Origin of the sequence: Nannocystis bainbridge (assembly GCF_028368995.1) — a bacterium.
Lineage (GTDB): Bacteria > Myxococcota_A > Polyangia > Nannocystales > Nannocystaceae > Nannocystis > Nannocystis bainbridge.
Genome location: NZ_JAQNDL010000001.1, coordinates 230,202 through 345,544, shown reverse-complemented (window position 1 = coordinate 345,544; position 115,343 = coordinate 230,202). Strand labels below are relative to the sequence as shown.

Below are 115,343 nucleotides of genomic sequence, written 5' to 3'. Positions count from 1 at the left end.
CGGCGGCGGCGACGGCGGTGATCGCCGAGCTGCGCGGGCTGCTGGCGGCGCAGGGGCTGCCGCCGGTGTTCGGGGTGTGCCTCGGCCATCAGCTGCTGGCGCTGGCGCTCGGCGGCCGCACGTTCAAGATGAAGTTCGGCCACCACGGCGGCAACCACCCGGTCCGCAACGAGGACGACAAGAAGGTGGCGATCACGTCGCAGAACCACGGCTTCGCGGTCGACCTCGAGTCGCTCGGGGCCGGGGCGGCGCTGACCCACCTGAACCTGTTCGACGGCACCTGCGCCGGCCTGCGGGTGCGCGGACGCCCGATCGGCTCGGTCCAGTACCACCCGGAGGCGGGCCCGGGCCCCAACGACGCGACCGACCTGCTGGCGAACTTCGTCGCCCAGGTCCGTCGCCTCCGCCGCGAGCGCGCGCAGTGAGCCCGTGCGGACAGGTCCGCGAGGACATGTTCGCATGGGCATGACCCGAGGGACAGGCTCAAAAGGACATGTCCCGAGGGGCAGGCGTGGCGTGAGCGCGGGCGGGCGCGTGGATGAGTCTGTCCCGAGGGACAGGCCATGGAGGCGGGGGTGAGCGGGCCTGTGCCCGAGGACATGGGGCGGGCGCGGCTGTCGGCGGCGCTCGACGAGCTCGGCGAGCGGGTGTTCGGCGGGCGCGACGGGGCCCGGCGTGCGGCGCCGCTGCTCGAGCGGTGGGACCGCGAGATCGGGGTGCACACGTCGCTCGACAGCGGCCACGAGGCGCTGTCGGCGGCGCGCGTCGACTGGGCGCTGTGCGACGCGGAGCCGCCGGGGGCGGCGCCCGGCGACACGTGGGCGTGGCGGGCGGCGACGGGGCGGGTGCCGGGGCTCGAGCCGACGCCGCTGTACCGGCTGCTGGCGACGACGCAGGCGGGGATCTTCGAGGTGTGGCCGGGGGCGCCGCTGCTGCTGCGCGACCGCCTGCGCGGGCTGTGCGTGCGGGTCGACGAGCCGGCGCCGTGGCTCGGCGAGTCGCGGCGGGCGGCGGCGCTGTGGGAGCTGCGTCTGGCCTTCGGGACAGGTATGGCGTGGGTCTGCCGGACGCCGATCGAGTACCCGCTGGCGATCGCCCCGCTGCTGCAGCGGGCTCACGAGGGCCACTGGCGAGCGCCGCAGCGGACCGACCTGACGCAGTGGCGGCGCCAGCGGCTCCGCTGGGCCCGGGACCGCCGCGGCGAGGACCCACGCAGCTTCTTCTCGGGGCTGTGAGGCCGGCTGACGGATGTTTGCGGGCTCGCCGTCGCCGCAGACGTGAGCCCCGGCGCTCGGCGTGCTCGCAGAGCGTCAGCGGCTCCGAGCAGGAGCCTGTCCGCCGCTTCATGAAGCACCGGCGACCAGGGGCCGCGGCACCCGGATCCAGGCGAGGGCCGCTTTCGTCGGTGTCGGGACGTCTGGTATTGCTGAGGCTCGCCGTGACTGCCGATCCGAGCCCACAGCCCTCCATGCGCGAGTTCACGGTCCGTGCGGTCGTCACCGGGATCGCGCTCGGCGTGGTGTTCGGGGCGGCCAACGCCTACCTCGGGCTCAAGGTCGGCATGACGGTGTCGGCGTCGATCCCGGCGTCGGTGATGACGGTGGCGCTGCTGCGCGGGCGGGCGAGCCTGCTCGAGGCCAACCTGTCGCAGACGATCGGCTCGGCTTCGACGTCGCTGGCGACCGGCACGATCTTCACCATCCCGGCGCTGTTCCTGTGGGGCCTGGCGCCGCCGTTCTGGCAGATCGCGCTGCTGGCCCTGCTCGGCGGGGTGCTCGGCCTGGCAGCGATGATCCCACTGCGGCGCATGCTGATCGTCGACGGCCACGGCGAGCTGCCGTACCCCGAGGGCCGCGCGTGCGCGGAGGTGCTGCGGGCGACGACTTCGAGCGCGACCGGGAGCGCGTGGATCTTCCGCGGCATGGCGGTGGGCGCGGGCATGAAGCTGCTCGTGGCATTGCTGTTCGCGGTGCCGAGCGAGGCGGGCGCGGCGGTGCCGCTGCTGCCGAAGGCCGAGGTGGCGCTGGAGTTCGCGCCGGCGCTGCTGGCGGTCGGTTTCATCCTCGGCTACCGCCAGGCGGCGGTGGTGGTGGCAGGGGCGGTGGTGTCGTCGCTGGCCCTGATCCCGCTGATCGCGTGGATCGGCGCCGGCCTGCCCGAGCCGCTGTACCCGGAGCGCGAGCTGACGATCGCGCAGATGGACGCGTCGCAGATCTGGCGCCAGTACATCCGCTACATCGGCGCGGGGGCGGTGGCGACGGCGGGGATCCTGACGGTGCTGCGCAACATGCCGATGATGGCGGGCGCGTTCGTGTCGGTCGCCAGGGGCATGCGCAAAGAGACAGGCGAGAAGGGCGCGGTCGCGGCGACCGACCGCGACCTGCCGGGCTGGTTCATCGCCGCGGCCATCGCGGTGGTGATCGCCGCGGTGGCGCTGGTGCCGGGGCTCATCGCCGGCGACCTCGGGTTCGTCGCCCGGCTGGTGTGCGCGCTCGGGGTGGCGGTGTTCGGGCTGCTGTCGGTGGCGGTGGCGGCCCGCATCGTCGGCATCGTCGGGGTGTCGTCGCAGCCGACGTCGGGGATCACGCTGGTGACGCTGCTCGGCACGGCGGCCGTGTTCGCGGCGTTCGGCTGGGACGACCTCGGGGCGCGAGCGGCGGTGCTGACGGTCGGGACAGTGGTGGCGGTGGCGACCTCGAAGGCCGGCGACATCTCGCAGGACCTGAAGACCGGCTACCTGGTCGGGGCGACGCCGGCGTGGCAGCAGCTGGGGCAGCTGATCGGGGCGGCGTGCGCGTGCTGGGTGGTGGCCGGGACGGTGCTGCTGCTGTCGAGCTACGGCTTCGGCGGCAAGGAGCTGGCGGCGCCGCAGGCGACGCTGATGAAGACGATCATCGAGGGCGTGCTGAGCGGGGAGCTGCCGTGGGGCCTGGTCGCCACGGGGGCGGGGATCTCCGGGGCGGCGATGCTGTGCGGGGTGTCGGGCCTGGCGTTCGCGATCGGGGTGTACCTGCCGATCGCTTCGATGCTGCCGATCTTCCTCGGCGGCTGCGTGCGCGCGCTGTCGGAGCGCGGCCGACCGGCGGAGGGCGAGGCCCGCGGCGGGATCCTGGCGGCCGCGGGCGTGGTCGCTGGCGAGGGCCTGGCGGGCGTGCTGGTGGCCGGCCTGGTGGTCGCGGGGCTGGTGCCGAAGAAGGCGCAGCCGTGGCTCGGCGGCGAGCTCGGCGAGCTGGCGACGCTGGCGCTGGTGCTGGCGATCTGCTTCTTCCTGTACCGCGGGGCGCGAGAAGCGTGAGCGCGAAGGTGTCGGGGCCGGCCGACGGGATGTCGGAGAGGACATGTTCCGAAGGGCATGTCCTGGCGGACATCCGAGGGTGGACACGCCCGATGGGTCTGCGCACGGGCGATGACATGTCGGAGAGGACATGTCCCGATGCACATGTCATGGCGATGTCCCGGCGAGGTGCGCGTGACGGCGGGTGAGCTCGACGCGGTCGACGTGCTGGTGATCGGCGGCGGGCCGGCGGGCAGCACGGCGGCGGCGGTGATGGCGAAGGCGGGGCTGCGCGTGCTGCTGCTCGAGGCGGGCACGCACCCGCGGGCACACGTGGGCGAGAGCTTGCTGCCGGGGATCATCCCGATCCTGGCCGAGATCGACGCGCTGGCCGAGGTCGAGGCGGCGGGCTTCGGGCGCAAGACCGGCAGCACGCTGTGGGGGTGGGGCAAGACGCCGCGCTGGGACCTGTGGTTCCACGACAGCGACGCGTACGAACACGCGTGGCTGGTCGAGCGCTCGCGCTTCGACGCGATCCTGTTCGCGGCGGCGACCCGCGCGGGGGCGGTGGTGCTCGACCGGGCGGCCGCGCGCTCGCTGGTGTGGGAGGGCGAGCGGCTGGTCGGGGTGACGTGGGAGCGGGCCGGCGCGACGCACGAGACGCGGGCGCGGCTGGTGATCGACGCGACCGGGCAGTCGATGCTGCTCGGGCGGGCGAAGGATCGCCGCGAGGAGATCGGCGGGCTCAAGCACCAGGCGATGTGGGCCCACTTCACGGGCTGCGCCGGGGTGCCGCCGCCGCGCCACGAGCAGGCGCTGTTTTTGGCCGAGGCCGATCAGTGGTGGTGGTTCTTCCCGATCGGCGGCGGCAAGGCGAGCGTGGGGGTGGTGCAGCTCGACGCCGGCGAGGCCCGCGGGGCGCCGCGCCGCGATTTCGACGCGCTGCTGGCGGCGGCGGGCGAGCTGGCGCCGGTGCTCGGGCCGGCGGCGACGCGGGCGACGCCGGTCCGCCACGAGCGCGACTGGAGCTACCGCATGTCCGAAGTGACAGGTCCCGGGTGGATCCAGATCGGCGACGCGGCCGGGTTCATCGACCCGGTGCTTTCGACGGGGGTGCTGCTGGCGCTGCACTCGGCGTGGCACGCGGGGCGCACGGCGATCGCGCTGCTGCAGGGCGGAGCCGACGAGGCGGGGGCGCGCGCGAAGTATCAGGCGCACCACCGCGAGATGTTCGGCGACCTGCTGCGGATGGTCCGCTTCTACTACCAGCAGAACCTCTACCGCGACGATTACTTCTGGGAGTCGAAGCGGATCTTGCTGACCCGCGACACCGAGCTGAAGCCGCAGAAGGCGTTCGTGGTGCTGACGAGCGGGCTGGTGCAGAACCTGGCGCTGGACGAGGTGCGCGACGAGGCGACGGCGCGCCAGACGGCCCGCGCTGCCGGTCCGGGCGTGGCGCTCGAGGAGGCCGGACCCGAGCGGCTCGGGTTCGTGTGCGTGCATCTGCGCGAGCGGGCGGCGGCGCCGGGGCAGGGCGACCTGTACCTGCTGATCGAGCCGCGCGACCCGGTGGCGCCGGCGCTGGCCCGCACGCGCAACTTCGACGTCGGGGCGATCGCGCCGCGCCACGGCTCGGACCCGCTGCGCGTGCCGACCCTGGCGCCGGCGATCCGCGGGTTCGTGGGGCTGATCCAGCGGCTCGACGGGGCGGCCGGGACGACGCTGGCGGAGTTCTGGCGGGCGAGCCGGGTGCATGTCCGGACATGGCTCGAGGCGCATGTCCCGGAGAACATGTCGCTGGTGCGCGTGTTCGGCGAGTGAAGCGCGACGTGGGCTGGCGCCGGGGCGCGTGTTCAATGAGGGCGCCCCCGGGTTCGCGCTGATGCGGGCGTTCGGCGAGTCGGCCCTGGTCCGTTTCCCGGGAGTGGAACCGCGGCCGTCGAGCTGGCGCCGATGCGCGAGCTCGGCGAACGAACCTCCGGCGCGCCTTCGGACGAGGTGTGGCGCGCCGTGTCCGCGCGGTCAGCGGGCACAGGTGGTTCTCAAGACATGTCCATAAGTGCATGTCCGTCTGGACATGCGCCGGAGGGCATGTCCCGAGAGCTAGTACTCGGCGTCGGTGTCGGCCTCGGCGAGCGCGGGCAGGCCGGGGTAGCCGTGGAGCGGGGCGCCGATCAGCCACAGCGGGTCGACGGCGAGGGCGCCGATCTTGACGGTGAGGTGCAGGTGCGGGGCCTCGCTGCGGCCAGTGTTGCCGACGAGGCCGAGGGCGGTGCCACGATCGACGGGCAGGCCGACGTGGACCAGGATGTCGTGCATGTGCCCGTAGTAGGAGGTGACGCCGAGGCCGTGGTCGATGATCACGAGGTTGCCGAGCAGCAGGTCCTGACCGGCGAACTGGACCACGCCAGGACCGATGCTGAGGATCAGGTCGCCGATCCCGCCGCGCAGGTCGAGGCCGCGGTGCAGCTTGGTGCCGACGCCCGTCATCGGGTTGGTGCGCCAGCCGAAGTACGAGGTGATGTGCGGGCTCTCGACCGGCCAGCCGAAGCGCAGCCCCGGGCGCGCAGCCTCGATGCCCTCGGCGGCGAAGGGGTCGGGCGCCGGCGGGGGGTCGGCCGGGGCCACGGGGTCAGCCGGTACGTCGCCGGTGCTGGCGACGACCGGGGTCGCGGGCTCGCCAGCGTCCCCGCAGGCGAGGAGGCCGGCGAGGAGGACAGGTGAGGATGTCCGGAGGGACAGCGCCACAGCGCGCGCATCCTAACAGATCCGCGCGTCGCGGTCACCGCCGCGAAGAGGTGGCGGCGGAAGGTCTTCGATGCTGGCCTGGCGACGGCGGTGATGCGCGCCAGGGACGAGAGGCGCTCGAGAGCCGGGGCCCAGTCCGGGGGAGCGGTCGCCGCATGCGCCGCGGTCCCGACAGGCGGGCGCGGCGGGCAGAGAGGGGAAACCTCGTGCAGCGATGAGCGAGGTCCAGGTCGGCCCGAACCTCTCATGCCGCCGGGAGGGATCGATCGCGCGGGTCCGATGGTGGGCCGCAAAGGTCAGCGACGGCGATCATTCGGGGGAGCGCGTGCGCAGGTCACGAGGGTGCCGCAGACCGTATGTCCAAAAGTGCATGCCTTTTCAGGCATGTCTCATCGCGCATGTCCGAATGTTCAGGCCGCGTCGGTGAGCAGCTCGAAGTCGACCAGCATGCGCAGCAGGGCCGGGGAGACCTCGACGCCGAGGGCGCGCAGCTCGGCGAGCACGGCGCCGGTGGGGCGGCCGTCGAAGCGGGGCAGGAGGTCGAGCAGGGCGGTCGGCAGCTCGAGGGCGTCGGTGTCGAGGTAGGTGACGACGCGGCTGCGCTCGTCGCCGCGGTGCGAGACGCGGATCGTGCCGAGCTGCAGGGAGTCAGGCAGCGGGCCGGCGAGCGCGGCGTGGGCGGCCAGCAGCTCGCCGAGCTGGGTCTCGATCGCGGCGCCGATCTGGGCCTCGACCTGCGACCATTCGAGGGCCTCGACCAGCTCGGCGGCGCGGCGGAAGAACTCGGCCTCGCGGCCCGACCACCAGCTCCACGCCGACTCGCCGTCTTCGACCTGCGGGGTCTCCTCGAACAAGATCGTGCAGGCGCACCAGTGGCTGAGCTCGCGCTCGACGGCGGTGAGCAGGACCTCGAGCGCCTGCCAGAACCGCTGGCCGGCGGCGCCGCGATCGTGCTTGCAGTACCAGGTGGCGCAGATGCCGTTGCGATTGCGCCACACGCCGCACAGGCCGCCGGCCTCGTCGATGTAGTAGGGGCAGAACAGGGACGGGTCGCGGCCGAATTGCTCGGCAGCGAGGATGTCGCGGTAGCGGCCGCGCTCGTCCTCGGTGGCGTCGAGCCCGTGCGGGGTGATGCTGTCCGGCTGCGCGACCATGCGTCGCAGCAGGCGCTCACGCCCCGCGAGCGAGCCGGCCTTGAGCCCGCCGCCGACGAGGAAGTTGGGCAGCGCCGGGACGTAGGTGCAGCACTTGGTGGCGTCGGCGAACCGGTAGCCCTCGGGCACGTGGCTGTGACACTGCACGCAGTCGCCGCAGGTCGCGGCCTGTTCTTCGGGTAATGGCCCTCCGAGCAGGTCGGAGATCCAGCGGCCGTACAGCGGCGGGAGCATCGGCGGCGAGGTCGAGGCCGACGCTAGCACGCAGGCGCGAGCGAGGGCGCTCTGCCTCCACCAGCCGACCTTGCGCGCGGAGCCGCCGCGCAGCTAGCTTCGCGCCATGGGTGGGGTACAGGCGGGGCCGCGACCGGCGGCGCAGAAGGTGTTCGACGTCGACGCGATCCGGCGGGTGCCCGGCGGGATCGCCTCGCACCACGCGACGACGCAGGTGCTGAGCCCGCAGCGGCCCGCAGCCGAAGGCGCGCCGCGCTGAGCGGCTCGCGCCCGCGCCGCGGGCCGTGCTCTACTCGCGCCGCATGACGGCCGACCTCACGGCGATCCCGGGCGTGTTCGATCACCCGCATGGCGTCACGCCGGACGAGATCGACGAGCTCGACCACGTCAACAACCTCCACTACCTGGCGTGGACGCAGACGGCCGCGAAGGCCCACTCGGTCGCGCTGGGCTGGCCGTTCGCGCGCTACCGCGAGCTCGGTGCGACGTGGGTGGTGCGCGCGCACGCTATCGAGTACCTCCGCCCGGCCCGCCTCGGCGACGCCGTGGTCGTCCGCACGTGGGTGACCGAGATGGGGAAGATCCACTCGCTGCGCCGCTACGAGATCGTGCGCCCGGCCGACAGGGCGGTGCTGGCGACCGCCGAGACCCGCTGGGTGTTCGTCAAGATCGCCGGCCAGTCGCTGGCGCGCGTGCCCGAGGAGCTGCGGGCGGCGTTCCCGACGGTCGCGCGCTGACGCGGGCGCGGTGTAAAACCAGAGGCGATGACGAACGCTCCCGGGTCCCTCCCGTCACCGACGGTCGCCGTGCTCGGCGCCGGTAGCTGGGGCACCGCGCTGGCCCTCCACTGCGCTCGCCGCGGGCTGTCGGTGCGGCTGTGGACCCGCAGCGTCGAGCACTGGGAGGCGATGGCGGCCGCCCGCGTCAACGCCCGCTACCTGGCCGAGTTCCCGTTCCCGGACAACCTCGCGGTCGAGCACGACCTCGGGCGCGCGCTCGCGGGCGCGGGCTTCGTGATCCTGGCGATCCCCAGCCATGGGCTGCGGGCCACGCTGCAGCAGGTGCGCGCGGCGCTGGCGGGGGCGGGCGAGGCGGGGCCGCGGCCGTACTACCTGGTGGCCGCCAAGGGGGTCGAGATCGACAGCTTGCAGACCATGGCCGACGTGGTCTCGGGGACATTGCCCAAAGAACATGCGGAGCGGATGGCGGTGCTCGGCGGGCCGAGCTTCGCCGCCGAGGTGGCGCGCGGGCTGCCGACGGCGGTGGTGATCGCCAGCGCCGACGCGGCGGCGGCGGCGGCGATCCAGCAGTGGATGAGCGGCGACGGGCTGCGGGTCTACGTGACGGACGACGTCGTCGGGGTCGAGCTCGGCGGGGCGTTCAAGAACGTGATCGCGCTGGCGGCCGGCGTGTGCGACGGCGCGGGCCTGGGACAGAACGCGCGCGCGGCTCTGATCACGCGCGGGCTGGCGGAGATCGGCCGGCTGTGCATCGCCCTCGGCGCCGACCCCGTCACGCTGTCGGGGCTCGCCGGGCTCGGCGACCTCGTGCTCACCTGCACTGGCGGTCTGTCGCGCAATCGCAGGGTCGGGCTGGCGCTCGGGCAGGGTCGGGCGTTGCAGGAGATCCTCGACGAGATGGGGATGGTCGCCGAGGGCGTCAACAACACGCTCAGCGCCCATCGCCTGGCCCAGCGCGAGCAGGTCGAGATGCCGATCACCCAGATCATGCACGCGATCCTCTACGAGGGCATGAGCGTGCGGCGGGCCGTGGCGGCGCTGATGCAGCGCGACTTGAAGCCCGAACGAGACTGACGCCGGACCGCCCCGACAGGTGGGCACCCGCCCACCCGCGAGCGTGCGCGATCCCGGTTGCGGCCCGGGCGCAACCGCGGGCCCCCGCGGCGCGGCCCGCCGGGTCCGGGCCGCCGCCGCCGGGATTTCGCCGCAAGGCCGCGGCTTTATCGGCGACGCCGTGGCCTGACGGCGCGGGCGGCCGCCGGGGCTTGGCGACAGATCGCAGATCCGTTAATCTGGGGCCGCCTTGAGCAACATTGAGCCAACGCCCTTCGGCGACAAGTATGTGCTGGTCGAGCACATCGCTACCGGCGGCATGGCCGAGATCTATCGGGCCACGTACTCCGGCATCGAGGGGTTCGCCAAGGAGCTGGTGATCAAGCGGCTGCGCGAGGAGTTCGCCGAACGGCCGAACGTCGTGCGGATGTTCCTCGACGAGGCCCGGGTCGCCGCCACGCTGACGCACCAGAACGTGGTGCACACCTACGACCTCGGCGAGATGGGAGGCGAGTACTTCATCGCCATGGAGCTCCTGAAGGGTCAGGAGCTGGTCGCGGTCCTGCGCAAGTCGGCCAAGACGGGGCTGCGGCTGCCGCTGGAGATCTCGCTCGGCATCATCATGCAGGGGCTCGAGGGGCTGTATTACGTCCACTCGCGCGCCGACGACCGCGGGCGCCTGCTCGGGCTGTGTCACCGCGACATCAACCCGACCAACATCCACGTCGGCTACGACGGCACCTGCAAGATCGTCGACTTCGGCATCGCGGCCACGCGCGCGAGCGTGCAGGGCGGCGAGGGTCAGTTCGCCGGCAAGCTGGCCTACATGGCCCCGGAGCAGGTGCTCGGCCACCCGATCGACGCCCGCGCCGACATCTTCGCGCTCGGCGTGGTGCTCTACGAGATGTGCCTCGGCCGGCGACTGTTCCGCGGCGCCGCCGAGGAGGTCGCCAATCGCATCGTCGAGGGCGACATCCCGGCGCCGACGTTCGTCGACCCCGAGTTCCCGCCGGCGCTCGAGGCGATCATCATGAAGGCGCTCGAGGTCGACCCGGCCGAGCGCTACCAGAACTGCGACCACATGTTCCGTGACCTCGAGCGGTTCACGGAAGAGTCGGGCATCCGCAGCACGCCGCGCATCCTCTCCAACTACATGGCCGAGATGTTCGGCGAGGGCGCGCCGGCCGAGGTCAACTACGACGACCTCTACGACGACCTCGCCGACGAGGCCCTCGACTTCGACCAGTTCGACCGCCTCGACTCGCAGCAGGACAACCGCGACGACGCGCCCGACTGGGCCAAGCCGGCGCAGTCCGACACGCGCAGCAAGAAGTCGATGACGATCGGCAACCTCGACGCGGTGCTCGCCGAGGCGCAGCGGCTGCAGCAGGTCGCGCAGCAGCAGCAGCAGCAGGCGCAGCAGAAGCCGCCGACCGGCTCGGCGCCGACGACCCGCAGCCAGCGCGCGGCGTCCGAGGCGGCGGCGGTGGCCGGCGCGCGCCGCAACCATCGCAAGACGCCGTCGAGCCGCCACAAGACGCTGACGCCGAGCGCCGGCCAGAGCACCGGCTCCGGCCCGCGCCGCGCGCCGACGGGGGCCAACCGCTCGCTGTCCGCGGGCCGCTCGATGGCGACCAAGCAGAGCCCGGCGATGTCGACGGTGTCGATCCCGGTGGTCGATCCGGGCGCGACGAGCACCAGCTTCGGGCACGGCATCATGGCCGAGCAGACCAAGCAGGGCAGCGCGGCCATCACGTGGATCCTCGTGCTGTTCGGGCTCGGTGGGCTCGGCTACGTCGCGTACACGATGTTCTCGATGAGGTAGGCGGGCCATCCGCCGGCCAGAGACAGCAGCGACACACGAAGCGGGCGACGGGCGAGACGAGATAGCCGATGCAGAGCGTCGAGGTCCAAGGCAATCACACCTGGGGTAAGTTCTCCGCCTTCCGTGTACTCGGCGATCACGAGCCGATGCCGGGGTTCCGTCTGGTGATGCAGTTCGCGCCGCGCCCCGAGGGCGTGGCGCGCCTGCTCGAGATGCGCGCCCGCGCCAACGACCCGCTCGACTCGGAGCTCGCCCGCCTCACGGTGCGCGCGGGCATCGGTCTGCTGCAGTCGCACAACGTGTCGTTCGCCTACGCCAGCGCCGAAGAGGTGGTGGCACTGGTCCGCGCCGACGCGGTCTCGCGCATGGGCAGCTCGCTGGCGGTCTACGAGCAGCTGCTGTCGATGTACTCGGCCCGCCTGGCGGTGCTGCTCGGCGAGGAGCTGGTGGTCCACGGCCACATCTTCGAGTTCCCCGACATCGGCATCGCCCGCCGCGCCTTCGTGTCGGCGCAAGAGTGGCTCGAGGAGGCGACGCCGCTCCGCTCGTCGCGCCGCCTCGGCCTGCAGATGCGCGGCCTCGGCCAGCCGTTCCACCCGTCCAGCCTCGAGACCGTCGAGGCCCAGGCCAGCCTGCTCCGCTCGGCCGGCGTCGACCTCGAGACGCTGCCCCACTGGTGGTGGCGCGGCGTGGCGGCCCGCTTCCGCGCCGACGGCGGGGTCGAGCTCTACGACGATGTTCCCCACGGCGCCGACTTCGCCGCGCTCGTCTCCGACGTGTAGCCCGGCTGGCCGTTCGCGCAGGTCCTCTCGGGCATGCCCGAAGGGACATGTCCGCCCGGGCATGGCCGAGAGTGCATGTTCTTGGAGCCAGGTGCGGGCCCGGGGGGGTCGGCGAGCCGGCCCGGGCTGCTGCGCGGCGGCGGGCTCGCGGGCGCGGGTCCCGAGGGATCGGTGGCCGGGCAGACCCGCGGCGGGCGGCCGTGCGCGCGCGGTCGCTGGACGGCGCGCGCCGGCGGGGTCATGAGGAGGGCGTCGATGCGGGGGATCTACGTCCACGTGCCGTTCTGCGCCCGGGCCTGCCCGTACTGCGACTTCGACTTCCAGGTCGGACGCACGCCGGACGTCGCGGGGTTCATCGCCGGGCTCGAGCGCGAGGCGAGCGGGCGGGGGCAAGAGCTGGCGGAATGGACATGTCCCGAAGGACCTGGCGATTCGGACCTGGCCGATGCGCCATGGTCGACGGTGTACCTCGGCGGCGGGACACCGAGCCTGCTCGGGCCGGCCGGGCTGGCGCAACTGGGCGAGTGGCTGGCGCGCCGGTTCCCGGGGGCCGGGGCGCGCGAGTTCACGGTCGAGGTGAACCCCGAGCACGGTGACCCCTCGCTGTACGCGGCGGTGCGGGCGATCGGCGGCACGCGGGTGTCGCTGGGGACGCAGAGCACCGAGGCGGAGGGGCTGCGCACGCTCGGGCGGGTCCACTCGCCGGAGCAGGCGCTGGCTTCGATCGCAGCGGCGGTGGAGGCGGGGCTGCGGGTGAGCGCCGATCTGATCGTGGGCTGGCCAGGGCAGACGGCGGCGGGCGTGCAGGCCGATGTGGCCCGGCTGACGCAGGCGGGCGCGGAGCACGTGTCGGTGTACGCGCTGACGATCGAGGCCGATACGCCGTGGCCGACGCTGGTCCGCCGCGGCAAGCGACGCCTGCCCGACAGCGATCACCAGGCCGACATGCTGGCCGCGGCCGAGCAGGCGCTGACCTCGGCGGGGCTGCAGCACTACGAGGTGGCCAGCTATGCGCGCGCAGGCGCGGAGGCACAGCACAACCTGCTGTACTGGACGTGGCAGGACTACCTCGGGCTCGGGCCGTCGGCCCACTCGGCCCGCTACTTCGCCGACGGGTCGGTGCTGCGCCGCGGCAATGTGCGCGGGCTGCCGACGTGGCTGGCGGACCCGGGCACGCCGGCGGAGGCGGAGCGCCTGACGCCGGAGGCGGCGGCGATCGAGGGGCTGTGGACGGGCCTGCGCGACCTCCGGGGGCTCGACGTGGGGGCGTACCTGCGCCGGTTCCCTGCGGTGACGCGCGGGTGGATCGAGCACCGCACGCGCCGCCAAGTGGCGCGCGGGAACCTCGAGTGGGCGGCGGAGGGGCAGGTGCTGCGGATCGCGCCGGGCCGCTGGTACTGGCACGACGCGGTGGCAGCCGACCTGCTGGCGTGATGGTCATGTCCTTTGGGACATGACCGTTCGGACATCACGACGCGGCGGGTGCATGGGCATGGTCTCGCGGTCATGTCAGCGGCGTGCGGGCCTCGGTGCTCCGGGGCGGCGGGGAGAGGCGCGCCGGTGCAGGGCGGCGCGGTCTTCACTCGCTCGTCGGTGGGTCGAAGCGCATCGACAGCGAGACGGCGTCGCGGCCGCCCTGTTCGGGCGGGGGCAGGGTGGTGGCGAGCAGCGACTCGCGTACGCACTCGAGCAGGGCCGGCTCGGCGATCTCGTTGCCCTTGCCGGGCTCGAGGGTGTTGATGACGCCGCCGATGTCCTCGTCGCCGAGGAGCTCGAGGTCGAGCACGAGCATGCCGGCGAGATCGGGGTGCGCCTCGCGGACGAGCGCGTGGCACTCGTCGACCAGCGGCATGAGGTCCTGGCTCAGCACGCGAGTGAGGTAGGCGTGGTTGCCGGTGCGGTCGACGATGGCGCCGGCGGGGGCGTCCTCGGTCGGCTGCGCGCGCGCCAGGCCGCCGCGAGCGGGATCGCCGGCGGTGCGCGGGGGGCCTGCCGCGGCGTCGCGCGCGGCCATGGCGGCGACGATCTGGCGCTGCATGGCCTCGCGCCGGGCGGTGCCTTCGCGCAGGCGATGAGCTCGCGCGGGCGCGGGGTCGTCGAGCAGGGTCCGCCGCTGCGCAGCCTCGGCGATCGGCTGGGCCGGTGTATCGGCCCGGACCACGGCTTCGCCCGCACGTGGAGCCGTGCGCGTGAACCACCAGGCGCCGAGGACGAGGAAGCCGAGGAGGGCGAGCGCGAGCCAATTCCGCATGCGGGGAGCCTCTCGCGGACTCTACGCGCGCAGGGGGGCGATCTGACGTGGGTGCTCGTGACCGCCGACTTCGGCGGCGCCGGTGCCTCGCGCGTCCACTGCCACGCTGGGAGCTCGCGGCGCTTCTCACCCGGAGTTCCTCGCTCGGAGCCTTGCTCGGGATTCCTCGCCCGGAGTTCTCGCCGGGTGCTGGAAAGCGAAATATAAAGCTGTCCGTGAGGACATGCTCTGTGGAGCATGTCCTCACGGACATTCGGTTAGCCGAGGTCGAAGACCAGGACTTCGCCGCTGCTGGTGCCCTCGACGGTGACGGTGGGTTCGTTCGAGAGGGCGAGGGCGTCGCCGGCCTTGAGGTCGTGGCCGTTGACGCGGACGGTGCCCCGGGCGACGTGGACCCAGGCGTGGCGGCCGGACGCGAGCGGGTGCTCGGCGCGCTGGCCGGCGGCGAACACACCGGCGTAGATGCTGGCGTCGGTGTGGATAGTGACGCTGTCGTCGCGGCCGTCCGGGCTGGCGACCAGGCGCAGGCGGCCGTCCTTGTCGGCCGCGCCGAAGCTGCGCTGCTGGTAGCCGGGCTTCAGGCCGCGGCGCTCGGGGAGCAGCCAGATCTGCAGGAAATGCACGGGCTCGGTGTGCGAGGCGTTGAACTCGCTGTGCGAGACGCCGGTGCCCGCGCTCATCACCTGCACGTCGCCGGGGCGGATGACCGAGCCGGTGCCCATCGAGTCGCGGTGCTCGAGGCCGCCCTCGAGCACGTAGGACAGGATCTCCATGTCGCGGTGCGGGTGGGTGCCGAAGCCGCGGCCGGGCTCGACGCGGTCCTCGTTGATGACGCGGAGGTTGCGGAAGCCCATGTGCGCCGGGTCGTAGTAGTCGGCGAACGAGAAGGTGTGATGGGAGTCGAGCCAGCCGTGTTCGGCGTGGCCGCGAGAGTCGGCGAGGCGTTGGGTGAGCATGACGTGCCCCATCATGACGCGGGTTTTTATGCTGTAAATCGCTGAAGATGTGATGCCTTCCATCAGTTTCTGCGATACTTCGCGGATGATCGGCGAGGTCACGCTCGACCAGTTACGGGTGCTGATGGCGGTGGCGGAGGCCGGGAGCTTCTCGGCGGCGGCGCGGCGGCTGCGGCGGGTCCAGTCGGCGGTCAGCCAGGCGGTCGCCAACCTCGAGCGCCAGCTCGACGTGGCGGTGTTCGACCGCTCGACGCGGGTGCCGCGGCTGACCGAGCCGGGCCAGGCGATCCTGGCGGCGGCGCGGCGGGTGGCGGGCGAGGTCGATGCGCTGCGCGGGCTGGCAGCCGGGATCGCGCGCGGGCTCGAGCCGGCGGTGTCGCTGTGCGTGGACGCGTTGTTCCCGCTGCAGGTGCTGGTGGCGCTGTGCCGCGAATTCGCGGCGGCGTTCCCGACGGTGGCGCTGCGCGTCGACACCGAGACGATGTCCGACGTGTCCGCGCGCGTGCTGGCGGGGGCGGCGACGCTCGGGGTGACTGCGCCGATCGCCGTGGCCCCGGGGCTCGAGCGGCGGCCGCTGGCGCCGATCCGGATGATCGCGGTGGTGGCCGCGGAGCACCCGCTGGCGCGCCTGCGCGGCAAGATCGCGGGCGCGCGCCTGGGCGAGCACGTGCAGGTGGTGCTGTCGGAGCGCGGGCAGGCGGGGGTGCCCGATCAGGCGGTGCTTTCGCCGCGGACCTGGCGGGTGGCCGACCTTCACACGAAGCAGGCGCTGCTGCGCGCGGGCCTCGGCTGGGGCAACCTGCCGGCGGCGATGGTGGAGGACGATCTGGCGGCCGGCCGGCTGGTGGCGATTCGCCCGGCGGCGTGGGCCGACGACGAGCACACGCTGCACCTGGCGGCGATCCACCGCGCGGACACGATCCTCGGGCCGGCGCACCAGTGGATCGTCGACCGGCTGGCGACGCTGTGCGCGGCCTCGGCGAGCGAGCCGGTGAAGGCGAGCGAGGGGCGGAGGCCAGGGAAGGGCGCGAAGGCGGCGCAGGCGAGGGTCACGCGCGAGCGCGCGAGGAGCGGCAAGCGGGCTGCGAAGGCGGCGAAGTGAGGGGCGCGAGGCGGGGGCGGAGGAATGATTTCGGGCGAGGCGGTGAGTGAAGGGGCGCGGGTCGGGGGTGGGCGAATGATTGCGAGCGAGCGGGGTGAGGGGTGAATCCGTGATGGCGACTGATTTCGGCCGAGCGGGGCGCGGGTGGGGCGGGCGAGTGATTGCGAGTGGGGGGATGGGTGCGAGTCGGAGACGGGCGACTGATTTCGGGCGAGAAGGGCGCGAGTCGGGGCGGACGCGTGATTACGGGCTCGCGGGGGGATGACGGGCGAGTCGGAGACGGGCGACTGATTTCGGGCTCGCGGGGCGGGGTGAGGGCGCGAGTCCGAGACGGGCGAATGATTTCGGGCTTGGGGTGAGGGGACGCGCGGGCCGGGGCGGGCGAGGGGTTCGGGCGCGGCGGCGCGGGTGACAGCGGTCGGCGCGGGTTTGCGGGGGGCACGCGCGCGCCTGCTGGCGTCCGGGGGCGAGACGAGGTAAATGCGGATCGAGTGGAGCTGAGCCCCAGACGCCAGCGGATCCTGTTCGCCGTGTGCCGCGAGTACATCGTCACCGGGCGCGCTGTGGCGTCGGGGGCGCTGGTGCAGGCCCACGGGCTCGAGTGGTCGGCGGCGACGATCCGCAACGAGCTGGTGGCGCTCGAGGAGGCCGGCTACGTGGCGCAGCCGCACCAGTCGGCCGGGCGCCTGCCGACGCCGCTGGCGATGCGGCTGTACGTGCGCTCGCTGGTGCGGCCGCCGCCGCTGCGGGCGGAGCTGCGGCGAGCGGTCGACGTGTCGCTGTCGGAGCCGGTCCACGGGGCCGAGAGCATGCGGGTGGCGGCGCAGGTGCTGAGCGAGGTGGCGAGCTGCGTGGCGGTCACGTTCGTCAGCGAGGACCGCGGCGGCAAGGTGCTGCAGGTCGACCTGGTGCCGGTGCAGGGCTGCCGGGCGATGGTGGCGCTGACGCTGGCGGGGATGCACACGCGGCTGCACCCGGTGACGATCGACGCCCGCTTCGCCGAGGGCGGAGGTCTGCTGCGGCTGCAAGAGCGGCTGCGCGGGCTGTGCGTCGGCAAGACGCTGGCCGAGGCGCGGGCGGAGCTGTCGCGGCTGTGGGCCGAACACGAGGCGCGCGTCGATCGCCTGCTGGCCGAGAGCCTGCGCATCGGGCTGTGGCTGTGCACGGCGGCGGCGCTCGATCCGTTGTGGGTGCAGATCGCCGGGCAACGGCTGCTGGCGGGCCAGAGCGACCAAACCCTGGCGCAGGTGCTGGCGCTGTTCGACGACTATCACGGGCTCGCCGAGCTGCTGTGTCAGCTGCTGCCGGAGCACACGCTCGAGCAGGCGCGCGCGGAGGTCCACGTGGCCGCGGAGCTGCGGCCGACGCTGGCAGGGCTGGGGCCGACAGGGCCGTGCGTGCTGTCGGGGATGAGCCTCATCGGTTGCCGGGTCCAGCCGGTCGAGGACGGGCGCACGGCCGCGGTCGCGCTGCTGGGCTCGGACCGCATGGACTACGAGGCGGCGATCCCTCTGGTAGAGTACGCGGCGCAAGCGCTGGCGGCGCGCACCAGCGAGTGATCCCTCACTGGTGGTTCGCGGTCGAAGAATACGAGGTCGCGATTCGGGCTTGTCTCGCGCGCCAGCCAGCCTTAAAGCGGGAGCCGCATGAGCCAGGATCCACAGGAAGAGAACGCGGGCGACAACGGCAACGGCGCGCCCGTGGAGGCCGAGTTGGTCGTCACTCCGGAAGAGCGGGTCGAGCAGGCCGAGGCCGAGAAGGCCGACCTCAAGGACAAGTGGCTGCGCGCGCTGGCCGAGCTCGAGAACTACAAGAAGCGGACGCGCCGCGAGATCGACGACAACGTGTTCCGGGCCCAGCAGAACCTGCTGAACGCGTTCCTGCCGACGGTCGACAACCTCGGGCGGGCGCTCGAGCTGGCGCGCGGCAACGAGCAGCTCCACAAGGGCATCCAGATGGTCGTCAACGACTTCATGAGCGCCCTCGGCCGCTTCGGCGTCGAGCCGGTGCCGAGCGTCGGCCACCCGTTCGACCCGGCGATCCACGAGGCGCTGCAGCAGATCGATACGCCCGAGTTCCCGCCGGGAGTGGTGGCGCGCGAGTGGGAGAAGGGCTTCCGCCAGGGCGACCGCCTGCTGCGCCCGGCTCGCGTGGTGATCGCGGGCCCCGGCTCGACCGGCGGCAAGGCCGAAGGCCAAGCGTCGTAGCAGCCGATGGCCGGTCCGCGACCGAGCCCGATCCTCGGCATCGACCTCGGCACCACCAACTCGTGCGCCGCGGTGATGGACGGCGGCGAGGTCCGCGTGCTGGTGAACGCCGAGGGCAGCCGCACGACGCCGAGCGTGGTGGCGTTCGCCGGCCAGGAGGTCCTGGTCGGCGCGCTGGCGCGGCGGCAAGCAGCGGTCAGCCCGGCGACGACGATCCACGCGGCCAAGCGGCTGATCGGTCGCAGCTTCGCGGCGGTCGCGGGCCTGCGAGCGCGGCTGACGTACGACGTGGTGCCCGGCGAGCAAGGCGACGCGTGGATCGAGGTGGGAGGCCGTACGATCGCGCCGGCGGAGGTCGGCGCGCACGTGCTGTCGGCGCTGCGCGACGCGGCCGAGGCGGCGATCGGTCAGCCGGTGACCCGTGCGGTGATCACGGTGCCGGCTTACTTCGACGACGCGCAACGACAGGCGACCCGCGACGCGGGGACGATCGCGGGGCTCCGGGTCGAGCGGATCGTGAACGAGCCGACGGCGGCGGCCCTGGCGTACGGGCTGGCTGACCGAAAGGACAGGCCGCCGAAGATCGTGGCGGTGTACGACCTCGGCGGCGGGACGTTCGACCTGTCCTTGCTCGAGCTGCGCAGCGGGGTGTTCGAGGTGCTGGCGACCGCGGGCGACACGCTGCTCGGCGGCGAGGACTTCGACGCGGCGCTGGTCGACCACCTGGCCGAGGGCTTCAAGCGCGAGCACGGGATCGATCTGCGGCGCGACCGGCCGGCGCTGGTGAAGCTGCAGGAGGCGGCGCAGCGGGCCAAGCACGAGCTGAGCTGGTCGCTGGCGACGGACATCGAGCTGCCGTTCATCGCCTCGGCCGCGGGCCGGCCGCTGCACCTGCAGGCGAGCCTGTCGCGGCTCGAGCTCGAGCGGCTGGTGCGGCCGCTGATCCAGCGCACGCTGGAGCCGTGCCGCCGGGCGCTGGCCGACGCGAAGCTGCGCGCGCGTGAGGTCGACGAGGTGATCCTGGTCGGCGGGCAGACGCGGATGCCGCGGGTGGTCGAGGCGGTGGCGGAGTTCTTCGGCCGCGCGCCCAACACGTCGCCGAACCCGGACGAGGTGGTGGCGGTGGGCGCGGCGATCCAGGGCGCGGTGCTGGCAGGCGAGGTCGAGGAGGTGCTGCTGCTCGACGTGGTGCCGCTCGACATCGGGGTCGAGACGCAAGGCGGGGTGTTCACGCCGCTGATCCCGCGCAACACGACGGTGCCGACCCGCCGCGCGGAGGTGTTCGGGACGACGATCGACGGTCAGACGGCGGTCGACGTGCACGTACAACAGGGGCTGCGCGAGATGGCGGCCGACAACCAATCGCTGGCCCGCCTGCGGCTGTCGGGGATCGCCGAGGCGCCGCGGGGGCTGCCGCAGATCAAGGTGATGTTCGAGGTCGACGCCGACGGGATCTTGCACGTGTCGGCGCGTGAGCTCGGGTCCGAAGCGGAGGTGGCGACGACGGTGCAGCCGGCGGCCGGGCTGACCCGCGCGCAGGTCGAGCTGCTGGCGCGCGAGGCGGCGGCGGCCCGCCAGGCCGACGCGGTCCGCAAAGACGCGGCGCTGCTGCGAAATCGCGCGGAGGCGCTGGCCTACGCGTGCGAGCGGGCGGCCGAGGGGCTGCCGGGGCTGCAGGCGCCGCAGCGGGCGGCGCTCACGGTCGAGGTCGCCACGCTGCGCGAATTGCTCGCCACCGCGGCGCCGGCGACGGCGATCGAGGCGGCCCTCTTGACCCTCGAGCGCTCCTCGCAGCAGATCTACGCGGCGCTGCTCGGCAGCGAATCCACCGGGAGCTCCTGAGCTCGGGACCGAGAAATTCATGGCGCAGCACCAAGACCACTACGCGGTGCTCGGCGTGGCATCCGACGCCACGCTCGACGAGATCAAGCACAACTACCGCCGCCTGGCGCTGGCCAGCCACCCCGATCGCCACCCCGGCGACATCGAGGCGGAGGACCGCTTCCGGGCGATCAGCACGGCGTACGCGGTGCTGAGCGATCCTGTCCAGAGGGCCAGGTACGACGGGCAGCGGCACCTGCCGGTCGGGCTGTTCGATCAACCGGTGACGATGCAGACGGCGCGCGACCTGCTGGCGGCGGTGGTCGGCGATGTGTTCGGTCGTCAGCGCCGCGAGCGTCGGCGCGGCCGCGATGTCCGCTACACGCTGACGGTCGACCTGGCCGAGGCGGCGCTGGGGTCGGAGCACGAGATCCAGTTCGAGGCGCTGGGGTCGTGCGCCAGTTGTGGTGGCACCGGCTCGAAGCCGGGCGGGCGCCCGCCGAGCGGCTGCCCGCTGTGCCACGGCCGCGGCGAGGTCAAGGGCGAGGGCTTCCTGGCCCGCCACACGACCTGCGGCCGCTGCACCGGGACGGGGATGATCCAGCTCGATCCGTGCGAGACGTGCCGCGGCCGTGGGGCCAGGCGTGAGGCGCGGTCGTTCAAGGTCCGGCTGCCGGCGGGGACCGAGGGCGGGGCCGAGAAGGTGATCCAAAATCAGGGCGAGCCGGGTCAGTTCGGCGGCGGGCCCGGCAACCTGCGCGTGACGGTCAGCGTGCGCCCGCACGCGTGGCTGCGCCGCGAGGGCCAGGACATCCACTGCGAGCTGTTCGTGAGCCCGTTCGAGGCGGCCCGCGGCGGCAAGGTGCCGGTGCCGACGCTGACGGGCTCGGCGCTGCTCGAGCTGCCGCCCGGGGTGGCGACGGGGGCGAAGCTGCGACTGCGCGGCAAAGGGGTGCCGTCCGAGAGCGGGCGGCCCGGCGACCAACTGGTGACGGTGGTGGTCGAGACGGCCAACCTGTCCGCGGGGACAGGCGTCGTCGGGGCCGCCCTCGAGGGGCTCGAGCGGGCGCTGCAGGCCGAGCCGAAGGCGCTGCCGAAGCGGGCGGCCCAGCGCGGGCTGAAGTGAACGCGCGGGTATGTCGCCAGGGACATGCTCGATCGGGCATGTCGTGAGGGGCATGTCCGCAGGGGCATGTCCGATCGGCCTCGAGCACTTCGGGGCGAGGGTGCACGAGGATGTCTTTCGGGACATGTCGTGAGGCTGTCCCGCGGGACATGTCAATTTTGTAGCGGCGGGGTGAGCGGGAAGCCGAGCTCGTCGCGGAAGAACCGCTGCCACTGCGGGAAGACGCGCTTGTAGGCCTTCATCTGCTGGCTGTGCCGGCGTTCGGCGGCGGGGCCGGTGGCGGGCGCCTCGAAGGCGGGCCAGACCAGGATGTCGCCGCACTCGAAGCAGACGTTGACGCTGCCGACAGGGGTGTCGCCGGCGTAGAGCACGACCGCGTGACGGGGGAAGGCGCACTTCGAGACCTCGAGATCGCCGCGGGTGGCGACGACCCACTCGACCGCGTGTGAGGCCTGCTCCGGGGTGACCGGCTTGCGATCGACGATCTTGGGGCTCCAGCCGGAGGTGGCGTCCCAGACCCGCAGCGGGATGCCGGGGCCGTAGAGGAGGTGGTTGAAGGTGAAGGCCTCGGCGCGATCCCAGACGACGAACGGCCAGGTCTTGCTCGGCGTCAGCGGTTCGCTCGGCTTCGACTCGACGGGTGTAGGCGACTCGATCGCGGGCTCGGGCGGAGCGGGGGGCGATGCGGAGGGAGCGGGCGTGGTGACGGGTGCGGTGACGGGCGTAGGCGCGGGTGCGGGGACCGGGGCCGGGGGTTCGCGCGGGGCGCAGGCGACGAGCACGAGCGCGGCGAGGAGAGGCGGGCGATTCAGACGAGGATGGGGTGAGCGCTCGCTGTGGCGTTCGTGGGGCGACGCCGAAGCTGTCGCGACGCGGGGCGTGCCAGTGAACGTCATGGCACGCCCCGGTCGCGTCGCCGCCGCAGGAGCCACGCGAGCCCGAGCAGCGCGAGCGCGGAGGAGCCGGTCCCCGGATCGGTGCTGCAGCCGCCGCAGCCGCCCTTGCTGCCGCCGGTGGTGTCGCCGGTGGCGTCGCTGGTGGCCGGGCCGCTCGCGCTGCCATCGCTCGCGGCGGTGCCGCTCGCGGTCGGGCCGGTGTCCGAGCTGGCGCCGGTGGTCGGTTCGACCACGGGCAGGCACAGCTTGATCGCCTCGCAGGTCTCGCCGGGGCCGCAGATGCTGCTGTCCGGGCAAAGGGCCGAGAGCGTGAGCGTGGGGACGGGCATGCTGTCGCCGCCGCCGCAATCGATGCTGCCGATGCAGCCCTTGGTGTCCTGACAGGTGGCGCCGCCGGTGCACTCGGCGTCGGTCGAGCACTTGATCGGGGCGCAGAACGGGCCGCTGTGGCAGGTGTTGGCCTGGGTGCCGGCCGGGCAGTTGGGCGGCGGCTCGTCGACGACGTCGGCGCGCGCGGCCGGGTCGTGCAGCCACAACGACAGCGAGACGACGGCCCACCACGCCCGCGAACGGACCCTCGTGCTCTCGTGCTCCATCGCGTCACGGTACCACCGCGTGTTCGACGACGACAACCTCGCAGGTCAGCGCGATCGCGCACGTCGAGCGCGAGATGTCTTTGAGGACATGTGATTGGGGATGGCCGAAGAGACAGGCGGATGGATGAGCCGTGTTCGGGTCCGAGACTCGTGGACGCGCGCGGTGGTGGTGACTTCGATGGGCGCGCTCGAGGACGAGGCTGCGAGCGACCGCGAGCGGCCGCGACGGACCGGGCCTCCTCGGGGCTGCCGGCCAGCGATCGCAGAAGCGGAGGCAGCCGCGGGCGCCGGGGGCTGAGGGCCGCGGCGAGGCGGTTTGCGCCTGCTTTGACGCCGCGCGGCGGTTTCTTCGACAATGGTGGCGATGGTCCGTCCGCTCGTCGCCTCGCTGGTGCTCATGCTGGTCTCCGGGTGCTTCTCGCCGAGCGGGAGTGAGCCGACGACGGGCACTGGCACGGCGGCCGGCAGCGAGACGCTGACGACGGGGACCGCGGGCACGATGACGACGATGAGCCCGATCACGACGGGCACCGGCGAGCCGACGACCTCGACGGATTCGACGACGATGGAATTGACGACGGGGCCGCTCGCGACCGCGACGGCGTCGTCGAGCACGACGACCGGACCCGACACCACGAGCGACACGGCGGGGGATGTCTGCGGCGACAGCGTGCTCGGCAAGGGGGAGGAGTGCGACGACGGCAATATGGTGGAGGGCGACGGCTGCTCGAACGCATGCAAGTTCGAGGTCTGCGGCGACGCGATCGTGCAGCCGAACGAGGAGTGCGACGGCGGCGAGGCGTGCACCGATTGCAAGCGCACGTTCTTCCACGTGTTCGTCACCGCCGAGCCGGTGATGGTGAACGACTTCAAGGGCACCGAAGGGGCCGACGCGCTGTGCACGACGCGGGCGAAGGAGGCGGGGCTCGGGGGTGCGTACGTCGCCTGGCTGAGCAGCGTGAAGCACCCGGCGGCGACCCGCCTGGCCCACGGGACGCGGCCGTGGCTCCGGCTCGACGGCTCGCTGGTCGCCAAGCACTGGGATGAGCTGATCGACGGCGCTCTGGGAGCGGCGATCGACGTCGACGAGCACGGGCTGATGGTGCCGGTGCTGGTGCCCAACTGCGGCGCGTGCCCGGTGTGGACGGCGACGGACACGATGGGGGCGGCGCAGGGGGCCGACTGCAACGGTTGGATAGGGCCGCCGATCGGGACGGCGGTGGTCGGCGAGTGCACGCTGTCGGACTCGCAGTGGACCGAGAATTGTCCGGAGGTGGCGTGCGACCTGGGGGCGCGGCTGTACTGCTTCGAGCAGCAGCCGGCGCCGTGAGCGTCAGTACTCGAGGCGCACGCCGAACACCGGCAAGATCGGGACGCCGACGACGGTCTGGGTGCCCGAGTAATCGGTGAGGTACCACAGGCCCTCGGCGTTCTGGCGGTTGTAGATGTTCTGCACGTCGAGGTAAGCCGAGACGATGCTGCGCGGGCGGACCCAGGTCTTGTCGATGCGCAGGTCGAGCTGGTGGAACACGGGCATGCGGACGCTGTTGTAGGCGCCGTGGACGGGGGAGGTGTAGGGGAAGGCGCCGTCGTACTTGATGCCGCCGACGACGGGGGTGAACGGGAGGCCGGTGACGACGCGGAAGCGGCCGGCGATCTGCCAGCGGCGCGGCAACTTGACGCCGAGCAGGGCGACGAGGTTGTGCCGCTGATCGAAGTCGTTGGCGGCGCGCACGGTGAGGCGGTCGTGGGCGTCGAAGCTACCGACGCGCGCCTGCATGAGGGTGTAGGCGACCCAGCCGAAGAGGCGGCGGGTGAGGTCGTGGCGCAACATGACCTCGAGGCCGTGGGTGACCGCGCCGCGGTCCTCGACCGCCTGACCGAACGGATTGACGGCGCGCGGGATGTGGTTGCGATCGCGGCGCCAGAAGCCGGTGACGTCGAGGCCGAGGCCGGCGGTGAGGCGGAGGTGGACGCTGGCGCTGAGCTGGATCGCCTGCATGAGGCCGAGGCGGCTGCGGGGGTCGACGTCGATGCGCGGGTCGAGGTAGCGGATCGCCGCGGGCAGGACGATCCGGCCGTCGAGGCCGAGCGCGTCGACGGCGCTGAAGTTGCCCACGAAGGGGGCCGTCGGCAGCGGCAAGAACGACGCCTGCGAGTAGCGACCGGCGCCGATCTGGACGTTGACGCGCGGGTGTGGGGCCCAGCGCGCGTGCAGCCGCGGGTCGACGGAGAACTTGGACTCACCTGTCCCGGTGAACAGGCTGGCCCGAAGGCCAGGTGAGAGGCTGAAGCGGCCGAGCGCGAGGAGCGGGGTGACGTAGGCGCCGCTGGCGGACGTGAAGCCGCGGGCGACGTCGTCGAAGGTCTCGCCGCGGCCGAACAGCGGCTCGACGTGGCTGCGGACGCGGTGGCGATCGAGCTGGGTGTCGGCGCCGAAGGTCAGCTGGAACCGCCGCGACGGGCGGGTGGTGGCCTCGGCGCGCAGGAGGCCGACGACGTCGAAGCGGCGGCGCAGATCGGTGGCGGTCTCGATCCCGCCGGAGTCGAGGCGCAGCGCCGGCGAGAGCAGGAAGTCCCACGGGCCGTGGCGCTTCTTGTAGACGAGGTCGATGCGGTGAAAGCCGGCGCTGAGGGCGACGCCGCCGCCGGCAGCGGCGGGCGAGTTGAAGCGGATGACGTCGCTGGCGCCGAGCAGCCTGAGGGTGAGGCTGGCGCCGGGGCCGACGGGGTGATCGAAGACGACCTGGTAGTCGCCGTACTTGGGGCGCAGGTAGTCGCTCCCGAAGGCGAGGCGGCCGACGGTCTTGAGGGCGACGTCGAGGTAGCCGCGCTGGGCGGCGATCATGAACGAGCCGCGACCGATCGGCCCCTCGACGAGAGCGCCGGCGGAGATGATGTCGAGCTTGGCGTGGCCGTGCACGCCGTCGCGTCGACCGACGCGCGGGGTGAGGACGACGAGGCCGCCGGTGGCGTTGCCGTAGTTGGCGGCGAAGTTGCTGGGCACGTACTGCAGGCCCGACAGCACGCCGGCGGGCACGATGCTGGCGAGGCCGGGCACGTGGAAGGCGCGCGGCACGGGGTGCTCGCCGAAGAACACCTGCGATTGATTGGGTGCAGCGCCGCGGAAGATCAGCAGGCCGAGGCCGCCGGGGACACGCGCGGCGCCGGGCAGGTTCTGCAGGGCGCGCAGCGGATCGCCCTGGCTGCCGGGCAGCGCGGCGATCTCGTCGGGCGCGAGCTGGACGCTGAAGGGGCTCGGTTTGGGGTAGCGCTCCTGGGCGACGATGGTGCGGTAGCGGCCCGCGCCCGCCGGTTGCACGTAGACGACGGGCGGCCGCCGGCGGCGCCAGAAGCCGGCGGTGGTCGCTTGCTCGAGGCGCTCGTGACCGGCAGCGACGACGATGAAGTCGAAGTCGAGGGCGGGCAGGTCGGCGAGGACGAAGCTGCCGTCGGCGGCGGTGACGGCCTCGCGCGTCCACGCGGGGCCGCGGCGGCCGCCGGCGAACACCCGCGCGCCGACCAGCGGCTGGCGCTCGCCGGCGCTGCGCAAGCTGCCGCGGGCCTCGAGGCGGCTGGTCGAAGGGACAGGTCGCGCGGAGGTTGGGGCGTCGAGGCGTGAACTGGTCGAAGGGACAGGTCGAGCAGAGGCCGGGGCGTCGCGAGGTGAGATGTCCGAAGGGACATGTGGTTCTTGCGCCGCGGCCGACGGAGGGGCGGCGAGGAGGAGGCCGAGCGCGACGGCGATCATGGCGCGGGGGTCGCGTCCGCGACGACGAAGCGCAGGCTGGCGAAGGCGCGGCCCTGGCGGATGTCGGTGGAGTAGAAGTAGAAGAGGATGGGCTCGGGCTCGTCGGGGACGCGCCAGGTGCTGATGTTGTCGGCGTCGGGAGGGTCGAGGGTGTCGACCAGCGTGGTGATGCCGGTCCGGGTCAAGAACCACTCTCTCTTGAGGATGGCCGACAGGCGCTGCGGGGTGCCGGACGACAGCGTGATCTCGTAGTAGTCCTGCTCGGAGTCGACGGTGAACTCGGGCACGAGGTGGACGATGTCGTCGACGCGCACCTCGATCGTGTCGCCGGGCTGGGCGAGCTGTTCCTGAAGGCCGCCGCGGCCGAAGTGACGCACGCGCACGCCGGCGAGCACGGGGTGGAAGTCGGCCGGCTCGTCGGCGAGGTCGTCGGGCAACTCGGCGATGGCGTCGTCGTCCACGAGGCCGGGCACGGTGGTAAGGAGCCGGCCTAGCGGGCCCAGCTCGATGAGGCGCGTCTGCACGAGGCAGCGTTCGAGGCCGCTGCGCGGGATGGTGCCGAGCCGCTGCACGCAGGTCTCGGCGTCGATGCTGCCGTCGCCGGTGATGGCCAGGACGCCGAAGTGGCCGAGGAAGGTTTCGTCGGCCGTATAGGCGCCGCCGAGGCTGAGGCGGACCCGCTCGCCCTCGTCGAGGCGACAATTTTCGGTGATCGCCAGCGGCAACGGGAAGGGGCAGGTCGGGAGGGGCTCGGCGAGCAGCGCGCCGCAGTAGGAGGGACAGATGAACCAGATCGGCGGGGGGACGGTGACGCCGGGCGGCGTGGCGGCGATCCACTGCAGCTCGAGGGTGTCGAGCGGGAGGGCGGAGGCTCGCACGCGACCTTCGGGGACGACGAGCCCGGTGGAGTAACCGCCCGGCTCGACGACGCTGGCGACGATGCCCCAGGGCATCGGGTGGTCGACGAGCCACGGGGGATGATCGCTGGGCACGCAGGCGCCGAGAAGCCCGAGGCCGACGACGAACGCGAGCCGCATCGAGTCAGCGTAGCGGGAATGCGTCGGCCGAGGAAGCGGTTGACGGGGCGAGCCGCGAGCACGGGCGGGGCCGAAGCGACGGGGCCGCGGGCCGCGGCCGCGAGCGTGCGGGGAGACTCAGGTGTCACAGGGGGATGTCCTTCGGGACATGTCCATCACGGCGGCGCGGGGCCGAGGTCGAGCGGGTGGCCGTCAGGACATGTTCGGGAAATCTCCGCGCAGATGAGCAGGTGTCCCTGGGGACAGGCTCGTCCCGACCCCGGGGTTCGATCCGCGTGACGACGACGGGGCCGAACTCGGCAATTATGAATGTGTCCCTTGGGACATGTTCGCGTCGGCTCGCGAGGCAGGTGCGCGAGGGAATGAGATGTCCTCGGGGACATGTTGTCCGAGCACGCAGGCGGCTCCGCATATGCGCTGGTCGATGGCTGCGGCACCGAGATTTGGCCGCGAGCGGATGTCCTTCGAGACAGGTGCCACGGCAGCGCTCGGGGCGTGCCGGGTTGCCTGTCCTTCAGGACATGTGGAAATGGCCTGTCCCGAGGGACAGGCTCAGGCGTGGTCGATGCGGATCCAGCCGTCGCCGGTGCGGCGGAGCTCGTAGGTCGGGAAGTACTCGAGGTCGAGGCGGAGGGTCAGGAGGTCGACCTTGCCGTCGAGGTCGACGGTCTTGAGGCGGACGGAGGCGCGGTCGGGCTTGCCGGCGACGGCGGCGAGGAAGCTGTCGATGTCGGGGGTGGGGCGGTCCTCGGCGGCGACGATCCGGCGGGCGGCGCGGAGGCGCGAGCGGCTGGCGGGCGAGCCGTACCAGTAGAGCGAGATGTACACGCCCTCGTCGGGGACGGCGCGCTGGATCAGCGCGGCGTGGTGCGGGGCCTGCAGCAGCGCGCCGGCCCAGTGGAGCACGCGGTCGGTGCCGCGGCCGTCGTCGGGGCGGGTCTCGACCTCGAGGTCGAGCTCCCGGCCGTCGCGCAGCAGGCGGACGGTGACCCGCCCGCCGCGCAGCGATCGCTCGATCTCGCGGACCGAGGTGACGGCGGCGCCACCTGCCCGAAGGACCAGGTCGCCCGCTTGCCAGCCGCGGGCGAACGCGGCCAGGCGCTGGACGACGAGCACCTGGCGGCGCAGCGGGTCGTGGCCCTCGAGCTCGGCGGCTGCCTCTGGGGACAGGCCGCGGTGACGCGCCTCGGCGAGGGTGACGGTGCCGAACTCGACCCCGAGGTCGCAGACGATCGGCGACTCGCCGCGGCGGAAGATCTCGACGGCCTCGGCGAACAGGTCGGCGGCGATGCCGTACTCGGCGACGCGGTGGTCCTTGCCGTCCTGGTAGGAGAAGCCGGCCCACAGCGCGAGCACGCGGGCCTCGCTGTCGACGATGGCGCCGCCAAGCGAGGCGGTGGCGCTGGTGAGAGAGATCCGCTCGAGGTTCATGGCGCGGAACCGGGGCGGGCGCGGCAGCGGCAAGTCGACGGCCTCGACGGCTGCGACGGCGGTGCTCTGGGCGAACACGCGGTGGCCCGACTTGAGCCCGACGAGCCACACCGGATCGCCGGGGTGGAGCGGGCGCGGGGCGAGGTCGACGGCGCGGATCGGCGTGTCGCCGAGGAGGGCCGGGTCGTACGCGACGAGGGCGTAGTTGTGGTGCGGATGGAGGAAGGCGATCTCGCCGGGGATCTCGACCGCGCCGGCGACGGTGAGGGTGATGTCGGCGAGCGCGATCGGGACGGTGTTGCGGTCGACGAGCACGAGCCCGCGCTTGGCGTCGACGACCAGGCCGGCGCCGACGAAGCGGGTGGCGTGGATGCCGTCGATCTTGAACGGGATGTTGCAGGTGACCGTGACCAGCGAGGGCTGGACCTGCTGCACCCGGATGTCGTCGGAGGGCGGCAGGTTGGTGGTGACCGGCGTGCGCACCGGAGGTGCCGGGGGCGGCGGGGCCTCGGCCGACGGCCAGCGCCCCGAGGCGTCGTCGCGGGTCGAGCGGGTCATGGCGAACCACCGCCGGTCCATGGTGAGGACGGTGACGTGCTCGCGGGTCGGCTGGTCGAGGTCGATCCAGCGGACCATGAAGGGTGCCGCGTGCGGCAAGTTGCCGAGGACGGCCTCGGCGGCCGCCAGATCCGGCGTCGGCACGCCGGCGATGGCGCGGACCACGGCGCCGCGGTCGAGGTCGAGGGGCGAGAACAGGTAGCCGCTGTTGGCGAGGTACACGCCGGTCAGGGGAACCTGGGGGTTGCGGGCCCGCTGGTAGGAGAGGTCGTGGAGGATCGCGCCGCCAACCTCGAGATAGGTGCTGGGGGAGACGGCGTGGAGGTCGTGGACCTTGGCGCGGATGGTGAGGGGCCGGCCGCCGCGCTCGAGCTCGAGGGTGATGGTCTGGCCGACCGAGGCGTCGAGGCGGGCCTCGAGCGGGACGAAGCGGGGGATGAACTCGCCCTCGACGCGCAGGAGGATGTCACCCGGCTCGAGCAGGTTGTCGGTCGGGCCGCCGGGGATCAGCTTGTCGACGATGAGCAGGCCGATGCCGCCCGGGTCGGCGGCGCGGCAGACCTGCTCGGTCTCGGGGCGGAGGCCGAGGCGCGCCAGCTCGTCGAACGGGGTGTACGAGAAAGTCGTCATCAAGGTGCCGCGCGAGATCGGCTGACCCGCACGCAGCAGCTCGAAGGCGCGCAGCACTCGCTCGAGCGGGAGGAAGAAGCTCGAGGCGGCCTGGGTCCGGCTGCCGGCGTTGAGGGCGATGACGTCGCCCTCGATGTCGACCACCGGAGAGCCGGAAGATCCACCTGACGCTCCGCTTGCAGCCTGCAGGTAAAAGGTATTGAAATCGTTGTACTTGCTCGACCCATAGAGCGGCGCCGGGCGATCGACGCGGGCGAGCGTGCCGGCGAGGATGGAGAGCTTCTCGCCGGCGTCGTTGCCGACCACGCGCAGCTCGGTGCCGACGAGGGCCTTGTCGGGGCGCAGGCGCAGCGCCGGCGGCCGGATGAAGCGCAGGGCCGTGGGGTCGTAGCGGAAGAACCCGAAGTCGTGGACCGGGTCGCGGTAGACCGGTCGCAGCGGGATCTCCTCGTGGTTGAGGAAGACCGCCTCGGCGACCACGGGGCCGGGCTGGACGACGTGGCGGTTGCTGAGCAGGAGGCCTTGCTCGGCGTCGACGACGAACGCAGTGGCCTGGGAGCTGCCGTTCCACTCGGTGTCGAAGGGGCGCGGGGCGTCGATCCGGACCGAGACGACGGCCGCGCAGACGCGTTCCAGGCTCTCGCGCCAGGTCGGGGTCATGGCAGGAGCATCGGAGAGTGTCACGTGGACCTTCGTGGTAGCACTCGCGCCGTGGGGGGCGCAAAGGGGCTGTTTCGCAAGCTCGGATTTACTTGATGTTCAGTGGCGTAAGTCTTCGTCATAATAGATCTAAAAATATACGGTATAATCGGACCCGAAGGCCGCGAGGGCGGGCCTCGCCGCGGGCGGCAGCGGACTCATGGCGGGGTATGCGACGAACAAGGGGTTGCGAGCGGGCGGGCCGAGCCGTGGCTCGCCCGTCCGTCACGGTCGGATGTCCGGGTGCTCGCTGGGCCCGTCGGCGTCGGTTTGGCTGTCCCAAAGTTCATGTGGTGATTGGCCCGCGGTCCGGTCGTGGGCCGGCGATGAAGGTGGCCCAGAAGGTGGTGCCGCCGACCCGCGTGGCCGTCTCGCTTCGCGGACTGATTTTTCAATGCTCACTCACCAACTCGGTCGTCCTTGAAGTACCGCGCGAGTGCCAGTGACGACGCGTGGGTGCTCGCGGCTCCACTGGCCTGCATGTCGCTAAAACCCGTGATGCAGGTCTCTGGGCCGGCTCGGACGGCCTCTGAGGTCGTGCTCGCTTTTCTCTTGACCCTCGGGCTGCGCCTTGGGGATAAAGGCGCCATGACCGCCTGGCGTACGCTCGCTTGCTCCGTTTCCTTGCTGTGTCTCGCTCCCGCTTGCGGGGACGATGGTGGTGCGGGCGGTTTCAGTACCAACAACCCCAACACCAACAGCAACACGAACCAGACGACGGACACGTCGAGCGGCACGGACACCTCGACCGGCGCCCCGGGCACGAGCACCACCACCGGCGACCCGACGACCGGCCCGGACACGACCAGCACGACGGTGACGCCGACCACCAACGGGCCGACGTCGACCACGCTGCCGGACACCACCACCACCGGTGATCCCGACACCTCGACGTCGACCACGACGACCACGCAGACGACCGACCCCGCCGGCTGTGGCAACGGCAACATCGATCCGAACGAGCAGTGCGACGGCGGCAACCTCAACGGGTTCACCTGCGAGTCGCTCGGCAACGCCGGCGGCCAGCTCGGCTGCGACCCGGTGACCTGCACGTTCGACACCTCGCTGTGCATGGGCAACAGCTCCAGCGGCACCTCCGGCTAGCCGCTGCGCTCGCCGACCGGCTCGGCCCTGGACCCGACAACCCCAAATCCGCGTACGCCCGGCGCAGCCGCTCTCTTTGCGGCCTGCGCCGCGCTATTTTTGTGCACCGCGCCGGGGCGCATCCAGTTCCCCGACGACGAGATCGTGTTCCAGACGACGGCGAGCCTGGTCGAGCGCGGCTCGCTGACCATCGCCGGCATCGCCCACCGCACCGGTGAACCGCCAGGACGCCCGCCAGGGACGTTCGGCTGGGCCGAGGGGCCGGAGGGCCGCCGCTACGGGCTGTTCGGCCACGGGCTGTCGCTGGTGGCGGCGCCGATGTACGCGCTGGGCCGCGCGACCGCGCCGCCGCGGGTGCCGTTCGCGTGGACGCGCGCGGTCCGCTCCGACCACTTCACGTTCCACGCGCGCGAGCCGCGGGCCGACTGGCTGCACCTGGTGGTCAGCCTGACGAACTGCCTGGTGACGGCGGCGACGGCGTGGCTGCTGGTCCGCTGGCTGGCATGGGTCGGGCTGTCGCCGAGAGCGGCGCTGTGGACGGGGCTGGCGTACGCGACCGGCACGGCGGCGTGGCCGTATACGCGCACGTTCCTCAGCGAGCCGCTCTCGGCAATGGTGCTGCTGGCGGCGGCCGTGGCGATCGCTCAGGCGCAGGCGCTGCGGGCCGGCCGACCGCGGGCGGCCGATTGCCGACTGTGGCTGGCCGGGGCGGCGGCCGGCTTCGCGGTCCACGTCCACGTGCTCAACCTGGTGGCGTGGCCGTGGCTGGCGGCGTACGCGCTGGTGCCCTTTTGGACAGGTTCGAAGGGGCATGATGGAAAGGGCATGTCTCTTGGGGCATGTCTCAAAGCGCTGGCGCCGGCGCGGCGCGGGCTGATCGGCGCGGCGCTGCTGGCAGGGCTCGGCCTCGGGCTGCTGCTGCTCGGGCAGTGGCTGCGCTTCGGCGATGCACTCGAGACCGGCAGGTTCGGCCACTACAGCGCGTGGACCAATCCGTGGACGGGGCTGTGGGCGCAGATGCTGGCGCCAGGCCGGAGCCTGTGGCTGTACGCGCCGGCGGCGACGCTGGGGCTGTTCGGTATGCGGGCTGCGCTGCGACGGGCGCCGGCGGCGACGTGGCTGGCGCTGTCGCTGCTGGCGACGCGCTGGCTGGTGGTGTCGGCGCGCACCGACTGGTACGGCGGATGGAGCCTGGGACCGCGTCACCTGGTGCCGGCGATCCCGCTGGTGATGATCGGGTTGGCGGCGCTGATCGAAGACCTGCCGCGGCGGTCGGTGCGGGTGCGTCGGTGGGTCTGGTCGGGGCTGACCGCCAGCGCGGCGCTGACGGGGTGGCTGGCGACGCGATCGATCTTCGAGTGGATGATCGCGCTGACGAACGACCCCCGCTCGGCCGGGCACGTGCTCGAGACTTCACACTTCGCGGGGTGGGCGAGCCCGATCGTGGGGTTCGGGTCGCTGCAACCAGATGTGCTGATGCTCGGGGCGGTGCGACTGGCACGCGCGGGGCACCCGGGGCTGCTGATCGGCTTCGCCGTGGTGGCGGCGATCGGGCTGGTGATGGCGGGGCTGGTGGGGCGGGCGCTGTGGCGAGCGAGGCCGTGAGCGCGCGAGTGGTCTGTGAGACAGGCGAGGGGTCAACCAGGGAGTGAGGCCGAGCCTGGTCTCAGGGACAGGTGAAGGATGCAGCTCGATGTCTTCGGGTGCTGCGCTGACCTGTCCCTTCGGGCAGCCTCGCCCTTGAGCGGACAGGTCAGCCGCTCTTGAAGGCGTGGGCGTAGGTCTCGCCCGGGGTCCAGGCGAGCTCGCTGCGGACGAGCTGACGCAGGGCGCAGCTCTCGGCGTCGTTGTGCTGGGGCGTGCCCAGGACCTTGACCGAGCCGGGGATCAGATGACCGTCGGCGTCGGCCTTCCACTGCAGCTTGACGGTGTAGCCGAAGGTGCCGGCGCAGCGGCGGCGGATGGCCTTTTGGACAGCTGCGGGGCTGCCCTTCGGGAGGGCGGCGCGTGGTTCGGGCTCGTCGGCGCCGGAGGTGGTGGCGGGCGCGGTGGTTTCGCCGGGTGACGCGGGCTCGTGGGTGTTCGGCCCGAGGACGTCGGGCGAGGCTGGGGTGGGCGGCTCGACGGTCGGCGGCTCGGAGGGCGAGGTCGGTGGCGCTGCGGCGGCGGCGATGACGGGCGGGCCGGGTTCGGCGGTGATGCGCGCGGGCTCGACGGGGACGCCGGCAGGATCGGCGGGAGGGAGCGAGCCGGCGCGCAAGCTGAAGAAGGCGAACAGGCCGAGGCCGAGCACGAGGGCGCCGAGCAGCGGCGCGCCGATGGTGAAGGAGATGCCGCGGGCGTCGTGGGTGACGGCCAGGAGCGGGCCGCTGGCGGCCGGCGGCTCGGAGCCAGGGTCGAGGCTGACACCTGTCCCTGCGGCCAGGTGGCGCAGGTCGACGGCGAGCGCCTGGGCGGTCGGGTAACGGGCGGCGGGCTCGTCGGCGAGGGCGCGACGCAAGATGGCCTGAAGGCCAGGTGGCACGGCGGCCAGCGAGAGCTCGGAGGGGCCGTCGCTGCCGAGTCGCATCGGCGGCAGCTCGCCGGTGAGGAGCTTGTGCATGAGGGCGCCGAGAGCGTAGATGTCGACGCGGTGGTCGGCCGACAGGCCGCGGTAGAGCTCGGGGGCGATGTAACCGGGGGTGCCGAGCAGGGCGCCGGTCTGGGTCAGCGAGGCGTCCTGCTCGGCCCGCGAGGCGCTGCCGACGACCTTGGCGAGGCCGAAGTCGAGGACCTTGATGTAGTCGGGGTCGTCGTCGCGGGTGAGGCGAAAGCAGTTGGCAGGCTTGATGTCGCGGTGGACGACGCCGTGCTTGTGCGCAGCGGCGAGGGCCCGGGCGATCTGCTCGCTGATGTGGACGACGCGCGGCCAGGCGAGCGGGCCCTCGCGCGTGACGGTGTCGGCGAGGTCTTCACCCTCGAGCCGCTCCATGACGAAGTAGGCGGTGCCGCCCTCGGTCTCGCCGAAGTCGGTGATCTCGACGACGTGAGGGTGGCCGATGCCCGAGGCGGCGCGCGCCTCCTGAATGAAGCGCTGGGCGATGCCAGGGTCGTCGCCGAAGCGCGGCTTGATGATCTTGACGGCGATCGGGCGATCGAGCAGGAGGTGGGTGCCGGCGTAGACGGCCCCCATGCCGCCAGATCCGAGGCGGCGATCGATGCGGTAGCGACCGGCGAGCACGCCCCCGAGCAGCGAGTCAGGGGCGTCGGCGCGACGGGTGACGCCAGAGGCGAGGTCGGTCGGGGCGTCACCCGCAGGGTTGGCCTGCGTGGGGCCGGTGCCGTCGATGTCGTCGCCCGCCATGCGGCGAGTATAAAGGTGTGCGCGGCGGCGCCGGCGCATCCTGAAGGCGCGGAAGCGACCGCTGTCCGCGAGGCCGAAGTGGCCGATACTGCAGGGATGGCGAGGCGCAGGACGACGGCGCTGGCGTGCGCGGTGGCGCTGGCGAGCGGTCCGGTCGCGGCGGCGAACCCGGCCACGGAGGCGCTGCGACGCGATCACGAGGGCTGTCAGGCGCTGCGCAAGGAGGGCCGCAGCGGCGAGGCAGGGGCGTGCTTCGAGCGGATCTATGTCGGGCTGACGGAGCTCGACGGGCGAGCGAGCCGCGATCTCTTCAATGTGCTCGGCGACACGGTGGCGGCGTACGAGCAGGCTCATGCGCGCGACGGCGAGACGAGCTCGATGTGCCGCGCGGCGGGAGTGGTGCGCGACTATCTCGAGCGGCCGCAGAAGGCCGAGGCGATCCGGCTGCGACGCCGGGCGCTGGGGCTGGCCGACCGGATCGATCAACAGCTGCGCGCGATCAGCCAGACCGCGGGGCGGGACGTGTGCGCCGATCCACCGCCGCTCGTGAGCCCGAAGCCGAGCGAGGCGAACGAGGTGAGCGAGGTTGCGCCGACGAGCGCGCCGACGCCGACGCCGGCGCTGAAGCGGCTGCCGCCGCCGCGCCCGAGTCAGTGGCGGGGACAGACGAGCTGGGCGGCGCCGTCGGAGCCGTCGCTCGAGCTGCTGGCGGCGGGCTTCGGGGTGTCGGTCGGCGGTGCGGTGACTTCGGCGGTCGGGGTGGGGCTGCTGCTGTATCGCGCGGAGTGCACGACGGCGACGCCGGACTGCTCGGACGCGGCGCTGGCGAGCTACCACGACGCGGGCTATCTGACGCTGGCTGCGGGTGCGGGGATCCTGCTGGCAGGGGCGAGCCTGCTGTTCGCGGACCGGGTGCAGGAGCGCAAGCGGCGAGCGGCTCGCGCGGCGCCGACGTTCGGAGCCGGTGGGGCCGGGATCACGGCGTTCGGGCAGTTCTGAGCGAGCGTCGAGGCGAGGCCGAGGCGGCTGAGCGCTTCGTCTGCCGCATGGGCTCGCCGGGATCGACGTCGGCGCGGTGGTCACGGGACGATGGGCGGAGCCGGGCGAACTCCGCGGCGATTCTCGCGTGTCCTTGGGGACAGGTGGACGGGGACCGCGCCGTTGCGGGCGCGGCGAGGCTGGCGTAGATGTCGGCGATGGACCTGCCGGAGATCGGGGCGCGCCGCCGGGTGACGATCGAGTACCCGCGCCTCAGCTTCGTCAAGCGCCGCAGCGACGGCAGTATCGACTTCGTGTCGCCGCTGCCGTGCCCTTACAACTACGGACATGTCCCGGGGGTCATGTCGGGCGACGGCGATCCGCTCGACGCGGTGGTGCTGGGGCGCCGCCTGCCAGCGGGGGCGGAGGTCGAGCTGGCAGTGGTGGCGATCGTGGGCTTCATCGACGTGGGCCAGGAAGACCCGAAGGTGATCTTCAGCGCCGGGCCGCTGACGCGGGCGCAGCGAGGCGGGCTCGAGCTGTTCTTCCGCGTATACGCGCTCGGCAAGCGAGCGCTGGCGGCCGCGCGCGGGATCGCGGGGCCGACGCGATTCGACGGCTGGCGCGCGGGCTGAGGCGCCGCGGATGACGTGTCCTTCGGGACATGTCGTGGCGATGGCGCCTGTCCCTCAGGACATGTCTCAGGGGGCAGGCGCGGGCGGTGGCGGGGCGTCGACCGGGAACAGGCCGGCGCGGCGGGGCGCGGAGACCTGCTCGGGGGCGGCGATGATGAGGCGCAGCAGGCCGCCGATCTTTTCGTCGCTGCAGCTGCTGGTCTTCCAGGCGAACATGCGGACCGTCGACCAGCCGGGCAGGAAGGCCCAGCGGTACTCGTTTTGCCGGGTCCAGAAGGCGCCGGGGACGTCGGGCACGGGCTCGACCGTGACGTTCGGGTCGGTGCGGCGCATGGTGTAGAGGTTGTCCTCGGCGGCCTTCTGCGGGGTGTCGCCGAGGATGGTGGCGATCCGGAACCACTGGGCGGGGCTGTTGGGCTCGGGCACGAAGTAGAAGCCGCAGCTGTTGTGGAACGACTCGCCGAGGTAGACCTGCAGGCCGCAGATCTCGGCGGCGGCCTTGCTGTCGAAGCCGAGGGTGTGCTCGCAGCAGGCGGGGTCGGGCAGCTCGGGGGCGTAGAGGCGGCACACGCCGTTGGTCTCGTCGGGGCGGCCGGTGCCGGGCGACTTGGCGGGCGGGACCTCGGGCGGCTGGGTGGTCACGGGGGCGCTCTGGGCGGCGTAGAGGTCGCCGGCGACCTCGACGACGCGCGGGTCGTCGGGGGTCGGGTGCGCGCCGTCGACGGTCGGGGTCGGCGCGGGCGCCTGTGCTTGCGGACAGGCGACGAGGAGCACGAGGGCGAACGGGGCGAGGCGCAGGCGGTGCGTCACGGGGTCTCCTTTAGCGCGGCGCGGTCGGGGTTGCCAGCGCGGTGCGGCGGGCCGCGGGTGATCGCCGGCGCCGACGCACGAGCGCGAGCCCGAGGAGCCAGGCAGGGCCTCCCGCGGCGACGGCGAGGTCGCAGCCTTGCGTCTCGGACAGGCCGCCGGTGCTGGTGTCGTCGGTGTCGCCGGTGCTGCCGGTGTCGCCGTCGCCGGTGGTGCTGTCGGGGTCTTCGCTGCCCTCGGGGAGGATCGTGAAGCGCACGCGATCGCTGCCGGCGTTGCCGCCCTCGTCGCGCACGGTGACGAGCAGATCATACTCGCCCGGCGGCGGGTTCTTGAGCCGCAGGTCGACGCGAATCGCCTCGTCGCTGAACAGCGTCTGACCGGCTTGCTGGATCTCCACGGCGTAGAACTGCGGCTCGAGATCGTCGACGACCTCCCCGTAGAGCGACAGGTCGACCGGCAGCACGTGGTACGAGCCGTCGGCCGGGCTGGTGAGCTTCAGAGTCGGGGCGGTGATGTCGGGCTGGGCCGGGCCGAACAGATAGAGCAGCTCCTGGAAGCTGTTCTGGTAGCCGGTCTCGCAGAACATCTCGTGCACGAGGTTGCAGACGCCGGAGGTCTCGACGAGGTCGGTGTTGGCGACGATCTTGTTGCACTGATCCTGGAAGTACGGGGTCGGCGCCTCGACGAACGGGTGCAGGTTGTCGAACGGGCTGTTGACGTGCTCGAGGCCCCAGGTGTGCGCAGCTTCCTGCAAGACGATGGTGGCGCCGGTGTTGGAGCCCTTGAAGGCGCCGGCGAAGCAGGTGTCGTTGGCCCACAGGTTGCCGCAGTCGATGTAGGGGGCGATGCCGGCGAAGTCCTGGGCGCCGATGTCGCCGTAGAGGACCATGGTGTAGCCGGGATCGTCGGGCGGGCGCCGCCAGGTGGTGCGCACGCCGATCTCTCGCAGGTCCTTGCGCACCGACTCGATGATGGCGACCCGCCGCGCCTCGGTGCCGACGAACGGGCCGATGTAGCCGTCGAACATGTCGGCGAGGGTGCTGCAGTCGTGGCGCGAGTCGTTGCCGCAGCCGCGCCGCAGGACGGCGCCGTCGAAGTTGATGAACAGGGTGTGCGGAGTGCCGGGCTCGACAGGGAGAGCGTCGGGGCCGCGGGCGGCGAGCGGCGGGGTGCCGCCGGGGCGCAGCGGCTCGGCGGCGGGTCGGGAGGCGCGAGGGCGGAGCGCGAGCTGGGTCTCCTGGTCGGCTGTGCTTGGGGACAGGTCCGTGGGGGCAGGTGCTCCGCCGGGGGGCGCGGCGGCTTTGCCGGCTGCGTTTTGGGACATGTCCGCGGGGACATGTGAGGAGGTGGCGGCGTCTCTACCGGCTGCTTCTGGGGACATGTCCGCGGGGACATGTGATTCGGGGGCGGGGCTTCCGGATGCGCTTTGGGACATGTCCGCGGGGACATGTGATTCGGCGGTCCCGGTCTTGGCCTTTTGAGACATGTCCACCGGGACAGGTAGACGGACGGCGGTCGCCGCGGTCGCGGCCACGCCCGGATCGCCGACGAGCGCGGCGAGCAGGGCGGGGGCGAGGGCGAAGTCCACGGGCGGTCAGGGTACGCGGTTTGGCGCGCGGGCGCAGGGGCTACGAGCGGGGGCGGCGACGGCGGGCGAGGCCGAGGAGGAGCAGCAGGGCGGGCGCGCCGGAGGTCGGAGCGAGGTCCGATCGGCAGGCGCAGCCGTCATCGCCGCCGCTCTGGTCGCCGGTGGTGGCCGAGTCGGTGCCGCCAGTCGCGCTGGTGACGCCGGTGGTCGGGTCGCCGCTGCCGTCGCTCGTAGTCGGCGCGTCGCCGGTGGTGTCGGGGGCTTCGCCGGTGGTGCTGTCGTCGCCCGTGGTGGTGGCAGGCTCGCCGGTGGTGTCGGGCTCGCCGGTGGTGCCGGGGACGGGCTCGCCCTTGATGGTGAAGTGTACGGTGTCGATCGCCTCGTTCTTGTCCTCGTCGTGGACGGTGGCGGTGACGGTGTACTCGCCGGGCGCGAGGCCGGAGATCGGGAAGGTCAGATCGGAGGGGCTGGGCCAGGCGGTCGGGTCGGTCTCGGTGGCGCTCGGGCCGTCGATCTTGAGGGTGAGCGTGAGCTGCTGCGGCGACTGGTTGTCGGCGGCAGTGAGCGTGAGGTCGAACTTGCCGTCGAGCTCGGCGCCCTCGGCCGGGGCAGTGATGTCGATCGTCGGCGCGGTGAGGTCGGGCGACCCGGGCCCGAAGATCTGCATCAGCTCCTGGTAGCTGTTCTGGAAGGTGCTGCCGTTGCAGAACTGCGAGTGCTGGTTGGGACACTCGATGTTGTTCTCGGGCACCGGCTGGTTGTTGTCGTCGAGGCGGACGATCCGGAAGCACTCGTCGACGTAGGTCGGGTCAGGCACGCTCTGGGTGGTCGGGTAGAGCAGGTCGGACTTCGACTCGACGTGCTCGAGGCCCCAGGTGTGGGCGATCTCCTGCAACACGGCCTTGGCGATGCCGGTCGGCGAGCTGGTGTAGTCGAGGGTGAAGCTGACCTCGCCGCCGTCGCTGTTGAAGCAGTCGATGCTCGGCGCGACGCCGGCGAAGCCGCCGCCCGGAGCAGGGTTCCAGTCGCCGATCATCTCCATGTCGTAGTCGCCGCTGGCCGGGCGGACGTCGGTGACGTGGATGTTGAACTTGCCGAGGTCGTTGCGCATGACCTGGACGACGGCGGCGCGCCGGCCAGCGTCGCCGCCGAACGGCAGGACCTGACCGTCGAAGATCGTCGAGCAGTTGTCCTGCGGGTCGTTGTTGCCCCAGCCGCAGAAGTTCATGTCGGCGCCGTCGAAGTTGGTGAACACGATCCACTCGCCGGCGGGCAGCGGCGGCTGCTCGAGGTCGGCGCCGAACACCAGCGGCTGGTGGAACGGCGAGGTGATCGGGATGGCGGCGGCGACGTCGTCAGGCCCGTCCGCGAGTGCCGATCCAGGCACGAGGAGCAGCGTCAGGACGAGGCAGGAAAGACGGGTGCGCGCGTTTTGAGGGGCCATCGTGGCGACGGTACCAGACGGCCTCTGCAGCGATGCGGCGCGCGCTGCGTGTGTGTGATCACCCGTTTTCGCTGGTGTCAGTCGCCCTCAACGAGGCGACGCACGAACTCGGGCAAGGCGAAGGCGCCGAGGCCGAGGCTCGGGCCGACGTAGCGGCCAGCGACGGCGGCGAGGCGGGTGGCGTCGAGATCGCCGAGGCGGAGGTCGTCACCGGCGAGGGCGAAGGTCCAGCAGCCGCTCGGGTAGGTGGGGATGCTGCCGTAGTAGGCGTGCACGCCGGCGAAGACGCCCCGCAGCTCCTTGAAGACGCCGCGCACGGTGTCGGCGGCGTAAAACGGCGACTCGGTCTGGGCGCTGATGATGCCGCCCGGACGCAAGGCGCGGCGCAGGTCGGCGAAGAAGGCCCCGCCGAACAGGCCGGCGGCGGGACCGATCGGCTCGGAGCTGTCGACGAGGATGGCGTCGAAGCTGTCAGGATGGTTGCGGACGTACTCGACGGCGTCGGCGAACACGAGCTCGACGCGCGGGTCTTCGAGGCGCCCGGCGACGGCGGGGATCCACTGCTGGCAGACGCGGGTGACTCGCTCGTCGATCTCGCACAGGACGACCTGCTCGACGCCGGGGTGCCGCAGCACCTCGCGCACGGTGCCGCCGTCGCCACCGCCGACGACGAGCACGCGCCGCGGGTCGCGATGGATGCACAGCGGGATGTGGCTGATGAGCTCGTGGTACACGAACTCGTCGAGCTCGGTCAGCATGACCATGCCGTCGAGCATGAGCAGGCGGCCGTGGCCCTTGGTGTCGTAGACCTCGATGCGCTGGAAGGGGCTCTGCTCCTCGTGGACCTTGTCGGTGACGTGGAGGCCGATCGCGGAGAGGTCGTGGTAGTGCTCGTAAAGCCAGGGCATTTTGGGCGACTCGAGAGGTCCGGGGGTTCTTAAAAGACTCCGGGCGGAGGCCGGGCCTTATAGCCCTGCCGCCGCCCGAGACTCAAGCGAACGCGGGATCAGTGGAGCCAGCGGCCGCGACGCTCGTCGTCGGCGTCCTCGTCCGCCTGCTCGTCGGCGTCGGCCGCGGCGGCGCGGGCCTGGTCGCGCTCACGCAGCAGGGCAGTGAGGATGAGGCCGAAGCCGGCGCCCCAGGTGAGGATCATGAGGGCGATCCAGTAGGGCGAGGCGTTCATGCCGTAGAGGAACGGCAGGCCGGCGCTGTGGGTGAGGGCGACGTGGTCGACCTCGAGGCGGTAGACCAGCACGGCGAAGACGATCTGCAGGAGCAGCAGGGCGCCGCCCATCATGGCGATGCCGAGCTTGCCGTCGCGCTTGCGCGAGGCGAGCAGCAAGGTGGCGACGGCGGTCTCGGCGATCAGCAGGACCTGCGTCAGCGTGGCGTACATGATCTCGCTCTGCTCGCCGGCGAGGCCGTTGCGCTGCATCACCGCGCTGTAGGCGAAGCCGACCACGAGCATGGCGACGGCCAGCACGCCCTGGAAGCGCAGGAAGGCGCCGCGGGCCTCGACGTGGCTCGGCACCGCGTGGGCGCGGGCCGGGCGACGCAGGCTGGCGACCAGCAGCCACCCGAGCACCGGCAGCAAGAAGGCGCTGGCGAGGAAGGTGACGAGGTTGAGGCCGTCGAAGGTCTGGGTGTTGGTGCGCGACGAGAGGTCGAGCAGCGTGAGGCCCGAGCAGCCGACGCACGCGAGCGCGAGCGCGACGCCCTCGGCCGGGCGGAACAGCGGGGCCCAGGCCTGCTCGACGCGGCGGCGCCAGCTGAACAGGCAGATCGTGGCGAGCATGACCTGCGTGCCGACGGCGTAGGCGAGGAAGGAGGAGCCGAGCTCGGGGTCGCCGGCGGTCATGAGATCGGCGGAGCCGGGCAGGCCGGTGAAGCCGAGGATCGCGCCGAGCACGGTGGGCAGGGGGCCGAGGAGGAGGCCGGCGCTGGCGATGTTGGCACCGACGAGCGCGGTGCCGAAGAGGCCGGCGCCGGCGATGCCGACGGCCATCAAGGCGCCGACGAGCAAGGCGTTGACCCGCTGACCGAGCGCGTCGCCGAGGCCGATCGCGGTGAGGTGCGTGGCGCCGGTGAAGAGCACGAGGAGGCCGAGCGGGAGCAGCAGCGGGCCGAAGCCGACGGTGAGGCCGAGCAGCGCCAGGGCGGGCAGCAGCAGCAGGGCGCCGGCGACCATGGCGAACACGTTGGGCCCGACCGACATGGCGAGGGCGAGGTCACCCGCGGACAGGCCGGTCATGCGCAGGACCGGCAAGGTGCCGGCCTCGCGCTCGCGGGCGGTGTGCGTGGCGGTGACGACCGGGCCGACCAACAGGAGCATGAAGGCGGCGAAGCCGAACAGCACGGAGCCGATCAGCTGGCCGCGCTGGTTGTCGGACACCGGCGAACGGTAGCGGACCGACGGCTTCTGCAGCGCGGTGAACTCGGCGATCGGGTCGACGAGGCCGCCCTGCCACAGCGCGGCGCTGGGGTTGAACACGGCCTCGGCGAGGGTCCGCAGGTCGCCCTTGGCGAGGTTGACGAGGGTGTTGGAGATGTGCGGCAGGCCGCCCGAGCTCAGCACCCAGCCGGCGAGCTGGCCGCCGTCGCCGTACGGATCGTTGTTGAAGAGGTCGGCCCACAGCGCCTGGCGATCGGTGCCGTTGGTGTCGATGGCGACGGGGCCGTCGCGCCGCTCGAGGCGATCGATGCGGGCGCCGAGCGCGACGAGCTGGCGGCGCTGGCCGTCGATCTCGCGCAGCAGCGGACCGGCGGGCTCGCCGAGCTTGCCGTTGTCGACGTCGACCGCGAAGGCGGCGGCCTGGATCGCAGCGGTGCGGGCCAGGTCCTCGTCACGCGTGGTCAGCGGGCGGAGGTCGACGGTCGAGAGCAGGAGCTCGTGGAGGTCGCTGCGCCCGCCGAGGAGGTCGCCGCGCAGGTCGACGGTCTCGCGCTTGAGGATCGACTGGGCGCGGTCGAGGTTGCGCACGGCCTGGTCGACGCGGGCGCGCAGCTCGGTGAGCACGGCGATCCGCACGCGCTGCTGCGCGGCGAACTCGCGGTCGACGACGGCCTGCTCGCGGTCGTCGAAGCTGCAGCGCGGCATCTGCGGGCCGTCGCACACGGCCCAGGCGTCCTCGAGGCCGACGGCGACGCGCACGTCCTGAGCGGCGGGGCTGTCCATGCGCGTCAGCGCGGAGGTCCCTAGCCATGTCAGGCCGCTGATCAGGGTCGCGGCGACCAGGGCCGAGGCGGTGCGCGACCGGAGGTCGCGGCGGAGGAAGGGACGAAGTCGTTGGGAGAGGGACCGCGTCGGGCTCTGGGCCCCAGTCGGTCGTGAAGGAGTACGAGGATCCTGGTTCGCCATAAACCCGCCTTACGTGCTGGCCCGGACAACCGGCAGCCTTTGAGTGTTCCACAAAACGTAGGCGCGGCGCAGATGATTTCACTGGCGTGCATGTCGCTGAGGTAAGATCCGCCCGTGACCCCGAGCCTGAGCGCCCTCCGCCTCCCCGCCGATGTCGAGCGCACCCTGTCCCACTGGCTCGCCGAGCCCCGATTCACCCCCGAGCGCGAGGCGCTGCAGGCGCTGGTCGCCGCCGCCGAAGCGGGGTCGGCCGTGGCGGTGGCGGAGATCCTCGACGCCTATTCGCAGGTGCTGCCGATCGGCACCGGCGGGCGCCGCGGCAAGGTCGGGCCCGGTCCCAACCGCTTTAATAAGGTAGTGGTGCGCGAAACAGCTCAGGGGCTGGTGGAGGCCATGCGCGCGGCCGGCGACACGCCCCAGGTGGCCGTGGTCTACGACACGCGCACGCACTCGCGGGACTTCGCCTACGCGGTGGCCGAGCAGTGCGCCGCCGGCGGCGTGACAGTGGTTCTGATCGACGCACCGCGGCCGACGCCCGAGCTGTCGTTCCTGGTGCGTCGGCTCGGCTGCGGGGCCGGTGTGGTCATCAGCGCCAGCCACAACCCGCCGGAGGACAACGGCATCAAGATCTACGGGCCTGACGGCGCGCAGGTGCTGGGCGAGCGCGACGCGGCGCTGATGCGCGCGATCCTGGCGGTGCAGGAGCTCCCGGGGCTGCAAGAGGAGCAGCGCAAGTTGATCCACGTGCTGCCGCCCGAGCGCGTGGCGACCGAGGCGGACCCGGCGTACCACGCGTACGTGCTGGCGCAAGGCGTGGCGCCGGCGGACCTGTCGGCCGCGGGGCTGAAGGTGGCCTTCACCCCGCTGCACGGGGTCGGTCACACCAGCGTGCTGCCGGCCCTGCGCGCGCGGAAGATCGAGGTGCTGCCGGTCGAGCGCCAGTGCGATCCCGACGGCGGCAGGTTCTCGACGGTCCGCTCGGCCAACCCCGAGGCGCCGGAGTCGATGGCGATGGCGATTGAGCTGGCCGAAGAGACAGGTGCCGACCTGGTCCTGGCCACCGACCCCGACGCCGACCGCCTGGGCGCGTGCGTGCGCGGGCGCGACGGCAAGTTCGTGGCCCTCGACGGCAACCGCCTCGGGGTGCTGATGCTCGATCACGTGCTCGCCAACGCGACGCTCGACGAAGACGGGTGGGTGCTGACGACGCTGGTGACGACGCCGCTGATCGCGACGATGGCCGCGGCCCGCGGGCTGACGGCGGTCGACGATCTGCTGGTCGGCTTCAAGCACCACGCGGGCATGGCGGCGGAGCACCCCGATCGCACGGTCGTGTTCGCCTGCGAGGAGAGCCACGGGTACCTGCGCGGCGACGAGATCCGCGACAAGGATGGTTCGATCGCGGCGCTGCTGCTGGCCGAGGCGGCGGCGCTGGCCAAGCTGCGCGGCGAGACGCTGCTCGACTCGCTCGACGCGATCTGGTGCCGCTTCGGCTACCACCGCGAGAAGACGCTCAACTACATGGCGCCGGGCCTGGCCGGGCGGCAGGCGATCGCGGCGCTGATGCAGGCGTGGCGGACGTCGCCGCCCGCGGGCTTCGCCGGGCTCACCACGCGTCACTTCGAGGATCGGCTGCGGCCGCGCGGCACCGGATCGCCGACGCGCGATCTGCCGGGCGACGTGCTGAGCCTCGAGCTCGAGGGCGAGGGCGGTAAGAAATGCCGGCTGGTGCTGCGCCCGAGCGGTACGGAGCCGAAGCTGAAGATCTACGGGCTCGCTCGCAGCGCGCCGGGGATCGAGCCGGCGGCTCTGCCGGCGCTGGTGTCGCAGATCGACGCGGTGGTCGAGGCGGTGCTGGCCGACGCGCACGCGCAGATCGAGGCGATGATGCGACCCTGGCTGGGTTCGGCTTCATGAGGCGAGCGGCGGTGGTGGCCGCGCTGCTGGCGTTGCTGGCGGCGCTGGCCGTCTGGCTCGGGACCGGCGCGCGGTCGACCGCTCGCCCGGGGGCGCGCAAGAACAAGCCGACGGCGACGCAGGTGACGGCGGCGGTCGAGGTCGGTGCGCCGACGCAGGGGGTGGCGCGCCGTGCGGACGTCGATCGCAGCGGGCGAGGGGTCGTGCAGGGGCGGATCGTCGACCGCGACGGCAGCCCCGTCAGCGACGGGCGGATCATCTTGCACTGCCTGGCCGGCGGGACGGGCCGCAGCGCGCCGATCGACGGCGGGGTGGTGGAGCTCGGGGCCGAGGGCGATTTCAGCGGGCCGGGCTGCCGCGGCATCGTCTGCGCCGAGCTGCGGCACCCGACGATGGTGCCGCGCGATCCGTGGGTGCTCGAGCCGAACCGGGCGCCGGTGACGCTGGTCGCGCAATCGCTGGGCCGGGTGGTTGGTTCGGTCAGCGACGGCGAGGGCCGGGCGGTCGCGGGGGCGCAGATCTGGGTCCGCCGCGGGGCCGACGACGATCCGGGCGCGCTGCCGCCGTTCACCTCGCGCAACACGGTCAGCGACGGCGAGGGCTTCTTCAGCTTCGCGCGGGTCGAGAAGCCGCCGTGCGACCCGTGCGGCGAGGCCAGCGGGCGCTGCGAGCCGGGCGACGCCCGCGACGTGCCGACCTACGCGTCCCTGATGCTCATCGCCCGGGCGCCGGGCTTCCGCGCGACCGAGAAGGAGGTGTCGGTCGACGACGAGGACGGCTGGCAATTGGTGCTGGCGCCGCCGCTGACGCCGCTGCAGGGCACGGTGACCGACGCCGAGGGTCGGGCCTACGCGCGCGCGCGTGTGTTGGCGCGGGCGCAGGCGCGAGGCTACGAGGTTCACCAGGCGCGGGTCGAGGCCGGGCAGTTCAGCCTCGCGGAGCTCGGCGAGGGCAGCTACGACCTGCGCGTGGTCCAGGACGGGGTCGAGCTGGCGGTCTCGGCCGGACACGTGGCCGGAGAGGCGGTGACGCTGGTCGGGAGCGTGCCGGCGCTCGGCCGCGCGGTGACCGTGGCGGTGATACGACGCGGCAGCGACCTGCCCGTGGTCGGGGCGGTGGTCGACGGCGGGCCCTTCGCCGGCGCGCGCACGGACGAGGAGGGCACCATCGGCGCGGCCGCGGTGTTGCCGGGGACCTACACGCTCGGGGTGCGGGTGCGCGGGCTGCGTTCGCAACGCGGGCAGGTGACCGTGCCCGCGGACGACGGGGGCCCGTGGACGGGGCGGATGGAGGTCGACGACTCGCCGTGACCTCGGGGTCCGGCGGGTGATGCGGAAGTTCTCCGCGCCCATGTGCGCTGGAACGTTCGCGGCGCGATTCGGCAGGTTGGGACGGGCGCAGCCTGAAATTGCGCGGGGGCACAAATTTGAGGGTGTGACCGGCTCGCGTTAGCCTTGGGGGCCCGGCGCTGCAGCGCCGGGCAAGCAAGTTCGAATCATGGCGGATATCGAGAACGACGGCCTGCTCAGCAACCCCAACAGGGCGATGGTTTCGCCGCGCGAGGCCGCGGAGCAGCGCTGGGGCACGATGATCGCGCACCGCTATCGCGTCGAGGAGCTGCTCTCCTTCGACGAGATGGGGGCGCTGTACCGGGCACGCGACACCGAGCGCGGGGCCCCCTGCGCCCTGCGCATCCTGCCCGAGATCTACGCGCGCGACCCCGAGATCCGCGACCGCTTCCTGCGCGACGCCGAGGCGGCGCAGGTGCTGCAACACCCCAACATCATCGAGGTGTTCAGCACCGGCAAGCTCGACGACGGCGGCGTGTACTCGGTGATGCAGCTGCTCGACGGGCAGAACCTGCGCGCCGTGCTCGACGAGGAGAAGCGCATCTCGGCCGGGCGGGCGGTCCACATCGCCAGCCAGGTGTGCCGCGCGCTGGGGACCGCCCACGACATGGGCATCATCCACCGCGACCTCAAGCCGAGCAACATCGTCCTCGTCACCGAGGACGGCGAGCTCGACGTCGTCAAGGTGCTGGACTTCGGCGTCTGCTCGCACATGGACAGCGAGCGCTCGGGCGTGTCGACGATCGACAAGCTCGTGGGGTCGACGGCCTACATGGCGCCGGAGCAGGCGGCCGGCGAGGAGGCCGACCCGGTCTCCGACATCTACGCGCTCGGCACGGTGCTGTTCGAGATGCTGACCGGGCGGCTGCCGTACACCGGCCGCAACGACTACGACATCATGATGAAGAAGGGCCGCCAGGAGGCCCCGCGTGTCGACGACCTGGTGCGCGACGTGCCGGCCGCGCTGGCGGACCTCGTGGCGCGTTGCCTGGCGCCCCGGCCCGACAACCGGATCCGCTCGATGCGGGTGCTCGAGGTCGACCTCCTGCGCTCGCTCGACCCGGCGGCGCCGCGGGCCGCTCGCTCGTCGTCTGGCGATTCGGACAGGTCCGAAAGGTCAGCCGCGACGTCGCTCAGCTCGGGCTCGCTGCTGCCGCCGAGCGAGCCGATCGCCGCGGCGTCGCACCCCAACATGCTGCTGGCGAGCGCGTCGATGAGCGCGCCGCGGCCGACCGCGGAGCCGCGGCTGGTCGCGCCGCCGCCGGTCAAGGAGCACCCGCACGCGTGGCTGTGGCTGGTCGGCGCCGGCACCATCGCGGTGGTGCTGGTGCTGTTCGGGCCGCGCCTGTTCGGCGGCGAGGCCAAGCCGCCGAGCGAGGGGCCGGCGGTCTTGACGGGGGTCACGCAGGACGTCGACGACTCGACGCCGGCCGAGCCGCCGAAGCCGCTCGACCTGGCGATCCCGCAGGCGGTCGACAACGCCGGCGACCCGCTGGTCCTGGCCGGACGCGCCGACCTGGCGCTCAGCGAGGGCCGCTTCTGTCAGCCCTCCGGCGAGTGCGTGCGCGACTACCTGGCCGCGCTGCGGGAGATCGATCCGAAGCACGAGGCGATCGAGCGGCTCACCAAGAAGATCCCGTCGGCCGCGCTCGACACCGGCCGCAAGGCGCTGACCGACAAGCGCTTCCACGACGCGGGTCAGGTGTTCCGCTGCGTGCAGGCGCTGGCCCCCGAGACCCCCGGGGTCAAGGAGCTGCTGGCCGAGGCGCTGATCGGCGAGGGCAAGATCCTGCGGCTGATGAAGGCCTGGGACGAGCTGGCGGCCCTGCTCGAGGAGTACGAGAAGCTCGGGGTCAAGCCCGGCTTCGACCCGCTGGTGCTCAAGGGCCAGGGCATGGCCGGCAAGGGCCGCTGGCAGGAGGCGGTCGACGCCTACGCCGCCGCGGCCAAGATGCGCTCGAACGACAAGGACGTGAAGAAGGCGCTCGACGAGGCCAAGCGGCAGCTCAAGGCGGCCGGCGGCAAGTAGCGCTGCGGGTACCATGAAGGGACATGCTCCTCGGAGCATGTCCCTTGGTTTATGTCCGTACGGACATGCTCGATCGGGCATGTCCTCGGGAGCTAGAAGCGCATCCACACGCCGAGGTCGATCTCGATGGTGGTTCCGGGGCTGACGACGCCGCGGACCCGCGGGTAGACCTTCTGGCGCAGGCAGGCGGTGAGGCCCGGGCTGAGCGGCGAGCGGCCCTTGACCTCCATGCGCGCGAGGCCGCCGGCGGCGGTGAGGTGGACGACGAGCACGAACCGGCGGTGGACGCGGTAGGTGGTGTCGCCGGCGTCGAGGAAACACAGCGCGAGCGACTCGGCGTCGGCGCGCAGGAGGGCGCGCAGGCGGACGGCCTCGGCGTCGCTGGCCCCGCTGACGGCGCCGATGCGGGCGCGGGCGTACGGCTCGACGCCGGCGAAGCCGCGGCCGGGGTTGCCCAGGGCCTCCGAGGGCGGGGCGCCGAAGGTCGCGAGGTCGCCGCGCTGAGCGTCGATGACGTAGCGCGCCTCGGCGGCCGTGGTCCCGCCGAGGCGGATGCCCGCGGCGTCGCGGCTGGCGGTGGGTGCCAGTTCGACGACGGCCGTGAAGTCGCGGTTGGTGCCGCCGACCGGGATGTAGCGGACCTGATCGGAGCGGAGCCTGGTGACCTGGGCGTTGTCCGTGCCGGCGACCGTTTCGACCGGCTGGACGACCTCGGCGGCGAGGCCCTCGACGCGGCGCGTGCGATCGACGGCGACCAGGCTGGTGTAGGCGGTGACGAGGTGGTGCTGCAGGCCGAGCTGCAAGATCGATCGCCGGGCCTGCTGCGCGTCCTCGGCCGATCCGGCGGTGGCGCGCGCGAGGTCGAGGGCGCCGATCTGCTCGCGGGCCCACAGGCGCGCGAGGGTGCGGCCCGATTCGTCGCTGCGCACGACCTCGATCGGGAAGCTGACGGAGCGCTCGCCGACGCGGGCGCGCAGGCGCAGCTCGGCCGGCGGGGCGCCCTCGTAGCGGCCGTGCACGACCAGCGGATGGCTGGCCAAAAGGTCAGGTGGCAGCGAGACCGAGAGGTCGCGCGGCGCGAGGCTGCCCCAGTCGATGGTGACGCCGGTGAGCACGGGGGCGTCGATGGTGCGCTCGATGACCTGGCCGGCGCGCGCGAGGTCGGCGGGGCGGCGCACGTGCAGCGCGGCGCCGTCGCCGGCCCTGGAGATCGCGGCGATCAGGTGGCTGTTGGGCGCGTCGCCGATGCCGACGCCGAACACGCGGGCGCGGCGATGGTGGGCGCGCTGGCGCTCGAGCAGGTCGTGCGCGGCGCGAGCGATCGCGTCCTCCTCGCTGATGTAGCCGTCGGTCATGAGGAAGACGTAGCGGTGACGGCCAGCCTCGACCGGGCTGGCGAGCGCGGCGTCGACGGCCGCGAGCATCTCGGTGCCGCCGCCGGCGCCGAGGCTGTCGACGAACTCGACGGCCTGGGCCAGGTTCTCGGCGTTGGCCGGCCGCGGCGCGCCGAACAGGCGCCGGGAGCTGCCGGCGAAGGTGATGACGTCGAAGGTGTCGACCGGCCGGGCGCGCGCGAGGGCCTCGCGCATGGCGGCCTTGGCGAGCGCGAGCGGGGCGCCCGACATCGAGCCGGACACGTCGACGACGAACAGCAGCTCGCGGCGGCCGACGGCGGCTTCGACGTCGAGGCGCGGCGGATCGACGACGAGCAGGAAGTGGCCGCCCGAGGCGCCGTCGGCTGGCCCGAGGAACAGCTTGGCGGCCGGCTGGGCGGCGGCGCTGCGGTAGCGCAGGACGAAATCGCGGTTGGGGATCTCGTCGCGGCGGGCGAGGGCGACGCGGAGGTGGCCGTCGGTCGCGTCGGCGGTGACGACGTGCGCGGGTGCGGCCCAGGCGACGATCGGGGTGGCGGCCTCGGCGACGACAGAGATCGAGAGGTCGTGCCCGGTCCGCAGGCCGCGGCCGAGCACGGGCGGGGAGACCCGCGAGGCGTCGGGGACGCGGTCGGTGTCGGAGCGGGTGCCGCTGCCCTCGCTGCGGCGCGCGAGCGGATCGCCGGGGAGGTAGCGCGGGCCGACGACGGTGGGGAACACGAACTCGTACTCGCCGGCGTCGTAGCTCAGGGTCTGCAGGTAGCGCAGCTCGACCTCGACGGTCTCGCCCGACGGGATGTTGGCGAGCGACTGGGTGAAGACGTTGGGCCGCTCCTGCTCGAGCAGCGCGGCGGTGTGGCCGGCGTCGCGGGCCGCGGTGTACTCGGCCCGCGCCTGGGCGCGCTCGCGGATCTCGGCCTCGATCGTGCGCGCGCCGACGATCATGCGCATGTCGGTGACGGCGCTGTTCTCGGGCAAGGGGAAGGTGTAGACGGCGTCGAGCGCGGCGGCGTTGTCGTTGACGAAGCGCTGGCGGACGACGACCTCGGCGACGGGGCCGCGCAGGTGGGCGCGCACGTCGGTGTTGCGCAGGGGCAAGGCGACGCCGGCGTGCATGAGCTGCGGGAGCGCGCCCGGGTCGGTGTAGACGACGTCGCGGACTTCACCGTCGGCGAGGGCGACGGGCGGGGGCTCGGGTCGCGCTTCGGCGGCGCGCACGGGGACCTCGAGCTGCTGCCAGTCGGGCTCGGGCAAGAGCTCGGGGTAGGCGAGCGGGGTGGTCGCGGAGCGACTGCACGCGAGGAGGATGCCGAGGCCGAACAGCGCAGACAGCCGGATCGTCATGATCCCGGTGTAGCGCGAGCGGCCCGTGCATGGCCCCGACTGCGATCGGACGATGTCATGACGTGGATGTCCTCGAAGACATGTCGTAAAGAGCATGTCCTTCAAGACATTCTCGATGAGACATGTCCACAGGGGTGCATGGCGTCGAGCAATCGCCGGCGACGCGGAGCGCCGGACCTGCGGGCGCGTACGCTCTCAATGTGGCCCGGGGCGCCGTGCCCAGGCTCGGGCGCCGATCGGACCTCGAACGTGCGACGGGCCGCGGAACCTGGAGGTTCGCGCGGCCCGCGGGCGGCGTGCGGACGGGTCCGCTCAGACGGCGATGTAGCCGAGCACCAGGAAGGCGAACAGGAAGCCGGTGATCACGACCATGGCGCCGCCGAGGCCCCACTCCTTGAACATGGCCGACTCCTGCGGCGGCGAGTAGACCAGGTCCTTGACCATCTGCGGCATGTGGCCGAACAGGTAGTCGAACAGCTCACGGAAGGCGAGCACGACGGGGCGCACGAGGTGCTTCCACACGCCGGGGAACAGGCGGCGGTAGAACCAGTCGGCGTCGAGGGTGATCGTCAGCGTGCGCTTGAGGACCGGGAGCAGGGCGAAGAACGCCAGGCCCGAGAACAGCAGCAGCTGCAGCTGGTTGATGACGTGCGGGACGGTGTAGGGCGCGTAGAGGGTCTCGCCCGCGGCGGCCGGGAACGGCAGGATGCTGTAGAGCGGGCCGTAGACGCCGGGGACGCCGAGGAGGATGCAGACGGCGGCGAAGAAGATCATCGCCGCGCGCATGTTCCACGGCGGGTCCGGCGGGCGCAGGCCCGAGTCTTTCTGGAAGAACACGAACCACGGGAACTTGATGCCGGCGTGCAGGAACACGCCCGCCGAGGCCGCGGTCAGCGTGAACCACGCGAGCGCGAGGTGCTGGTCGGCGGCGGCCTGGTTGATCATCGACTTGGTGACGAAGCCCGAGGTCAGCGGGAACGACGAGATCGCCAGGGCGCCGATGATGCCGCACGTCATCGTGATCGGCATCGAGTGATAGAGGCCGCCGAGGTCGGTGCACTTGCGCTTGCCGGTCATGTAGAGGACCGAGCCGGCCGACATCAGCAGCAGCGCCTTGTAGACGATGTGGGCGAAGGCGTGGGCGGCGGCGCCGTTGAGCGCCATGGCGGTGCCGATGCCGATCCCGCAGACCATGAACCCGACCTGGTTGACGATCGAGTAGGCGAGGATCCGCCGCATGTCGTTCTCGAGGATGGCGTAGACGATGCCGTACACCGCCATCAACAGGCCGACGTAGATCAGCAGCTGGGTGCCGGCGAACAGCAGCATGAGCACGTAGACGGCCGTCTTGGTGGTGAAGGCCGACAGGAACACGGTGCCGCTCTCGGACGCCTCCGGGTAGGCGTCGGCCAGCCACGAGCCGAGCGGCGGGGCGGCGGCGTTGACGAGGATGCCGAGCAGGATCAACCAGGCGGCGGCGTCACCTGCCCCGAAGGACAGGCCCTCGAAGCCGGCGGCGCCGAAGAAGAAGTGGTGCAGCGCCAGCGGGTCGGCCACGCCGGCGGCCTGGAGCGCGAACACCTTGGCGAGGATGCCGGCCATCAGCAGCACGCCGCCGACGAAGTGGACCAGGGCGTAGCGGTAGCCGGCGCGCCCGGCCTCCTTGGTGCCGGCGCTCCAGATCACGGTGGTCGAGCCGACCGCCATGAGCTCCCAGAACACGAACAGGCTGAGGATGTCGCCGGCGAAGGTGACGCAGATGGCCGAGCCGGCGTAGACGAAGGCCGCGGGCAGCTCGACGCGCCAGCGCCGGCCGCGTTCGCTGTCGAGGCCGGCGATCGGGTGGGCGAACAGGGCCCCGGCGAAGGCCATCACCGCGAAGATGGTGGCGAACACGCGGGTCGGCGGATTGAAGGCCAGGACCGTGAGGTCGTACTGGCCCATGAACGGGAGCGTGACAACGAGGTCGTGGGGGATGGCCCAGATCGCGGCCAGCGTCAGCAGCGGCAGCAGCAGCGCGACGGCCGGGCCGAGCCCGCGCAGCAGCGGCAGCAGGAGACCGCCGAGGACCAGGATGAGGCCCGGAGGAGGCAAGCCGACCGACTCAGTCATCGTAGAAGGTGTCCTTCCGCTTCAAGAGCAGGCCGACGACGAACTTGGACACCAGGACCATGACGGCGCACACGCCGAAGCCGTACCAGGTGTAGAAGCCGAACGCGCCGTCGATGCCGAAGTGAGCGTGGTGGTGTGGGTCCTGCCTGGCCCAAAAGTCAGCCAGCACCAGCAGGGCCAGCACGGCGAGCGAACCAATCCACAACTTGCGAATCGTCTGCGGGTCTTCGAGGCTCATGGCAGGCCGCTCCGGAGCTGGTTCGCCAGGCCGATGGCGAGGTCGCTATAGAAGAAGAAGGCGATGGTGGCGAGCGCCGTGCACGACAGGGCGACGACGATCGGCCACGGGGCCTCGCCGTGGTCGCCGGCGTGGTGGCCGTGGTGGTCGCCGTCGTCGCCGAAGTGCCCGTCGGCCGAGGAGTGGTGCGCGTCGTCGTGCTTGGCCTCGGCGACGAAGAAGGCGCGATAGACGATCGGCAGGAAGTAGGCGGCGTTGAGCAGGGTCGACAGGACGACGACGACCAGCACGAACGGGGCATCGGTCTCCCAGGTGGCCTGCAGCAGGTACCACTTGCTGACGAAGCCGGCCGTCGGCGGCAGGCCGATCATCGACAGCGCGCCGATGGTGAACGCGCCCATGGTGAACGGCATGCGCCGGCCGATGCCGTCGAGCTGGCTGATCTCGGTCTTGTGCGCGGCGGTGTAGATCGAGCCGGCGGCGAAGAACAGGGTGATCTTGCCGAACGCGTGGGCGGCGATGTGCAGCGCCGCGGCCGTGATCGACAGCGGCGACAGCAGGGCGGCGGCGATGATGACGTAGCTGAGCTGACTGACGGTGGAGTAGGCCAGCCGCCGCTTGAGGTTGTCCTGGAACAGGGCGATGCAGGACGCGATCAGGATGGTCGCGCCAGCCACGTAGATCAGCCACGAGCCGACGCCGTAGCGCACCAGCACGGCCGGACCGAACACGTAGACGATTACCTTGAGGACGGTGAAGACGCCGGCCTTCACCACCGCCACCGCGTGCAGCAGCGCCGACACCGGGGTCGGCGCGACCATGGCGGCCGGCAGCCAGCGGTGCACCGGCATCAAAGCCGCCTTGCCGATGCCGTACATGTACAGGACGAAGAGAATTCCCAAGGTGGGCGCGGTGAGACTTCCGTCGGCCAGCGCGCGCCTGAACACGCCACCTGGCCGGAAGGTCATGTCACCGTCGGTGAACGCGTAGGTGGCGATGATGCCGGACAGCAGGAAGCAGACCGAGGTGACGACGAGGATCCCGAGGTAGGTGCGGGCCGAGCGGATGGCCTCGGCCGAGCCCTTGTGGGCCACCAGCGGGTAGGTGGTCAGGGTCAGCGCCTCGTAGAACACGAACAGGGTGAACAGGTTGCCGGCGAAGGCGAGGCCGATGACGCTGGCGATCGCCAGGGCGAAGCACACGTAGAACCGGGTCTGGTTCTTCTCGTGGTTGCCGCGCATGTAGCCGATCGAATAGATCGAGTTGAGGATCCACAGGCTGCTGGCGATCAGCGCGAACAGCATGCCGAGCGGCTCGACCTTGAGCTCGAGCCACACGCCGGGCAGCACCTCGGCGAGCTTGAGCGCCGGCGCCTTGGCGAAGCTGGCCCAGAAGTCGTCGGCGAGCACCGCCGGGGCCATGCCGCCGACCACCCACAGCAGCGCGCCGGCGGTCAGCAGGGTGACGAGCTCGCGCAGGTTGGGCCAGCGGCCCGCGAGCGAGATCAGCAGGGCGCCGAGCAGCGGGATGTAGAGCGCCAGCAGCGGCGGGCTCACGTCGAAGTGGATCATGGGGCCCCTCCGAGCAGGCTCTTGGCGGCCCGCATGCTGATGTCGCCGGTGAAGGTGGCGGACACGCCGAAGTACACGCTGGCGCCGATGAGGATCCACATCGGCAGGACCATCGAAAGCGGCGCCTCGGTGACGAGGGCGCTGTCGCCCTCGGGCTCCTGGAAGTACGCGGCCTCGACCACGCGCCAGGTGTAGGCGACGGCCAGCAGCGAGCCGACCAGGACGACGGCGGCGACCGGCCACATGTGCGGGGCCTCGAGCGCGCCCTGCACGAGGTACCACTTCGAGATGAAGCCGGCCGTCAGCGGGAAGCCGACCAGGCCGAGGCCGCCGGCCACGAACGCGGCCATCGTCAGCGGCATGCGCTTGCCGAGGCCGCGCACGGCCCGCAGGTCGCAGCGGCCGAGGCGGTACATGATCGCGCCGGCGGCCATGAACATGCCGCCCTTCATCACCGCGTGGTTGAAGATGTGGACGACCGAGCCGGCGACGCCGTTGACGTTGGCGAGCGAGAAGCCGGCGACGATGTAGCCGAGCTGACCGACCGAGGAGTAGGCCAGCATGCGCTTCAGGTTGGTCTGGCGCACCGCGGTGACGCCGGTGACGAGGATGCCGGTGCAGGCGGCGACGCTGAGGACCACGTTGGCCGGCATGGCGACGAACGAGAAGCCGACGCCGAAGATCGTAAACAGGAACCGGAAGGCCATGTAGATGCCGACCTTCGTCGCCGTGGCCGACAGCAGGGCGCTGACGGCCGAGGGCGCGTAGGTGTAGGCCTTCGGCAGCCACATGTGCAGCGGGAACAGGGCCATCTTCATGCCCAGGCCGACCAGCAGGAACGCGAACGCGACCAGGACCGTGCGGTTGTGGACCGCGTCGGGCAGGGCCGCCAGGCGGTCGTGCATGTCCTCCATGTTGAGCGTGCCGGTGACCATCATCAGGTAACCGATGCCGAGGAGGATGAAGCTGGCGCCGACCGAGCCGAGGATCAGGTAGCGCAGGCTGGCGGTGAGCGCCTGGCGGTTCATGTCCTTGCCCATGGCGATCAGCGCGTACACGGTGAGCGAGCTGATCTCGAGCAGGACGTAGACGTTGAAGGCGTCGCCGGTGACCGTGATGCCCAAAAGGCCGCAGATCGCCAGGATCCACACCGCGTAGAAGAAGTTGTGGCGGTCCTGCGGGATCTCCTTCTCGACGCTCTTCTGGGCGTACAGCGTGGTGACGAAGCCGACGCCGGCGACCGTGAGCAGGATGAAGGCGTTGAGCGCGTCGACCCGGTACTCGATGCCCCACTGGCGCGGCCAGTTGCCGAGCTCGTAGGAGATGGTACCTGTCTTTGCGGCCAGGACCTGCTGCATCAGCAGGACGGTGAAGTAGAACACCAGCCCGGTGATGAGGGTGGCCCACGCCCACGGGCCCTTGCCGCGGCCCATGACGATCGTGAGCACGCCGCCGATCAGCGGCACGGTGACGACCAGGACCGGGAGGTTGGGGACGATCTCGAACGCATCAAGCATGGTGATGCCCCTCTTGCCGGTGCTCGACGTCGTCGGCGGCGTCGGTGACCTGGCCGCGCTGGTAGTCGGCGCGCTTGTCGGCCTGGTCCATCGCCTCGATCTCGTCGTACTCGATGGTGCCGTAGGCGCGCTTGATGTTGATGATGAGCGCCAGCGCGACCGCGAGGACGCTGACGCTGACGACGATGGCCGTCAGGATCAGGACGTGCGGCAGCGGGTTGTCGTAGGGGCCCTCGTACTTCTGGGCCCCGTCGAGGATGGTGGTCCACACCGGCGCGGTGCCGCCGTCGACCACCGCCATCGAGATGTAGTAGAGGAAGATCCCCGTCTGGAACAGGCCCAGCGCGATCGCCTGCTTGATCAGGTTGGGCTTGGCGATGACGCCGTAGAGCCCGATCATCATCAACAGGACGTAGATCCAGTAGTTGTAGATCCCGAGGGCACCGGTCACGTGGAGCGCTCCTCCGCGAGCTGATTGAAGATCGTGAGCATGACCATGCTGACGGTGAGGCCGACGCCGTACTCGACGAGGGTCATGCCCAGCGACTCGCCGTCGCCGGGCACCGCCGGGTTCAGCATCGAGTAGTCGAGGAACTTGCCGCCGAGCAGCATGCAGGCGGCGCCCGTGCCGCTGTAGATCAGCACGCCGACGCCGGTGAGGATGTCGCTGACCGGCGGCGGGACCACGCGGTAGAGCGCGGCGCGGCCGAAGATCAGCGCGTACAGGATGAACGCGGTCGCCAGCACCACGCCGCCCTGGAAGCCGCCGCCGGGGCCGAGCTCGCCGTGGGTGATGACGTAGAAGCCGAAGATCAGGATGAAGGGGATCGACAGCTTGGTGACGACGCGGAGGATGACCTGGTCGCTCAGCGCCGCGCCGGGCTGCAGGTAGCCCTCGCGCCGCGGCCGTCGCAGCAGCAGGATCAGGCTGATGCCGGCGGTGAAGATGACCGTGGTCTCGAACATGGTGTCGTAGCCGCGGTAGGCCGCGAGCAGCGAGGTGACCGAGTTCGGGACGTGGCCGTTGAAGTCGTCGGGCGGGTGGAGGTGGTGGCCCTCTTCCGCATGAGGTTCATGCGCCGCGCGCACCTGCGGGACCATCAGGCCCTCGGTCTGCAGGATCGACTTCTCGCGCCAGGCGGTGTCCTTGGGGTCGTCCGGGATGGGCCCGGTGACGCGGCCGTCGAACCGGCGGTAGCGGTCGAGGTCGAAGCCCTCGGGCGGCTTCTGCTTGCCGGGCGTGCCGTTCACGAAGCCGACGGTCTGGGCCATCATCTCCGGCACGCGGTAGTGGTGGATCGGCGCCGCCGGGTCGCCGAAGCGCGGCATGTCGAGGGTGCCGTAGATCAGCGCGGCGCCGGTCAGGGCGGTGAAGATCAGGGCCGGGACGTGCAGCCGCTTCTTGATCGGCTTCTCTTCGCGGCCGACGTGGACCAGCGTGCCGATCAGGAGGATCGTCGAGATGCCGCCGCCGACGGCCGCCTCGGTGAACGAGACGTCCATCGAGTGCATGTTGACCCACACCAGCGCCATCAAGAGGCTGTAGATGCCGGTGAGGATCGCGGAGGCGTACAGGCTGCGGACCTCGATGATCGCCACCGCGGTGGCGGTGACGAGCAGGAGCAGCAGGGTGTCGATGAGGACGACGGCGTTCACTGCGGGCCTCCTCGCGTCCACGGGCGCAGGCCGTCGAGGTGGGCGGCGCGGGTGATGGCGAAGGTGGCGGTCGGCGCGACGATCAAAAGGATGAAGGCGACCAGCATCAGCTTGATCTGCGTCAGCACGTCGGGCGTGACGAACACGAGGCCCAGCAGCATGAGCACCTGCGCCAGCGAGTCGGTCTTGCCGGCCGCGTGCAAGCGGGCGTAGAAGTCGGGGAACTTGAGGACGCCGTAGGAGCCGGAGAAGCTGATGACGCAGCCGAGCGCGAGCAGGACGGTGCAGACGACTTCGTTCCAGTGCATGGCTAGTCGAGCCGACCTTTCTCGATGTACTTGAGGATGGCGATCGTGGTGATGAAGGTGATCAGCGCGTAGATGATCGCCATGTCGATGAACTCGGTCCGGCCGCTGATGTAACCGAGCAGGATCACGAACACGATCGTCTTGGTGCCGATCGCGTTGGTGGCGAGGATCGTGTCGTAGACCGTCGGCCCCGCCAGCGCGCGGTAGAGGAGCATGAAGGCGCCGACGATCAGGACGACGGCGGTGATCAGGTAGACCGTGGACATCAACCGCCCTCCAGGCGCTTGCAGCGGCGCTCCATGTCGCCGTCGATCAGGCCGTCCTCGCCCTCCTTGGTGAGCGAGAGGACCAGCATCTCGGTCTCGGTGACCTCCATCGTCACCGTGCCGGGCGTGAGCGTGATCGAGTTGGCGTAGGTGACGGTGACGAAGCCGGCCCGCGTGCCGTGGCGGATCCGGGTGAGGCGTGGATCGATGGCCAGCTCGCTGGACCAGATCCGCTTCAGCACGTCCCAGTTGGCGAGGATGACCTGCCAGGCGATGTAGGGCACATACAGCAGCAGTCCGACGTAGTAGCGCGCGGGGGCGCCCTCGTCGTCGATGAGCCCCATCCGGCTCGCCATCCAGCACACGAAGGCGATGCAGAGCACGCCGCAGGTGATGAGGAAGCCGTTGTGGAACTGTCCGGACAGCAGCGCCCAGTAACCGGCCAGGAGGATGACAAGCGATAAGGCGCGCATCATCGGGTAACGTACCCTATCCCGTTTGCGCCATGCGTGCCTAGTCGAAAATTCGCCACGCGCAACACGTGACGGCCGAGACAGAGACGCGCGGGCGCGCGTGCGCCGGCGGGCGATTTCAGGCGCGGCGTGTTCGCAGGCGGCGCGCGCTCGGAAGTCCCCGGCGCGGGAACGGGGCATAATCCGCGGCCGTGAACGGCCCGGAGAATTCGCGAACCACCAAGACCGGGACGAGCTCGCCGAGCAGCCGCTCGGTGCTCGTTCACCTCGGCTGGCCGCTCCTGTGCGAGCGCCTCGCCGAACACCTGCGCACGCCGATGGCCCGCTCGCTGCTGCAGGCCGAGGTCGCGGCGGAGCTGGCCCGCAAGCCGTACGAAGCCGACGCGGCGCCGGTGCTGCGGCGGACCTCCGAACCGGCGCAGGTGCGAACCCTGCTGTCCGAGCAGGACGGGCTGCAGGCGCTCCTGGCCGTGCAGGCGTCCCTGGCCCGCGAGTCGGGCGGCCCCGGCAATTTGGCGGACGCTCTGGGGGCACTGAGCGACATCTCCGACGCGGTCATGCGCGCGAGCCGCGGCGTGATGCTGCTGCCCGCGGAACTGCTCGCAGCCCTGCGCCAGTTGCAGGCGGTGAAGCTGTGCGTGGATCTGAACGCGGCGGTCGCGGCCGAGCGGGGCTACGCGAGCGATCCCGGGGTGCTCACGCTGGCGACCCGGCTCGGGGAGCTCCACCCCCAGCGCGAGCTGGCCGGCGCGCTCGGCCGATCGATCGCGCCCGACGGCCCGGAGGGCGAGCCGTGGGTGGTCGACGGCGCCAGCCCCGGGCTGCAAAAGGCGCGGCAGCGGGTCCGCGAGCTCAAGGCGTCGCTCATGAAGGCGGCGAGTCGCCTGGTCAAACAGTCAGGTGTGGCCGAGGTGCTGCAGGACTCGTACTACACCGAGCGCGAGGGCCGGATCGTGCTGCCGGTCCGCGCCGACGCGTTCACGCGCCGCGGCTCGCTGACCGGCATCATCCACGACAGCAGCGCGACCGGGCAGACGCTGTTCGTCGAGCCGAGCGAGTTGATGGAGGAGAACAACTCGCTGCGCGCGGCGCAGATGCAAGCGGCGGCGGAGGAGCGGCGAGTGCTCGAGCAGCTGAGCCGCAGCGTCGGGATCGCGGCGGCCCAGCTGCGCGCCAATCAACAGCAGCTGATCGCGCTCGACGCCATCCACGCGCGGCTGCGCTTCGCCGACGCGTACCACGGGCTGGCGCCCGAGGTCGGGGCGGCGCGCGCGAGCGAGGACGAGGCGGCGATGGACCGCTTCGAGCTGATCGGCGCGCGCCACCCGTTGATGGTGCTGTCGGGCGTCGAGGTGGTGCCGAACGACATCCTGCTCGAGCTCGGGTCGGCGCTGGTGATCAGCGGGCCGAACGCGGGCGGCAAGACGGTCGCGCTCAAGACGCTGGGGCTGTGCGCCCTGATGGCGCAGGCGGGGCTGCGGCTGCCGACGCGGCGACCGGCGCGGCTGCCCCTGGTGCGGGCGATCGTGACGGACGTCGGCGACGACCAGTCGATCGCGGCCAACCTCAGCACGTTCTCGGCGCACATGCAGCACGTGTGCGCGGCGCTGGCGTCGGCGCAGGTCGAGCACGGCGGGACGCTGGTGCTGCTCGACGAGATCGCGGTCGGCACCGATCCGGAGCAGGGCGCGGCGCTGGCCGAGGCGATCCTGCTGGCGCTGACGGAGCACGGGGCGTCGGTGGTGACGACGACCCACTACGAGCGGCTCAAGCTGCTGGCGCAGCGGTTCCCCGGGCGCTTCATCAACGCGTCGGTGGGCTTCGATCTCGAGAAGTTGATGCCGACGTTCCGCCTGCTGATCGGGGTGCCGGGGCCGTCGAGCGCGCTGACGGTGGCGCGCCGCCTGGGGCTGCCGGAGCCGGTGCTGCAGGTGGCGCAGGGGCTGATGGACGAGGGCCGGCTGCGGGTCGACCAACTGCTTCAGGAGGTGGTGGCGGAGCGCGACCGGCTGATCACGACGCGGCTGGAGGTCGACCGCGAGCGGGACGAGCTGCGCCGGCGCAACCAGGAGGTGGCCAGGCGCGAGGCGGCGGCGCTCGAGCAGGCCAAGAGCCGCAAGCAAAAGGCGTACGACGCGGCGTCGGCGGAGCTGCGGGCGCTGCACGCCGAGGTGGCCGATCTGCGCAAGCAGGTGCGCAAGGCCGAGAAGGAGGGCAAGCTCGACGTGGCGCTGGAGGCGGCCAAGGGCGGGCTGCAGGCCGGGCGCGGGCAATTGGCGGAGCGGCGCGAGCCGGCCCCGAAGGCCCCGGGCGAGCCGCCGGTGCAGCTGGTGCCGGGCGAGCGGGTGATGGTGGTGTCGCTCGGCAAGCAGGGCGAGGTGCTGGCGGTGCAGGGCGAGCGCGCGGTGGTCCAGGTCGAGGCGCTGAAGACGACGGTGCCGCTGACGGAGCTGCGCTCGCTGCGGACTCCGACGCGCACGCGGGCGAAGGTGAAGCCGGGCGTGGCGGCGCCGGTGCGCCGGTGGGAGGTGCCGGAGCCGCTGCCTTCGACGGCGAGCAAGCACTTCGGGGAGTCGGCGGCGGCGATCGAGGTCGGCATCGACAACAGCGTGGATGTCCGCGGGGCGCGGGCCGAGGACGCGCTGCGGACGATCGATCGCTTCCTCGACGAGGCGATGCAGAAGGACCTCGAGGTGGTGGTGGTGATCCACGGCCACGGCACCGGGGCCCTGCGCAAGGCGGTGCGCGAGTACCTGGCCGAGCAGCCGTTCATCCACCGCAAGCGCCCGGGCCTGCAGCGCGAGGGCGGCGAGGGCGTGACCGTGGTATGGGTTCAGCCGTGATGGCCGCTCGTGCTCGCTCGGTGGTTTACGGTGGTCCTGCGGGCGCGACGTCGCGGCGTCGCCGGGCCGTGGGCGTGTGCGCGCTGGGGGCCTTCGCGCTGGCGACGTCGGCCCACGCGGCCCCGCCGGAGCCGGCGCCGTTCGGGGCGGGCGAGGGCCGCTCACTGCTGCGCGACATCGACATGCCGCAGAGCCACGTGGCCGGCGAGATCGACGCGGCGGCGGTGGCGGTCAACCCGGCGGCGATGGGGTTCCTGCGCGGGTTCAGCGGGGTGCTGGCGGGCAACTACACGCGGGCGACGTCGCAGCGGCGCGGCGGCGGCTTCGGGGTGTTCGTGGCGGTGCCGCTGCAGCTCAAGCTGTTCGGGCAGAAGCTCGCCGACACCTTCCTGTCCCTCGGGGCAGGTTATCAGCGGCTGTGCCCGTTCGGCTGCGGGCGCCTGCCGAGCCAGGACTCCGTCGAGTGGTACCGCGACGACTGGTACCCGGCCGACCTCGACTACAACAAGCTGACGCTGGCAGCCGCGGTGCCGCTGATGCGCTGGGCCCCGGGGCTGTCGCTCGGCATCAGCTACGCGCGCACGTGGTCGGAGCGCAACCTCTACGCGCAGCGGCTGCACCAGGCCGAGCTGTCGCTGGCCTATCGCCCGAGCCGCTACGTGGCGCTCGGGTTGGTGGCGCGGGCGATCAACACGCCGCGCGCGGGCCAGGACCTGCGAATCCCCGAGCCGCCGCGGCCGGGCATCCTCGATCGCCGCCAGCCGTTCGAGCTCGACGCCGAGGTGGCGGTGCGGCCGATCAAGGGCTCGCGCGCGCTCGAGCTCGGGGTCGGGGCGCGGGTGGTGCCGCTGCCGAACGCCGACCCGCGGTTCCATACGCCGGTGCTGGCGCCGCGCGGGCGGATCGCGGCCGGCGGCGCGGCGTGGCGGCTGTTCGGCGAGGTCGAGCGCTACTACGTCAACACCGTCGGCCAGCGCGAGGCCACCGACGCGCTGCGGGCGATGGTCGGGCTCGAGCTCGACTTTACCCACGTCGGCGTGGCGGCAGCGCCGGTGCTCGGGCCGAACGGGGCCGACGGCTTCGGGGCGCAGGGCGGGGCGTTCAAGCTGCGGGCGTCGGCCGAGCGCTATGCGACGCTGGCCCAGGCGCCGCTCGAGGCGCTGCGCTTCGACGTCGATCGCTACGCCGGCGACCGCGGGGCGGGCAGGCTGGTCGACGCGCTCGACAAGGCGTCGGAGCAGCGACAGGGCCGCGCCGTGGTGGCGCTCGAGGTCGACGGCTCGGGCAACGGGTGGGGCGAGATCGAGGAGATCCGCGAGGCGATGCTGCGGGTGCGGGCGCGCGGCGGCAAGGTAGCGGTGTACCTGCGCGGGGCGGGGCTGAAGGATTACTTCCTGGCGACCGCGGCCGACCGGGTGATCCTGCACCCGGGGGCGCGGCTGTCGATCGTCGGCATGCGCTCGGAGGTGTTCTACTACGCGGAGCTGCTCGGGCGCCTCGGGGCCAAGGCCGAGTTCGTGCGGGCGTACGAGTACAAGTCGCGGCCCGAGCAGTGGGAGCGCACGGGGCCGACGCCGGAGTCGGACGCGCAGCGGCGGCTGCTGCTGACCGACATCTGGAACCACGTGGTGCGGACGGTGGCGCAGAACCGCAAGACCACGCCGGAGCAGGTGGTGCAGTGGATCGACACGGCGCCGCACACGGCCGAGCAGGCGCTGCGAGCCGGGATGATCGACGCGATCGGCTACGCCGACGAGCTCGAGGGCGAGCTGGAGAAGTGGCTGGCGCGCAAGGTGACGCTGCGGGCCCCGAGCGCGCTGCCGGTGCATGACATGTCCTTCGGGCCAGGTCCGGCGATCGCGGTGGTCCACGTCGAGGGCACCATCAGCGACGGCGCGAGCCTGACGGTCCCGATCGTCGGCAGCGTGCTGGCCGGCGGCGACACGCTGGTGCGGGCGATCGATCGCCTGCGCGAGGACCGGCGGGTCAAGGCGGTGGTGGTGCGCATCGACAGCCCGGGCGGGTCGGTGGCGGCGTCGGACGACATGGCGCGCGCGCTCGACCGGGTGGCGAAGATCAAGCCGGTCGTGATCTCGTTCGGCGACGTGGCGGCGTCCGGCGGCTACTACGTGGCGACCGCGGGCAGCTACATCTTCGCCGACGCGACCACCAAGACCGGCAGCATCGGCGTGTTCCGCCCGAAGGTCGACGTGTCGGGCGTGCTCGAGAAGTTCGGGGTCAAGGTCGAGTCGGTCGACTACGGCGCGCGCGGCGGGCTCTACACGTGGTTCAAGCCGTACAGCGAGGACGAGCGGGCGGCGGCCCAGGCCGGCGTCGACGCCAGCTACCGGGAGTTCACGGCGCGGGTGGCGAAGGCGCGCAAGCTGACGCCGGAGCAGGTCGACGCGCTGGCCCGCGGACGGGTGTGGAGCGGGGTGCGGGCGCGCGAGCTCGGCCTCGTCGACGCGTACGGCGGGCTGCGCGAGGCCGTGGCCTACGCCCGCGAGCGGGCCGCGCTGAAGCCGGGTGAGGGCGAGGTGCGCCACGTGCCGGCGCCGCCGACCCTCGGCGACCAGATCAGCGCGCTCTTCGGGCTCAAGCTGCCGTCGCCGCTCGGCCTGGGGGAGTCGGCGATGGTGTGGGTGCTGCGCCGGCTCCCGCCGAGCCTGTGGCTGTCGGAGCATCCCAGCGAGCTGGCCCTGGCAGAGGAGACGATCGAGGTCGAGTAGCCCGGCCGCCCCTCCGGTCGATCTGTTGTACCCTGCGGGCAGGCGAAAGAGAGGCAAGGTGGCGCTCACTTCCGAGCAAGAATGGATTCTGGTGGGCTGCGGGCTCATCGCCCACGCCGACGAGATCCTCGACATCGGCGAGTGGGACGAAGTGTTGCGTTACGTCGGCTCGACCCTGAGCGAGCAGGATCAGATGGTGTGGATGGAGATCCTGTCGCGCCAGGAGCAGCTCGAGCGCCGCTTCCACGACCTGGCGCCCCTGACCGACGAGTCCCGGTTCGAGGACGTGCTGCGCCGCTGCTGGCAGATGGCGCTGGCCGACGGCACCGGCTCGGACGTCGAGGCGACCGTGCACGACCGCATCGCCCGCCGCCTCGGGGTCGACCTCGACCACGTCGCCCAGCTGCGCGACACCTGGACCCAGCAGGCCCACCTGCGCGCCGAGCTGACCGTCGGCCTGGCGGCGATGTTCGTCAACCTCGACGGCCACCTCGATTTCCACGAGGCGATTCACTTCGACAACCTGCTCGAGCGCCTGCCGATCCCGGTCGGCCGCCGCGTCGAGCTGTCCGAGCTGCTGCACAAGCCGCCGACCCTGGACTCGCTGGTCGAGCGCCTGCTGACGCTGGACCTCGAGGAGCGGGTCAAGGCGCTGCACTCGCTGGTGCCGATCCTCCGCGCCAGCCGCCGCGGCGGCCGCGAGCGCGAGCTGTACTTCGAGCTGTCCCGCCGGGTGCTCGGCTCGCAGGCCGAGGTCGAGCAGCTGCTCGGCGGCGGGTCGTGAGCGGGTCGCGGACGCGGGCGTGACGGGCATGTCCGCGAGGGCATGCCCTTTCGTGCATGTTCGAAAAGACATGCGCTTTCGCGCAGGTCCTCGCGGACATGCCCTGGAGGACAGGCGCTAGCGGGCGTAGGGGAACAGGGCGCCGGGGGCGACGACCTGGACCTCGCCGAGGGCGCGCAGGCGCTCGAGGTCGACGCGGCGGCGGTCGCCGAGCACGCTGACGATCGCGGCCGAGCCGGCGAACTCGGCCAGGTAGCTCTGCAGGGCCGCCAGCTCGACGGTGCGGATGGTCTGCGCGGCGCCGAGGCGGGGGTCGCCGGGGTGCCCGAGGTCGAGCCACGACTGGACCCACCCGGGGCGCGAGCGCGGGGTGATGCGCTCGCTGGCGTACTCGCGCAGGAGCGCGAGGCGGGCCACGGCGACCCGGTCGGGCGCGAGCTCGGGGCGGCGCAGCAGCTCCAGCATCAGCTCGAGGGCGCCGCCGGCCTTGTCGCACTGGGTGCCGAGGCTGCCGATCAGGGCGGCGTCGTCGCCGACGCGGTCGCCGAGGTCGAGGTGCGCGCCGGCGTGGTAGGCGAGCCCGCGGGCCTCGCGGATCTCCTGGAACGCCATGCCGCTCATGTCGCCGCCGAGCACGTGCCCGAGCAGCTCGGCGCGCGGGCGGTCGCCGGCGGGCTGCGGCCCGCGCGGCAGGACGATGTCGATGCGGGCCTGGGCGACGTCCTTGTGGAGGAAGTAGATCGTCGGCGCGGCGACGCTGCGGTAGCGCAGCGGCGGCGGCGGGTCGACGGGCTGACCGGCGCCGAGCACCAGGGCGGCGGCGGCGGCGTCGGCCGTGCGCGGCCCGAAGTACAGGCTGACGTGGGCGGCGTCGCGGAGGGCCCGCAGCTCGGCCAGCAGCTCGGGGCCCTTGGCGCGCTTGAGCTGGCGGTCGCTCGGCCGGGTCAGCACCGGCGAGGCGTCGCCGTAGGCCGCGTAGTCGCGCAGGGCGAGCGCGAGGTCGTCGGGGTCGTCCTCCTCGTCGCGCCGGCCGCTGAGGGTGTTGGCGACCAGGTCGGCGAGCACGGCGTCGGTGAACACGGGGCCGGCCAGCCAGGCGTCGAGCAGCGCGAGGCTGGCGTCCATGTTGCGGTCGATGCCGCTGACGGTGATCTCGGTGCGGTCGGCGTCGACGTCGACGTCGATCTCGGTGCCGAGCGCGTAGAGGCGGCGCTGCAGCGCGGCTGCGTCGAGCACCTGCGCGCCGTCGCGGACGCCGCTGCGGGCCAGCAGGTCGGCGGCGTGGCCGAGCAGCGGGCGGCGGCGGGTCCCGAGGTCGTAGCGGAGGACCAGGTTGAACAGCTCGGTGCGGTGGTTGCGGGCGGCGACGAGTGGCCCACAGGACATGTCCGAACGGACATAGTCGTGGCCGGGCCGCAGGTGCTCGGCCGGCGGGTCGTCGACGGGGCGGGCCAGGACCTCGCGGGCGTAGTCGCTCTGGCGGGCCGGATCGATGGCGACCGCGGTGATCTGCGGCTTCTCGATCGCGGGCGGGGCGAAGCGGCCGCGGCGGCGCTGGACGACCACGACGTCGTCGCCGAGGTAGGTGCGGGCGACGCGGGTGAGGTCGGCCGGGGTGAGGGCCTTGAGGGCCGCGAGGCGGCCGACGTGCGCGCGCCACGGGCGGCCGCTGGTGTAGGCCTCGAGCATCTGCTCGACCCGGCGCTCGCCGTTCTCGAGGTCGTTCTGGTCGTCGATGCTGGCGTGCAGCACGGCGGCGTCGAGGTCGTCCTGGCCGATCGCGCCGTCGCGGGCGGCGTGCACGACGTCGCGCAGCAGCCGCTCGACCTCGGCCAGCGACTGGCCGTCACGGGCGACGCCGGTGAGCGCGAGGTAGCCGCCCTCGTTCATCAGGGCCCCGTAGACCTCGGCTTCGGGCAGGCGCTGCGGCAGCACCAGGCGGGTGGCCACGAGGCCGCCGACGTCGTCGCCGAGGATCCGCTCGAGCGCGCGCAGGGCCGGGTCGTCGGGGTGACCGATCGGGGCTGTCCGAAAGGCCAGGGTGACCGACTGCTCGCCGTCGGCCACGATCTCGCGGACGACGCGGCCGCGCGGGCCGGCGAGGTCGCCCGCGGCCGGCGGCGCGAGCGGGGCCGGCTGCCAGCCGGCGAAGGCCCGCTCGAGCGCCGGCAGCACGGTGGCGTCGACGTCGCCGGCGAGCAGGATCGCGGCGTTGTTGGGCAGGTAGTTGCGGCGGTGGTAGGCGACCATCTCGCCGTAAGCCGGGGTCTTGAGGTGCTCGGCGCTGCCGATGGTCGGCTGGGTGCCGTACGGGTGGCCGGGGAACAGCGCCAGGCGCATGGCCTCGTCGACGCGATCGTCGGGCGCGTCGAGGCTCATGTTCTTCTCTTCGTAGACGGCCTCGAGCTCGGGATAGAACAGGCGGAACACCGGATCGCGCAGCCGCTCGGCCTCGATCTCGGCCCAGGTGGCGAGCCGCGCCGAGGGCACGTCGGCGCTGTAGACGGTCATGTCGTCGCTGGTGAAGGCGTTGAGGTCGGTGACGCCGAGCTGGGCGTAGAGCCGATCGACCTCGTTGGGGATCGCCACGGCCGCGCCGGCCTGGGTGGCGCGATCGATGTCGGCGAGGATCTCGGCGCGCGCGGCGACGTCGGCGGTGGCGGCCAGGCGCTCGTAGAGGCCGGCGACGCTGGCGACGTGCGGGGCCTCGGCGACACCGTCGAGGGTGCCGAGCCGCGCGGTGCCCTTGAACATCATGTGCTCGAGGTAGTGCGCGAGGCCGGTCGAGTGCGCGGGGTCGTGGCGGCTGCCGGCGCGAAAGGCGATCCAGGCGGTGACCCGCGGGGCGGACCTGTCGGTGCTGAGGTAGACGGTGAGGCCGTTGCTCAGGCGATGGATGGTGACGCCGAGCGGGTCGTCCGGCAGCGCGACCGGCAACAGCTCGGGCAGCGCGGAGCCGGCGAGCAAGGCGGCGCGCTCGGGGTCGACGCTCGGGGCAGGCTCAGGCTCGGGAGCGGGGACGGGCGCAGGCGCGGGAGGTGTCTGTTCGAGCATGTTCGAAGGGGCAGGTGCGGCACGATGCGGCGGAGCGGTGGCCGCGTTGCAGGCGAAGAGGCAGAGGGCCAAACTTGCGAGGCGCGTGCTCATGCGGCGGATGCAGTGTGCGCGAGCGGCCGCGGGCGCGCCAGACGAAGGCGGTTGCGTGTGAAGGCGGCAGCAAGGTGCGGCGTGAACCCGACGCGATCGGCGCCGCGGTCGCAGAAGGCGCTCACGGGGAACCTCGCAGCGGCGAAAGGTCGCTCGTCGCGGCGGCACACGCGGTGCTCGCCACGAAGCTGCGCGATCTCGAGGCGACGCTGGTGGATCACGCGGTCACTCGCCTCGCAGGGCGTCACTCGATCGTGTGCACGACCGGCATGAGGGCGCTCGGTTGATCTTGCGGGAGGAACAGGAGGCCGAGGGGGAGGCGGGCGATCGCGGTGGTGAGGACCAGCGGGAGCGGGGGCTCGGCGTCGCGGCGGGCCTGGATCCGGCCGCGCAGGCCCTTGTCGCCGCGATCGGGGCCGAGCAGGTCGAGGACGAGCTCGAGGATGCCCTTGCGGGCCGGGACGATGCGCAGCTGGAGGTCGCGGCGCTCGCCGACGCCGCTGCGCTGGCGCACGAGGGCGACGGCCTCGCGCAGGCCGCCGAAGGCGTCGACGAGGCCGAGCTGCTTGGCGTCGGTGCCGGAGTAGACGTGGCCGCGGCCGAGGGCGTCGACCTGCTCGGGGGTCTTGCCGCGGGCGTCGGCGACGCGCTTGAGGAAGAGGTCGTAGACGCGGCGGATCGAGGCGTCCATGCGGGCGCGCTCGTCGGGGCTGTAGGGGCGGTAGAGGCCGGAGATGTCGGCGTTCTTGCCGCGCTTGAAGGTGTGGGTGGCGACGCCGAGCTTGGCGAGCAGGCCGCTCACGTCGAAGTGCAAGGAGACGACGCCGATCGAGCCGGTGAGGGTGGTGGGCTGGGCGAACACGTGGTCGGTGCCGGCGGCGACGTAGTAACCACCGCTGGCGGCGACGTCGCCCATCGAGACGACGATCGGCGGGCTCTTGCGCGGGTTCTTCTTCCACGCCTCGTGGGTGCGCGAGACCTCGCGCCAGATGACGTCGGAGGCGAGGGCGCTGCCGCCGGGGCTGTTGACGCGCAGGACGACGCCCTGACAGGCGGGGTCGTTTCGCACGGCCCGCAGCTGGGCGACGATGGTGTCGCCGCCGGTGAACTGGGTGCCGAGCAGCGGGATGGTGCGGCTCTCGCCGTCGACGATGGTGCCCTCGACGAGCACGACGGCGACGTAGGGCGCGGTCGACCAGGTCTTCGGGTCAGGTTCGGTGTCGTCGAACTGGGCGAACTTGACGCGCGCGCCGACGGCGTCGCCGATCTTCTCGACGACCTGGTCGCGGAAGACGACGGCGTCGACGAGGCCGAGCTGCTTGGCCTTGGCAGGGCCGTAGGGGGCGTCGTCGACGAGGCCCTGGACCTGGGCGATGCTGAGACCGCGGGCCTGGGCGATGTCGTGGGTGATCTGGGCGAAGGTGTCGTCGAGCAGGGCCTCGCGCTGCTCGACGTCCTTGTCGGACGGACCTGTCCGCGAGAACATCTCGTGGGCGGACTTGTACTCGTCGATGTGCAGCGCCTCGACCTGGACGCCGAGCTTGTCGAGCAGGCCGCGCAGGTAGAAGGTGGTCGAGGCGAGGCCGAAGGTGGCGAGCTCGCCGGCAGGGTGGAGGAACACCTGCTCGGCGGCGCTGGCGAGGTAGTAGTCCTTGAGCTTGGTGTCCTCGAGGTAGGCGAAGACGTGGCCGCCGGCGTTGCGGATCCGGACCAGGGCGCCGCGGATCTCCTGCAGGCTGGCCCAGCCGAGGCCGGTGCTGCGCGCGTCGACGAGCAGGATGGTGCGCGCGCCGGCCTTCTCGGCCCGCTCGAGCCGCTGCAAGAGGCCGAGCAGGTGGCGCTCGCCCTTGATCGCGGACAGGTCGACGCGCTCGACGTCGACGAGGCGCGGCCAAAACACGCGACCCTGGCGCGCGGTCGAGAAGCGGGCAGCGAGGCCGAAGCCGTCGACGCCCTCGCCGAGGCCGGCGTGCACGCCGCCGCTGACCTTCATGAAGTCCCAGGCGACCGCGAGCTGGACCGAGCCGCGCACGGCCTTGTCGGCGCGCACGAAGTTGTAGGTCGAAGGATCGAGGGTGTGGACGCGGACCTGCTCGACCTCGGCGGCGAGCTCGAGGCCCTTGTGACGCACGGCGATGCGGCCGCGCGGGAGGGCGCCGAGGTTGTCCCACTGGCTGAACCGAAGGCCAGGTTGGTCGACGCGGAAGCGGCCGCGTACGCCGCCGGCGAGCTCGAGGGTGCGGTTACCGAGCGGCCGGAGGGCGAGCTCGCCGAGGATCGAGAGCTCGCTGGCGAGGTCGCCGTAGGCCCGGAGGTCGGCGGCGCCGAAGCGAGCGACGGCGCCGATCGAGGCGTAGTTGCGGATCCGCAGCAGGAGGCCGACGTCGAGGTCGGGGGCGCGCAGGAGGCCGTCAGCCCGCAGCCAGTGCACGCCGAGGCCGAAGGCGGCGATCTTGCCGTCGCCGCCCGAGAGGGCCCACGAGATCTTGGTGGCGTCAGGGTTGCGCAGGGCGAAGGGGTCGGGATACCCGCCGCCGAAGCCGGGCCGCAGCGCCTGCACGCCGATGCCGGTGGCCATGCCGAAGCCGAGGTTGAAGCTCATGAAGCCGCCGAGGCCGCCGCCGCGCGTGAACGGGCTGATCGAGCGGTAACCCATGAACACGAAGTCGAGGCCCTTGACCGCCGAGAGCAGGGCGGGGTTGAGCTCGATGCTGCTGGCGTCACCCTCGCCGGAGTAGTCCTTGATCGGGCGCTCGACGCCGTCAGAGACGGCGCGGTCGAGGGCGCGTGGCTCCTGGGCGTGAGCTGTCCCGAAGGACAGGAGGACGCCGAGGCCGGTGAGGAGGGCGGCGCGCCGCGGGGTGGATGCAGCTGTCCCGGAGGACAGGTCCGTGGCGGGACGGCGAGGTCTTCCGGATGTCCCGAAGGACATGTCGGGCGCGCCGGCGCGCGGCGCCGCGACGGGCGCGGACAGGAGGTCGGAGGCGGGTCGCGGCGCGCGGAGCTTCACTGCAGGTGATCCTCGGAGATGATGTCGACGATGGCGAGCACGTGGCGCACGCCGAGGATCCGCAGGCTCTCGTCCCAGGGGACGGCGATGCCCTGATCCTTGGCGAAGAGGACCTGGGCGCCGACGGGGATCCCGCTGACGTTCTCGCCGAGGTCGGCCTTGATGTCGTCGTCGTCGTCGTCCTCGTCGATGACGAAGCCGGGCTTGGGCATGGTGCGCGCGACCTCGACGACCTCGGCGAGCAGGGCCTCGCTGTGGCTGTCCTTGGCGCCGGCCGGGAGGAACAGCCCGGACTCGCTGCGATCGGGGCTCTTGATCAGGCGCACGAGCACGCGCGGGCCGAGCGGTTGGATGTGCCGCGAGACGCGTCCCGGCGGGCTGCGGTCGTCGTCGGCGGGCGGCTTGCTGCGAGAGGGCATCGGCCAAGGACTCTAGCCGAGACGGCCGCGATAAAGCAGGGGCGGCCGGCGAGGGCGCGCGTGCGGGTTCAGGCGAGGCCGACCCGGCGCCGCACCAGGACTTCGCCGCCGAGACAGACGATGAGCAAGACCATGGCGAGGCCGCCGCTCCAGACCGGGACGTCGCGGCGACTGTCGACGCGCTCGCGATCCTGGCGATCGGGGGCCAGCGGCGGGGAGGCAGGCAGGTCGTCGCTGCCGGCGCGCAAGAAGCGGCCGCCGGTGGCCTCGGCGAGCCGCTGCAGCCGCTCGTCGCCGGGGCCGCTGGCGAGGCGGGTGAGCTCGCGGCCGGCGGCCTGGACGAGGAAGACGCGGCGCGCCTGCTGCGGGGCGGCGGAGGCCTCGTCGCCGCCAGCGCGCTGGGCCACGGCCTCGTAGGCGCCGACCGAGAGGCCGCCGCCGAGGGTCTCGCTGGCCCGCCCGAGCGCGTCGGTGGTCCATGTCCCCTGGGACAGGATCGTGACGGGGGCGTTGGGATCGGCGCCGGGATCGTCGGCGGCGTGGCCGAGTGGTTGCACGCGCCAGCCGACCTCGACGCCGGCCTCGGGGGCGTAGGAGGGCGAGAGCGCGGCGGCCCGCAGGGTGATCGGGGCGCCGAGCAGATAGGTGGGGCGGTCGGTCTCGAGGGTGAGGCGGTCGGCGGCGCTGTCGCGCAGCAGCCAGCGGATCGCGCCGAGCCACAGGAGATCGTAAGGCCGCGCGCCGTCGACGATCGGGAGGTCGGCGTGGAAGCCGAGCCGCCAGCTGGCGCCGGTGCTGAACACGAGGACGCGGCCGCGACCGGGCTCGGCGATGGTGAGCAGCGGGCCGCCCTCGGGGTGACGCAGCAGCACGGCGCTGCCGATCTCGGCCTCGTGGCGGGCCAGCTTGGCGGGGTTGTAGCTGTCGAGCGGCGGCAGGGTCGACCAATCGGACAGGCGGCTGTGATCGATCCACGCGGTGATCGGGTGGCGCCGGCCGGCGTCGGTGATCGCGGGGCGGAACGGCTCGACGTCGAGGCCGGTGGGCACGCGCAGGTCGACCGGGACGACGGCCGAGAGCGCGGGCGCGGGATAATCACCGGTGGCGAGGCCCATGTCGCCGCCGATCATCACCAGGGCGCCGCCCTCCTCGACGTAGCGGCCGATGTCGGGCAAGTAGCGGCCGACCTGGTGGTTGAGGGCGTCGAAGTTGTGGAGAATGACGAGGTCGAAGCTGCCGAGCTGCTCCTTGAACAGCTCGTCGGTGGGGAAGGCGATCAGCGACAGCGGAGCGAACGGGTCCTCGCGGTCGGCGTCGTCGGCCCCGCGCAAGATGTAGTAGCTGAGCAGCTCGACGTTGGGGTCGCGGCCGAGCAGGGTGCGGAGGGCCCGGACGTCCCAGTCGGGGCGGCCGGCGACGTGCAGGGCGCGGACCTTGTCGCGCAGGACCTTGACCACGAAGGCGCGGCGGTTGTTGTGCGGGCTGGCCTCGCCGTCGACGGGGCGGACCTCGATCTCGTAGACGAACTGGCCGACGCGGTCAGGGGCGACCTCGAAGCGGACGGTGGTCTCGCCGCTGGCAGGGGCGACGAAGGGCTCGGTGGCGACGACCTGGCCGTCGCGGCGCAGGACGACCTCGGTCTTGACGCCCTCGAGGCCGTGGGCCTCGATGTCGGCGGCGAACTCGACGACGTTCTCGACGAAGGCGAACTCGCCGGCGCGCAGCTCGGTGAGGGCGAGGTCGACGAGGTGCGGGGCGCCGGCGGCGACGGCCGTGACGGGCACGCCGAGCTCGCGGGCGGCGAGCACCAGCGGGTCGTCGCCGCCGCGGTCGGCGCGGTCGAAGAGGCCGTCGGAGACGACGATGACACCAGCGAGCGGGCGCGGGTCGACGGCGGGGTCGATGGCGGCGAGCTCGGCGAAGGCGCGGGTGAGGTCGGAGGCGGGCTGGCGGGCGTCGAGGTCGAGGGTGGCCTCGGCCTGGCCGGAGAGCGGTTCGCTGCCCTCGCCGAAGCGGCGCACCTGGACGGCGAGGCCCTGCTCCTTCCAGTCGGCGCGCGCGGGCTCGGAGCGGCGCCACAGGTCGCGCACGCGATCGATGCGGCGCATGGTCGCCTGGCTGGCCGACGCGGCGTCGGCGATGCCCATGCTGGCGCTGTCGTCGACGAGCATGACCAGGCGCGGGCCGGCGGCGCTGGTGGTCTCGAAGCTGAGCGACAGCTCGAGCGCGACGGCCAGCAGCGCGAGGGCGCCGGCGCAGCGCAGCGCGAACAGGCCGGCGCGCAGCCGCGGGCTGACCCCAGGGACAGGTTTGCGGTAGGCCCGGGCGGCCTCGACGATCGCCAGGGCCACGGCCGCGAGGATCAGCAGCAGGCCGAGAGTGCCGGGGACGTGGCCCGCGGTGATGCGCCAGCGCTCCATGGATCAGCGCCACCGCCGGTTGCGGAGGAGGGTCTCGACGTGGGCGCGGTCGGCCTTGTAGTCGGTGCAGGTGGCGTAGAGCAGGATGTTGACGGCGAAGCGGAAGGCCCACTCGCGCTGCTCGGCGCCGCCGGGGACGCACGGCCAGGTGAACAGGCCCGACTCGCCGCGGGCCAGCGCGCCGCCGAGGTCGTTGCGGACCAGCAGGGCCTTGAGGCGGCCCTCTTCGTGGATCCCGAGCACGTGGTCGAAGGTGCTGGTGCGGCCGAGCGGGGTCTCGACCAGGTAGAACGAGCGGTAGAGGACGTGGTCGGCGGCGACGCGGGACAGCGCGGCGCCGGGCAAGATCCGCCCGAGCAAGGCGGTGACGTCCTTCTCGAAGCCGAGGTCGGCGCCGCCGTCGGCGGAGTCGAAGAGGATCATGCCGCCGAGGTCGAGGAAGCGGCCGAGCGCGGTCTCGGCGGCGGCGCCGAGCGGCGGCAGGCTGCCCTCGCCGGCGACGTAGAGGAACGGGGTGTCGAACAGGCGCCGCGAGTCGGCGGTGACGACGCTGGGCTCGCGCACGGGCTCGAGGCGGGTGCGCAGGCGCAGCTCGACGGCGAGCTCGCGCATGGCCCCGGGGCGCGGGTTCCACTTGCCGGGGTACTGCAGCTGCGGCAGGTCGACGGTGAGGACGGCGGTCGGCTCGCGGAACTCGTCGCCGACGAGCGGGCCGAACAGGCCGGGCTCCTGGGCGCGCAGCGGGCGAGCCCAGGCGGCGGCGCACAGGCCGGCGGCGCCGGTGAGCAGGCTGCGGCGGGTGCGGGGCATCGGCGGCGAGGATAGCACCGCGGGGGGCCCGGGGTCAGGCGGCTTCACGGCAGCAGCGCGCCGAAGGTCTGGGTCCAGTAGTAGGTGAGGTTGCCGGTGCCCTCGTAGAAGCCGACGCCGGTGTGCTTGTACTGGGGGCTCATGAGGTTGGCGCAGTGGCCGTCGCTGTCGAGCCAGCCCTGGACGGTCAGCGGGGGATCGTCGGAGCCGGCGGCGATGTTCTCGCCCGCGGCGCCCCAGCCGGTGTAACCGGCCTCGTCGATGCGGTCGAACGGATCCTGACCGTCGGGGTTGGTGTGGTCGAAGTAGCCGCGCTCGGCCATGTCCAGCGAGTGCTTGCGCGCGGCGCAGTGGAGCCGCACGTCCATGGTGAGCGCCGGCGCGGGGCCGAAGCTGCCCTCCGACCCGCAGTCGGCGCCCTTGGCCCGCGCGGCGTTGATCTGCGCGAGCACCTCTTGCTCGCGCTCGATCCACGGGGCCAGCCACTTGGTGTCGGCCACCGTGTAGCAGTACGGGGTCATCCACGCCGGGTCGTCGGCCGAGCCGCCGGTGGTGTCGCCGGTGTCGGTCGGGGCGGCGGTGGGATCGGTGGACGCGTCGGTGTCGGTGGCGGGCCCGACGGTGTTGCTCTCGCCGGCGGTCAGGGGATCGCCGTCGTCGCTGCAAGCTGTCCCGAGGAACATGGTCGAAGAGACTTGTGCCAAGAGACAGGTGAGTCGAACGCGGCGCGAGAGCATGCCGGCAGGTTAGCAGAGGCGCGCGCGCGACGGCGACGGTCCGGCCGCGAGCCTCGCGCGGGGACGTGGGGAGACGCGCGGGGCGGGCGTATCGGGCGTGAGTGGCGAGCGAGGCGGTCGGGGCGCGGTGGGGCGTGTCGGCGTCGGGCGGGCGTCAGCGCGGGGTCGCGAGGGTCAGCGTCCAGTAGGCGGCGCGCTGCGGCTCCTCGGCTTCCTTGGCCATGTAGGTGGCCTCGCGGCCGCCGACGCCGACTTCGGTGAGCTCGCGCGCGAACAGCTGCCAGCACGAGGTCGGGTTGTCGCGCCAGGCGGTGACGACGTCGTCGGCGTCGTCGAGCTCGTCGATGTCGTCCTCGGTGACGACGGCGACGACCTCGGCGAAGGTGGCGGCGTTGTACTCGAGCCTGGCGATCCGGTTGCCGGCGCCGAGGCCGTCAGGGTCGACCGAGCTGACGTACGCGCGCTCGACCATGTCGTCGGTGTGCAGGCGGGCGGCGCAGCGCAGGTTGGGCTGCATGCGCAGGGGCGGGGCAGGCGAGAACTGCAGGACGCCGCAGCTGCCGCCCCGGGCCCGCAGCGCGTTGACCCGCGCCAGGACCTCGAGCTCGGCGTCAGCCCACGGCTCGGGCCAGGCGTCGTCGCCGACCGGCTCGCAGGCGGCCAGCTCGGGGACCGCGGGTGCGGCCTTCGGCTCGGGCGAAACCGGGGCGTCGCAGGCGAGGACGAGGAGCGCGCCGACGCACGTCCCGCGGAGCGCGGTGGCCATGGCCGGTGACGATAGCCGAAAAACCCGGCGCGGACGCCGTCAGGCGACCAAAAGGGCATCGGGCCGAGCGTGGCTCGACCCGATGGGGTGGTGCGGATGGCGGACTGCTAAGTTAGGTGAAGGCTAATTTCGCGGATAAGCCAGGTTCAAGCCAAGTAAGCCAAAGTCGGGCAGCTCGCCGAAAAGGAGAAGGAGCTCGCCGCCCGTGCCAACACAGGTTTGCAACGCCGGGGCCTGCGGTGGATGTGCATGAAATGATTGTGCTTTGGTGAGGGTGCAGGAGCGGGGCGGGAGATCGCGCGACGCCGGTGCCCGGGCGGTCGCCCGATCGCGCGACAGGCCTGTCAGGGGTTTGTTCCCGAGGCGAGATCGACGATCGTGGCGGCGATGGACGCGAACTCCCGGGTCCGCCTGAGCAAGTTCCTGTCGCTGCACCTGCGCCACGATCCGGCAGGCCTCGGCCTCGAGCTCGAGGCGGGCGGCTGGGTCGAGGTCGAGGCGCTGCTGGCCGCGTGCGCCCACAAGCGACGGCCGATGTCGCGGGCGCAGCTCGAGGAGATCGTGCGCACCAGCGACAAGCAGCGGTTCGCGTTCGACGACACGGGGACGAAGATCCGCGCCAATCAGGGCCACACGGTGGCGGTCGACCTGCAGCTGGTGCCGGCGATGCCGCCGCCGCTGCTGTTCCACGGGACGGGTGAGCAGACGGTGGCGGCGATCCTGCGCGAGGGCCTGCTGAAGATGCGCCGCCACCACGTGCACCTGTCGGCCGACGCGATCACAGCCCACAAGGTCGGCGCGCGCCACGGCCGACCGGCGGTGCTGCGGGTCGACGCGGCGGGGATGGTGGCCGCTGGCTTCGTGTTCTTCCGCGCCGAGAACGGGGTCTGGCTGGTCGAGCACGTGCCACCGGACTACCTCGCGGGGCCGTGAGCGCGGGCGAGACGAGCGCCGAGCAGAGGCGAGGCGGGCGATGAGCAGGAGCGAGGCGGTCGCACGGAAGCCAGCGAGGAACAGGGCACGAAGGCGAGGCGGGTCAGCGAGGAACAGGGCGCGAGGGCGAGGCGGGCGCTCGGAGGCCAGCGAGGCACAGGGCGCGAAGGCGAGGCGGGCGCTCGGAGGCCAGCGAGGAACAGGGCGCGAAGGCGAGGCGGGCGCTCGGAGGCTAGCGAGGAGCCAGCCGGCGAGGTCTCAGGCTTCGTCGCGCCGTCCTCGCGCCTGTCCCCGGGGACATGCTTCTTTTTAAAAGTCATGTCCGCAGAGGCATGCCCGATTGGACATGTCTCGGCGGACATGCGGTCACTGCGGCATGTAGGCGTGGATCGTGTGCAGGCCGACGCCGCCGGACTCGGCGGGGGGCTGGACGAAGAAGCGGTATTCGACGCTGCGGGCGACCGGCTCGACCGGCTCGGTCTCGGCGACGATCCGGGCCTCGTCGATGCGGCCGCGGGAGGCTCGCAACAAGGCTTTTCGGACAGGCTCCGCGCGCGGGCCGACGAGGCGGAGGCAGAGGTTGGGGTTGCGCTCGAGCTCGGCGAGGGCCTGGACGAACGCGGGCGGGGGTCGGCGCGGCTGGGCCCGCACGGGCTCGGTGTCGGTGTCGGTGCGGACCGTGGGCGGCTCCGACGGCGCCTGCGTCGTCGTCGACGGGGCACACCCGAGAACGGCGAGGACGAGGAGCGATGCGGCGCGGCGTACCACGCTCCTACCCTGATCGATGCCAGGGGAAGGAGGTGTGGAGGGGCTCACCAGTCAGCGATAGCGGCGCCCCACGTGAATCCGCTGCCAAACGCGACCATCGCGACCTTCTTACCGCGCACAAGGCGCCCGTCTCGCGCGCTCTCCGCCAGCAGCAGCGGAATGGTGGCCGCGGTCGTGTTGCCGTAGCGCTCGATGTTGTGGGGGACCTTCTCTTCGGGGATCTGCAGCTGCTGGGCGATGAACTGGTTGATGCGCAGGTTGGCCTGGTGAAAAAAGAAGAGGTCGATGTCCTGCAGGTCGAGCGAGAGCGACGAGCAGGCGCGCATCAGCGAGCCGATCATGGCGCCGACGGCGTGCTTGAACACGACCTTGCCGTCCATGCTGGCCCACAACATCTCCGGCGGGACGGTGCCGCTGCGGTCGGGGTTCTTGGCGACGAACGGGCGCTGGCGGATGTCCCAGATCTTCTGGCACAGGACCTCGGCGAAGCGGCCGTCGGCGCCGAGGTAGACGCCCCGCACGCCGCGGTCGTCGTCGGTGGCCGAGACGATGACGGCGCCGGCGCCGTCGCCGAACAGCGAGGAGACGGAGCGGCCCTCGGGCGAGAGGTCGAGCGCGGCGGAGTGGGTCTCGGCGCCGACCAGGAGCACGTGCTTCGCCATGCCGGCGCGCACGTGGGCGACCGCGGTCGAGAGGCCGTAGAGGAAGCCCGAGCACTGGTTGCGGACGTCGAGCGCGGGCACGAACTTGGCGTCGTCGCCCTCGCACAGGCCGAGCTTGCGCTGCAAGTAGACGCCGCTGCCGGGGAAGGCGTGCTCGGGCGAGAGGGTGGCGACGATGATGAGGTCGAGGTCGTGGGCGGCGAGCCCGGCGTCGGCGAGCGCGGCGCGAGCAGCCTCGGCGGCCATGTCGGCGGTGCCCACCCCGGCCTCGGCGAACCGGCGCGCCTCGATGCCGGTGCGCTGGACGATCCACTCGTGCGTGGTGTCGACGCCGAACTCGTGGATGAGAGCGTCGTTGCTGACGACCCGCGGCGGCACGTAGGAACCAGTCCCTGAGATGTAAGCGTTGACCACTGCGGGTCCTCCGGCGGCGCAGTCTATCACGCAGGTCCCACCCGGCCAGGTCGCGTCACGCGGACGCGGACGCGCGGCTCCGGTCCGCTCCGGCAGGCGGTGGCCGCGAATCCGCAGCGTGCGTGCGCAACGAGCGAGGCGGGCGGGAGCGAAAGATGACGGTCGCGTCAGCACGTCGCACGCGCGAGCGAGTCAGCGCGCGTGCATGCAAGATCGCGGAGGCGCATCCGCGAGGAGCGAGAGGCCGGGACGGACGATCGCGTGCGTCGAGCGCGTGGGCACGCGCCCCGGTGCGGGCGGCCGGTTCGCGCGAGGCTGCTCGCGTCGCTCTCGAGTGGAGAGCGACTCGAGGCGCGCGGCGATCGGCTCGCGCGCGAAGGCGGCTGGCGGAGTGAAGCGGCTCAGTGGCCGCTGCGCGGGCCGCCGATCGTCATGCCCTCGACGCTGTCGAAGCCGTCGGGCAAGAACTTGCTCGGGTCGGGCGGGCCGAACTGCTTGACGCCCTTGTCGGTGCACGGCTCGCAGGCGGTCTCGGCGAGGAAGTTCTGCAGGACCTCGCCGCGGTGCGGCAAGAACACGAAGCGGACCGCGTCGGACAGCGGGAAGCGGGTGCCGAACGGACCCTCGGCGGTGAACTCCTCGCTGATGTGGACGAACCCGAGGCTCGGCTCCCACGGCAGGCCGTCGCCGAAGTCGAGGTTGTCGCCGAAGTTGTTGTGCTCGTGGCAGCCGGCGCACGACAGCGCGAGCGCGCGGTTGATGATCTGGTCGGCGGTGAGGCCGGGCAGGGTGATCGCGTCCTGGATCTTGCTGCGGAACGAGCCGCTGATGCCGGACTGGATGCGGTAGTTGTCGAACTCGCCCTCGGAGTTGCTGGCGCCGGAGGCGAAGGTGCCGACGTCGGTGGTGAAGAACAGGTTGCTGCCGGCCTTCTCGAGGTTGGGCACCTGCCGCACGAACCACTCCTGGAACGCCTCGGCGCCGAGCCACGGCGAGTCGTCCTGGAAGAGCTCGGGGAACGGGTTGTCCTTGAGCAGGACCGGACGGATGCAGGCGGAGCCGCCGCAGTCGTGCACGAACTCGAACTGGCGCAGCTGCCAGGCGTTCGGCCCGTTCATGAACATGTTGGTGCGGATCTGGCCGCCCTTGGTGCCGTAGTTGTCGGCGTGCACGACGGGCCCGGCGCCGGCGGCGTCGACGAAGTAGAAGTCCTCGACGCGGTCACGGATCTCGGTGATGTCGTCGATCTCGCTGAGGTCGGCCCAGAACTGCGCGATCGGCCGGCAACCCTCGATGCCGCAGCTCGGGTTCGGGTTGGGCAGGGTGGCCTCGAAGATGATGAGGTTGCGATCGTTGGTGTCGAACAAGCCCGACTGCTTGGCGAAGACGATGCGGTACTCGCCGCAGTTGCTGCCGTCGAGCGGGGCGAGGTCGAAGCGGTTGAACACGCCGAGCGGGATGTAGCCGTCGAAGTTGTTCTGCGGGTCGCTGAACGGATCGGTGTCGGCGAGCCGACCCTCGGGGCGCGGGCAGGCGTGGGGGAAGGCGCCCATCGCCGGTGAGCCGTCGACGAGCTCGTCGTCGCAGTGGAAGGCGTCAGGGTGGACGCCGGGCTTGGCGTTGAAGTAGTCCCACCAGCGCTGGTAGAGCTGCGTCGGCGTGACGGCCGGCGCGGGGCTCGTGGCCAGGATCTGCGACATCACGCGGGTGAAGGTGAACGGCTCCACCACCGTGAACTCGCTCAGCACCAGCGAGCGGCGCAGGTCGAGCGTGATGTCGTCGCCGCACAGCTGGCCGCCGCCTTCAGGGGCGGCCAGCGCAGGTCCAGGCGACTTCGGCGGCGGTGACTGACCCGAGCTGTCCGAAGGGTCACATCCCGCCGCGGCGACGGCCGCAGTCCACACGAATAAGTTAAGGTGCAGCGTACGAGCGAGCACAGGCACAAGATAGCGGGGCCGCCGCGGCTTCGCCAGCGGGGACGGCGCGCGACCGCGAACGAGGCCCCGGCCGGGTCGGCGAGGAGCGCCGTTCCGGTGGCCAGGGCGCCGGGCCCGGGGGCCGGGTCCGATGCCGGTCCGGGTGCGCGGGCGCCGATCAGACGCCGGTGCGGGCGATCTTCACCGGCTCGGGCTCGTCCGGCGGGTGCTCGGCCCACTCGGCCTCGAGCTCGGCCCACAGGCCCATGACGATCGCCTCCTGGTCGGCCCAGGCGGCGCCGTCGAGGCCCTTGGCCGGCTCCACGCCCAACATCTTGAGGGTGACGGGCTTGTCAGGGTCGAGCCCGAACTTGGCCGCGCGTCCGCGGAAGTACTTGCCCATGATCGCGGCGACGTTCTCGCTCTTGCTCGGGCACATCTTCCCGCCGCTGACGGCCCGGTGCACGCTCTCCCAGGTGGCGCGGGTGGTGTGCTGATAGGTCCGGCCGGCGGCGTCGGTGCACTCGATGGCGGTGCCCGCCTTGCGGATGACGCGGGCGACGGCGCGGCGATAGACGAGGATGTCGACGATCGCGTCGCACAGGACGCGGGGGTCGGCCTGGTTGTCCCACACCTGGGTGAAGTAGTTGGAGTTCATGCCGAACAGGCCGTAGGTCTGCCAGTGCTCGTGCTCGGCGTGGTGCGGGTTGCCCTCGTAGAGCTTGGCGGTCTTGCGCCACGCCTGTTGGCTGGCCTCGAGGTCAGGTGACAGGCGGTGCACGAGCCCTTGCTGCAGGCTCGATTCGCGCGAGGCGACCAGCTGGAGCAGCTTGAGGAAATCGTCGCTGGCCTTGAGCCGCTTGACGACGTGCGCGAGCACGTCGTAGGTCCGTTTTTGCTCGTTCCGCGTCAGCCGCGGGCGCTGCTCGTCGACGCCGTGCACGCACTGGTGGGGGAGGAACTGCTCGACCTGTGCGCGGTCGGCGGCGACCTGCGCGGGCTCATCGAGCGCGGGCTCGACGGGCGCAGGTGTCACGGGCGCGAGGGCGCGAACGGGCGCCCGCAGAACTTCGTCCAGGCTGCTCGGGCCGGTCCGGCCGGCTGTGTTCAGGTCGCCGTCGAGGTCGTAGCGGTCGTCGAACCGGACATCGTGGGCCGCTTCCGCGCTGGCGCCGTCGTCGAAGCCGTCAGTGACGACGGCGACGGCGCAGGCCAGAGCTGTCAGGTGCACCAATCTCATTCCGCTACCTTCCTTCGTCTCCGCTGAGCTCGCTGAGGTCTTCCGCGCCGGGGCTCATCAGGCCGACAAGAAGAAACCGAAAGCGGTGGTCCGTCCAGTGCGGACGTCCCGGATTCTGCCCGCGCGCGAGCGTGCAGCCGCGTCACTCGCGTGCATGTGCACGAGCGACCGGCGTGAGAATGTGACAGTCGTTCGCACGTGTCCGCGCTTCGAGTTTGCTGCAGGGCACTAGTTGTGGACAGCGCTCCGCGCGTGAACCCAAGATGTTGTATGTGGAGCGACTTCGACGTCGCGCACATCAGCGCCGTGGTCTATGGGCCGCACGCGTAATGCCGCGCTGTCACCACGCCGCTGATGCGCAGCGCAGGAACGCATGCTCTGGCTCAGACAAAGTCACACGGATCGGCGTGCGCGTGCAGCGGTGCGGTCAGTTGACCGCGTTCGTCCGAACGACGCGCGGACACGTGACGACGATGCATGTGCAAGCGTCGCGCTCAGCCAGCGAGTCCGCGCAGGCCGCGACGCCGGAGCAGCCACAGAAAGAAAGGCGCGCCGACCAGGCTGGTGATCACTCCGGGAGGGATCACGACCCCGCTGGCCGAGCGAGCGACGGCGTCGACGAGGATGGTCGCGCTCGCGCCGACGAGCGCGGCGAGCGGGACGAGACGTCGATGACCTGGCCCCGAGGACATGCGAGCGACGTGCGGGGCGACGAGCCCGACGAACGCCAGTACGCCGGTCAGCGCGGTCGCGGCGCCGACGAGGAGGCCGACAGCGACGACCACGAGCAGGCGCAGGCGCGCGAGGTCGACACCGAGCGAGGCCGCGGCGTCGCTGCCGAGGTGGAGCGCGTCGAGGTCGCGACGCAGCCATAGTGCCAGCGCGAGCCCGAGCCCGCAGGGGGGCACGGCCCACGACAGGTGGGGCCAACTGCGGCCTTCGAAGCTGCCCATCAGCCAGTAGATGACCTTGAGCCCGAAGTCCCACTGATGCGAGGCGAGCGCCTGACACACGGTGATCAGCGCCGAGCACAGGGCCCCGAGCGCGACGCCGGCGAGCAGCAGGACGGCGAGGCTGGCCTGTCGCCCGGCGGCCGCGAGCAGGAGCCCCATGGCCGCGGCCGCGCCGATCGCCGCGACGACCGGGATCGCCCACAACCCGGCGCGGTCGAAGCCCAACAGCAGGCCGACGACGGCGAACAGCGCGGCCCCGGAGCTGACGCCGAGCACCCCCGGATCGGCCATCGGGTTGCGGAACAGGCCCTGGCACAGCGCGCCCGCGGCCGCCAGGGCGGCGCCGACGAGGCCGGCGAGCAGCGCCCGCGGCAGCCGCAGATCCCACACGATCGCGCCGCGCAGATCGAGCTCGTCGCCGGCGAGCCGGCGACCGATGGTGGCGAGCGCCTCGGCGAGGCCGATCTCGCCCGGACCTGTCCCGAGAGACAGCAGCAGCGCGAGCGGGATCGCGGCCGCGGCCAGCCAGGTGGTGCGGTTCACGGCGGCTCCGCGCGCAGGCGGTCTTGCAAGATCTCGGCGGCGCGCGCCATGCCCTCGCCGGTGCTGGCGAGCGCGCGTGCGGGCACCGCGAAGATCCGCCCGCCCCGCGCCGCCGCGGTCGCGCGCACGCCCGGCAGCGCGGCTACGGCCGCCTCGGCGGCGCGGCAGGCCGGGTCGTCGGGCTCGGGCGCCGGGCAGCCGGTGACGATCACCGGCGGGTCCCACGAGACCATCAGCTCCAGGGCCACAGGGACATGTCCTTCGAGACCTTTCTCTTTAGCCATGTTCGAAAGGCCAGCTGCCTCGGCGACGTCGTCGAAGCTGGTGCCGGCGGCCGCGGCGTGGCCGTCGCCCCAGCTGACCGCCGCCAGCCGGATCGCCGGCCGACGCGCGGCCAGGCGGGCCAGGCGGCCGTCGAGGTCGGCGATCAGGCGCTCGCCCGCGGCCGGGTCCTCGACCGCGGCGGCGAGTTGGCGCACGTGGGAGCGGTAGTCGGCGAAGCCGGTGAAGCGGGTGAACTCGAGCAGGCGCACGCCGTGGCTCGTCAGCAGCTCGCGCACTTCGGGCGAGGTGAAGCTGGCGATCACGGCCAGGTCGGGGGCGAGCGCGAGCAGGCCCTCGGAGGTGAGGGCGCGGCGCGGGGTCGCGGGCGGCCATACGCCGGCGACGCCGGAGTAGCGGGGGTCGTCGGCGAGCGCGCTGACGCCGACGACGCGGGCCTGGGCCGCGGGACCGAGCGCCCACAGCACCTCGTCGGAGAGGATCGTCTGCGAGACGATCCGGTGCGCGGGCGCATCGCCGGTCTCGGGCGCGGGCGCGGGCGCACCTGTACATGCAGACAGGGCGAAAAGGACAGGCAGGCCGCGCAGCACCGCGGGCAGTCTACGGCCGCGCGCGCGGCATTTCGACCCATTTTCGCCCGGTTCGGGGGCGCCGGGCGCGAGCGAGGACGGGGGCGGATCGTGGGCGGGCATGAGCTCAGGGGATCGCCACGGCGGCGTAGGGGGCGAGGCCGAGCGCGAGCGGGGCGCCCGGCAGCGGCGCGGGCGGGCTCTGGCGCAGGTCCCACGCGCGCAGGCCCGAGGCCCCGTGGGCGCGGTCGCCGAAGTAGAGGATGTCGCCGATGACCTCGAGGCTCTGCTCGACCGACTGCATGCCGGACGCGAGCTCGACGAGCGGCTCGTCGCGGTCCAGCGCGGCGCGGAACAGCGCGACCTCGCTGAAGTCGACGCGGTAGGCGGCCAGATAGACGTCGGTCCCGCCCGGACCGAGCGCGAACGCCTGCGGCAGGCGGTAGTCGGTCAGGCCGGCGGCCTGCAGGCGGGCATCGGCGACCGCCCACGCGGATGTCCCCGAGGACAGGTCGACGCGCTCGAGGCCGGTGGTGAGGACCAGCGCGGTGCGTCCGGTCGGGTCGGCAGGGTCGAGGCGAAATTGCCGGGCCCACCCGCCGAGCAGCGCCAGGCCCTGGGCGCCGGGCGTCGCGGGGTCGAGGTCGTGCACGGCGCCGCTGGCGAGGTCGACGGCCGCGAGGCGGGCCCGCGGCTCGTTCGGCACCAGGCCGGCGTCCTGGTCGACGCGGTCGACGGCGAGGAACAGCACGCCGCCGCACAGCAGGACCTCGGAGGCCTCGGGGTTGCCATCGGCGTCGGCCAGCGGCGAGAGGTCGATGCGCCCGGTCAACCTCGGAGCTGTCCCATCGGCCAGGTCCCACACCTGCACCTCGGGCGCGCCGAACAGCGAGACGTAGCCGCGGCCGTCGGGACCGACCACCAGCGCGTGCGGGTTGGCGCTGACGACCTCGGGGTCCCCGGCGACGATCGCCCGCTGCGCCAGCAGGCGGAAGCCGTCGTCGGGGTCGAGCACGTCGAGGGCGTCGAGGCCGTAGCGGTGCAGCACATAGGCGGTGCCGTCGAAGAAGAACGGCTTGGCGTCGGTGCTGCCGAGCGCGACGTCGGCCAGCGCGGTGAAGCCCGCCAGCGCGACCGTGCTGACCCCGCCGGTGGCGAAGTCGGTGGTGGTCACGAGCAGCCGCGTCGGCGCGGCCGAGTCGCCGACGCAGGCGCCGACCTCGCGCGGCCAGCCGGCGATCGGCGTCGGCGCGTCGGTGGCCGGCGGGCCGTCGCCGGGCAGTGGGCCGGCAAATTCGCAGCCGAGACCGACCACCACGAGAGCACAGGTGCGAACGGACATGTTCATGAGGACCTGTCTCTCAGGGCAGGGGGATGAAGGTCCACGGGGCGGCCTTGGTCGTCAGGCCGTCGACCTCGACCTCGACGGCGGCGGCGACGTCGTAGAGGCGGAGCCGCGGCGCCGCCCCGTTGGCGTCGCCGATCCACAGCGTGCCGCCGATTCTCTCGAGCATCCTGTCGCCGGAGTTGAGGCCAGCGACGACCTTGACCGGGGCGGTCGGCTCGCCGCCATCGAGGCCGACCTGGAACACGGCCGCGGCCGGATAGTCACCGTCGGTGGCAGTGAGGAAGATCGAGGCGCCGTCGGGGGCGACGACGAACGCCTGCGGGTCGAAGCCGTCGATGCTGGCCTCCGCCAGGACTTCGGGGGCGACCGCCCACTCGGATGTCCCTCGGGACAGGTCGACGCGCTCGACGCCGGAGGTCAGGACCAGCGCGGTGTGGCCGGCGGCGTCGGCCGGATCGCGGCGGACCTGCTTGGGGTAGGCGCCGAGCAGCTCGATGCCCTGGGTGCCTGCCGTGGCGACGTCGAGGTCGAGCAGGGCCCGCGCCGCGAGGTCGACGGCGACGAGGTAGCTGCTGTCGACGGGCGCGAAGTCGACGAGGCGCTGGATGCCGACGAACAGCACGCCGCCGCACGCGAGCGCGAGTCCGGCCTCGGGGCTGCCGTCAGCGTCGGCGAACGGCGAGAGATCGATCTCGCCCTGCAGCCAGGCCGACGACTCGGCGACCGAGAAGTCGTAGATCTGGACCGCCGGCGCGGCGAACAGCGGCACGTAGGCGAGGCCGTCGGCGGCGAAGGTGACGCCCTGCGGGTTGGGGTCGTCGGCGGCGCTGTGGGTGACGTCGACCGAGCCGCGCAGCAGCCATGCGCCGCGGTCGACCACGTCGATGCGGTTGTGGCCGAAGCGGTGGACCATGACGAGCCACTCGCCGGTCGCGCCGAGGGCGGTGTCGGTGGTGGCCGGCAGGAGGTCGGCGAGGATCTGGCGCTCGCCGGTGTCGACGCGGCCGAGCCCGGCGGGGGCGACGAAGTCGTTGGTCACGAGCGCGAGCTCGGTGGCGCCGTCGGGACCGAAGTCGCAGGGGGCGTCGAGCTCGACCACGACCGGCGCCTCACCTGTCGTGGGGGACATGTCCGTCGTGCCAGGTCCGTCGGTCTCGGTGCCGGTGCCGGTGTCGGTGTCGGTGCTGCCGCTGGAGGGGTTGCAGGCGGCGAGGGCGAGGGCGGTGCTGAGGAGGGCGAAGCGGCGGATCATGAAGGTCTCTCGGTGGTTCGCGGGCGGCGCGGCGGCTGAAGGTCGACGCGCAGGGTGGTCCAGAGGCTGGTGCCGGGCAGGGGGAAGAAGAAGAAATCGCTGAGCGGGACGGTCACCGCCGGGCTCCCGGCGACCGGCGGCCGCCAGGTAGCGACGCGCGCGCCGAGCACGTTGCGGACCTCGAGGGCGAGGTGGACCCGCGCGAGCAGGTGCAGCTCGAGGAAGGCGCCGACGAGGGTGCGCGCCGGGACCTCGAAGCGACCGCTGGGATCGAGGAAGGTGCGCGCGGCGTGCTCGACGGTGACGCCGAGGCGAGGCAAGAACTCGCGGCCGCGCAGGTCGTAGGCGTGGCCGGCGGCGAGCTGCACGAACAGCTCGTGGCGCGGGCGGCCGGGCAGGGGCTGGCCGTGCATCGACGCCTCGGCGCTGCCGTTGCGGGTGGCCAGCAGGGTGTAGTTGCCGCGCAGCTCGAGGTCGCCGCCCAGGAGACGCAGCGCGGCCGCGGTCTCGAGGCCGGCGACGCGGGCGCGATCGAGGTTGGTCGGCCGCAGGTACGGGCCGGTCTGGGTCCACGCGATCAGATCCTCGGACCAGGTGACGAACCCGGCCGCGTGGGCGTAGAGGCTGGTGCGCGCCGGCGCGGTGCTGACGACCAGGCCGGCGTCGAGGCCGGTGCCGCGCTCGGGCCGCAGGCCCTCGTTGCCGACGGCGTAGCCGCGATCGCCGAACAGCTCGACCAGGGTCGGCGGGCGGAAGTAGCGGCCGGCGCTGGCGCGCAGGCTGAGACCTGGCCGAAGAGACAGACGCATGCCGAGCCGCGGCGAGACGCCGAGGCTGGTGTGATCGCGGCCCTCGTCGCTCTGCTCGCCCTGGCCGGGCGGCACCGCGAAGGCGCTGCGGAGGACGTCGAGCCGCACCGCGGGCGCGAGCTGCAGGCGGCCGGCGAGCAGGCGCTGGTCGAGCTCGAGCCCGAGGCCGCCGGCGACGCGGCGGCGATCGGCGTCGCCGGTGGCGCCGAGCGGGCCGGTCGAGGCGGCGCGCTCGTCGACGCGGATCAGCTCGCCGCGCACGTCGGCGACGAGGCCGATCTCGGCGCCGCGCCACACGCCGACGCGGCCGCGCGGCGAGGCGTAGAGGTCGAGCGCGCGCGTGCGCTGGTCGTCGCGCGCGAGGCCGATCTCGCCGAGCGGATCGCGGAAGCGGACCTGCTCGGCGAGCACGCCGAACACGCCCTCGACATGTCCTCGGGACCAGGTCCGCCGGACCCGCGCGACCGTGCGCGCCGACACCGTGCCGAGCCGGGTGCGCCGGGCCTGGGCCCCGGTGGCCATGCTGGGCACGCCCTGATCCTTGACGAACACCAGCTCCTGCACGCTGTAGCGCAGGTCGCCGACGCGGCCGTGCACGGCCACCTGGGTCAGGGCGCGGTCGTAGCTGTTGTTGACGCGGCGATCGAGGCGGTCGTCGCTCGGGTCGAGCGGGGTCTCGCCGATGTTGTGAAAGCGGAAATCGCCGGCCGCCCCGGTGTAGCCGGCGCGCACGGCGAGGCAATGACGTGGCGCCGAGGACATGTTCTTTGGGGCATGTCCTTTGGACCTGGCGACGAGCGGGACGCTGGCGCCGACGCGGGCCTCGCGGGCGGCGAACGAGCCGGCGCCGACGACCGCGCGCAGGCGCGGGACCGGGTCGCAGCGCAGGTCGGAGCCGAGGTCGACGGCGCCGCCGAGCGCGGCCCCGCCGTAGGCGATCGGAACCAATCCGCGGTAGATGGTGACCGCGCCGAGGGCGTCGAGCGGCAGATCGGCGAGGTTGACGACGCCGCCGCTGCCGGCCGACAGCGGGACGCCGTCGAGGAACAGCGCCACCTGCTGGGCCGACGAGCCGCGCAGCGACAGCGCCGAGAATTGCCCGAGGCCGCCGAGGCTGCGCACGGTGGCGCCGGCGCTGCGGGCGAGGATCTCCGGCAGGCCGTCGGCCGACCGCGCGCCGCGCTCGGCGGCCAGCTCGATCGCGGTGTGAAATCCGGGCCGCTGGGCGTCGAGGCGCCGCTGGGCGTCGAGGCCGTCGCCCTGGTCGGCGCGCACGACGGTGTGGTAGGGGCCGCGGCGCGCCGCGGTATTCGGGGGACTCACCGGGCGCGGCGCCGACGTGGGCTTCGTTTCGCGGCCGTCCGTCCGGGCGCTCGCAGGGCCCGGCGAACGCTGCGCGGCGTCGACGTTCGGCTCGCCGCCGGGGGCAGGGGGCGCCTCACGATCCGCACGCGCGGCGGCGCTCGGGAGCACGACGAGCGCGGCGACCACGGCGCGGACGAGGCCGCGGAGGCGCGGTATGAAGGGGGCGATTGCGATGGCGAGTGAACTCCCGTCTCACCAGGCCCCGGCCGGAGAGCCGGGGCGCCGTCACGGCCTCGGGCCGTGCTGCGATCGCAGGAGTCGGGGGCCACGCCGAGACGCGCCCGAGGTCGAACTCCCGCGACCTCCCGCCGCGGCCGAAAGGCGCGGGCGGACATGGCACACGGCAGGTCTCCTGGCTTACGGGTCATCCTCGACCGGCGCCTTCCCACGGCCCATGGCCGCAGTGGTCCCCTTGCGGGGTCGCCGGTCTCGTCGCCGTTCACAGTGGCGGGAGCCGCATCGGACTGGGCGCTCGACGTGAGTCGAGGCACCGCACCGATTTCCCTCTTCGAACCGGGCTGGAGATCCAGCCCGACCGCGTGCGTGGATGACTTGTCAAGCAGCGCGCCTCGGACCGGGTTCCGGCCAGGCGAGGGCCCTACCTGCGCTTGCGAGCGCGCGCTTGTCAACGGCGCGATCGCGCGCTGACTCACATATTCCGCGCCAGCTTTCCCCGGTTTGGCGGGGTTTTGTTAGTTGAGAGCCTTCTAAAAAAAACGTAAGTTCCGAAACATGCTGCGCTCTGCCTTCGCCATCGCGCCCCTCCTCTGTGTCTCCGCCGCGTGCTCTATCGACCTGAGTGCCTCAGGTACGGACGGAGTCGGCACGGACGGTACGAGCGCCACCGACACCGACGCGACGGGCGGTACGACCGCCGAGCCGACCACGGGCGAGGCCTTCGAGCCGTTCCTGGCGCGCGGCGGGATCGTCATCGACCGCGTCGAGGCGAACTCCGGCGTCGCGGTGCCGATCGGCAAGGACGGCGCCGACGTGCCGGGGGCCGAGCGCGGGGCCTACCTGCCGGCCCGTCGCGACACCATGGTCCGCGCCTACTTCAAGCTGCCCGAGGGCTGGGTCCCGCGCGAGCTCGAGGCCCAGCTGCACCTCACCGGCGGCGGCGTCGACAAGGTCTACAAGTCGACGATGCTGGTCGAGAACGACTCGCGCGACTCCGACCTCAAGAGCACCTTCTCGTTCGGCGTCAAGGCCGAGCACATGCAACCTGGCCTCAAGTACAGCATCACCGTGTGGGAGACTGCACCTGGCCAAGAGGACAGCCCCGAGGGTGACGTGCCGCCGCAGGCCCCGTACACCGGCACCGCCTTCGTCGGCGTCGAGGATGCGGTCACCAACATGCGCGTCGTGCTCGTCCCGGTCGCCTACGACTTCGGCAGCTGCAAGACGACCGTCGACGGCGCCGCCGTGGAGGGCAAGTTCAAGCAGGCGCTGTTCCAGCAGAACGCGCTCGAGTCGCTCGAGTTCACCGTCCACGAGCCGTACCCGGTGACCTTCGACATGACCGCCTACCAGGGCCTGTCGCGGCTCGTCAGCGAGATGAGCCAGCTGCGCACCGCCGAGGGCGCCGACCCCAGCGTCTACTACTACGGTCTGTTCGACAACTGCGGCGAGTGCATCGGCGGCGGCGGCGGCATCGCCACCGGCTGCACCGTCGGTCTCGCGGCCGACATCACCGGCGCGACCAAATCCGACGCCACGCGCCGGGCCGCCGCCGGGCAGATGATCGGCCGCCCCGAGGACACCTTCGTCCACGAGATCGGGCACACCCAGGGCCGGCGCCACATCGAGTGCCCCGGTGGCAACTCGCAGGGCAACGACGGCACCTACCCGCACGACAACGGCGTCATCGGCGTGTGGGGCTTCGGCATCCAGGACATCCGCCTGCGCCACCCGAGCACCCACTCCGACTACATGAGCTACTGCGGCTCGACCTGGGTGTCCGACTGGCAGTGGAACGCGACCTACCAGCGGATCCGGACCCTCAGCGGCTGGGACCTCGAGGGCGCGCCGGCCCCGGGCCACGATCACCCGGGCGAGGGCGGCCTGCTGCTCGGCGCCATCGACGACGGTCAGCAGATCTGGTGGACCGCGCCCGGCTCGCTCGAGGCCGACGCGCCGCGCAGCGCCACGCACTCCGTCGAGTTCGAGTTCGCCGACGGCACCACGCCGGTCGCCGCCCAGGTCAGCATCCGGCCGCACGGCACCACCCTCAACATCGTCGCGCCGCTGCCGGCCGACTTCGACGCGCGCGAGCTGCAGCGGCTGAACCTGCGCGCGCCCGAGGGCGACAGCGCCGTCGAGCCGACCGCCGTTCGCTGGCTGCACCGCCCGGATCGGCTCAAGGCTGCCGAGTGAGAGCCGTGGGCGCCCGGTCGCGCCGCGCGGGAGATCTACTCCGCGCCCCGTCGCGGCGCGCGGTCCGCTCGCGGTCCGCACGCCTGTTTGCGGCCGGGCGCGCAGTGATTTCAGGCCCGCCGACGCGCGCCCGCGCCGGCTATCCAGGACTCGGGACTTGGGTTAGCCTGGGCGCACTGGAGTAAGCGGATGCTCGACTTCCCGATCGCAGAGCTCATCACCCCCGAGGAGCAGGTGGCTGTCGCCCGCGCCGTGGCGATCATGGCATCCCGCGACAATCAGGTCTCCGACAGCGAGCGCCACTTCGTCGAAGAGCTGATGGGCCAGATGATGCTGCTCCCCGAGGAGCGCGACCTGGTCCGCCGCGAGTTCTCCCACCCGTCCGATCTTTCCAACGTGGCGCGGTCGGTCCAGCACCGCGAGGCGCGGATCTTCCTGTTCTATCAGGCCGTCTGCGCCGCCCTCGCCGACAACAAGATCGTCGACGGCGAGATGGAGGCGCTGCTGTTCCTGGCCGAGGCCTTCAACTTCCGCCGCGAGCACGCGACTGCCTTCATCGCCTGGGTCCGCGACACCCTCGACCTGCGCGAGCGCGGCCAGCAGCTGCTCATCGAGATGTGAGTCATACCCGCCCTGGTTCGCCGTGAACGGCCCCTGGGGGCCGTCCGGCTGGCACTTGCGCCTTCGCCCCTCTCCCCCCATACTCCGCCCCCCATGGCCCGCGTCACCGTCGAAGACTGCCTCGAGCTGATCCCCAACCGCTTCGCCCTCACGATCCTGGCCGCCCGTCGGGCCCGGGCGCTGCTGGAGGGCAAGGGCACCGCCCAGGTCGTCTGCGACAACAAGCAGGCCGTCACCGCCCTCCGCGAGATCGAGGGCGGCCAGGTCCGCTACCAAGAGCAGATCAACGGCGTCATGCTCGAGTACATCGAAGAGCAGCGCCAGAAGCTCAAGCTCACCAGCAACGACAACACCTTCCTCGAGGCCGCGGCCTTCAGCGTGATCGAGGGCGAGGAGGAATCGGAAGAGGGTGACACGATCCCCGAGCTCACCGCGGACTTCGAGAAGGTCGGCATGGCCCCCGAGTCCACCGAGGGCGACGACAACGTCGACGTCGAGGAGACCGAGACCGAGACCGAGGAAGCCGCCGAAGAAGAAGAGGAGCTGGGCCCCGCGCCCGACCTCGACGACGCCGCCGGCCTCGAGGACCTCGACGAGACGGGCCTGGACGACGAAGAGCTCACCGGCAACGAGACCGAAGAGGACGACGAGTAGCCCGCCCGAGGAGCTCTGTGCGTCCGTCCGGCTCGAGCCCGCGCCGCAGCACCGCAGAGGTGCTCGTGGCCGTGTTCGGGCCGTTCGTGCTCCTTGCGGTGACCGGCTGCGTCGACAAGACCCCGCCGCCACTGTGGCCGACCCCGCCGCCGCCGCCCATGGCCACCCCGATCGGCGTGCCCGAGCGCCCGGTGAGCGCCGCGGGCGGGCAGGGCGACGCGCATGAAGACGAATCCATGAAGCCGGCCGCGTCCGGTCCGACCGGCCCCGTGGACGCGCTCGCCGGGCCGGAAATCCCGCTGGAGCAGCCCGGCGCGCTCGGTCCCTGGCAGCCCGCGCCCCCGCACCGGTGAGGCCGCGCCGTCCGGCGTTTTGTGCTACCGATCCGGCGTTCCGCCATGACGCCGCCTTTTCGCAAGATCCTGGTCGCCAACCGCGGTGAGATCGCCCTGCGCGTGTTCCGGACCTGCGCCGAGCGTGGGATCGCCACCGTGGCCGTGTTCAGCGACGCCGACCGCGACGCCCTCCACACCACCATGGCCGACGAATCGGTGCACATCGGCGCCGCGCCGGCCGCCGACAGTTACCTGCGCGTCGAGCGGATCCTCGCCGCCGCCAAGGCCACCGGCGCCGAGGCCATCCACCCCGGCTACGGCTTCCTCAGCGAGCGCGCCTACTTCGTCGAGGCCTGCAAGGAGGCCGGCGTGGTGTTCATCGGCCCGAGCGCCCACGCGATGAACGTGATGGGCGACAAGGCCGGCGCGCGCAAGGCGATGCGCGAGGCCGGCGTGCCGGTGGTGCCGGGCTTCGACGACATCGCCGACGCCGAGCAAGCCGAGGCCGCGGCGCGCGAGATCGGCTTCCCGGTGATGCTCAAGGCCTCGGCGGGCGGCGGCGGCAAGGGCATGCGGATCGTGCACGAGGCCAGCGAGCTGCGGCGGGCCTACGAGGGCGCCGCGCGCGAGGCCAAGGCCTCGTTCGGCGACGACCGCATGCTGATGGAGCGCGCCGTGTTGAACGCGCGCCACGTCGAGATCCAGCTGATGGCCGACCAGTTCGGCGAGACCGTGTACCTCAACGAGCGCGACTGCTCGGTCCAGCGGCGCCACCAGAAGGTCATCGAGGAGAGCCCCAGCCCGAGCCCGCAGATGACGCCCGAGGTGCGGCAGGCGATGGGCGAGGTGGCCGTGCGCGCCGCCAAGGCCGTCGACTACACCGGCGCCGGCACCGTCGAGTTCCTGTTCGAAGAGACAGCCAAGGGCCCGCGCTTCTACTTCCTCGAGATGAACACGAGGCTGCAGGTCGAGCACCCGGTGACCGAGGCCACCTGCGGCCGCGACCTCGTGTGGGACCAGATCCGCGTCGCCGCCGGCCAGCCGCTCGGCTACACCCAGGCCGACGTCGAGCTGCGCGGCCACGCCGTCGAGTGCCGCGTCTACGCCGAGGACCCGCGCAAGTTCCTGCCCTCGCCAGGGCAGGTGCGCCTGGTCCGCTGGCCGGTCGGCGCCAACCTCCGCATCGACACCGCCGTCGCCTCGGGCAGCGTCGTCTCGCGCTTCTACGACCCGATGATCGCCAAGATCACCACCTGGGGCCCCGACCGCGCCGCCGCGCTGGCCCGCATGCGCGAGGCCCTGCGCGAGACCGTCGTCCTCGGCATCGAGACCAACCTCGCCTTCCACCTGCGCTGCCTCGACGAGCCCGACTTCCTCGCCGGCGACTTCTCGACCCGCTACATCGACAAGCACCCCGACCTCGTCGCCGAGCACGTCCCGAGCGACGCCGATGCGCGGGCGATCGCCGCCGCCGCCGCCGTGCGAGCCGCCGAGTCGCTCTCGCGTGCGTCTGCGTCGGCTCCGGGCGGCGAGGCCGACGCATCGGCGTGGCGCCGTTCGGCCCGCTGGCGCGGCTGACGGCTCGCGATTTTTCTGCGCGTCGCGTGAGCTAGGCACGCGGCGACGGCGATGGATCCAGCCGCGCTTTTTTGCCATATCACCCTCCCGTGGCAAGCAGTCGCGGGAAGCACACCAAGTTCATCTTCGTTACGGGCGGCGTCGTTTCCTCGCTAGGCAAGGGACTGTGCGCGGCATCGATGGGCGCGCTGCTCGAAGCGCGCGGGCTCAACATCGGCCTGCAGAAGCTCGATCCGTACCTCAACGTCGACCCCGGAACGATGAATCCGACCCAGCACGGGGAGGTGTTCGTCACCGACGACGGCGCCGAGACCGACCTCGATCTGGGTCACTACGAGCGCTTCGTCTCGCACCGGATGTCGCGCCACAGCAATTACACCTCGGGACAGATCTACGAGTCGGTGATCCGCAAGGAGCGGCGCGGCGAGTACCTCGGACAGACGGTCCAGGTCATCCCGCACGTGACCAACGAGATCCGCAACTGCATCCTCGCCGCGGCCGAGGGGCTCGACCTCCTGATCGTCGAGATCGGCGGCACCGTCGGCGACATCGAGAGCCTCCCGTTCCTCGAGGCGATCCGGCAGCTGCGGCTGACGCTCGACCCGCGCGACACCGTGTTCGTGCACCTCACGCTGCTGCCGTTCATCCGCACGGCCGGCGAGTTGAAGACCAAGCCGACCCAGCACTCGGTGATGAAGATGCGGGAGATCGGCATCCAGCCCGACCTGCTCGTCTGTCGCTCCGAGCAGCCGATCAGCAAGGGCACGCGCGACAAGCTGGCGCTGTTCACCAACGTGCGCCCCGACAGCGTCATCTCGCTACCCGACCAGGACATCATCTACAAGGTCCCGATGGTGCTGCGGGCCGAGGGGCTCGACGACAAGATCTGCGAGATGCTCAACATCTGGAGCCGCGAGCCGCCGCTCGAGGAGTGGCGGCGGATCGTCGACACCCTCGAGCACCCGCAGCACCGGGTCTCGATCGGCATCGTCGGCAAGTACGTCGACCTCGCCGAGAGCTACAAGAGCCTGCACGAGGCGCTGGTCCACGGCGGCCTCGCCTGCAACACCGCGGTCGACATCGTCTACGTCGACGCCGAGCAGATCCAGGCCTCGGGCGCCGAGGCGCTGCTGGGCGGGCTCGGCGGCGTGCTGGTCCCGGGCGGGTTCGGCTCGCGCGGCACCGAGGGCAAGATCGCCGCGATCCGCTACGCCCGCGAGCGCAAGATCCCGTACCTCGGCATCTGCCTCGGCATGCAGATGGCCGTCTGCGAGTTCGCCCGCCACGTCGCCGGTATCCCTGGCGCCCACAGCACCGAGTTCGACCCCTCGCTCGACGGGGCCGTGATCGCGCTGATGGCCGAGCAGGAAGAGGTCGCCGACAAGGGCGGGACCATGCGGCTCGGCGCCTACGACTGCGACCTCGGGCCCGACAGCCTGGCCGCGCGGATCTACGGTCGCAGCCGGATCTCCGAGCGTCACCGCCACCGCTACGAGGTCAACAACCGCTACCGCGAGCGGCTCGAGGCCAGCGGGCTCGTGCTGTCGGGTCGCTCCCCTGACGGCAACCTCGTCGAGATGATCGAGCTGTCGCAGGACCGCCACCCGTTCTTCGTCGGCGTCCAGTTCCACCCCGAGTTCAAGAGCCGGCCCACGGCGCCGCACCCGTTGTTTACGGCGTACATCGCCGCCTCTTTGCAGTACCAGCGCGAGCGCGCCTGAGGCCCGGCGGTCCGGTCGGGGCCCAGCGGGGCCCCAGAGATCGCGCCGGGTCTTGCGCTGCAATTCGCGGCGCCGCGTGGAACAAGCGGCCCGACGACGCATGCGAGCGCTGAGGTGGGTGCGGGGGGCACCCGCCTCGTTGTCGTTGGTTCCAGGTGTACGCTCTGCTAAATTACTGGTTTAGCGAGGCGAGGGACCATGGCACTTCAGATGCGCCAAGACTTGCGGATGAGCACGCAGCTCGTGATGACGCCGCAGCTCCAGCAGGCCATCAAGCTGCTTCAGCTGTCCCGTCCCGAGCTCGTCGACCTGGTGCGCAGCGAGCTGATGGAGAACCCGCTGCTCGAGGAGGCGCACGAGATCGGCACCAGCGCCGAGGAGCCGGTGAGCTCGGTCGAGCTGCAGGACGCGGTCGACGCGCCGCAGCAGGAGCAGGCCCAGGCGGAGCCCGAGCGCAGCGCGCCCGAGGTCAAGGCCGACGAGGTGCCCAAGGAAGGCGCCGACTGGGACGCCTACGCCGACTCTATGGAGTACATGCCGCCGTCGGCCACCGGCGCCACGAGGAACAACAACGACGACGAAGAGGGGCCCTCGCTCGAGGCGACGCTGACCCGCGCCGAGACGCTGGCCGAGCACCTGATGTGGCAGGTGCGGCTCTCCAACTTCGACGAGACCGGCGAGGACGTCGCCGAGTACATCGTGCGCTGCCTGTCGCCCGCGGGTTACTTGCAGGAGAGCGCCACCCAGATCGCGCGCAAGCTCGGCGTGTCGACGCTCAAGGTCGAGACGCTGATGCGCAAGATCCAGCAGCTCGACCCGGTGGCGATCGGCTCGCGCAACCTCGCCGAGTGCTTGTGGGTGCAGGCCAACCACCCCGAGCACCCGGTCGAGGATCCGCTGGTGCGGGCGATCATCGCCAAGCACCTGCACAACCTCGAGATCCGCAACTACCAGGCGGTGGCCCGGGATACCGGCGAGGCGCTCGAGGAGGTCTACGAGGCGACCAAAGTGATCATGGGCATGGACCCACGGCCGGCGCGGGCCTACGGGGTCGAGCAGCCGCAATACATCACCCCCGACGTGTACATCATCAAGGTCGGCGAGGAGCTCCTGGTCACGCTGAACGAAGACGGCCTGCCGCGGCTGCGCATCAGCGGGCTCTACAAAGAGGCCGTGGGCGAGCACCCCAAGGCCAAAGAGTACATCCACGAACGCATGCGCTCGGCGCAGTGGCTCATCCGCTCGATCCAGCAGCGCCAGCGCACCATCATCAAGGTCACGAAGAGCATCCTCAAGTTCCAGCGCGAGTTCTTCGAGCGCGGCCCGCAGCACTTGCGGCCGCTGATCCTCAAGGACGTCGCCGAGGACATCGAGATGCACGAGTCGACGGTCTCGCGGGTGACCACCAACAAGTACGTGCACACCCCGCTGGGTATCTTCGAGCTCAAGTATTTCTTCAACGCCGGCATCAGCCGCACCACCGGCGACGACCTCGCCAGCGAGGCCGTCAAGGAGCGCATCAAGAAGCTCATCGACCTCGAGGACGAGGCTCATCCGTACAGTGATCAGCGGCTCGTCGAGCTCTTGCAGGAGGAGGGCATCGACATCGCCCGGCGGACGGTCGCCAAATACCGCGAGCAGCTCGGCGTGCTCTCCAGCGCGAAACGCCGTAAGCTCTTTTAAGCCCGATTTGCCTGGCCTTTCCTGGCCTTGCGGTCAGACAATCAGAAGACGCCGGCCTTCGGCCGGAGCCAAACCCACCAAGAAGGTGCCCGATCGATGCAGACTCACTTCGTTTTCCGCCAGATGGAGTCTTCCACCGCCCTGCGCGGCTACGCCGAGGAGCGCCTCGAGAAGATCAAGCGCTACTTCGCCGAGCCGTTGCGGGTGAGCTGCACGTTCACCGTCGACAAGGTGATGCACATCGCCGCGTTCGACGTCACCCTGCGCAACGGCCTGCAACTGCACGCCCAGGAGTCGACCGAGAACATGTACTCGTCGGTCGACATGGCGCTGGCCAAGATGGAGCGGCAGGTCCGGCGCTACAAGGCGCGGATCAAGCACCATAAGGGCAATGAGGGCCGCTCGGCCAAGGTCCGCCTCGGGGTCATCGCCGCCGAGAGCATGGTCGACCAGATCGTCGAGGAGGAGGACGCCGCCGCCGAGGCCGCCGCCACCGTCGCCGCCCTCAGCAACGGGAACGGCAACGGTCACGCCCACGCCCACGCCCACGCCAAGCCGGACTCCCGCCCGGTCGTCATCCGCCAGACCGAGTTCACGACCGAGCGCATGACCGTCGAGGGCGCGATCATGCAGATGAACCTGCTTCACAAGCAGTTCTATGTGTTCACCAACGCCGGCTCCGGCGAGATCAACGTCGTCTACGTGCGCGAAGACGGCAACTACGGCCTCATCGAGCCCAACGAGGCCGAGGCCGAGGCCATCGCCGCGACGTGACCGGCCCCGCAGGCGCGCCCCGCGGGCCCTCGCGCCCGCCGGGCGGCCCCTGCTAGACTGCGCTCACCATGCGCAGAGATGCCTCGATCGAGGTCGGCAAGTTCCTCGACGCCACCGCCGAACCGCTCCAGTTGACCTTGCTGTCCGACTGGGGCGAGCTCGACCGCAAGATCACCAGCATGCGGATCCAAAAGCCCGGCCTCGCGCTGTCGGGCTTCGTCAAGCACGTCTTCCCCGACCGGATCCAGGTGCTCGGCCTCACCGAGATCGACTACCTGCTGAGCTGCTCGCCGGACCAGGCGAGGGCGGGGCTCGAGGCGTTCTGCAGCAAGCCGCTGTGCTGTCTGGCGATCTCCCGCGGCCTCGACCCGCCCGATTTCCTGATGGAGGTCGCCCGTCGCCACGGCGTGCCGGTGCTGCGCAGCCCGATGATGAGCTCGGTCTTCATCTCGCGACTGACGCGCAAGCTCGAGGACCTGCTGTCGCCGCGCGCCACCATCCACGGCGTCCTCATCGACGTGCTCGGCGTCGGCCTGCTGCTGATCGGTCGCAGCGGCGTCGGCAAGAGCGAGGCGGCGCTCGACCTGATCCTCAAGGGCCACCGCCTGGTCGCCGACGACATCGTCGAGGTCTCGGTGCGTCCGCCCGACACCGTGTGGGGCGCCGCGCTCGAGATGCACCAGCACCACATGGAGATCCGCGGCCTCGGGATCCTCAACATCACCCACCTGTTCGGCGTCGCCGCCGTGCGCGACAACAAGAAGATCGAGGTCGTCGTCGAGCTCAGCGAGGCCCAGGAAGAGGACTACGACCGCCTCGGCACCGAGCCGCAGGTGTGGCCGATCCTCGGCGTGGATGTCCCTCTGGCCAGGATCCCGCTCCGACCCGGGCGCAACATCGCCTCGCTGATCGAGGTCGTCGCTCGCAACCAGGTGTTGAAGTTCCGCGGCCACGACTCGGCGCGCGAGTTCCAGGAGAAGATCAACGCCCGGATCGCCGCCAGCGCCCGCGGCGCCAACATCCGCTCGCCCGGGGCCGACGTCCCGGTGCCCACGCCGCGCGCCAATTCGGGCGCCGTGCCTTCTCCCGAGGTCGAGTAATCGTGGAGCTGCTCGTCGTCACGGGCATGAGCGGGGCGGGCAAGTCGACCGCCCTCGCGGCGCTGGCCGACATCGGCTTCTACTGCGTCGACAACATCCCCGTGCTGCTCCTGCCGCAGCTCGTCGACGTCCTGGCCGCCGAGGAGACCCCGCGGCGGATCGCCGTCGGCATCGACGCGCGCGAGGTCGGCCACCTCGGCGGCTTCGCCAGCGTCCACCTGCAGTTGGTCCAGGCCGGGCATCGCGTCGAGATCCTGTTCCTCGACGCCCCCGACGACGTGCTCGTGCGTCGCTTCGCCGAGACCCGCCGGCGTCACCCGCTCGGCGAGCTGCCCGACGCGATCACCGACGAGCGCGCGGGCCTGCGCTCGCTGCGGGCCCGCACCACCGCCACCATCGACACCGGCGGCCTGCGGGCCCGCGAGCTGCGGCAGATGATCCGCGACCGCTACAGCGCGGCCTCGGTGCTGCACCTCGTGCTCACCTCGTTCGGCTTCAAGACCGGCCTGCCGAGCTTCGCCGACCTCGTGTTCGACGTCCGCTTCCTCGCCAACCCCTACGACGTCGCCGCCCTGCGCCCGCGCACCGGCCTCGACGCCGAGGTCGCCGCCTTCGTGCTCGGTCAGGGCGACGCCACCGCGCTGCTCGACCACCTCGAGGGCCTGCTGCGCTTCGTCGTCCCGCGCAGCGTGCGCGAAGGGCGCTCTTACCTCACCGTTGCGCTCGGCTGTACGGGCGGGCAGCATCGTTCCGTGGCTTTGACGGAAGCCCTCGCTGAACGGCTGTCCGCGGGCGAACCGCTGTCGCGGCCGCCGCCGCAGCTCATCATCCGCCACCGCGACCTCCCGGAAGCGGCGGCCAAGGAGTCGGTCCATGCCTGAGCAGGTCGGCATCGTCCTCGTGGGACATGGTCGCAGCGCCAGCGTCTTGCTGGAGGCCGCGCGCGGTGTGTGTGGCGAGTCGGGCCTCGAGGGCGTCATCGCCGTCGACGCCGGTCGCGGCGAGACCGACGATCTCAAGACGCGGCTCAAGGCCGCGCTCGTGGCAGCGGACCGCGGCCGCGGCGTCCTCATGATCGCCGACGCCTATGGCGCCAGCCCGTGCTCGTGCGGGATCCGCGAAGCCACCGCGCCGCCGGTCGTGCTCAGCGGGCTCAGCTTCAACGTCCTGCTCAAGCTCGCCAGCCTCGACCGCAGCGAGCTGTCGCCCGAGGAGCTCGCGCGCACTTGCGCCGACTCCGCCCGACGGGCCCTCGCCGTCCATGTCCCGTCGCCCGCGCCCGCCAAGGAGAGCACCGCATGAGCAAGCAGATGCAGGGTGAGTTCGAGATCGTCAACAAGCTCGGTCTCCACGCCAGGGCCGCGAGCAAGCTGGTGAACCTCGCCAACAAGTTCAAGTCCGACGTCTGGATCGCGCGCGAGGGCACCGAGGTCAACGCCAAGAGCATCCTCGGCGTGCTCATGCTCGCGTGCGGTCAGGGCAGCCGTGTCATGCTTCGCGTCGAGGGTGCCGACGCCACGCCGGGCTTCGACGCCCTGAGCAAGCTGATCAAGAGCGGGTTCGGAGAGCTGTGAACGACGGAGCGGAGAGCGCCGCTTTCTCGGGCCTGTTTCGCCAGGTCGATGTCGGCCTGCGCCGCGAGATCGACGGCGCCGCCGCCAGCCCCGGGGTCGGCATCGGGCCGGCTTATGTCGTCGACCGTCGGCGCGTCCACGTCCTCCACACCCACATCGACCGCGACCGGGTCGAATCCGAGATCGAGCGCCTGCACGAGGCCCTGCGCGCGTGTCGGCAGCAGATCGAGGTCGTCAAGAGCAAGCTCCCGCACGGCGAGCACCGCCAGATCCTGAAGGCGCAGCAGATGATCCTGCGCGACCCGGACCTGATCCAGCGCACCGAGACGCTGATCCGCGAGGACCTGGCCAACGCCGAGTGGGCGCTCACCACCGTCACCGACCAGATCCTCGAGGTCCTCGGCCACGCCGACGACAACTACATCCGCGAGCGCGGCAGCGACCTCACCTACCTGATCGAGAACGTCCTGCAGGCGCTGCTCGGCGAGCACGGCGATGAGATCGATCCGCCGGCCGGTTCGGTGGTGGTCGCCCAGGACCTGAGCCCCGCCGACACTGCCCGCATGCACCGCTGCCAGGTCGCCGGCCTCGTGACCGGCGTCGGCGGCAAGACCTCGCACAGCGCCATCATGGCGCGCTCGCTGCAGATCCCCGCGGTCGTCGGCGTCGACGACGTGCTGGCGGCGGTCGACGCCGGCGACCTCATCGTCGTCGACGCGGTGCGCGGGCGCATCATCGTCCGGCCGACCCCCGAGGAGGTCGCCCACTTTCAGGCCGAGCGCGACCGCCACCTCGCCTTCGAGCAGAAGATCCGCAAGGAGCACGCCTTCCCGGCGGTCTCGATCGACGGCCTGCACGTGCGCGTGCGGGCCAACATCGCCATCTCGGAGGAGCTCGACCTCGCCCTGCGCCACGGCGCCGAGGGCGTCGGCCTCTACCGCAGCGAGTACATGTTCATGAACCGCGACACCCTCCCGAGCGAGGAGGAGCACTACCGCATGGCGAAGCACGTCCTGCGGCGGTGCGCCCCGTACACGGTGGTGTTTCGCACCTTCGACCTCGGCGCCGACAAGCCGACCAAGCTCCTCGAGATGGAGGACGAGCGCAACCCGGCGATGGGCATGCGCTCGCTGCGGCTCGCCTTGCGCGAGCGCGACATGTTCCTCTCCCAGCTGCGCGGCTTCTTGCGCGCCGGCGTGCACGGGCCGCTGGCGATCATGTTGCCGCTGGTCGGCGGCGTCGACGAGCTCGGCGCTGGCCTCGACGCGATCGAGGAGGCCCGCGATCAGCTGGCCACCGCCGGGGTCGCGCACGCCGACGACATCGACATCGGCGTCATGATCGAGACCCCGGCCGCCGCGCTGACGGCCGAGCACTTCGCCAGCCGCGTCGATTTCCTCAGCATCGGCACCAACGACCTCATCCAGTACACGCTGGCGATCGACCGCGAGAACGAGGCCGTCTCGTACCTCTACCAGCCGATGCACCCGGCGATCCTCCGCCTCATCAAGGAGGTCGCCGAGGCCGGCGCGCGCAACAACGTGCCGGTCAGCCTGTGCGGCGAGATGGCCGCCGACCCGCGCTACACATGGGTCCTGCTCGGCCTCGGCGTCGCCGAGCTGTCGATGCACCCGAGCGCCATCCCCGTCATCAAGCACATCATCCGCTCGTCGAAGACCGACGACATGAAGGCGCTGGCCCAGCGCGTGCTCAAGGTCGACTCCGCCAGCGAGGCCGACGAGCTGGTGCTGGCGACCATGCGCGCCCGCTTCCCCGAGCACCTGCGTCACGGCTGCAGCGAGGGGGAGGGCGGGCCGTGAGGGCCCCGGGCTATCGGCCCGTGATCTCCGACCGCTCGCGGCTGGTCTCGCTCGACTTCGGCCGCCTTTACCTCCGCGACCTCGGCCCCGACGGTCCGGGCGCCGGCCCGCCGCTGCTGCTGATCCACGGCCTCATGGTCTACGGCTACGCGTTCCGGGCCCTGGTCCCCGAGCTGGCGACCTCGCGTCGCCTGCTGATCCCCGACCTGCCCGGCGCCGGCGACAGCGATCGTCCGCCGCCGGTGCACTGCGCCGACTACAGCCCGACCTGGATGGCGCGCGTGCTCCTGGCGCTGCTCGACCACCTCGGCCTCGACCAGGTCGACGTGCTCGGCCACAGCTGGGGCGGCGCGATCGCGGTCTGCCTGGCCGACGCCGCGCCCGAGCGGGTGCGCCGCCTCGTCCTCGTCGACGCCACCTGCTTCGCCATGCCGCTGCCGCTCGAGGGTCGCCTGGCGCTCGTGCCCGGGCTCGGCCCGTATGTCTTCAAGAACCTGTACCGAAGGCCAGCTCTGGCCCACTACCTCGCGCGCGCGCTGGCCGACCCGCGCCTGCTCGGCGACGACGACCTCGACCTCTACTGGGACCGGCTCGCGCGCACCGGCGGGCGCGAGGCGGCCTACGCGATGTTGACCCAGCTGGCCAACGACGGGCGCATGGCGGCGATGTTGCCGCGGCTCAAGGCGCTCACGTGTGACACGCTCGTCATCTGGGGTGAGCGCGACGCCATCGTCCCGCGCGACCACGCCGAGCGCCTGCGCGACGCCATCGGCGGCGCCGCCCTGGAGTGGGTCGACGGCTGCGGCCACGCCGTCGCCGAGGAGCGGCCCGCGGCGCTCACGACGCTGGTCCGTGGGCACCTCGGCGCGTCGGCCTGATATCCTTCGAGGGTGTCTGCGTCACGCCCCGGCCGCGCGCGATGGTTCGCGTTGGGGTGCCTGTTGCTGCTCACGTTATTCGCCCCGGTCGCGACGGCGGGCACCCGCGATCAGCGGTGGCGTACCCTCGAGACCGAGCATTTCGTCATTCACTACTACCAGGGTAGCGAGGTCGCGGCCGAGCGCGCGGCGGCGACGATGGAGCGGGCCCACTCGCGGCTCGCCCCCGACCTCGGACACAGCCCGTACCTGCGCACCCAGGTGGTCCTCACCGACGACACCGACTCCGCCAACGGCAGCGCCTCGGTCGTCCCGTACGCGCATGTCAACGCCAACGTCACCGCGCCCGAGTCGATGTCGGTGCTCGAGAGCTACGACGACTGGCTCGACGTGCTGCTCACCCACGAGTACACGCACATCGTCCACATCGACACCATCCACGGCGTCCCGCGGCTGGTCAACGCGCTGCTCGGCTTCGGCGTGCTCGGCAAGGTGTGGCCGCCCAACGGCGCCCAGCCGCGGTGGTTCATCGAGGGCCTGGCGACCTACGAGGAGTCGCGCCTGTCCTCGCAGGGCCGCCACCGCTCGGCCCAGTTCGACACCATGATGCGCATGCACGTGCTCGAGCACGGCTTCCAGCCGATCGATCGCGTCTCCTCGCCCGGCACCATCTTCCCCAACGTCACGACCGTCTACCTCTACGGCCTCCACCTCGTCGACTACATCGGCACCCGCTACGGCCACGACAAGCTGCGCGAGCTCAGCCACACCTACGGCGGCCAGGCGGTGCCGTACGGGATCCACCGCGCCGTCTCCAAGGTCCTCGGCGTCACGTTCGAGCAGCTGTGGAAGGAGTTCGAGCTCCACATGACCCGCCGCTTCGAGGCCCAGGCGCGGGCGATCCGCGGCCGGGGCATCCGCGAGGGCCGGCGGCTCACCTTCACCGTCGCGTCGGAGGCCAGCAACGCGTTCACGCGGCGGCCCTTCTGGTCGGCCGACGACCGCATGATCTATTTCTACGACGACGACGGCCACTCGAACCCGGGCATCCGCCGGATCTCGAGCCGCGGCGGACGGATCCGCGAGGGCGTCGGCGTCGGCCGCCAGGGCCAGAGCACCGACATCGAGCGCGTCGTCGAGGTCCAGGGCGCGACCTCCGGGTCGTTCCTCCCTGGCGGCAAGGACATCGTCTTCGAGCAATGGTCGCTGCACGACCTGCGCTACGCCTGGAACGACCTCTACCTGTGGCACGGCCAGCCCGGGGCCCCGAACGCCCGCCAGGGCCCGGCCGACACCGAGCAGCTGACCTTCGGTCTGCGCGCCCGCGACGCCCAGGTCGCGCCCGACGGCCGCACTGTCGTGTTCGTGCGCAACGACGTCGCCCAGTCGCGCCTGGCCTTCCTCGACCTGCACACCCGCGAGGTCACCGAGGTCGCGCCGGTCGAGCGCACGCAGCAGGTCTACACCCCGCGCTGGTCGCCCGACGGGCGCAAGGTCGCCTACTCGATGCACCGCGCCGGCGGTTATCGCGACCTCTACGTCTACGACCGCGAGGCCGGCACGCACACGCGGGTGACCGCCGACCGCTGGATCGACACCACCCCCGCGTACTCGCCCGACGGTCGCTGGCTGCTCTTCACGTCCGACCGCGACCACGTCCTCAACGTCTACGCGATCGACCTCGCTACCGGCCGCACCCACCAGGTCACCAACGTGCTCGGCGCCGCCTTTGACCCGGTCGTCAGCCACGACGGCACGCGGATCGCCTACATCGGCGCGAGCTCGACCGGCTACGACCTGTGGGTCATGAAGTTCGACCCCTCGAACTTCCTCGAGCCGCTGCCGACGGTCGACGACCTGCCCGTGGCCGACGAGCCCGACCCGCCGTTGCCCGAGGATCGCGGGCGCCCGGCCAGCGCCCGCAGCAGCCGCTACAAGCCGATCCGCACCATGTTCCCGCGGGCCATCGCCCCGGCCTCGCTCGACTTCGGCGGCGCCGGCCAGGGCCTGGAGCTCGGGGCCAAGCTCGAGATCGCCGACGTCGTCGGCTACCACCGCCTCACCGGCGTGTTCCGCCAGTTCGTCGATCACCAGCAGCCGACCGGCTCGGTCGAGTACACCTTCGCCCGCCTGGTGCCGACCTTCCGCTTCGGATTCCGCCGCGACTTCCGCATCCACGACAGCACCCAGCGCTACAGCTACGACAACATCTCGGCCGACGGCAGCTTCCAGCCCTACGCGCAGAAGGGCTACCGCGAGCGCCAGACGTCGGTGCGCGCCGGCATCGACGTGCCCATCGTGCGCCACGCGATCCACAACGCCAGCGCCAGCCTCGACTACGTGTTCACCCGCTTCCGCGACCTCGACCGCGACCGCGAGCGGCTCGACCCCAACGCCCCCGCGACCACCCCGCCGGCCGCCGGCGACCTCGGCCGCGTCGACCTCGAGCTGCGCTACAGCAACCTCCGCAGCGTCCGCCACGGCTACCAGGAGGAGACCGGGCGGGCCGCGAGCGTGCGCCTGTCGGTCGTCGATCCGCACCTGGGCGGCCAGTACGGCGACATCCAGGTCGGCGCCGCCTACACCGAGCGGATCCGGATGCCGTGGCGCGGCCACCAGGTGCTGGCGCTGCGGATCGGCGGCGGGGCCTCGGCGGGCGGCCTCGGGCGCCTCGGCGGGTTCCGCCTCGGCGGCCTGCGCGACCAGCCCGACGTCATCCAGTCGTTCCTCCGCCGCGAGGCGTTCGGCGAGGCCGGCTTCCTGCGCGGCTTCGCCTGGCGCTCGCTGCCCGGCGACTACTACGCGGTGCTCAACAGCGAGTACCGGATCCCGCTGGTCGACGTCGAGCGCGGCATGAGCTCGCTGCCGCTGTACCTGCGCCGCCTGACGACGATCCCGTTCGCCGACGTCGGCATGGCCTGGACCGAACGCCTCAGCCGCGACGCGCTGCGCTGGAGCCTCGGCATGTCGCTCGTGTTCAGCTTCCGCATCGGCTACCGCGAGACCATCGACCTGTTCTTCACCTACGCCCACGGCTTCGCCGGGCGCGGCGACGTCAACTACTTTCGGGCCCTGATCGCCCGCAGCTTCTGAGGCGGCGAGAGGGACATGTCTTCGGGGGCATGTCCGATACGACATGTAAAAAAGGCCATGCTCCGAAGAGCATGGCCTTTTCGACATGTCTCAGGGGACACTCAGGGCCGCAGCGACGTCCCGGTCGGGTCGTCGAGCACGCTCGGCAGCTGCGGGCCGCTCGCCGCCGGCTCGGGCTCGCGGCGGGTCGGCGTGTGCGCCAGCGGGCGCGGGGCCTCGATCGACTCTTCGGCGGCGGGCCTGGCCTGCGCGGGCGCGGGCGCCTCGGGCACCACCGCGGGCTCGACCGGCGTCGCCGCGATCATCGGCGCCGGGGCGGGGGCGGGCGCGGACTCCATCTTCTTGTTGGGCGCCTGGAACCGCAGCGGCTGCGACGGCACGGGCAGGGGCGACATCGGATCGCCGCGGCCCTTCCAGCGGGCCAGCGCCGCCATCACCCGCTCGTCGCGGCGCTGCGCGAGCTCGCCCTGCGGCTTGCCGTCGGGTCCGCCGAGCAGCTCGCCGACGATCAGCTCGGTCACCAGATCGGCCGGATCGTCGGCCGCGTGGTCGAGCACCCGGCCCTCGTAGCGCGGGCGGTCGCGGTCGATCGCCGCGGCCGCGGTCGCCCCGCGGATCGCCGCCACCGGGTCGCGCAGGCCGGCCTCGATCGAGTCGGCGTGGCCCCGTCGCACCCGCAGCCCGGCCACCGTCGCGCGCACCCGCGGGTCGAGCCCCGCGTCGACCGCCAGCGTCCGCAGCAGCTGATCGTAGGCCTGTGGGTCGGCCGCGGCCAGGCGCGAGCGAGCCGCCAGCGCGTAGTCGCCGAGCGGGCGGAACACCAGATCTTCGCCGTGCTCGACCGCCACGCTGCGGTCGTGGATGGCCGCCTCGACCTCGCGGCCGTCGAGCTTGACCAGCGCGCACGCGCCGGCCGGCGTGGTCGCCAGCCACGTCCACACGTGCGCGCGCAGGGTCGGCGAGTCGGCGCGCAGCAGCGTCCCCAGCGCGGCCGGGCTGGCCCCGGCGAGCGCCTTGTCGATGCGCACCAGCTCGCGCTCGGTCAGCAGGTCGACCGCCTGCGCCTGGGCCACCGCCTCGAGCGGCCGCCGCGGCAGGCCCGAGCGCCGGATCGCCTCGTCGGTCGCCAGCACGCCCGCGCCGCTGACCTGGCGCGACTGGGGCTCCGCCTCGTCGGCCGCGGTCTCGAAGAAGTAGGCCATGTCGGCCCACGAGAACTCGCGCAGCGACGCCCGCGTGCGGTCGAACTGCAGCGCCGGCGCGGCGCCGAGGCCGGCCGCGCAGCTGCTGCCCGCCGTCGGCCGCGGACCGGACGCTTCTGCCAGCAGCTCGTCCTCGGCCTGGGCGGCCTTGCGCCGCGACTTCTTCGAACCGGTCTTTTGGACCATGTCCGAAGAGTCAGCCTTCGCGGCCACCACCGACTCGGGCTCCGGCGCTGGCGCCGGGGAGATCGGCTCGCGCGTGACCACGGCCGGGGTCGGTCGACCGGGCGCGCTCGCGTCGATCTTCTTGCGCTCCACCTCGCTCGTCGCGCCGTGGAGCTCGCCCCGCGCCGGGCGGGCAGCCGTCGTCTCGGCCGCCCGATCGCTCGGCGCCGCCCCGCGGATCGCGGTCTCGCCCTGGGCCGGACGCGCCGCCGTGCGGGTCTCGGCCTGCCGATCCCCGCGGACTGGCTTGCGACGGTACAGCTCGCGCAGCGCCGCCGCGTCGCGGCCGTCGATCACGCCGGCGCGGTTGTTCGCGGCGCTCGTGGTGCGCTGGCCCGGGTCGCGGCTGTCGGTCATGACGGCCTGCTTGCCCGCAGTTCCGCCGCTCGCGGTGCGCTGGCCGGCGTCGCGGCTGGCGGTCGCGGCGGTCTGCTTGCTCGCCGGTCCGGTGCTCGCGTCGCGCTGGGTCGCCGGTCCGGTGCTCGTGGCGCGCTGGCCCGCCGCGCCCGTGCTCGTGCGGGTGCCCTTGCTGGTCGCCGGTCCGCGTCCGTCGACCGCATCGGCCCGTGGCTTCGTCGTCCCGTTCGCCGGCGCCGCCGTGCCCGATCGCACATGCGCCGCGGTCGGCGGGTCACCTGGCTTTTTCACCATGTCCTGACGGCCAGCCGACGCCGCCGCGGCCGGCCTGGCCGGGGTCGCGGTCGTCGTCGCTGGCCGGGCCTGCGCCGGCCGCTGTGGGCTCGGCGAGGCCTTCGCGGCCGGTTGTGCGGAACCGCGCGTCGCCGTCGTGGCAGTGCTGGCGGAGGCCGGAGGCGCGAGCAGGGCCGCGAGCAGGGCGGTGCAGACGAACAGCGACGGACGGGCGGACATTGGCCGGACCCTACGAGTCCGGGCGGCGGAGGGCAAAAAAAGGGCAGGCTGCCGCGACAACCGCCGCGGTGCGCGCCGCGCGACGCTGGCGTACAATCGCGCCGCTGATCATGCACATGCCTGCGCTCGATCCAGACCGTACCGCTGCCCGTAAAGAGAGCCACCATGGCTGAGGCGGTGGACCGATTCGGGCTCGTCGGCACCCTCGTCGCCGACAAGTATTCCATCGAGCGCGTGGTCGGGGAGGGCGGCTTCGGCATCGTCTACCGGGCCAACCATCGGATCTGGGACGAGCCGGTGGCCGTCAAGTGCTTCACCGCGCTGTCGAACGCCCCGGTCGAGATGCGCGAGGAGCTGCTCGAGGCGTTCGTCCGCGAGGGCAAGCTGCTGACCGCGCTGTCGAGCCGGACCACCGGCATCGTCCAGGCCCGCGACATCGGCACGCTCACCACCCCGAACGGCGTGTGGCTGCCGTACATGGTGCTCGAGTGGCTCGACGGTCGCCCGCTCGAGGCGTGGATCGGCCACGACACAGGCACGCCGCGCTCGCCCGAGCGCAGCGCGCTCGAGACCTTCAACCTCATGGACGGCTGCGCCCGCGCGCTCGCGCTGGCCCACGGCCGCGGCGTCGCTCATCGCGACATCAAGCCGGCCAACTTCTTCGTCCTCGGCGACGCGCTGGCCCCGGGCGTCGTCATCAAGGTCCTCGACTTCGGCATCGCCAAGGTCATGCAGAGCCAGGCCCGCACGGCGATGCAGGCCACCGGCACCCAGATCTCGAGCTTCACCCCGACCTACGGCGCGCCCGAGCAGTTCGACCGCAGCTACGGCGCCACCGGCCCGTGGACCGACGTCTATCAAATGGCGCTCGTGCTGGTCGAGATCATGCGCGGCGGCCTGCCGGCGCTCGAGGGCGAGCAGTTCATCCAGTTCGCGTTCGCGACCCAGAACACCCAGCGGCGCCCGACCCCGCGGACCTTCGGCATCACCACCTCCGACGCCGTCGAGGCCGTGTTCCAAAAGGCGCTCGCGGTCAAGGTCGTCGACCGCTACGCCAACATGGGCGAGTTCTGGACCGGCCTCGCCGCCGCGCTCGAGCTCAAGGAGTACCCGGCGATCCAGGCCGCCGAGACCACCATCGGTCAGACCGTGGTGCCCGACGGTCAAGGCGGCCCGCTCAAGACCCGGGGCTCGGGCGAGCTGCTGGCGCAGCAGCCGGTGATGACGATGTCGGCCCCGCCGACCCCGGTCTCGCCGCCGGTCCCTTCCACCGTCGTCACCCCGCCCGCGCCCACCGTCAAGCCGATGGCCATCGGCGCGATCGCGGCGGTCGTCGGCGCCCTCGTGGCCATCGGCGCCGCCGTGTTCATCGCCACGCGCGGCGGGGGCGAGGCCGAAAAACCGCCCGAGCCGCCGCCCGCCGAGACCAAGGTGGTCGACGCGCCCAAGCCCGAGGTCAAGGTCGAGCCGCCCAAGCCGCCGACCTCGTGCCCCGAGGGCATGGTGTTCGTCACCGGCAAGAATTTCTTCATGGGCACCGAGTCGGAGAAGCCGGTGCTGGCGCTGGCGCGGCCGCTGCACAAGGTCGAGATCCGGCCGTTCTGCATCGACGTCTACGAGGTCACGACCGAGAAGTACGAGACCTGCTCGGACAAGGGCGAGTGCAAGCGGGCCTACCGCGACAGCTTCTGGCCGCAGGGCTCGAGCAAGCGGGCCGACTGGGACAAGGCCAAGGCCGCCTACACGACCCTGTGCAACGCCGGCGTCGAGGAGCGCAAGCAGCACCCGATCAACTGCATCACCTGGGCCCAGGCCGACGAGTACTGCCGCGTTCACGGCGGGCGCCTGCCGAGCGAGGCCGAGTTCGAGTTCGCCGCCCGCGGCTCCGACGGCCGCGTGTTCCCGTGGGGCGACGGCGCCCCCAGCCCCGAGCACCTCAACGCCTGCGGCACCGAGTGCGTCGCGTGGCGCAAGCAGAAGGGCCTGCCGCCGGTCGAGCCGATGTACGCCGCCGACGACAAGTTCGTCGGCACCGCGCCGGTCGGCAGCTTCCCCGGCGGCAAGACCGAGAACGGCCTGTTCGACCTCGTCGGCAACGTGTTCGAGTGGACGGCCGACCGCTTCGAGCGCTACCCGACCACCGAGGGCGAGCCGGCCCCGCCGATGCCGGGCAACAACCGGGTGATCCGCGGCGGCGCCTTCAACAGCTCCGAGCCCGAGCACTCCGACCCGGCGCTGCGGTTCCCCAACGACGCCGACGCCCACACCCACGGCATCGGCTTCCGCTGCGCCGCCGACCCGCGCTGACCCGCGCCTGTCCCCAAGGACAGGTCGCCTGGACCTGGCCCTGAGGACAGGTCGAAAGGCCGAGCCCGCTCGCATCACATGTCCCGGAGGACATGTCGACGCAGAGCCGCCGCGGACGAGGTGGCCATGGGTCGGGATCCTTTCATGTCGCTCGCGGCCGAGGTCGCCAAGCACCTGCCCCGAAGGACAGGTCGTGCGCTCCCCCGCGGCCATGACGTGCGCCGACGCAGATCGGCTCCGGCGCCGCGGATCGCCGCGCGCGCCGGGACCGGGTCGACGGGCGGCGCGCATGTGGTAGAACCCGCTGCGTGAGCACAAACGCGCGTCCTCAAGGCGGCCCTGGCAGCGTCTTCCTCATCGACGGCAACAACTTCATCTTCCGCGCCTTCCATGCCATGCCGAGCCTGAGCGCCCCGGGCGGCGCGCCGATCAACGCCGTGCACGGGTTCGTCCGCATGATCCAGGCCATGCGGAAGGAGTTCCAGCCCGAGGTCTTCATCGCCGTGTTCGACCACGCCGAGAAGAGCTTCCGCAACGAGCTCTACCCCGCCTACAAGGCTCACCGTCCGCCGATGCCCGAGGACCTGGTGCCCCAGATCCCGCTGGTCCGCCAGGCGACGGCCGCGCTCGGCCTGCCGGTGATCGAGGTCGCCGGGGTCGAGGCCGACGACATCATCGGCTGCTACGCCCACGCCGCGCAGAAGGCCGGGCGCTCGGTCGTGATCCTCTCGACCGACAAGGACCTCATGCAGCTCGTCGACGCCGGCGACGATCAGCGCAAGCCGATCCTCATGTGGGACTCGATGAAGTCCAAGCTGATCGGCCCGCCCGAGGTCGTCGAGAAGTGGGGCGTGCCGCCGACCAAGCTGGTCGACCTGCTCGCGCTCACCGGCGACAGCTCCGACAACGTGCCCGGCGTGCCCGGCATCGGCCCCAAGACCGCCGCCCAGCTGCTCGAGGAGTTCGGCGATCTCGAGGGTCTGCTGAACGGCGCCGCCAGCATCAAGCAGGTCAAGCGCCGCGAGGCCCTGCAGGAGCACGCCGCCAACGCGCGCCTCAGCCGTCAGCTCGTGCAGCTGCGTTGCGAGGTCCCGCTGCCGCGCCCGCTCGACGAGCTGGTCGACCGCGGCAGCGACCAGGCCACGCTCGAGGCGTTCTTCGGTCCGCTCGGGTTCAAGAGCCTGCTCGGCCTGCGCGGCAAGGCCATCGAGCACAAGCCGCCCGAGGGCCCGCTCGAGCTGCGCCCCGGCGCCCCGCTCATCCTCGACAAGTCGCGCTACCAGACGCTGACCAGCGAGGCCGAGCTGACCGCCTACGTCGACGCCGCCCTGGCCCACGGCAAGAGCCTGGCCCTGCAGATCGTCGTCGACGTCGCCGACTCGATGCGGGCCGCGCTGGTCGGCGTGGCCCTGGCGCCGGGAGGCGAAGGCGCGCCGGCGCCGGCCTACCTGCCGGTCGCGCACGAGGGCGACGCCTTGCTCGTGAAACATGTCGCCAAGGACATCATCACCGCCCAGCTGCGGCGGCTGATG

86 protein-coding genes and 1 riboswitch (2 of these 87 cut by a window edge) are annotated in these 115,343 nt (G+C 72.1%); of the genes, 44 read left to right on the top strand and 42 right to left on the bottom strand.

The window, feature by feature from the left end; translation table 11 throughout:
• From carA to POL25_RS01340, 4 genes are all read left to right on the top strand, one after another.
• Positions 1-425, top strand: the 3' portion of a protein-coding gene (carA, locus tag POL25_RS01355) for a glutamine-hydrolyzing carbamoyl-phosphate synthase small subunit (protein ID WP_272083919.1). 766 nt of this gene lie to the left of the window's left edge; the window shows 425 of its 1,191 coding nt (coding positions 767-1,191); its start codon lies off the left edge, out of view; it ends in the stop codon at positions 423-425.
• Between the two features lie 150 nt (positions 426-575).
• A complete protein-coding gene (locus tag POL25_RS01350) occupies positions 576-1,235 on the top strand; it encodes a hypothetical protein (protein ID WP_272083918.1) in 660 nt (219 codons plus the stop codon).
• 203 nt (positions 1,236-1,438) lie between these two features.
• Positions 1,439-3,295: an OPT family oligopeptide transporter gene (locus POL25_RS01345; RefSeq protein WP_272083916.1), complete on the top strand. Its 1,857-nt coding sequence runs from the start codon at positions 1,439-1,441 to the stop codon at positions 3,293-3,295.
• A 144-nt stretch (positions 3,296-3,439) separates the two neighbouring features.
• Positions 3,440-5,095: an NAD(P)/FAD-dependent oxidoreductase gene (locus tag POL25_RS01340; RefSeq protein WP_272083914.1), complete on the top strand. Its 1,656-nt coding sequence runs from the start codon at positions 3,440-3,442 to the stop codon at positions 5,093-5,095.
• 282 nt (positions 5,096-5,377) lie between these two features.
• Here POL25_RS01340 and POL25_RS01335 read toward each other — a convergent pair whose 3' ends face one another.
• Together POL25_RS01335 and POL25_RS01330 are read right to left on the bottom strand one after the other, a co-directional pair.
• The gene (locus POL25_RS01335; RefSeq protein ID WP_272083913.1) at positions 5,378-6,022 is read right to left on the bottom strand and encodes a M23 family metallopeptidase; all 645 of its coding nucleotides are present in this window, start codon (positions 6,020-6,022) and stop codon (positions 5,378-5,380) included.
• Between the two features lie 410 nt (positions 6,023-6,432).
• Positions 6,433-7,410: a hypothetical protein gene (locus POL25_RS01330; protein ID WP_272083912.1), complete on the bottom strand. Its 978-nt coding sequence runs from the start codon at positions 7,408-7,410 to the stop codon at positions 6,433-6,435.
• Positions 7,411-7,516: 106 nt separating this feature from the next.
• On the opposite strand from POL25_RS01330, the gene POL25_RS01325 reads away from it, so the two are divergent.
• The 6 genes from POL25_RS01325 (at position 7,517) to POL25_RS01300 (ending at position 13,244) form a co-directional block, all read left to right on the top strand.
• A complete protein-coding gene (locus tag POL25_RS01325) occupies positions 7,517-7,669 on the top strand; it encodes a hypothetical protein (RefSeq protein WP_272083910.1) in 153 nt (50 codons plus the stop codon).
• A 43-nt stretch (positions 7,670-7,712) separates the two neighbouring features.
• Positions 7,713-8,147 (top strand): acyl-CoA thioesterase, encoded by a 435-nt coding sequence (locus tag POL25_RS01320; RefSeq protein ID WP_272083908.1) that lies wholly within the window; start codon positions 7,713-7,715, stop codon positions 8,145-8,147.
• A gap of 27 nt (positions 8,148-8,174) precedes the next feature.
• Entirely contained in the window at positions 8,175-9,224 is a 1,050-nt protein-coding gene (locus POL25_RS01315) for an NAD(P)H-dependent glycerol-3-phosphate dehydrogenase (RefSeq protein WP_272083907.1), read from the top strand.
• A 229-nt stretch (positions 9,225-9,453) separates the two neighbouring features.
• Positions 9,454-11,028: a serine/threonine-protein kinase gene (locus POL25_RS01310; RefSeq protein WP_272083905.1), complete on the top strand. Its 1,575-nt coding sequence runs from the start codon at positions 9,454-9,456 to the stop codon at positions 11,026-11,028.
• A 68-nt stretch (positions 11,029-11,096) separates the two neighbouring features.
• Positions 11,097-11,810, top strand: coding sequence for a hypothetical protein (locus POL25_RS01305; protein WP_272083903.1), 714 nt, complete (start codon positions 11,097-11,099; stop codon positions 11,808-11,810).
• A gap of 255 nt (positions 11,811-12,065) precedes the next feature.
• Positions 12,066-13,244 carry a coproporphyrinogen-III oxidase family protein gene (locus tag POL25_RS01300; protein WP_272083901.1) on the top strand — a complete coding sequence of 393 codons (1,179 nt, stop codon included), beginning with the start codon at positions 12,066-12,068 and terminating at the stop codon, positions 13,242-13,244.
• 145 nt (positions 13,245-13,389) lie between these two features.
• Here POL25_RS01300 and POL25_RS01295 read toward each other — a convergent pair whose 3' ends face one another.
• Entirely contained in the window at positions 13,390-14,061 is a 672-nt protein-coding gene (locus POL25_RS01295; RefSeq protein ID WP_272083899.1) for a hypothetical protein, read from the bottom strand.
• Positions 14,062-14,318: 257 nt separating this feature from the next.
• Positions 14,319-15,017: a pirin family protein gene (locus tag POL25_RS01290; protein ID WP_272083897.1), complete on the bottom strand. Its 699-nt coding sequence runs from the start codon at positions 15,015-15,017 to the stop codon at positions 14,319-14,321.
• 52 nt (positions 15,018-15,069) lie between these two features.
• Here POL25_RS01290 and POL25_RS01285 point away from each other — a divergent pair, with 52 nt between their 5' ends.
• From POL25_RS01285 to POL25_RS01265, 5 genes are all read left to right on the top strand, one after another.
• A complete protein-coding gene (locus tag POL25_RS01285) occupies positions 15,070-16,119 on the top strand; it encodes a LysR family transcriptional regulator (RefSeq protein ID WP_272083895.1) in 1,050 nt (349 codons plus the stop codon).
• Between the two features lie 491 nt (positions 16,120-16,610).
• Complete coding sequence (locus POL25_RS01280; protein ID WP_272083893.1) at positions 16,611-17,678, top strand: hypothetical protein; 1,068 nt, start codon at positions 16,611-16,613, stop codon at positions 17,676-17,678.
• 87 nt (positions 17,679-17,765) lie between these two features.
• Entirely contained in the window at positions 17,766-18,326 is a 561-nt protein-coding gene (locus tag POL25_RS01275; RefSeq protein WP_272083892.1) for a nucleotide exchange factor GrpE, read from the top strand.
• A gap of 6 nt (positions 18,327-18,332) precedes the next feature.
• Positions 18,333-20,168: a molecular chaperone DnaK gene (gene dnaK, locus POL25_RS01270; RefSeq protein ID WP_272083890.1), complete on the top strand. Its 1,836-nt coding sequence runs from the start codon at positions 18,333-18,335 to the stop codon at positions 20,166-20,168.
• Between the two features lie 19 nt (positions 20,169-20,187).
• A complete protein-coding gene (locus POL25_RS01265) occupies positions 20,188-21,273 on the top strand; it encodes a DnaJ C-terminal domain-containing protein (RefSeq protein ID WP_272083888.1) in 1,086 nt (361 codons plus the stop codon).
• Positions 21,274-21,425: 152 nt separating this feature from the next.
• On the opposite strand, the gene POL25_RS01260 is transcribed toward POL25_RS01265, so the two are convergent.
• Together POL25_RS01260 and POL25_RS01255 are read right to left on the bottom strand one after the other, a co-directional pair.
• Entirely contained in the window at positions 21,426-22,055 is a 630-nt protein-coding gene (locus POL25_RS01260) for a hypothetical protein (protein WP_272083886.1), read from the bottom strand.
• 110 nt (positions 22,056-22,165) lie between these two features.
• Complete coding sequence (locus tag POL25_RS01255) at positions 22,166-22,765, bottom strand: MYXO-CTERM sorting domain-containing protein (RefSeq protein WP_272083884.1); 600 nt, start codon at positions 22,763-22,765, stop codon at positions 22,166-22,168.
• Positions 22,766-23,129: 364 nt separating this feature from the next.
• On the opposite strand from POL25_RS01255, the gene POL25_RS01250 reads away from it, so the two are divergent.
• On the top strand, positions 23,130-24,095 hold the full coding sequence (locus POL25_RS01250) for a DUF4215 domain-containing protein (protein WP_272083882.1): 966 nt from the start codon (positions 23,130-23,132) through the stop codon (positions 24,093-24,095).
• Positions 24,096-24,098: 3 nt separating this feature from the next.
• Here POL25_RS01250 and POL25_RS01245 read toward each other — a convergent pair whose 3' ends face one another.
• The 3 genes from POL25_RS01245 to POL25_RS01235 form a co-directional block, all read right to left on the bottom strand.
• Positions 24,099-26,516, bottom strand: a complete 2,418-nt coding sequence (locus POL25_RS01245; RefSeq protein ID WP_272083880.1) for a TonB-dependent receptor plug domain-containing protein — start codon at positions 26,514-26,516, stop codon at positions 24,099-24,101.
• Entirely contained in the window at positions 26,513-27,553 is a 1,041-nt protein-coding gene (locus POL25_RS01240; protein WP_272083879.1) for a hypothetical protein, read from the bottom strand. The genes POL25_RS01245 and POL25_RS01240 overlap by 4 nt, the downstream gene beginning before the upstream one ends.
• Before the next feature lie 552 nt (positions 27,554-28,105).
• A complete protein-coding gene (locus POL25_RS01235) occupies positions 28,106-30,832 on the bottom strand; it encodes a trypsin-like peptidase domain-containing protein (RefSeq protein ID WP_272083877.1) in 2,727 nt (908 codons plus the stop codon).
• 627 nt (positions 30,833-31,459) lie between these two features.
• Here POL25_RS01235 and POL25_RS01230 point away from each other — a divergent pair.
• Together POL25_RS01230 and POL25_RS01225 are read left to right on the top strand one after the other, a co-directional pair.
• On the top strand, positions 31,460-31,975 hold the full coding sequence (locus POL25_RS01230; protein WP_272083875.1) for a hypothetical protein: 516 nt from the start codon (positions 31,460-31,462) through the stop codon (positions 31,973-31,975).
• 99 nt (positions 31,976-32,074) lie between these two features.
• The gene (locus tag POL25_RS01225) at positions 32,075-33,580 is read left to right on the top strand and encodes a hypothetical protein (RefSeq protein WP_272083873.1); all 1,506 of its coding nucleotides are present in this window, start codon (positions 32,075-32,077) and stop codon (positions 33,578-33,580) included.
• A 148-nt stretch (positions 33,581-33,728) separates the two neighbouring features.
• Here POL25_RS01225 and POL25_RS01220 read toward each other — a convergent pair whose 3' ends face one another.
• On the bottom strand, positions 33,729-35,318 hold the full coding sequence (locus POL25_RS01220; RefSeq protein WP_272083870.1) for a serine/threonine-protein kinase: 1,590 nt from the start codon (positions 35,316-35,318) through the stop codon (positions 33,729-33,731).
• A gap of 96 nt (positions 35,319-35,414) precedes the next feature.
• Here POL25_RS01220 and POL25_RS01215 point away from each other — a divergent pair, with 96 nt between their 5' ends.
• A complete protein-coding gene (locus tag POL25_RS01215) occupies positions 35,415-36,317 on the top strand; it encodes a hypothetical protein (RefSeq protein WP_272083868.1) in 903 nt (300 codons plus the stop codon).
• Between the two features lie 188 nt (positions 36,318-36,505).
• The gene (locus POL25_RS01210; protein ID WP_276593659.1) at positions 36,506-36,931 is read left to right on the top strand and encodes an inorganic diphosphatase; all 426 of its coding nucleotides are present in this window, start codon (positions 36,506-36,508) and stop codon (positions 36,929-36,931) included.
• Positions 36,932-36,997: 66 nt separating this feature from the next.
• On the opposite strand, the gene POL25_RS01205 is transcribed toward POL25_RS01210, so the two are convergent.
• From POL25_RS01205 to POL25_RS01185, 5 genes are all read right to left on the bottom strand, one after another.
• Positions 36,998-37,741: a hypothetical protein gene (locus tag POL25_RS01205; RefSeq protein WP_272083867.1), complete on the bottom strand. Its 744-nt coding sequence runs from the start codon at positions 37,739-37,741 to the stop codon at positions 36,998-37,000.
• 10 nt (positions 37,742-37,751) lie between these two features.
• Entirely contained in the window at positions 37,752-39,329 is a 1,578-nt protein-coding gene (locus POL25_RS01200) for a hypothetical protein (protein ID WP_272083866.1), read from the bottom strand.
• Between the two features lie 40 nt (positions 39,330-39,369).
• Positions 39,370-40,773: an Ig-like domain-containing protein gene (locus POL25_RS01195; protein WP_272083864.1), complete on the bottom strand. Its 1,404-nt coding sequence runs from the start codon at positions 40,771-40,773 to the stop codon at positions 39,370-39,372.
• A 77-nt stretch (positions 40,774-40,850) separates the two neighbouring features.
• Positions 40,851-41,681, bottom strand: a complete 831-nt coding sequence (gene speE, locus POL25_RS01190) for a polyamine aminopropyltransferase (protein WP_272083863.1) — start codon at positions 41,679-41,681, stop codon at positions 40,851-40,853.
• A 98-nt stretch (positions 41,682-41,779) separates the two neighbouring features.
• Positions 41,780-43,948, bottom strand: a complete 2,169-nt coding sequence (locus POL25_RS01185) for a hypothetical protein (protein ID WP_272083861.1) — start codon at positions 43,946-43,948, stop codon at positions 41,780-41,782.
• Positions 43,949-44,245: 297 nt separating this feature from the next.
• On the opposite strand from POL25_RS01185, the gene POL25_RS01180 reads away from it, so the two are divergent.
• From POL25_RS01180 to POL25_RS01170, 3 genes are all read left to right on the top strand, one after another.
• Positions 44,246-46,048, top strand: coding sequence for a phospho-sugar mutase (locus POL25_RS01180; RefSeq protein ID WP_272083859.1), 1,803 nt, complete (start codon positions 44,246-44,248; stop codon positions 46,046-46,048).
• Positions 46,045-47,358 carry a carboxypeptidase-like regulatory domain-containing protein gene (locus POL25_RS01175; protein WP_272083858.1) on the top strand — a complete coding sequence of 438 codons (1,314 nt, stop codon included), beginning with the start codon at positions 46,045-46,047 and terminating at the stop codon, positions 47,356-47,358. The genes POL25_RS01180 and POL25_RS01175 overlap by 4 nt, the downstream gene beginning before the upstream one ends.
• Before the next feature lie 187 nt (positions 47,359-47,545).
• Positions 47,546-49,426, top strand: coding sequence for a serine/threonine protein kinase (locus POL25_RS01170; RefSeq protein ID WP_272083857.1), 1,881 nt, complete (start codon positions 47,546-47,548; stop codon positions 49,424-49,426).
• Between the two features lie 92 nt (positions 49,427-49,518).
• Here the strand turns inward: POL25_RS01170 and POL25_RS01165 are convergent, their stop codons facing one another.
• The 10 genes from POL25_RS01165 to POL25_RS01120 form a co-directional block, all read right to left on the bottom strand.
• Complete coding sequence (locus POL25_RS01165; protein ID WP_272083855.1) at positions 49,519-52,143, bottom strand: VIT domain-containing protein; 2,625 nt, start codon at positions 52,141-52,143, stop codon at positions 49,519-49,521.
• A gap of 312 nt (positions 52,144-52,455) precedes the next feature.
• On the bottom strand, positions 52,456-54,255 hold the full coding sequence (locus POL25_RS01160; protein WP_272083854.1) for a Na(+)/H(+) antiporter subunit D: 1,800 nt from the start codon (positions 54,253-54,255) through the stop codon (positions 52,456-52,458).
• A complete protein-coding gene (locus POL25_RS01155) occupies positions 54,248-54,493 on the bottom strand; it encodes a hypothetical protein (protein WP_272083852.1) in 246 nt (81 codons plus the stop codon). The genes POL25_RS01160 and POL25_RS01155 overlap by 8 nt, the downstream gene beginning before the upstream one ends.
• The gene (locus POL25_RS01150) at positions 54,490-56,064 is read right to left on the bottom strand and encodes a proton-conducting transporter transmembrane domain-containing protein (protein WP_272083850.1); all 1,575 of its coding nucleotides are present in this window, start codon (positions 56,062-56,064) and stop codon (positions 54,490-54,492) included. The genes POL25_RS01155 and POL25_RS01150 overlap by 4 nt, the downstream gene beginning before the upstream one ends.
• On the bottom strand, positions 56,061-57,581 hold the full coding sequence (locus tag POL25_RS01145; protein ID WP_272083848.1) for a monovalent cation/H+ antiporter subunit D family protein: 1,521 nt from the start codon (positions 57,579-57,581) through the stop codon (positions 56,061-56,063). Before POL25_RS01145 ends, POL25_RS01150 begins: the two co-directional genes overlap by 4 nt.
• Positions 57,574-58,032, bottom strand: coding sequence for a cation:proton antiporter subunit C (locus POL25_RS01140; protein WP_272083847.1), 459 nt, complete (start codon positions 58,030-58,032; stop codon positions 57,574-57,576). Before POL25_RS01140 ends, POL25_RS01145 begins: the two co-directional genes overlap by 8 nt.
• Entirely contained in the window at positions 58,029-59,237 is a 1,209-nt protein-coding gene (locus POL25_RS01135) for a Na(+)/H(+) antiporter subunit B (RefSeq protein ID WP_272083846.1), read from the bottom strand. The genes POL25_RS01140 and POL25_RS01135 overlap by 4 nt, the downstream gene beginning before the upstream one ends.
• Positions 59,234-59,545 carry a monovalent cation/H(+) antiporter subunit G gene (mnhG, locus tag POL25_RS01130; RefSeq protein WP_272083844.1) on the bottom strand — a complete coding sequence of 104 codons (312 nt, stop codon included), beginning with the start codon at positions 59,543-59,545 and terminating at the stop codon, positions 59,234-59,236. Before mnhG ends, POL25_RS01135 begins: the two co-directional genes overlap by 4 nt.
• 2 nt (positions 59,546-59,547) lie before the next feature.
• On the bottom strand, positions 59,548-59,811 hold the full coding sequence (locus POL25_RS01125; RefSeq protein ID WP_272083843.1) for an MrpF/PhaF family protein: 264 nt from the start codon (positions 59,809-59,811) through the stop codon (positions 59,548-59,550).
• Positions 59,811-60,287, bottom strand: coding sequence for a Na+/H+ antiporter subunit E (locus POL25_RS01120; RefSeq protein WP_272083842.1), 477 nt, complete (start codon positions 60,285-60,287; stop codon positions 59,811-59,813). Before POL25_RS01120 ends, POL25_RS01125 begins: the two co-directional genes overlap by 1 nt.
• Positions 60,288-60,475: 188 nt before the next feature.
• Here POL25_RS01120 and POL25_RS44090 point away from each other — a divergent pair, with 188 nt between their 5' ends.
• The 3 genes from POL25_RS44090 to POL25_RS01105 are packed head-to-tail and all read left to right on the top strand — an operon-like array spanning position 60,476 to position 66,640.
• A complete protein-coding gene (locus POL25_RS44090) occupies positions 60,476-63,127 on the top strand; it encodes an endonuclease MutS2 (RefSeq protein ID WP_272083840.1) in 2,652 nt (883 codons plus the stop codon).
• Positions 63,127-65,856, top strand: a complete 2,730-nt coding sequence (sppA, locus tag POL25_RS01110; protein WP_272087229.1) for a signal peptide peptidase SppA — start codon at positions 63,127-63,129, stop codon at positions 65,854-65,856. The genes POL25_RS44090 and sppA (POL25_RS01110) overlap by 1 nt, the downstream gene beginning before the upstream one ends.
• Before the next feature lie 58 nt (positions 65,857-65,914).
• Positions 65,915-66,640, top strand: a complete 726-nt coding sequence (locus tag POL25_RS01105; protein WP_272083839.1) for a TerB family tellurite resistance protein — start codon at positions 65,915-65,917, stop codon at positions 66,638-66,640.
• 117 nt (positions 66,641-66,757) lie between these two features.
• Here the strand turns inward: POL25_RS01105 and POL25_RS01100 are convergent, their stop codons facing one another.
• The 7 genes from POL25_RS01100 to POL25_RS01070 form a co-directional block, all read right to left on the bottom strand.
• The gene (locus tag POL25_RS01100) at positions 66,758-69,694 is read right to left on the bottom strand and encodes a M16 family metallopeptidase (RefSeq protein ID WP_272083838.1); all 2,937 of its coding nucleotides are present in this window, start codon (positions 69,692-69,694) and stop codon (positions 66,758-66,760) included.
• A 337-nt stretch (positions 69,695-70,031) separates the two neighbouring features.
• Positions 70,032-72,797 carry a signal peptide peptidase SppA gene (gene sppA, locus POL25_RS44085; protein WP_272083837.1) on the bottom strand — a complete coding sequence of 922 codons (2,766 nt, stop codon included), beginning with the start codon at positions 72,795-72,797 and terminating at the stop codon, positions 70,032-70,034.
• Positions 72,794-73,216: a co-chaperone GroES gene (locus POL25_RS01090; RefSeq protein WP_272083835.1), complete on the bottom strand. Its 423-nt coding sequence runs from the start codon at positions 73,214-73,216 to the stop codon at positions 72,794-72,796. The genes sppA (POL25_RS44085) and POL25_RS01090 overlap by 4 nt, the downstream gene beginning before the upstream one ends.
• 68 nt (positions 73,217-73,284) lie before the next feature.
• Positions 73,285-75,636, bottom strand: coding sequence for a hypothetical protein (locus POL25_RS01085; RefSeq protein ID WP_272083833.1), 2,352 nt, complete (start codon positions 75,634-75,636; stop codon positions 73,285-73,287).
• Positions 75,637-75,639: 3 nt separating this feature from the next.
• The gene (locus tag POL25_RS01080) at positions 75,640-76,446 is read right to left on the bottom strand and encodes a DUF4159 domain-containing protein (protein WP_272083831.1); all 807 of its coding nucleotides are present in this window, start codon (positions 76,444-76,446) and stop codon (positions 75,640-75,642) included.
• Between the two features lie 44 nt (positions 76,447-76,490).
• Positions 76,491-77,183, bottom strand: a complete 693-nt coding sequence (locus POL25_RS01075; RefSeq protein WP_272083829.1) for a CAP domain-containing protein — start codon at positions 77,181-77,183, stop codon at positions 76,491-76,493.
• Between the two features lie 154 nt (positions 77,184-77,337).
• The gene (locus POL25_RS01070; protein ID WP_272083828.1) at positions 77,338-77,949 is read right to left on the bottom strand and encodes a CAP domain-containing protein; all 612 of its coding nucleotides are present in this window, start codon (positions 77,947-77,949) and stop codon (positions 77,338-77,340) included.
• A gap of 387 nt (positions 77,950-78,336) precedes the next feature.
• Between POL25_RS01070 and POL25_RS01065 the strand changes: the two genes are divergently transcribed.
• A complete protein-coding gene (locus POL25_RS01065; protein WP_272083826.1) occupies positions 78,337-78,882 on the top strand; it encodes an RNA 2'-phosphotransferase in 546 nt (181 codons plus the stop codon).
• Between the two features lie 366 nt (positions 78,883-79,248).
• Here the strand turns inward: POL25_RS01065 and POL25_RS01060 are convergent, their stop codons facing one another.
• From POL25_RS01060 to POL25_RS01020, 9 genes are all read right to left on the bottom strand, one after another.
• A complete protein-coding gene (locus POL25_RS01060) occupies positions 79,249-79,650 on the bottom strand; it encodes a hypothetical protein (protein WP_272083824.1) in 402 nt (133 codons plus the stop codon).
• 44 nt (positions 79,651-79,694) lie between these two features.
• Positions 79,695-80,726 (bottom strand): 3-oxoacyl-ACP synthase III family protein, encoded by a 1,032-nt coding sequence (locus POL25_RS01055; RefSeq protein ID WP_272083822.1) that lies wholly within the window; start codon positions 80,724-80,726, stop codon positions 79,695-79,697.
• Between the two features lie 401 nt (positions 80,727-81,127).
• Positions 81,128-82,663: a hypothetical protein gene (locus POL25_RS01050; protein ID WP_272083820.1), complete on the bottom strand. Its 1,536-nt coding sequence runs from the start codon at positions 82,661-82,663 to the stop codon at positions 81,128-81,130.
• A gap of 157 nt (positions 82,664-82,820) precedes the next feature.
• Positions 82,821-83,873, bottom strand: a complete 1,053-nt coding sequence (locus POL25_RS01045; RefSeq protein WP_272083819.1) for a hypothetical protein — start codon at positions 83,871-83,873, stop codon at positions 82,821-82,823.
• 503 nt (positions 83,874-84,376) lie between these two features.
• The gene (locus POL25_RS01040; RefSeq protein WP_272083818.1) at positions 84,377-85,378 is read right to left on the bottom strand and encodes a FecCD family ABC transporter permease; all 1,002 of its coding nucleotides are present in this window, start codon (positions 85,376-85,378) and stop codon (positions 84,377-84,379) included.
• Positions 85,375-86,250 carry an ABC transporter substrate-binding protein gene (locus tag POL25_RS01035; protein ID WP_272083817.1) on the bottom strand — a complete coding sequence of 292 codons (876 nt, stop codon included), beginning with the start codon at positions 86,248-86,250 and terminating at the stop codon, positions 85,375-85,377. Before POL25_RS01035 ends, POL25_RS01040 begins: the two co-directional genes overlap by 4 nt.
• 106 nt (positions 86,251-86,356) lie before the next feature.
• The gene (locus POL25_RS01030; protein ID WP_272083815.1) at positions 86,357-87,571 is read right to left on the bottom strand and encodes a hypothetical protein; all 1,215 of its coding nucleotides are present in this window, start codon (positions 87,569-87,571) and stop codon (positions 86,357-86,359) included.
• A 19-nt stretch (positions 87,572-87,590) separates the two neighbouring features.
• Positions 87,591-88,829, bottom strand: a complete 1,239-nt coding sequence (locus POL25_RS01025; RefSeq protein ID WP_272083813.1) for a hypothetical protein — start codon at positions 88,827-88,829, stop codon at positions 87,591-87,593.
• Positions 88,826-90,913 (bottom strand): TonB-dependent receptor plug domain-containing protein, encoded by a 2,088-nt coding sequence (locus POL25_RS01020; RefSeq protein WP_272083811.1) that lies wholly within the window; start codon positions 90,911-90,913, stop codon positions 88,826-88,828. Before POL25_RS01020 ends, POL25_RS01025 begins: the two co-directional genes overlap by 4 nt.
• Positions 90,914-91,328: 415 nt before the next feature.
• A riboswitch (cobalamin riboswitch) is annotated at positions 91,329-91,558 on the bottom strand.
• A 177-nt stretch (positions 91,559-91,735) separates the two neighbouring features.
• Here POL25_RS01020 and POL25_RS01015 point away from each other — a divergent pair.
• From POL25_RS01015 to POL25_RS00945, 15 genes are all read left to right on the top strand, one after another.
• On the top strand, positions 91,736-93,376 hold the full coding sequence (locus POL25_RS01015) for a hypothetical protein (RefSeq protein WP_272083810.1): 1,641 nt from the start codon (positions 91,736-91,738) through the stop codon (positions 93,374-93,376).
• A 189-nt stretch (positions 93,377-93,565) separates the two neighbouring features.
• Entirely contained in the window at positions 93,566-93,997 is a 432-nt protein-coding gene (locus POL25_RS01010) for a tellurite resistance TerB family protein (protein ID WP_224194965.1), read from the top strand.
• Positions 93,998-94,090: 93 nt separating this feature from the next.
• On the top strand, positions 94,091-94,651 hold the full coding sequence (gene rpoZ, locus POL25_RS43215; RefSeq protein WP_276593658.1) for a DNA-directed RNA polymerase subunit omega: 561 nt from the start codon (positions 94,091-94,093) through the stop codon (positions 94,649-94,651).
• A 71-nt stretch (positions 94,652-94,722) separates the two neighbouring features.
• Positions 94,723-95,004, top strand: coding sequence for a hypothetical protein (locus tag POL25_RS01000; RefSeq protein ID WP_272083809.1), 282 nt, complete (start codon positions 94,723-94,725; stop codon positions 95,002-95,004).
• Between the two features lie 45 nt (positions 95,005-95,049).
• Positions 95,050-96,564, top strand: coding sequence for an acetyl-CoA carboxylase biotin carboxylase subunit (locus POL25_RS00995; protein ID WP_272083807.1), 1,515 nt, complete (start codon positions 95,050-95,052; stop codon positions 96,562-96,564).
• Between the two features lie 89 nt (positions 96,565-96,653).
• Positions 96,654-98,285 (top strand): CTP synthase, encoded by a 1,632-nt coding sequence (gene pyrG / locus POL25_RS00990; protein ID WP_272083806.1) that lies wholly within the window; start codon positions 96,654-96,656, stop codon positions 98,283-98,285.
• A 198-nt stretch (positions 98,286-98,483) separates the two neighbouring features.
• Positions 98,484-99,968: an RNA polymerase factor sigma-54 gene (gene rpoN, locus POL25_RS00985; RefSeq protein ID WP_272083804.1), complete on the top strand. Its 1,485-nt coding sequence runs from the start codon at positions 98,484-98,486 to the stop codon at positions 99,966-99,968.
• A gap of 96 nt (positions 99,969-100,064) precedes the next feature.
• Positions 100,065-100,742 (top strand): ribosome hibernation-promoting factor, HPF/YfiA family, encoded by a 678-nt coding sequence (hpf, locus tag POL25_RS00980; RefSeq protein ID WP_272083803.1) that lies wholly within the window; start codon positions 100,065-100,067, stop codon positions 100,740-100,742.
• A gap of 68 nt (positions 100,743-100,810) precedes the next feature.
• On the top strand, positions 100,811-101,842 hold the full coding sequence (gene hprK, locus POL25_RS00975; protein ID WP_272083801.1) for an HPr(Ser) kinase/phosphatase: 1,032 nt from the start codon (positions 100,811-100,813) through the stop codon (positions 101,840-101,842).
• 2 nt (positions 101,843-101,844) lie between these two features.
• Positions 101,845-102,723 carry an RNase adapter RapZ gene (gene rapZ, locus POL25_RS00970; RefSeq protein ID WP_272083799.1) on the top strand — a complete coding sequence of 293 codons (879 nt, stop codon included), beginning with the start codon at positions 101,845-101,847 and terminating at the stop codon, positions 102,721-102,723.
• Entirely contained in the window at positions 102,716-103,144 is a 429-nt protein-coding gene (locus tag POL25_RS00965) for a PTS sugar transporter subunit IIA (protein WP_272083798.1), read from the top strand. The genes rapZ and POL25_RS00965 overlap by 8 nt, the downstream gene beginning before the upstream one ends.
• Entirely contained in the window at positions 103,141-103,416 is a 276-nt protein-coding gene (locus POL25_RS00960; RefSeq protein ID WP_272083797.1) for an HPr family phosphocarrier protein, read from the top strand. The genes POL25_RS00965 and POL25_RS00960 overlap by 4 nt, the downstream gene beginning before the upstream one ends.
• Complete coding sequence (gene ptsP / locus POL25_RS00955; RefSeq protein WP_272083796.1) at positions 103,413-105,236, top strand: phosphoenolpyruvate--protein phosphotransferase; 1,824 nt, start codon at positions 103,413-103,415, stop codon at positions 105,234-105,236. The genes POL25_RS00960 and ptsP overlap by 4 nt, the downstream gene beginning before the upstream one ends.
• A gap of 20 nt (positions 105,237-105,256) precedes the next feature.
• Complete coding sequence (locus tag POL25_RS00950; protein WP_272083794.1) at positions 105,257-106,114, top strand: alpha/beta fold hydrolase; 858 nt, start codon at positions 105,257-105,259, stop codon at positions 106,112-106,114.
• A 63-nt stretch (positions 106,115-106,177) separates the two neighbouring features.
• Positions 106,178-109,207 (top strand): beta-propeller domain-containing protein, encoded by a 3,030-nt coding sequence (locus POL25_RS00945; protein WP_272083792.1) that lies wholly within the window; start codon positions 106,178-106,180, stop codon positions 109,205-109,207.
• Positions 109,208-109,308: 101 nt separating this feature from the next.
• Here the strand turns inward: POL25_RS00945 and POL25_RS00940 are convergent, their stop codons facing one another.
• The gene (locus POL25_RS00940; RefSeq protein WP_272083791.1) at positions 109,309-111,504 is read right to left on the bottom strand and encodes a hypothetical protein; all 2,196 of its coding nucleotides are present in this window, start codon (positions 111,502-111,504) and stop codon (positions 109,309-109,311) included.
• 165 nt (positions 111,505-111,669) lie between these two features.
• On the opposite strand from POL25_RS00940, the gene POL25_RS00935 reads away from it, so the two are divergent.
• Both POL25_RS00935 and polA read left to right on the top strand, forming a co-directional pair.
• The gene (locus tag POL25_RS00935) at positions 111,670-113,811 is read left to right on the top strand and encodes a bifunctional serine/threonine-protein kinase/formylglycine-generating enzyme family protein (RefSeq protein ID WP_272083789.1); all 2,142 of its coding nucleotides are present in this window, start codon (positions 111,670-111,672) and stop codon (positions 113,809-113,811) included.
• Positions 113,812-114,119: 308 nt separating this feature from the next.
• Positions 114,120-115,343: the start of a DNA polymerase I gene (gene polA / locus POL25_RS00930; protein WP_272083786.1), read on the top strand. Its footprint extends 1,557 nt past the window's final position; only the first 1,224 of its 2,781 coding nucleotides appear in the window; its start codon is at positions 114,120-114,122; its stop codon lies off the right edge, out of view.

Coding starts and splice junctions, on each gene's coding strand:
- sppA (WP_272087229.1), top strand. CDS start 63,127: ATGGCCGCTCGTGCTCGCTCGGTGGTTTACGGTGGTCCTGCGGGCGCG.
- rpoN (WP_272083804.1), top strand. CDS start 98,484: ATGGCACTTCAGATGCGCCAAGACTTGCGGATGAGCACGCAGCTCGTG.
- POL25_RS01125 (WP_272083843.1), bottom strand. CDS start 59,811: ATGTCCACGGTCTACCTGATCACCGCCGTCGTCCTGATCGTCGGCGCC.
- POL25_RS01175 (WP_272083858.1), top strand. CDS start 46,045: ATGAGGCGAGCGGCGGTGGTGGCCGCGCTGCTGGCGTTGCTGGCGGCG.
- POL25_RS00935 (WP_272083789.1), top strand. CDS start 111,670: ATGGCTGAGGCGGTGGACCGATTCGGGCTCGTCGGCACCCTCGTCGCC.
- POL25_RS01230 (WP_272083875.1), top strand. CDS start 31,460: ATGACCGCCTGGCGTACGCTCGCTTGCTCCGTTTCCTTGCTGTGTCTC.
- POL25_RS01290 (WP_272083897.1), bottom strand. CDS start 15,017: ATGCTCACCCAACGCCTCGCCGACTCTCGCGGCCACGCCGAACACGGC.
- POL25_RS01330 (WP_272083912.1), bottom strand. CDS start 7,410: ATGCTCCCGCCGCTGTACGGCCGCTGGATCTCCGACCTGCTCGGAGGG.
- POL25_RS01210 (WP_276593659.1), top strand. CDS start 36,506: ATGTCGGCGATGGACCTGCCGGAGATCGGGGCGCGCCGCCGGGTGACG.
- POL25_RS01275 (WP_272083892.1), top strand. CDS start 17,766: ATGAGCCAGGATCCACAGGAAGAGAACGCGGGCGACAACGGCAACGGC.
- POL25_RS01065 (WP_272083826.1), top strand. CDS start 78,337: ATGGACGCGAACTCCCGGGTCCGCCTGAGCAAGTTCCTGTCGCTGCAC.
- mnhG (WP_272083844.1), bottom strand. CDS start 59,545: ATGCACTGGAACGAAGTCGTCTGCACCGTCCTGCTCGCGCTCGGCTGC.
- POL25_RS01080 (WP_272083831.1), bottom strand. CDS start 76,446: ATGCCCCGCACCCGCCGCAGCCTGCTCACCGGCGCCGCCGGCCTGTGC.
- POL25_RS00960 (WP_272083797.1), top strand. CDS start 103,141: ATGAGCAAGCAGATGCAGGGTGAGTTCGAGATCGTCAACAAGCTCGGT.
- POL25_RS01215 (WP_272083868.1), top strand. CDS start 35,415: ATGGCGAGGCGCAGGACGACGGCGCTGGCGTGCGCGGTGGCGCTGGCG.
- dnaK (WP_272083890.1), top strand. CDS start 18,333: ATGGCCGGTCCGCGACCGAGCCCGATCCTCGGCATCGACCTCGGCACC.
- hpf (WP_272083803.1), top strand. CDS start 100,065: ATGCAGACTCACTTCGTTTTCCGCCAGATGGAGTCTTCCACCGCCCTG.
- POL25_RS01160 (WP_272083854.1), bottom strand. CDS start 54,255: ATGACTGAGTCGGTCGGCTTGCCTCCTCCGGGCCTCATCCTGGTCCTC.
- POL25_RS01185 (WP_272083861.1), bottom strand. CDS start 43,948: ATGGACAGCCCCGCCGCTCAGGACGTGCGCGTCGCCGTCGGCCTCGAG.
- rpoZ (WP_276593658.1), top strand. CDS start 94,091: ATGGCCCGCGTCACCGTCGAAGACTGCCTCGAGCTGATCCCCAACCGC.
- POL25_RS00995 (WP_272083807.1), top strand. CDS start 95,050: ATGACGCCGCCTTTTCGCAAGATCCTGGTCGCCAACCGCGGTGAGATC.
- POL25_RS01120 (WP_272083842.1), bottom strand. CDS start 60,287: ATGATGCGCGCCTTATCGCTTGTCATCCTCCTGGCCGGTTACTGGGCG.
- POL25_RS01250 (WP_272083882.1), top strand. CDS start 23,130: ATGGTCCGTCCGCTCGTCGCCTCGCTGGTGCTCATGCTGGTCTCCGGG.
- POL25_RS01170 (WP_272083857.1), top strand. CDS start 47,546: ATGGCGGATATCGAGAACGACGGCCTGCTCAGCAACCCCAACAGGGCG.
- POL25_RS01265 (WP_272083888.1), top strand. CDS start 20,188: ATGGCGCAGCACCAAGACCACTACGCGGTGCTCGGCGTGGCATCCGAC.
- POL25_RS01075 (WP_272083829.1), bottom strand. CDS start 77,183: ATGCTCTCGCGCCGCGTTCGACTCACCTGTCTCTTGGCACAAGTCTCT.
- POL25_RS01010 (WP_224194965.1), top strand. CDS start 93,566: ATGCTCGACTTCCCGATCGCAGAGCTCATCACCCCCGAGGAGCAGGTG.
- POL25_RS01195 (WP_272083864.1), bottom strand. CDS start 40,773: ATGGCCCCTCAAAACGCGCGCACCCGTCTTTCCTGCCTCGTCCTGACG.
- POL25_RS01100 (WP_272083838.1), bottom strand. CDS start 69,694: ATGCTCGAACAGACACCTCCCGCGCCTGCGCCCGTCCCCGCTCCCGAG.
- POL25_RS01340 (WP_272083914.1), top strand. CDS start 3,440: ATGTCATGGCGATGTCCCGGCGAGGTGCGCGTGACGGCGGGTGAGCTC.
- POL25_RS01300 (WP_272083901.1), top strand. CDS start 12,066: ATGCGGGGGATCTACGTCCACGTGCCGTTCTGCGCCCGGGCCTGCCCG.
- POL25_RS01240 (WP_272083879.1), bottom strand. CDS start 27,553: ATGCGGCTCGCGTTCGTCGTCGGCCTCGGGCTTCTCGGCGCCTGCGTG.
- hprK (WP_272083801.1), top strand. CDS start 100,811: ATGCGCAGAGATGCCTCGATCGAGGTCGGCAAGTTCCTCGACGCCACC.
- POL25_RS01220 (WP_272083870.1), bottom strand. CDS start 35,318: ATGGCGGGCGACGACATCGACGGCACCGGCCCCACGCAGGCCAACCCT.
- POL25_RS00965 (WP_272083798.1), top strand. CDS start 102,716: ATGCCTGAGCAGGTCGGCATCGTCCTCGTGGGACATGGTCGCAGCGCC.
- POL25_RS01085 (WP_272083833.1), bottom strand. CDS start 75,636: ATGGAGCGCTGGCGCATCACCGCGGGCCACGTCCCCGGCACTCTCGGC.
- POL25_RS01155 (WP_272083852.1), bottom strand. CDS start 54,493: ATGAGCCTCGAAGACCCGCAGACGATTCGCAAGTTGTGGATTGGTTCG.
- POL25_RS01145 (WP_272083848.1), bottom strand. CDS start 57,581: ATGCTTGATGCGTTCGAGATCGTCCCCAACCTCCCGGTCCTGGTCGTC.
- POL25_RS01025 (WP_272083813.1), bottom strand. CDS start 88,829: ATGATCCGCCGCTTCGCCCTCCTCAGCACCGCCCTCGCCCTCGCCGCC.
- POL25_RS01070 (WP_272083828.1), bottom strand. CDS start 77,949: ATGGCCACCGCGCTCCGCGGGACGTGCGTCGGCGCGCTCCTCGTCCTC.
- POL25_RS01015 (WP_272083810.1), top strand. CDS start 91,736: ATGCTGCGCTCTGCCTTCGCCATCGCGCCCCTCCTCTGTGTCTCCGCC.
- POL25_RS01315 (WP_272083907.1), top strand. CDS start 8,175: ATGACGAACGCTCCCGGGTCCCTCCCGTCACCGACGGTCGCCGTGCTC.
- POL25_RS01150 (WP_272083850.1), bottom strand. CDS start 56,064: ATGATCCACTTCGACGTGAGCCCGCCGCTGCTGGCGCTCTACATCCCG.
- POL25_RS01320 (WP_272083908.1), top strand. CDS start 7,713: ATGACGGCCGACCTCACGGCGATCCCGGGCGTGTTCGATCACCCGCAT.
- POL25_RS01235 (WP_272083877.1), bottom strand. CDS start 30,832: ATGACCCCGACCTGGCGCGAGAGCCTGGAACGCGTCTGCGCGGCCGTC.
- POL25_RS01255 (WP_272083884.1), bottom strand. CDS start 22,765: ATGGAGCACGAGAGCACGAGGGTCCGTTCGCGGGCGTGGTGGGCCGTC.
- POL25_RS01245 (WP_272083880.1), bottom strand. CDS start 26,516: ATGATCGCCGTCGCGCTCGGCCTCCTCCTCGCCGCCCCTCCGTCGGCC.
- speE (WP_272083863.1), bottom strand. CDS start 41,681: ATGCCCTGGCTTTACGAGCACTACCACGACCTCTCCGCGATCGGCCTC.
- POL25_RS01165 (WP_272083855.1), bottom strand. CDS start 52,143: ATGACGATCCGGCTGTCTGCGCTGTTCGGCCTCGGCATCCTCCTCGCG.
- POL25_RS00940 (WP_272083791.1), bottom strand. CDS start 111,504: ATGTCCGCCCGTCCGTCGCTGTTCGTCTGCACCGCCCTGCTCGCGGCC.
- POL25_RS01285 (WP_272083895.1), top strand. CDS start 15,070: ATGCCTTCCATCAGTTTCTGCGATACTTCGCGGATGATCGGCGAGGTC.
- POL25_RS01090 (WP_272083835.1), bottom strand. CDS start 73,216: ATGCCCTCTCGCAGCAAGCCGCCCGCCGACGACGACCGCAGCCCGCCG.
- POL25_RS01305 (WP_272083903.1), top strand. CDS start 11,097: ATGCAGAGCGTCGAGGTCCAAGGCAATCACACCTGGGGTAAGTTCTCC.
- POL25_RS01295 (WP_272083899.1), bottom strand. CDS start 14,061: ATGCGGAATTGGCTCGCGCTCGCCCTCCTCGGCTTCCTCGTCCTCGGC.
- POL25_RS01325 (WP_272083910.1), top strand. CDS start 7,517: ATGGGTGGGGTACAGGCGGGGCCGCGACCGGCGGCGCAGAAGGTGTTC.
- POL25_RS01030 (WP_272083815.1), bottom strand. CDS start 87,571: ATGTCCGTTCGCACCTGTGCTCTCGTGGTGGTCGGTCTCGGCTGCGAA.